Source organism: Sphingobacterium sp. NPDC055431 (assembly GCF_053644255.1).
Genome location: NZ_JBSHLH010000002.1, coordinates 288,358 through 369,782 on the forward strand (window position 1 = coordinate 288,358; position 81,425 = coordinate 369,782).

Here is an 81,425-nt window from a genome sequence, read left to right on the forward strand (position 1 = left end):
ATACCTCAACTATTTCAGGTTCCCCTGCATTAGATTCATCCTGTAATTCTAAAATTGCCAATTTACTGGGAAATCCAGCGATCATTTCCGTCTTTTCAGAATCTAAGTTTACTCGCAGATTAAATTCACTCTCGGGAGCATATTCTTCCTTTGAAAAACTTTTTGCTAATGAATCTAAAAAAAACAGGGTTTTGTTTTTTGTATCTCTGAGTTGTAAAGTGGGTTCAAAGTACAGGTTATGGATTTTGTTTTGATGCTCACTGACCCATGCCTCCATCAGTGGTTTACCTTCCATTTCAGACAATAGAGTTAGAAACAATTCTAATTCTTCACTTTTACCTTGTCCCAATTCCTTGATGTTGGACTTGAAAGACTCATCTAAGGAGATGGTATAAATGATTTTATAAACTTCTTGTTGGGCAAGAGCAAACTGGAAAAGAAGAGTTGATACAATGAGGGAAAAAAGCTTTTTCATGTAATGAAATTATTACGCAAAAGTCCTCATTTTTATTGATTCTGCAAATTACTGAAAGCAATATTTTACAGTATTTCTGGATTTATTTAAATCAATAATATTTAACCTTGAATTTGTATATTTAATGTATGATTAGATTATCTACCTACCTGCTTTTTTTCGTTTTCGGAATAAATGTGCTTTTTGCTCAGAAGGCTCCAAATATCGTGATCATTATATCCGATGACCATTCTTTCCAGACCATTTCTTCATACGGCTCCAAGATTGGCAGTACGCCCAATATTGATCGTATTGCTCAGGAAGGCTTACTTTTCAACCGCGCCTATGTGAACAATTCCCTATGTGGGCCAAGCCGTGCAAGTTTGTTGACGGGGAAATACAGTCATAAAAATGGTTACCGGGAAAATGAAAAGTCCCATTTTGAGCATAGCCAGAATTCCTTTGTCAAAGAGCTCAGAAAGGCTGGGTATACAACTTCATGGATTGGAAAACAGCATTTAGGGGATACTTTGGAAGGGTTTGATTACTTTGATGTACTGCTAAACCAAGGGCATTATTTCAATCCTGACTTCAAGAACCAAAAAGGGGAATTGACCAGGGAGAAGGGTTATGTGTCGGATATTGTAACCGAAAAGGCATTGAACTGGATGGGGTCCTTGGATGGAGAAAAGCCATTCTGTTTGATACTAGGTCATAAAGCAACCCATAGGGAATGGGATCCAGACCCACAGGATTTTGGAAAGAATGACCATAAGAAATTCCCATTACCAGATAATTTCTATGATGATTACAAGGGAAGAGAGGCTGCTAAGATCCAGGAAATGCAGATCAGCAAGGATATCAAATTAGATTACGACCTAAAGCTATTTAAAACCGAAGAGGATTGGATGAAAGAGTCCAATTTCAGGAGAATGGATGAATCCGATCGTGAGAAATACAGACAATATTATGCGAAGGTAAAAGCCGATTATGCGAGTCAGGATTTTTCGGATCCAAAGAAATTGGCAGAATGGAAATTCCAACGGTATATGACCGATTACCTGAATACTGCTGAATCAATGGACAGAAATATAGGAAAGGTATTGGATTATCTGGATGAGCATCACCTGACCGAGAATACAATTGTGATCTATATGTCCGATCAAGGGTTCTACATGGGCGAACACGGATGGTTTGACAAACGCTTTATGTATGAGGAATCCTTCCGTACGCCAATGATGATGCGCTTCCCTAAAGAAATCAAAAAGTCCAGGAAGGTCAACGATCTTTTGATGACCGTGGATATTGCGCCTACGATGTTGGATTTGGCAGGGGTGCCGATTCCAGAAGATATTCAAGGGGAATCTTTCAGTGCGATCGTGCATGGTAAAAAAGGGGATAGAAAACAATTATACTACCATTATTATGAGGATGGAATCCATAATGTTTCTCCGCATTTTGGTGTGAGTGACGGACAATATAAACTAATCCGTTTCTATAATAAAGTCAATTCTTGGGAGCTCTATGATATGCGCAAGGATCCAAAAGAAATGGAGAATCTCTACAATAATCCTAACTATACTGAGAAACAAGCGGAAATGATGAAAAAGTTAAAAGATGAAATCCAGAAACAGGATGATTCGGAAGCAATGCTTATATTTGAAGCTTCCTAAACTTTTAGAATTCATGCGCATACTAACTTTTATCTGTTTTTGCCTATTCAGCTTGGCAACTTTCGCACAGCGTAAGCCCAATATTGTAGTTATTATTTCTGATGACCATTCCTACCAGACCATTGGAGCCTATGGTTCCAAGGTTGGCCATACGCCAAATTTGGACCGGATTGCAAAAGAGGGGGCTATTTTTACGCGTGGGTATGTCACCAATTCGATCTGTGGGCCGAGTCGCGCCAGCTTATTGACTGGAAAATATAGCAACAAAAACGGATTTAAGGATAATGAGACCTCTAATTTCAACCATGGTCAGAACTCCTTCATTAAAGAACTTCATAACAATGGTTACCAAACAGCTTGGATCGGTAAGATACATTTGGGCAGAAAACTGGAAGGATTCGACTATTATAGTATCCTAACCGGACAGGGACATTATTTTAATCCCGATTTTATCAGCAGTAAAGAAGGGGAGAAGGAAGTCGTGGCAAGAGAGGATGGCTATGTAGCGGACTTGGTGACTGATAAAGCATTGGATTGGTTAAAAGGACAGGATAAGCAAGAGCCCTTTTGCTTGATCATAGGCCATAAAAATACACATAGGACCTGGATGCCGGCCATTGAAGACTTCGGTAAAAATGATCATAAGCAGATCCCATTACCTGAAACCTTCTATGATGATTATGCAGGTAGAAAGGCAGCTGCGCAGCAAGAGATGAGTATCGATAAGGATATGCAGATGGGCTATGACCTGAAGATGTTTGAAAATATCGAGAAAATGCGCGCTGATGGAAATTTCAGCCGGATGACTGATGAACAATTCCAAGCTTACGTAGATTACTATAAACCAATCTATGAGGAGTTGAAAAAATCAAACCTGAGCGGAAAAGCCCTGGCAGAATGGAAATATCACCGTTATATGGTTGATTATTTAAATACAGCCGAGTCGATGGACCGCAATATTGGCCGCGTATTGGATTATTTAAAGGAGCAGAACCTAGAGGACAATACCTTGGTGCTTTATCTTTCCGATCAAGGCTTTTATATGGGTGAGCATGGCTGGTTTGACAAACGCTTTATGTATGAGGAATCATTCCGTACCCCCATGTTGATGAAACTGCCCGGCATGATCAAGCCAAATTCCAAAATTACGGGAATGGTTTCCAATGTTGATATTGGTCCGACCTTCTTGGAATTGAGTGGAACGAAGGTGCCTGCTGATATGCAAGGTAGGTCATTCTTGAGTTTGTTGAACGGCAAGAAAAAAGATATTCAAGATCAGATCTATTATCATTATTATGAGAATGGAGAACATGCGGTTTCACCCCATTTTGGTGTGAGCGATGGACGTTATAAATTGATCCGTTTCTATAAAAGAGTGGATGCTTGGGAATTATATGATATGAAATCAGATCCGCGTGAGATGAGGAATGTCTATGGGCAAGCAAAATTCAAGAAAGTACAGGTTCGATTAGAGAAATTATTGAAGCAAGAGGTTGATAGGTTAGAGGATGAGGATGCGAAGATGATATTATCTAAAAATTAGATTAATGTAAAATTTTAATTTAATTGAACCCTTTTATTAGACTTTAAGCAAATAACTTTCACTTTTTTGTATATTTATTACGGTTCACGTATTATATCTAAAAAGTATTGGAAATATTATTAGTCGAAGATGAGAGTTCAGTAATATCCCTTATTCAACGCGGGTTGAAATATGAGGATTTTCAAATTTCTGTAGCCAATGATGGCATAAGTGGGTTAAAATTAGCTAGCTCCAAGAAGTTTGATCTGATTATATTAGATGTTATGTTACCGCAAATGAATGGGTTGGATGTCTGCAGACAGATACGCAGCTTTGACAAGGATGTTCCTATTTTGATCTTGACAGCTTTGGATCAAACAGAAGATGTTGTAGAAGCCTTCAATAGGGATGCCGATGATTATATGACAAAACCCTTTAAGCTTGAAGAACTCAAAGCTAGGATTCATAGGCAATTACGTAAATCCAACAGTAACAATTCCAGCAATCATCTTATCCAGATAGGCGACCTGATATTAGACAGGTCCAGTAAATATGTTTCACGTGACGGAAAGGCTATTTCCTTGACCGCTACGGAATTCCGCTTATTGGAATATCTGATGGTCAATAAAAACAAGGTGATTTCAAGGATGGATATCCTGGAGGAAGTTTGGGAGATGGATATCAACATGAGTACCAATGTGGTTGATGTCTATGTCAACTATCTTCGGAAAAAGGTCGATAAACAATACGAGAACAAGTTAATCCATACCGTTATTGGTATGGGATACGTGATGCGGAATGAAAATTAAGGTAAAGATCATATTATCCTTTTCCTTAATAGCAATTAGTTTGATCGTACTATTTGCCTACTATGTCTCCTATTTTACCAGAGACAGCTTACAGACCAAATTTTTCCATCGTTTAGAAGAAAATGCCCGCATAGTTGGGGAACATATCATTCAAAATGATGAGTATAACAATCAAATTTATTATGAGGTAAAGCGGAAATACCTGAAGCAGTTGGCAGAAGGAAATGATTATTACCTCAGGATTGTTAAAGGGAGCAACCAATTGCGGATCAAGCCTGACCTGCCTATGCCATCTGAGTTTTATAAAACTGCAATCGAAGAGGGGAGAGCTACCTTTCTCCATAAAAATGTTTCTTATTTAGCCCTGTTTTTTGAGGATAAGCAGCATGCCGAGAACTTATTGGTGATTTCTGAGGGGATTGATGACTATGGACATGGAGAGCAAAAGGACCTTGATCAGACTTTGCTAACGGGCGGTTTAATTTCCTTTGTGTTCATCATTGGGTTGGCTTTTTATTTTGCCAATAGGATACTTAATCCGTTGAAAGTACTGAATGATGAACTGGAAAAGGTCAACATTGCCACCCTTGATCATCGACTTAGCAATAAATTCAGTAGTGAAGGCGATGAAATTGATCAATTATATACTAACTATAATTCCATGCTTGACCGTTTGGATATTGCGGTCCAATTGCAAAAAAGCTTTATTGGGAATGCATCCCACTCCCTACGAACTCCATTGACCATTATCGGAGGGGAAGCAGAACTTGCACAACAACAAATCGACCGATCGCATGATGCCTATCAGTCAATAGACACGATTATACACCATACCAACCGGATGAAGTTTATGATCAAGGACCTTTTGGTGATGTCGAGTTTGGGGAGCCAACGGAAAATTAGAGATATACTTCCTGTCCGTATCGATGAATTATTATTTGAAGTAATTAAAACCGAAACGGAGTTAAACAGCAACAGTAAAGTTCAGTTTGATCTCAGCAATATTCCGGAAGATAGTGATGATCTATTGGTGAAAGCAAACCCAGATCTGTTCTATATTGCCTTTAGTAATATATTGTCCAATGCCATAAAATATGGTGACGACAAAGCGGTAAAAGTTCTCATGGAATTTGATCAGGAGTTTATCATTATTAAAATTATTGATCAAGGAATCGGTATTCCAGAAAAAGATCTTTCCAATATCTATTATTCCTTTTTTAGGGCTTCCAATGTCGGCGAGATCTATGGAAATGGCCTTGGATTAGTTTTGGCGCGCAATATTTTCATCTTGCATGATGTTCAATTAGAGCTTGATACGGAGGAAAATAAAGGGACTACGGTCAGTGTGAAAATCCCTAAACCATCTTTCTAATCTCATTCTAATTTCAGGCTAATTTCATTTTTATATGTTGAAACTATATTTGGTCAGTACCGAATAATTTCGACATGAAAAAACATCTCCTGATAATCCTTTTTCCCCTTTTATTTTTACAGCTTTCCCAAGCTGAAGAATTGACCGATTCTTTGTTGAACGAACAATCCGAACAAGACAGCATTAGGCAAAAAGAACCCAAGGCTTCCAAGCTGATCAATTTAGATGTGTTGCTCCGGGCTGGATTAAATGCCAACAACTTAGGGAATGATGACAGTAAGGTAAATGCCAATCTCGATGATGCGCGTATTTTATTAGGAGGGGATTACAATGACCAACTTTCTTATAAGGTTAGGTTTAGGCTTAACCGCTCCTTTGCACCCACTAGTCAAGACAATGGATCTGCTGCATTAGATTTTGCTTTTTTGAAATACAAATTCGGCAAAGACAATAAATGGTCGGTTACCTTAGGAAAGCAAAGTGCAATTGTGGGTAGTTATGAATTCGAGAATAACCCCATTTATGAGTATAAATTTACAGACTACGTAGACCGTATCTTAAATCTATTTGTGGTCGGAGGAATGCTGAGTTATGAGGTCGATCCCAATCATTCCCTAAATCTGCAGGTCTATAATACCAGTAACCACAGTTTTGATAGATTATTGGCAGACAATAACCTTTCAGCATCTGGGCTGGAAGCATCGAAAGCACCGTTAGGAGCATACTTTACCTGGATAGGAGCATTTGCTGAAAAAAAATTCAATACAAAATGGTCTTATAATATATCTCAATTTGCAAAAGGCAATACCAACCATGCCGTTTCTTTAGCGAATAAGTACAAGACCGATCGTCAAATGATCTATCTAGATCTTCAATATTCATATTATGCGGTTGATCATGCCTTAATCGGTTCCAATGTTATCAATGATTTCTATGCAAGGACCGGGGCTGCAAGAACCCTTTCGAAGGATATCGTTTATAAATCTGCCATTTTAAGGTTTGACCAGTTCTTGGCGGACAAATGGGAGATTGCCTTAAAAGGAGGAGTGGAGACCGCCGGGTCAAATGCGGATGATGAGTTAGGGAATGATTTCAGGACAAACTATACCTATTTCGCTGCCTTACAACATAAGCCATTCTTAACAAAAGACCTCAGGTTCTATTTGGGCTACATGGGAAATACGGTTTCATACAAAGATGTAGTAAACATGGATAGGCAACAATTTAACAGGTTGTCCCTAGGGGCTTACTTTACCATTCCAGTTTTGTAAAAGAGGATAAGAAAAAAATATATACAAAAAAACATATGCGATTAACACCGAGAGAGACTGAAAAGTTGATGTTGTATCTAGCCGGAGAGCTAGCTGCAAAAAGACTCCAGAAGGGGGTCAAGTTAAATTACCCAGAAAGCATAGCGTATATCAGTTCACAGATTGTGGAAGAGGCCCGAGTGGGAAAGAAATCTGTTGCAGATTTAATGGAGTTCGGCACTAAGTTGTTGACAAAAAGCCAAGTGATGGAAGGTGTCCCAGAAATGATCTATGATATTCAGGTGGAGGTAACATTTCCCGATGGTACAAAGTTAGTTACCGTAAATAATCCAATTCGTTAACCTTTAAAAAAACATAAGATGGTTCCAGGAGAATACATATTGAAAAAGGAGGAGATTATTGCCAATGACGGTCATAAGACCGTTGATATCTCTGTAAAGAATGAAGGTGATCGACCTATTCAGATAGGGTCGCATTATCATTTTTTTGAAGTCAACAAATTTTTGTCTTTCGATAGAGAGAAGGCCTTCGGCATGCGCTTGAACATTCCTGCCAGTACCGCTATCCGATTTGAGCCGGGAGAAGAGAAGAAGGTCATTTTGGTGGAGATCGGAGGCAATAAAGAGGTTCATGGTTTCAACGGTTTGACCAATGGAAAGGTTACAGACTCCAAAGTGAAATCAGCTGCCATGGCTAAAATAAAAGAACTAAAATATAGGAATTCCAAATAACATAAAACACAGTAAAAATGGGAACATGGAATAGAAGAGAGTGGATCAAAGTGGTTGGATTGACAACCGCTGGAACTGCAGCAATGCGTTTGGATGCACTCGGATTAGAGAAATTAGGAATCGATAAATCATCGGTTAAATACATAGATGGCGTTTTACATATCCCTAGGGATAAGTATGCATCACTTTTTGGCCCGACCACTGGGGATAAAGTTAGATTGGCCGATACAGAGCTTTTTATTGAAATAGAAAAAGATTTCAATGTATATGGTGAAGAGAACAAATTTGGTGGCGGTAAAACCATCCGTGATGGAATGGGGCAATCTGCACGTGCCTTGCGTGATGAAGGTGTGCTAGATTTTGTAATTACCAATGCCATCATCATTGATCACTGGGGAATTGTAAAAGGCGATGTGGGTATTAAGGATGGAAAAATCGTTGGAGTTGGAAAAGCGGGTAATCCAGATATTCAAGCAGGGGTGACTGATGGCATGGTGATCGGTGCGTCTACTGAAGTCCACAGTGGTGCCGGAATGATCCTTACTGCTGGAGGAATCGATACGCATATTCACTTTATCAGTCCTCAACAGGTTGAAACAGCATTGTACAGTGGAGTTACGACTTTTATCGGTGGTGGTACTGGACCAGCTGATGGTACCAATGCTACTACAGTTACACCAGGGAAATGGTATTTAGAAAAGATGTTCGAAGCATTTGAGAACATCCCTGTCAATGTTGGATTCTTTGGGAAAGGAAATGTTTCCACGATGAAACCAATTGAGGAGCAGATTGAAGCCGGTGCATTGGGGGTAAAGATCCATGAGGATTGGGGTGCTACTCCATCTACCATTGACGCCTCGCTGAAAGTGGCCGATAAATATGATGTTCAAGTTGCCATACATACCGATACCTTAAATGAGGCGGGTTTCTTAGAGGACTCTGTTGCTGCCATTAATGGTCGTGTGATCCATACCTTCCACACGGAAGGTGCAGGTGGAGGGCATGCTCCAGATATTATCAAGATCGCTATGTACCCGAATATCCTTCCAGCATCGACGAATCCGACCAAACCATTTACTGTAAATACAGTAGATGAGCATTTGGACATGTTAATGGCGGTGCATCACTTGGACAAAAAGATTAAGGAAGACGTAGCGTTTGCCGATTCCAGGATCCGTCCACAGACGATGGCCGCTGAGGATATCTTCCAAGATATGGGTGTATTCTCAATCATGAGTTCGGATAGCCAGGCAATGGGTCGAGTTGGTGAAGTTATTTCAAGGACTTTCCAGACAGCGCACAAAATGAAAGTACAACGTGGTCCACTAGCGGAGGATAAAGGTAAGGACAGTGATAACTTCCGTGTGAAACGCTATATCGCTAAATACACAATAAATCCAGCTAAAGCGCATGGTATAGATGAATACATCGGGTCCATCGAAAAGGGCAAATATGCTGACTTGGTATTGTGGAAAACGAGCATGTTTGGCGTGAAGCCTGAATTGATCATCAAAGGAGGAATGATCCTGAGTTCAAAAATGGGTGATGCCAATGGTTCCATCCCTACACCACAGCCAGTCATGTATAGGCCAATGTTTGGTAGTTATGGACGTGCTTTGCCTTCTGTTTGCTATAATTTCGTATCCAAGATTTCCATTGACAATGGGAATATGGAGAAATTGAAATTGAGCAGAAAGAACTTGCCAGTGAAAAACTGTAGGACCGTTATGAAAAAAGATATGGTCCATAACAGTGCCACGCCAAATATTGTGGTTAATCCAGATACATATGAAGTAACCGTGGATGGAGTTTTAGCGACCTGTGAACCGGTTAGCGAAATTCCTATGGCACAAAGATATTTCTTGTTTTAAGTAATCATGCTGGTATCAAGAGCAATAAAAGGCAATATCCATCATTCAGGCTCTGGAGTTTTCATAAATCCCATAGAATATTTAGAACTGGAATGGTTTGATACAACCAAAAGAATAATCCGGGCATATAGTACAGGTGGGAAAGAGTTAGGCTTCAGGAACCTAGACTCTGTGGCACTTGAGGACGGAGATGTGCTATATGATGCGGATGGAATTTGCATTGTTGTACGGGTATTGCCCTGCTCTTGTATTGTTTTTGAGCCGCAATCGATCAAGGAAATGGCGATTGCCTGTTTTGAGATTGGGAATAAGCATATTCCAATATTTATCAATGACCAAAATGAGGTCATAACGGCATTCGAAAAACCTTTGTTTGATCAATTAAAAAGAGCAGGATTCCGGCCATTGATTGAAGAACGAGTTATTGAAAGGACTGATGTACTAAAGATGCATCAGGTATCAAATTTTAAGAATAAAATAATATTAGTAAAGGAAGATTAAGATGAATCCACTGTTGACCCTCATGCAAATTAACGATTCGGTATTTCCGATCGGAGGATTTACGCATTCTTATGGATTGGAAACCTACATATTTAAGGGGATAGTCAAGGATAGCAAGACTGCCCGGGAATATGCAAGTTCCATGTTGGAGAATAGCTTTTACTATAACGATGCCGCATTTTTCCATAAAACTTGGGAGATCTGTGAATCCAGGGCAACCAAAAAGCGGATTGCGGAATTAGACGCCTTAATAACAGCTTATAAGGCCCCGTTTGAGATCAGAGATGCGAGCAAGAAACTTGGGATTAGGTTCTTGAAGTTGACGGAGAAATTACATCCTGTGGCTCGATGCAGCAGTTATCTGAAAGGCATTCAAGCCAATGAGTACCATGGGCATTATGCCATGGCATTTGCAATGTATGCACATGCGCAAAAGATTGATTATAAGGATGCATTGAGTGCATTCTATTATAACTCTTTAAATGGCATTGTAACCAACTGTGCCAAACTGGTTCCTATTAGCCAAATGGATGCGCAACAGATTTTATTTAAACTTCAGCCACTCATTAATGACTTGGTTGAGAAACAGGCCGATTTGAAGGAAGATCTGGTCGGCAATTGTTGTGTAGCTCAAGATATACGTTGCATGCAACATGAAAAACTATATACACGGATCTACATTTCATAAAACATAAAAATATGCCAGCAAGAAATTACGTAAAAATAGGTGTTGCAGGGCCTGTTGGCTCTGGGAAAACAGCATTGATTGAAAGACTGACAAGGTCTATGTCTGAGGATTACAGCATTTGTGTTGTTACCAACGATATCTATACCAAGGAAGATGCTATGTATCTTCAACAAAATTCAGCATTACCTGCCGAACGCATCATGGGAGTGGAAACGGGGGGATGTCCTCATACAGCAATTCGCGAGGATGCTTCAATGAATATTGAAGCTGTGGAGGATCTTGCCTCCCGATTTCCTGATGCTGAGATCATATTTGTGGAAAGTGGCGGAGATAACCTAACGGCAACTTTTAGCCCTGACTTGGCCGATGTAACCATCTTTGTATTAGATGTGGCGGAAGGTGAGAAAATGCCAAGAAAAGGTGGTCCTGGGATAACCCGATCGGACCTCTTGTTGATCAATAAAATAGATTTGGCTCCTTATGTCAATGCTGATCTTGAGGTCATGAGAAAGGATACCTTAAAGATGAGAGGGGATAGGCCATTTATCTTTACCAATATGATGACTTTGGATGGATTGGAAGATGTAAAAAATTGGATTAAGAAGTATGCTCTTTTAGAGAATTAAAACTCAGTTTTATGGATAGTGCAATTAAGATAAATGCGGAGAAAGAAAACCAAAAAACTGTTTTAAAAGAGAGTTATCACAGTGCTCCCTATAAACTGACTTATTACGGTTCACCTACCTTCCATGAACATCTGGAAATGATCATCATGAGTGCATCTCCAGGTGTAATGGATGAGGATAAATTGACCATAGATGTCCATGTGAAAGAGGCGGCTGAACTTAAGTTGTTCACTCAATCTTTTAACAAGGTTCATCCCATGAAGATAGGAGCGGTTCAGGAAACTCAGATCCAATTGGAAAGAAATGCAATATTTCACTATATCCCACATCCCATAACTCCCTTTAAGGATTCCATTTTTCTGGCTAAAAATGAAATCCATATGGATAAGGATGCTGTGTTGATTTGGGGTGATATTATCTGTTCTGGCCGGGTACATATGAAAGAGTCTTTTGTATTTAGCCAGCTTCACTCCTTGACAAAAATCTATAAGGATAATAAACTCATTTTTATTGATAATCAGTTTCTAAGTCCAGCTAAGCAACCGATCCAGAAGATGTTGTTCTTTGAGGGCTATACCCATCAGGCAACCTTGCTGTTTTCAAGCTCCTTTGCCAAGGACCTGAAGGTTGAACTGGATGAGATATTGGTACAGGATTATGAGGATATAACATATGGATTCACCCAGGCAGCTAATGATGTTGTCATCTTTAGGGCATTGGGGAATAATGGAGAACTGTTGTATGATTTTCTATTGATGCTGGGGCAGTTATGTTGGGAGTTTTCCCAGCATAAAATTGAGGAGCTTAATCCCAAGCGGGAGGTCATTGAAGAGGAGACAGCTGAGGAGGTTCCTTTAGAAGTTCCCATAAAAAAGAAGGCTGCAAAAAAAGCATTCAAAAAAGCAGAATCTATCAAGAAGTTAGAAGTAATAGCCGAATAATATGCATGAACTATCCATTGTCAAAGATATTTTCCAAACCTTAGAACAGGCATATCCAGAAACCTTTAAGGATATCGTCGGGGTAGAGATACAAGCTGGCTTACTGAGTAATATTCAGCCGGTATTGATACACAATGCCTTTGAGGCCTATAAGGAGGAATTTTCAGAATATGCTGACGTTGAACTTGACGTTGAGATTTTACCGATTATAGCATACTGCAAAGATTGCCGGGAGGAATTTGAGGTGAAGTACCATCGCTTTGTTTGTGCATGTGGAAAAGGTTCGGACAAAATAGTGCAGGGTGAAGAATTGAAAATTAGTAAAGTGACATTTAAAAAGAAAGACCATGAGTAATCGTACAGCAAAAAGTAATCAGATGCCAGTAGGCTCTGTGCAATGTGATAATACCTCTTTGAATTTATTGAAGGCAAATGATTTTGTTGCAAAAGCCATTCGCGACAGGATTCCTAATATCTGTGTGATCAATATCTGTTCCTCTCCGGGAAGTGGAAAGACAACCTTGATGCAAGAGACTGGGAAGCGATTAGGTAAGGAATTAAATATTGCCGTATTGGTTGGTGATCCAGAAACCGAGCGTGATGCGGTCCGTATGCGAGAGGTTGGCATCAATGCCCTTCAGATCGTGACCGGAGGAATGTGCCATATCGAAGCGCAGATGATATTGCAGGCATTGGACCATATCGATCTAACAGATGTAGACCTTTTGTTCATTGAGAACGTTGGGAATTTGGTTTGTCCGGCAGCCTTCGATCTAGGTGAAGATTATAGGGTAACGGTATTGGCAGCTACTGAAGGCGATGACAAGCCCAAGAAATATCCAAGGATGTTTTTGACCAGTGAATTGATGTTGGTTTCAAAGGCGGATTTGTTGCCGTATGTTCCTTTTTCAGTGGAGGCCGCAGCAAAAGATGCCAGGGAAGTCAATCCTAATCTAGAAGTTATATCCATCAGCAGTTTGAAGGGTGAGGGTTTAGATGAATGGTGTGATTGGTTAAAGAATAAAGTAGCTGAGAAGAAGGCAATTTCCCAGGTAGTCTAATGATTATCATTGAAAAATTGGTCAGCAAGTCAATTCCTAAACATGATAAGGATGATTTCCTAGAATTGGAATGGTATGAAGTCAATAGGACTTATTTGAACAGGAAAACGGTATCAGGTCTTGCCGTAAAGATTCAGCTGCCTGAAAAGGCGACCTTTCAAGATGGGCAGTTAATCTATCAAGATGCAGAAATTTCCATTCGGATCCGGATCAAAGCCTGTCTTTGTATTCTATTGACTTCAACTTCGATCCATACCGTTGGGAAGTTCTGTTATGACGTGGGAAATCGACATCTGCCGATCTTTCAAGTAGCTGACGACAGGATTGCAGTTTCTTATGATGGACGTTTATTCCAGGCGCTGAAGGAGAAATTTGATGACCAAGTGGTCTTAGAGGAAATGACCTTATTACCGAGTGCAGCATTGAAAGCCTTCGGAAACTTTATTTAAGGAGGGTTAAGGCTTTTGAAAACAAAAAATGGAATGATTAAGCGATTGAAAGTCATCTTACTTTTTTTGGTTCCTATATTTCTTGTTATTTTTTCATTGGCATGGGGAAGTACGGGAGTGTTGGGAATTGAGGAGCTCTATGACCATATTGTTGCAGCTCTTCATCCAACTGGCGGCAGTGGAACTGTAAATGAGAATATGGCCACTATTTTATGGCAGGTAAGATTACCGAGGATATTGTTGACCTTTTTGGTAGGGGCAGCACTTGCAGTTTCAGGAGCGGTATTGCAAGCGATTTTTAGGAACCCAATTGTGGATCCTTTTTCACTGGGGATTTCCTCAGGGGCAGCATTTGGAGCCGCACTTTCCATGCTGGTTTCCTTTTTTTCCATTACTTTTTCTGCTTTTTTATTTGGAGTCTTGGCTGTTGGCATTACCTACTTGGTATCCTATTCAAAGACCAGAACGACTTTGATCACCATGGTCTTGTCGGGAATGATAATTTCCGGGGTATTTACCGCTTTTTTAACGGTCTTGCAATATATGAGCGACCCCTATAAATTACAGGCTATTGTGCAATGGACCATGGGAAATCTACATACAGCTTCATGGGCAAAGCTGAACAGTTCAGTCCTACCCATTGTTGGAGGGATATTGTTGATTATCATCTTCCGGTGGAGGTTAAATTTACTGGCTTTAGGGGATGAAGAGTCTATGGCAGTGGGTGTAAATCCCAAGGGAATGAAATTATTGATGATAGGTTTGGCAACCATGATAACTGCTGCTTCGGTTTCTGCAGTGGGCATGATCAGTCTGTTTGGATTGATCGTTCCTCATCTTACCCGAATTATTTTTGGACCCAATAATCAAATCGGTGTCTTTGCAAATATTAGTATCGGAGGGTCATTTTTATTGTTGATCGACGATCTATCTAGGACCTTAATGCCATTTGAAATACCGATCGGTGTATTTACGATGTTGCTAGGGGCACCATTATTTATTTACTTGATGCGAAAAAACGCTGTAAACTGGAACTAATGGAAGAGTTGATTAGCATAAAAGGTTTGACTTTTGGGTTTTCAGGCCATCAGGTCCTGAAGGAGTTGAATGCTGAATTCCGTTCTGCTGAATTTAGTGTGATTTTGGGAAGGAATGGCAGTGGGAAATCTACTCTTTTTAATATTCTTTCAGGGATGGAAAGGGAGTATAGAGGCGAGGTAGTTTTTGGTGGTATGGAGAGGAGGAAAATCAAGCCCCATCAAAATGCCAAGGTTAGGATTGGATTTATGCCACAGTTCCATCATAGTACCTTTCCCTTCAAGGTATTGGATGTCCTGTTGACAGGTAGGGCTGCATTCTCCAAATTTTCGCCAACCGTTCAGGACAAAGCTTTGGTAGATTCTGCTCTGGAGTCATTCGGTCTGTTGCACCTTAGGGACAAACCTTATACTTCGCTTTCGGGAGGAGAGCGGCAACTGATATTATTGTGCAGGGTACTTTTGCAGGAGCCCTCGGTATTATTATTGGATGAACCAACCAATCACTTGGACTTACATTATCAAGTGGCAGTTCTAGACCATTTAAAGCGACTAGTGAGTAAAGGTACTACCGTGATCTGTATTATGCATGATCCGAATTTGGCCTTGCTCTATGGAGACCGGCATTTTTTGATGAACGAAGGACGGTTGAATGAATTGTCAAGCGATAATCCAAAAGAAAGGATTTCGGCCTTAGAGGCCACCTATCAAGTTAAGTTAGCTGGGGTGGATTATTTGGGTGGGCAACTTATCGTTCCAAGGATTGTGTGATAATAAATCAGTTAAATCCAATAAACATATTATTTTTGAGGTGAATCCATTTGCTAATCAGTATGCCTCGATTTCTTCTATTGTTATTAAGTATATTTTTCCTATCTGATTCTTGCTATTCCCAGGAGAATGATTCTGGGCTATATGGAGAATTTCTAAAAGATAAAGCGAAGTTTCAGTCCTTTGAATCTAAACACAGGAAATCTGTTCAAACTAAAAATCATAGAATTTCATATTTGAAATGGGGTGAAAATAAAGGGAAGGTCTTTGTTTGGTTACCGGGAAGTCTGTTGTCGGCTTATGATTTTTATCCATTTGCTAAAGAACTGGTCAACCAGGGTTACTGTGTCCTTTCAATAGATCATTATGGACATGGATTAACCGAAATACCTAAGGAGGATCTTGATTTCTGGAATTTTGCAGACGATCTTGCGCACTTGTTGAAGCATGAGGAAGTCAATCAAACGGTAATTGCTGGGTTTTCAAGAGGAGCTTATCTTGCTACGGCATTTTATCAGAAATATCCAGAAATGGTTCGTGCCATTATCCTAGAAGAAGGTGGTTCAGTTTCATTCAAGCGTATGTTTGATGCGATGGAGCAAGACAAGTTGGAAGAATTCCTACTGACCGTTGAATTCCCAGATGATTTGAAGGAGCTGTTATTTGCTGCGTATGGTTCAGACTTTGAAATATACAAGAATATAAAGTCTTTGGAAGATTCGGATTCACTTTGGCAATCCTTTGGTTTTATGAAGCGGAAGGAAAAGCAATGGATACTTTATAAAGGATTAAATGAGTATATGCATATGCAGGATAGGCTACATTATTTGCAGGTTTTAAATTCGCCAGAGTCTACAAGTAAATATGCTGCATCCATGGTAAATATTGATCCCTTGAGAATTTATGCAAAACTGGATGTTCCTCTCTTAATTATTGAAGCTAAAGGGCCAGATGATTTGTTTGATACCAGCAAAGGGAATAATGACCTGAAAAACCTACATCCCGATCTAATCCAGCTAAAGGTTTATGATTGTGATAACCATAATTTGCATTATGCTTGTCCGGATCAATTTAAAGAAAACTTGAAATTCTTTTTAGACAAATTATAAAGGGCATAAAAAAAGGCTTCCTTGGTTAAAAGAAAGCCTTTTTTTATGTTTTATGATCTTTTAGTTGAAGATCAGTGTTTTTTCAGGATTTATTTTTCTTCCGAAACTCAATAGTTCATAATGAAGATGAGGTCCGGTTGATCTACCGGTGCTACCAAGTCTTCCAATTTGTTGACCGGCCTCTACCTTTTGACCTTTTTTTACTTTAGTGCTTGAAAGATGGGCGTATCTAGTTTCCCAACCGTTGGTATGTTCAACGATTACGACTTTCCCATATTGCCCTTTATATCCAGCATAAACTACTTTACCAGCAGCTGTGGCCGTAATTGGCTCACCTGTTCTTCCGCTGATGTCAATACCTGAATGCATTTCAAGGCCTCGGTTTGTAAAAGGGTTTCTACGGTATCCGAATCTAGAGGTAATCCTTCCATTATGGGGAGTTCCCAAAGGCACACCTTCCAATTTTTTGTCCAGTTTCTTGACCGTTGCTTCATAGTATTTGATAAGTTCAGGTAGATTAACTTCTTCTTCTACCGGTCCACCAGCGTTTTTAAGCTTCGGCGCAAACTCTTTTAAACCTCTTCTGCGCATTTTGGCATTAATTTGGTTTACTGCACTATCAATAGCATCGAAGGATTTTTGGATTTGAACTGTACTAAGTTGGTTGGTTGCTTCTTCCAGAGCCAAGGATTGCTTCGCTTTTTCGAGCGCTTCAATCTTCTTAGTCAATTGTTCTTCGTAATGGTCACTTGTTGATTTTGTGGCAACATATACAATCGTTGCACATATCAAGCAGATACAGAAGATTCCTCCAGCTAGGATATATTTCCAATTTTTTAAAACAATAGTTGGAATCTGAATCTTCAAGTTCGAATCGCCGTTTGAGTCTAGAATTTCAACGGCAGTCTTCTTTTTTGTCATAGTATTTTACTCTCCCACTTTATGTTAGCCGGGCGTAAAAATAGAGGATGTTAAAATAATTGCAAGAAATTTTAACATTTTATAACTTTTTAAGGAATAGGGAGGGTTAAAATTATCATCTTTGTATTATGTCATTTTCGGAACGAATCTTAACCTGGTATGCTCAGCATAAAAGAGCTCTACCATGGCGTGAGACCAAGAATCCCTATATCATTTGGTTATCAGAAATCATCCTTCAGCAGACAAGGGTTGAGCAAGGGATGCCGTATTTTTTCAAATTTTTAGAGAACTATCCTAATGTAACAAAGTTTGCGAAAGCAGAGGAGTCTGAAATTTTGAGATTATGGCAAGGCTTGGGCTATTATTCTAGGGCGAGGAACATGCATAAGGCGAGTAAGCAGGTTTTGGATAGGCATAATGGGGAATTCCCTACTGATTATCAGATGCTTTTGGCATTGCCCGGTGTTGGGGAATATACAGCTGCGGCCATTTCCTCTTTTTCCAGCAACCAAGCGCATGCTGTTCTGGATGGAAATGTATTTAGGGTATTATCTCGATATTTTGGAATAGATGAGGCGATCAACAGCAGTTCTGGGAAAAAGCTTTTTTCCAAATTGGCTGAAGAGATGTTAGATCGGGAGCATCCTGCGGAATACAATCAGGCAATAATGGATTTTGGTGCCCTGCAATGTAAGCCCAAGAATCCAAATTGTGAAGATTGCATCTTGAGGTTAGATTGTAGGGCCTATGAAGAGGGTTTAGTTGATAGATTGCCGGTTAAACTAAAAGGAAAAAAAAGTAGAGATAGGTATTTTCATTACTTTATAATTGAAAAAGAGGGGTCTGTTTTGATGTCACAACGATCCGAAGGAGATGTTTGGGCCAATTTGTATGAGTTTCCGTTGATAGAGAGTGAAGGGGATTTGAATGTAGCAGAATTGGTACAATTAGAAGAGTACAGGAATAATTTTGGGGAAACAGTTCCTAAAATGATAAAAGGGCAAGTGAAGCATATTTTAAGCCATCAGAATATTTTTGCCCGCTTTTATAGCCTTGATATGGATAATCGGGAATTGGTCAAAAAAAGCTTTTGGAATTATTTTTTATTAGAAAAATTAGATACATTAGCTAAACATAAACTGATTAGTTCCTTTGTGGAACATTATTTTTAGTGCTCACTAAATCCTAAATTATTGTATGTCGGGAGTAAATAAAGTTATTTTAGTTGGTCATCTTGGAAAAGACCCAGAAATCCGCTATTTAGAAGGAAATGTAAGTGTTGCTAGTTTTCCGTTGGCAACTTCGGAGACTTTCAACAAGGATGGCCGTCGTGTAGAGCAGACTGAATGGCACAACATCGTATTGTGGCGCGGTCTGGCAGATGTTGCGGTAAAGTACCTGAGTAAAGGGAAATTGGTCTACATAGAAGGGAAATTGAGGACACGTTCTTATGAAGATAAAGAAGGTATCCGTCGCTATACGACAGAGATCGTAGCAGAGAGTTTTAATTTATTGGGTAGACGTTCTGATTTTGAGCCTCAAAGCCCACAACAGAGTGCCACGAGTGGAGCCCCCACTAGCAGTGAACCAAAGGAACAAGCCGTCGACTTTACAGAGAATGACGACGATAGTGATGGTCTACCATTTTAATCTACCTAATTAAATATTGTACCATTTCATTTATTTTTTAAAATTGCTGTATCTTTGACACATGTTGCAAGATAAGATAACGCAGTATACTGAAGAGATAAAGGCATTTGCGCCAAGTTCAGCCCAAGATGTTGAAGCATTTAGATTAAAGTTTTTGGTGTATAAAGGCATCGTGAAAAACCTGTTTGAAGAGTTCAAGACGGTATCCTCGGATGAAAAGAGGGTTTTAGGAAAAGTATTGAATGAGTTCAAGCAGTTTGCTGAAAATACATTTAAAGAGGCATCGGAACAATTTGCAGATCAATCTGAAGGTCAATCGGCAAATCCTGAAGGAGATTTGACTTTACCAGGTCCAGGCTTCACCTTGGGATCTAGACACCCACTTTCCTTAGTAAGAAAAGAGATTGTTGAGATTTTCAAGAAGTTGGGCTTTGTAGTTGCTGAAGGAAATGAGATTGAGGATGATTGGCATAACTTCTCAGCGTTAAATTTTGCTCCAGAGCATCCAGCTAGGGATATGCAGGATACATTCTTTATCAAGAAGCAAGATGGAAATGATGTTGTGCTTCGTACGCATACCTCCTCGGTTCAGGTTCGATTGATGGAAGCAGGGAAACCTCCCTTCCGCGCTTTGATGCCGGGAAGAGTATACCGTAATGAAGCAATATCTGCGAGAGCGCATTGTTTCTTCCACCAAATCGAAGGATTATATGTGGATGAGAATGTGTCGTTTGCTGATTTGAAACAGACATTATATCACTTTGTGAAAGAATTGTACGGAGAAGACACAAAAGTGAGGTTCCGTCCATCTTATTTCCCTTTTACTGAACCTTCAGCTGAAATGGATATTTCCTGTACCATCTGTAAAGGGGCAGGTTGCCAGATGTGTAAATATTCAGGTTGGGTAGAGATCCTTGGTTGTGGTATGGTAGATCCGAACGTGTTGGATAATTGTGGAATCGACAGTAAGAAATATTCAGGCTTTGCCTTCGGTATGGGTATCGAAAGGATCACAAACCTGAAGTATGAGATCCGCGACCTGCGTTTGTTCTCAGAAAACGATGTTCGTTTCTTATCTCAATTTGAGACAGAGATTATTTAAACCAATTGGTTTGTATTCTACCCGAGATTTTAAGGGTCTTGGGTAGAATCATATAAAAAGTTGAATCCCAAATTCAAAAAAAACAGCTTCATGGAAGACAAAGTGGTTATAGCAATAAAGAAATCTGCAAGAGATCTATTTAGGAAATATGGCTATAATAAAACCAGTGTTAATGAGCTGGCCAAGAATGCTTCCATTGCTAAAGCAACCTTCTATAAATATTTCGCAAGTAAGGAGTTGATTTTACATGAGGTCCTGATGGATTATATCCAGGACAATGTCTATGATATCCTGAACAAGAACGTGAAAGAAAAAGACCTGGCACTTTTCCTTGCCAATACCATTTTGAGGGTTAGCCGTGTAACCTATACGGTCTGTAATGAATTTGTTGGTTGGGAATTTATCCGTGAGTCGGTCAATGCCCAGGAGTACCTTAAACTTCTTTCGGATGACCTGGAGTTTCTATTGCTGCGTTCGTTTATGCAGAATGAAACCATTGCCAATATGATTCCCGAAGAACGATTGACCTTCCTTATTAAAACTTCCAAAAACATTGTATTTTCTTTCGCATTTACTGCTGTATCTGAGGCCGATGTGCGTAAGAATTTTATTTCCTTCCAGAAAGAAATCCTTCCCTATTTAGTTGAAGCTACTCTTTTGGAGTCTAAGAAAGAGGCTTTAGATATAAGACAATAGGCACATTATAGGGCTTTGGGGCAATGTAGTTAAGTTAAGAAATAATCATTATGCAGATTCTTCATTACTTCTGAAGGCCAAAAGTAACCAAAAGGCTTCGGCTCATTTAAGATGGCTTTTCGCACAGTCATTCACACAAGAAAAGAATGCCTTGATGTCGAGGATGCCGTTCTTCAAAATTCTCCCTTTAGATGGGAGAATTTCTTGAAAGCATCCAAGGCCAATCCCATCGCACACAGCAACGGCATTCTTTCCATTTTTCCGCCATTGGAAATGAGCCGAGAGATATGGGACTTCCTTCGGAAGAATGGGCGTTTGTTTTGAGAAGACCCTATAAAATTGTGACCTCAAAAAAGAAAATCCTTAACTTAATGACAATAGTCTTTGGGGCCAGTCGTATAGCCCTACGCAATCATGTTGATTAATATTGAAATTCTTTTGGGTAGATTAATAAGATAAATATTTCGCTCGGTTCTGTTTTCCTTAATCTTTTTCCATTATCTAACAGTAGAATTAATTAGCACATTGCTGTCTCGATTGTTAAATCATTTTGCTATTAAATTTTTGCGTATTTTTGCGCCAATATGGGAAGAAGAATACCTCAGGAAAAGAAGTTTATTACGGATGTTGAGATTATTGACATTGCGGAAGAGGGCAAGGGAGTTGCCAAGCATGATAATTTAGTTTTATTTATTGAGCGGGCAGTGCCTGGAGATGTGGTGGATGTTGAATTGATCCGCAAGAAGAAGAATTTTGCGGAGGGTAAAATTTCTGATGTGAAGAAGGCTTCTGAATATAGGATAGATCCATTCTGTTCACATTTTGGTGTGTGTGGAGGCTGTAAATGGCAACACATGACCTATGAATCTCAGCTGAAATTCAAGGAGCAGTATGTAGGGAATGCCTTGTCCCGTATTGGAAAAGTGGATGTTGCTGGAATGGAGCCGATTTTAGGTTCTGCGCAGACAGAATATTATAGGAATAAGCTGGAATATACTTTTTCAAACAAACGTTGGTTGACCAGTCTAGATGAGGTTGAACCTGGGGATTCCATGGATGCTTTGGGTTTCCATGTTCCAGGTAGATTTGATAAGATCTTGACCATTGACCATTGCTATTTGCAACAAGAGCCTTCTAACGATATTAGGAATAGCATTTTTGAATTTGCTAAAGAAAACTTTTTTTCATTCTATGATCTAAGGGACCATGAAGGTTCCCTTCGAAATTTAATCATCAGAACTTCTTCCACTGGTGAATTAATGGTGATCGTGGTTTTTGCATATCCTGAAGAAGGACAGGTAGATTTATTGATGTCCTTTATTAAAGACAAGTTTCCTGAAATTACTTCTTTATTATATATCATCAACCAAAAAAGGAATGATACCATTTTTGATCAAGATATACATGTTTATTCAGGCCGTGATTTTATCTATGAAGAAATGGAAGGCCTCAAATTCAAAGTTGGTCCTAAATCTTTCTATCAAACAAATTCCAGACAAGCATACGAACTTTATAAGATTACCAGAGACTTTGCTGATCTAAAAGGAGATGAGCTAGTCTATGACTTATATACCGGTGCTGGAACTATCGCGAACTTTGTAGCGCGATCTGCTCGCGAGGTTGTTGGCGTGGAATATGTTCCATCAGCTATTGAGGATGCCAAAATCAATTCTGAGACCAATGGAATCCATAACACGAAATTTTATGCAGGTGACATGAAGGATGTGTTGACGGCTGATTTTATCCAAGAACATGGGAAGCCAGACGTTGTGATTACCGATCCGCCTAGAGCAGGTATGCATGCCGATGTCGTAGATAGGATTTTGGAAATGGAAAGTGATAAAGTAGTGTATGTAAGTTGTAATGCTGCAACTCAGGCACGTGATTTGGAAAGCTTAACCAGTAAGTATGAGGTTGTGCGGATAAAACCGGTAGATATGTTCCCCCATACGCAACATGTTGAGAATGTAGTATTGTTAAAATTGAAGAAATAAATGGATTTACAGGATCTATTAAATAAAGGGCCCGAAGAAGAAGGTAAAGCAGGAAAAGGACAGAGTCCATTAGTAAGCTTGAAGAAAGACCTCGATTTTTATAAGGAGTCTATTCAAGAGGTATCTGCTGAAATGATGGCAGAAGGCTATACTCTGTATCCTATTTTTGTTGCCCACCAGTTGAAGGTTGATTTGGGAGAAATGATCTTGGACAGGGATGAGCTGAATACACAATGGAGCATTCAAGCGAGTTCCCTGGAAGAGTTTGTCGATAGAGGGATCATAAAGGAAGATAAGAAAGAATATTTCGAAAGGAATTTCAAATCAGCGAATGATTTTATGTGTTTGTTCGTTGTGGTTCCAGAAGGTGCAAACTTTGTTTTCTATCCATATAATGCATAGTGATTTAAAACTTTTTAACATTTCCTAGTCAAAAGTATTATTACCTTTAAAATTGGATGTATAATAAAGTAAAATATATTGCCCTGTTATGTACATTGTTTTTCTTGGCGCTTGCTGCACATGCCCAAGATCAGGATAACATAATTTCTGGATTGGTTCTGGAAAAAGGGACAAGCACTAGGATTAGTGATGCGAACGTGGTCAACCAGAGGACCAAACAAACTGTGAGGAGTAACTCTTACGGTGTCTTTAATATTGAAGTTAATGTTGGTGATACCATTACCATCAGTAAAGTTGGATATGGACCTATCAAAACTAGGATTAACACGCTAGAAGATATTTTGGTGGATTTGCAGGCGGGAAATCGGATCGAGACCGTTGTTGTGACCCGTAGTACGAAGGAGATGGAGATGAAGGAGATGTTGAATGACTACGAGAGCAAAGGAGTCTACAATGGTGGACAGAATAAATTTGGCACCTATGTTTCCAGTCCTGCAACAGCCTTGTATAACCTTTTTGGAAAGGAAGCCAAAAATGCGAAGCGTTTTGAGAAGTTCATGAACCAAGAGCTTGAAGAAACTAAGGTAGACCGTATTTTCAATAAAACCATTGTTACCAAACTGACCCATCTGGAAGGAGAGGAATTACAATCTTTTATGGATATCTATAGACCATCCTATGCCACTGCGTCGCGTTGGGGTCAATACGATCTGATGAATTACATCAATTCATCTTTTAAGACTTGGAATGCTCAAGGACGCCCTAAATCACAACGTTTACCGAAGTTAGATATTCCTGTTCAGGAAAAATAAGATACTGATAATTAATATGTTGCAACTGACAAAGGTGATAAAAAAGCTTTTGGCATTGGCTTTGCAAATAAGTTGACTATAAATTGACAATAAATTATTTAGTATAAAAGATAAACAAATTGATTATGAAAATGAATAAAAGACTAGCGGTTTATGGATTGACAGTAGCTACATCAGCTATGTTATTTGCTAGCTGTTCAACCATTCAAAATAGTAGTAACACTACAAAAGGAGCAGTAATCGGTACTGCATCAGGTGGTGCTCTTGGAGCATTAATCGGAAGTAAAGCAGGTAACACGGCAGTTGGAGCAATCGCTGGAGCTGTAATTGGTGGAGCTGCAGGTACTTTGATCGGTAAAAAAATGGACAAACAGGCCAAAGAGATCGAAAATACAGTAGCTGGTGCTGAAGTAGAGCAAGCAGGTGAGGGTATTTTGGTAAAATTTGACTCTGGAATTTTATTTGATTTCAACAGTACAGCTTTGAAACCATCTGCAAAGGAAAACATCGCTAAATTAGTTGAGACCTTGAATAAAGAACCAGATACTGAAATCTTGGTGTTAGGTCACACAGATAACGTAGGTACATTACAAGCAAACCAAAAAGTTTCTAATGGTCGTGCCGCATCTGTAAAATCATTCGCAGTTTCTCAAGGTTTAGCAGGTAGCCGTATCAAAACAGAAGGTAAAAACTATTCTGAGCCAATTGCATCAAACGATACTGATGCAGGAAGAGCAGAAAACCGTCGTGTTGAGATCATTATTACTGCAAGTAAGAAAATGCAAGAAGAAGCTAAAAGAGAAGCAGGTCAATAAGACTGTAAAAAATAATTTGAAAAGGGTGTCAAATAAATTGACACCCTTTTTTTGGATTTTGCTGATTACTGTGTTGAAGTTGTTATAAAACCAAGGTAGGGTGGAACAGACTTGGGGAGGGATTTTTGTTAAATTTTCCTCAACTGCTGACAAACTGTCATTTGTTTAATAGATAATTACTAACTTTGTAGTCTTTGAAAAATGACTATGTTAGAGTTATCGCATACAACAAAAACGCATGATGAATCTCGTCAAGGCGAGGCTTTAGATATGCTGCCTACAGGGAAATCCACTGGGCGTAAGTTATATATAGAGAGTTACGGGTGTCAGATGAATTTTTCTGACAGTGAGATTGTGGCATCTATCCTTATGGATAAGGGTTTTGAGACTACCAAGGACTATAAAGATGCCGATGTAGTGTTTATCAACACCTGTTCGATCCGTGAGAATGCTGAACAACGTGTTAGGAATAGGCTGAAGGAGTTTGAATCTGCGAAGGCTAAGAACCCTGGGATGGTTGTGGGCGTTTTAGGCTGTATGGCGGAACGTTTGAAGGCTAAATTCTTGGAAGAGGAGAAGTTGGTGGATGTTGTGGTTGGGCCAGATGCTTACCGTGATCTTCCTAATTTGATTGAAAAAGTTGATGAAGGTGGTCGTGCTGTAAACGTATTGCTGTCTAGGGAGGAAACTTATGCTGATATCAGTCCGGTGCGATTAAATTCGAACGGTATTTCAGCGTTCATTTCCATTATGCGTGGATGTGATAATATGTGTTCATTCTGTGTTGTTCCATTTACAAGGGGTAGAGAAAGAAGTCGTGATGTGGAATCAATTGTGAAAGAAGCGCAAGACCTATTCAATGCTGGGTACAAGGAAGTAACCTTATTGGGACAGAACGTAGACTCGTATAAATATACGCCAGCGGTGGCAGAGGGAGAAGAGGCTAAGCCTACCGTGAACTTTGCGCAATTGTTGGCCTTGGTTGCTGAAGTGAGTCCAGAATTAAGGATCAGGTTTTCTACCTCACATCCTAAGGACATTACAGATGAGGTATTGTATACCATGGCAAAATATGAGAATATCTGTAAATACATCCATTTACCGGTACAGTCTGGAAACAGCCGCGTATTGGAGTTAATGAATAGGACCTATGACCGAGAATGGTATATCAATAGAATTGAAGCCATTCGCCGTATTATTCCAGAATGTGGGATTTCTACAGATGTCATCACCGGTTTCTGTACTGAAACTGAGGAAGAACATCAGGAAACCCTTTCCATGATGGATTATGTAAAATATGATTACGCCTATATGTTTGCTTATTCAGAACGTCCGGGAACTTTGGCTGCCAAACGTTATGAGGATGATATTCCTGAAGAAGTTAAAAAACGCAGGTTGACTGAGATTGTGGATCTTCAACGTGAGCATAGCTTATATAGAATCGAAAAATTTGTCGGTCAGGTTCAAAAAGTATTGATTGAAGGGACTTCAAAGCGTTCTGACAAGGATTTCTGCGGAAGAAACGATCAAAATACTATGGTTGTATTTCCAGTAGATGAACGCTATAAAGTAGGAGATTATGTGAATGTGTTAGGCGAAAGCTGTACATCTGCAACATTGATTGGGAAAATAGTTGATTAATATCAAACACTAAATATTAATAATGGATCATCAAGATATTAAGAGCAGGTTTGGGATTATTGGGAATTCTCCATTACTAAATCGTGCGATCGATATTGCACGTCAGGTAGCACCTACCGATATCTCGGTTTTGATTCAAGGTGAAAGTGGTTCTGGTAAGGAAGTGTTTTCACATATCATCCATCAATTAAGTGGTCGCAAGCATGGCCCGTTTATCGCGGTAAACTGTGGTGCGATTCCAGAGGGAACGATTGATTCTGAGTTGTTTGGTCATGAGAAAGGTTCTTTTACGGGAGCCCATGAAGCAAGGAAAGGATATTTTGAAGTCGTTGATGGAGGGACCATTTTCCTAGATGAGGTTGGTGAATTACCTTTAGGTACGCAGGCACGATTGTTACGGGTTCTGGAGTCGGGTGAATATATCCGTGTTGGATCGTCTAAGGTTCAGAAAACAAATGTTCGCGTAGTTGCTGCGACGAATGTTGATGTTTATGAAGCGGTAAAGAAGGGGAAATTCAGGGAAGATCTATATTATAGATTGAATACTGTTCCATTACGTATTCCAGCTTTGCGAGAGCGTAAGGAAGATATTGTCCTTTTATTTAGGAAATTCGTTGTGGATTTCTCAGATAAATACCGTTCACCGGGTATTCAACTTACAGAGGACGCGCAAGAAATGTTGCGCAACTATAGCTGGCCGGGAAATGTGAGGCAATTGAAAAATATTGCAGAGCAGATTGCCGTTCTAGAGAAGGAAAGGTTGGTCAACGCACAGATTTTAAGCCATTATCTGCCAGTTGAGACCCAAAGTACTACTCTTCCGATGCCATTAAAGGATCAGTCGAAGGAGAATTTCTCGGAAAGAGATTTGTTGTACAAGGTTCTGTTCGACATGAAGAAGGATATGGTCGACTTAAAGAAATTAGTCGTTGAGTTGATGCAAAAGGGTTTCAATCAAGGAACCATGGATCAAAATTCACCTTATATCAATCAATTGTATCAGGAGATCAGGCCAAGTTCTGCGGCCATTGGTTCAGAAGACTATTCTGTTAATCCAAATCCAACGATTACCATCCATAATCCTAATCAGCCGAATGGGAATGCAAATGATTATTTGTATGATACCCAAGATGTGGAAGAGGTAGAAGAATCATTATCTTTACTTGATAAGGAGTCTGATTTGATCAAGAAAGCCCTCAAGAAGCATAAGGGCAAGCGTAAAGCAGCGGCGCAGGAATTAGGGATTTCTGAACGTACGCTTTATAGAAAGATTAAGGATTTGAACTTAGATTAATATGTCCAATTTTAAGAATAAAGGCAATTTCATTACATTTATTGTTGCTGCTTTAGTAATACTTACTTTTAATGGTTGCGGTGTAAAATATAGTTTGAGTGGCGGGTCGATTCCCGAAAACATGAAAACCTATTCAGTGGAGATATTTGAGAATATTTCGCCTTTTGTATCTGCTACCTTGAGCCAGACCTTTACGGAGGGGTTGAAGGAGCGTATCAGGACCCAATCTAAGTTGAGCCAAGTAAATCAGGATGGAGATGCTATCTTTTCAGGAGTGATCACCAACTATGCGATTACGCCTGCGGCAGTGGAAGCTGGGACAGATATGGCAGCATTAAACCGACTCTCCATTACGGTTAAGGTAAAATACGTGAATAGGAAAGATGAGACCGGTGAAAGTGACTTTGAGGAGTCTTTTACGCAGTTTAAGGAATTTAGAGGACAGGTAAATAGCCAAGAAATGACCTTAAACCAAGAGATTGTCAAGATGTTGACCGAAGATGTATTTAACCGCGCATTTAATAACTGGTAAAAAAAGAGCCTTTGAATCACATGGATCAAGTATATATTTTTAGAAAAGCACTGGAAAACCCCATGGAAGTTAGTGTTGCTGATTTTGAGCAACTCCTGACCAAGTATCCATATTCCCAGCCTATAATATATGCCTATGAACGCAAGAAATTTTTAGAAGGACAAAGCATTGATAAGCAGCGGACTTTGATCTATGCCAATAATCCTTTTTGGCTACGTGATTATTTACAAAAACCAATTGAGGTTATCCCTGAGATAGAGGTGGACTCTGATGATTATATTGCCTATGAAGAGCTTGACGGTGATGGGCTAATAGAGGAAACAGAAGTTGAGGCAGTAGATGTAGAGAGTATCCCAGAGGTTGAAGAAACTATCGCGGAGCCAGCAAATGATCTTGACGAAGTGGAAGATGAGGTTGTAGAGCGTCAAGAAGAGGAGATAAAGGAGGAAGAGCCTGCATTTGAATTCGCTGCGGGGTACGATATTGAAAGGGAATATGCTGGAGAAGAGGAACATGATGTAGAGTCGGAAGAGCTTGTTTCTGTGGAATCAGATGAAGAAGTACCTGCTCAGGAAGAAGAAAATAAAAGAAGTCCGGAAGAGGATATCAGTCTGTACAACGATGAATTGATGCCATACAGCTTTAGATGGTGGCTGTATAAGACTAGGATGGAGCATGCCGATACCTATCAGCCTTTTTCTTCGCCTGTGTTGCCGAAACAGCAAAAAGGTCAGTTTGATCCTAAAAAATTAGATGAGGCGATATTGGATCAGCAGATCAGGGAGAATATCTTCCATTTGCAGGATCCTTCGGATAAGCTTAGTGATAAACATAAAAAGGAAACGGTAGAGTTTAAGTCTACGGAGATGATGGATGAGGTGATCGAGAAGTTCATTCGTGAGGAGCCTCAGATCCAGCCTCCAAAGGCAGAGACCATCAATACCGAAAATAAGGCCCGTAGTAGTTCTGAGGACCAATTACAGGTAGTGACCGAGACCTTGGCGAACATTTACGAGACACAGGGGATGTATGAAAAAGCGATCATGGTATTTAGAAAATTAATTTCGGATAATCCAGAAAAAAAATCGTACTTTGCGACCCGAATTAAAGAGATTGAACAAAAGTTATAATTGAAATATAGAAATGGACGTATTATTTATTATCCTAATTATTCTAGCAAGCTTATTATTAGCGTTTTTTGTATTGATTCAGAACCCTAAAGGGGGAGGTTTATCCTCAGGATTTTCTGGTGGCGCTAATTTAATTGGTGTGCAACGCACAGGTGATATTTTAGAAAAAGGAACATGGATTTTTGCGATTGCCTTAATGGTATTTTGTATAGCAATAAATATTATTGGTCCATCATCATCCAACACAGGTGGTTTGGGAGATCAAATTGAGGCGCCAGTAACAGCTCCTAACTTGAACCTTAATCCTTCGGCGACTCCTGCAACAGGAACTACTCAAACTCCGGCAACTGAAACTCCAGCTGCTACCGATACGACAAAGTAATCAGGCTTAATAGCTAAAGAAATAGAACCCTGTCTAGTTTTAGGCAGGGTTTCTTGTTTTTATGTTTTGGGAGGGATACGGAATTGGTGTCATGATGACATTAAGATGATGGTTAACTGTCATGAAAAATGACAGTTAATGCAAAAATGGCAAAATATTTTGCTTAATTTCAATTGGCATAGTTAGTGATGCTTTTGAGTTACGTAATCGAAAAAAATAAAATTGATATACAATTATGGCATTAAGTATTAAACCTATCGGAGACAGAATAGTAGTTGAGCCTGCTCCAGCAGAAGAAAAAACAGCATCAGGTATCTATATTCCTGACACAGCGAAAGAAAAACCATCCCAAGGAACAGTTGTAGCTGTTGGTGCTGGTAAACCTGAAGAACCATTGACTGTAAAAGTAGGTGACAAAGTGTTGTACGGCAAATACTCAGGTACAGAGATTACCTATGAAGGAAAAGAATATTTAATTATGCGCGAAGCTGATATCTACGCAGTTCTGTAATTAAAAAATCAACGATAAAAAATTAAAACACAGTAGGTTTTGGGTTTGAGATCTATTGAAAAAACCTAATACCTAAGATTCAATTTCATATAACAATGGCAAAACAAGTAAAATATAATGTAGAAGCGCGCGACGCCCTGAAAAAAGGTGTTGACACACTTGCAAACGCAGTAAAAGTTACCTTAGGTCCAAAAGGTCGTAACGTAATCATTGAGAAAAAATTTGGTTCTCCAGCAATCACTAAAGATGGTGTTTCAGTTGCAAAAGAAATCGAATTGAAAGATGCTCTGGAAAACATGGGCGCACAAATGGTTAAGGAAGTTGCATCTAAGACTGCTGACCAAGCGGGTGACGGAACAACTACTGCTACTGTTTTAGCTCAAGCAATCGTAGCTCCAGGTATTAAGTCGGTAGCTGCTGGTGCAAATCCAATGGATTTAAAACGTGGTATTGACAAAGCTGTTGCTGCTGTAGTAGAGAACCTAAGATCTCAATCACAAGTAGTAGGTGCTGACAACAATAAAATCAAACAAGTTGCTTCGATTTCTGCAAACAATGACGAAGTTATCGGTTCATTGATCGCTGAAGCAATGGAAAAAGTTGGAAACGACGGAGTAATCACTGTTGAAGAAGCAAAAGGTACTGAAACTGAAGTGAAAACTGTGGAAGGTATGCAATTTGACAGAGGATACTTATCTCCATATTTCGTAACTAACTCGGATAAAATGGAAGCGGAATTAGAAAGCCCTTACATTTTGATCTATGACAAGAAAATCAGCAACATGAAAGAATTGTTGCCAATCTTGGAAAAACAAGTTCAAACTGGAAAACCTTTATTGATCATTGCAGAAGATTTAGACGGAGAAGCTTTAGCTACTTTGGTAGTTAACAAAATCCGTGGATCACTGAAAGTTGCTGCTGTTAAAGCTCCTGGATTCGGTGACCGTCGTAAAGCAATGTTGGAAGATATCGCTATCTTAACTGGAGGTACAGTAATTTCTGAAGAGAGAGGTTTCAAATTAGAAAATGCTGAATTATCTTATTTAGGACAAGCAGAGAAAGTTGTTGTTGACAAAGATAACACAACTATCATTAACGGTGCTGGAAACGTGGAGGACATTAAGGCACGTGTTGCTCAAATCCGTTCACAAATTGAAACTACAACTTCTGACTACGATCGTGAGAAATTGCAAGAGCGTTTGGCTAAATTGTCAGGTGGTGTTGCTGTTCTTTACGTTGGTGCTGCTTCGGAAGTAGAGATGAAAGAGAAAAAAGACCGCGTTGATGATGCTCTTCACGCTACTCGTGCTGCAGTAGAAGAAGGTATTGTTGCTGGTGGTGGTGTTGCTTTCATCCGTTCAACAGAAGCTTTGGTTAACTTAAAAGGCGAAAACGAAGATGAGCAAATCGGTATCGATATCATCAAACGTGCTATTGAAGAGCCATTACGTCAAATCTGTGCAAACGCAGGTATTGAAGGTGCAGTAATCGTTCAAAAAGTTAAAGAAGGAACAGCAGATTATGGATACAATGCTCGTACAGACAAGTTTGAGAACTTGATTTCTGCTGGAGTTATCGATCCTACTAAAGTATCACGTGTAGCGTTAGAGAATGCTGCTTCAGTAGCTTCCATGTTCTTGACTACAGAGTGTGTACTTGCTGATGAACCAGAAGACAACCCAGTAGGTGCTGGCGGTCCTCCAATGGGCGGTGGCATGGGTGGAATGATGTAATCATCATCCCTTAATAGATACAAAAGAGCTATCCAATTGGGAAGCTCTTTTTTGTTTGCCCGCAAACGTTTATTACCGACTTCAACGCATCATTATTTGTGTATTAGAATTTGTGCTAGCTCAATTAAATATATATGGAAACTCATAATATCATTGCCCTTCTTATCGTCTTTTCAATTGGTATTGGACTGGCAGTCTACATCTGGAAAAAAGTGGGCAATAAAAAGGTGGTCAACAAGGTGATTCCAGACGAAAGTGAAATAGAAAATGTGCTTCGAGAAAAAGTGAACTTCTTCAAGCAATTGAAGGAAACTGAACAGGGTAAATTCATCAAGAGGGTTTCCTATTTTTTGGCTACCACAAAGATTTCTCCGGAAAAAGGTGCAGTGATCAATGATGAACATAGGATTCTGATAGCTGCCAGTGCCACCATTCCCCTCTTTCATTTTGAAAATTGGTCTTATGAAAACTTAGATGAAGTCCTTGTCTATCCAGGAACTTTCAGTGAAAAGTATGATATTGAAGATGAAAAAAGAAATATCCTTGGGATGGTGGGAGATGGTGCCATGCACAGAAAGATGATCCTGTCGCTTTCTGCATTGATGGCCGGATTCAATCAAAACGGGGAAAGCAATACTGCTATCCATGAATTTGTCCACCTTATTGATAAGGCAGATGGGGAGGTGGATGGAATTCCGGAATATTTGATCCCCAAAAGTTTGATCCATCCTTGGTTGGAGGAGATGCAAGCTACCATTTCAGCCATCAGAAGAGACAAGTCAGATATTAGAGATTATGCTGCTACAAATCCAGCAGAATTCTTGGCAGTCGTTTCGGAATATTTCTTTCAGAAACCAAAAATGTTGAAATCAGATCATCCGGAACTATATTCCATGCTGAATGAAATATACAATGGAAATAAAGAAGAATAATACTAAACATTTTTAATTAATGTGCTGTTGTTTAATTGAATAGGTCAAAACAAAAAATTAAAATATTATGGAATACAGGTATATAGGAGACAGTGAGATCAATGCTTCGGTAATTACATTTGGGGCTTGGGCAGCAGGTGGATGGATGTGGGGGTCGACCGATCGTAAAGAAGCCATTGAGGCTATAGTCGCGGCTTACGAGGTGGGTGTGACCACTATTGATACAGCTCCTATTTATGGACAAGGAACCAGCGAAGAGATTGTTGGAGATGCCCTGAAGGATATCCCTAGGGATAAAACCCAAATCCTGACTAAGTTTGGGATGCGCTGGGATTTAGCGGAAGGCGATTTCGCCTTTCACAGTAAGAAAAACAATGGTGAAGATATTGAAATCTATAAATATGCTGGAAAGGATAGTATTATTTATGAATGTGAACAGAGTCTAAAAAGGCTTGGGACAGATTATATCGATCTCTATCAGATCCATTGGCCAGATTCAACGACCCCTTTGGATGAAACCTTTGAAGCAGTTGCCCAATTGATCGAACAGGGAAAAATCAGATATGCTGGGGTTTGTAACTATAACGCCCAATTGATGGCTGAAGCTGAGAAGACCTTGCCATTGGTTTCTAACCAGATCCCTTTTAGCATGGTGAACAGGGCAGTGGAGGAAGAGACCATTCCATACTGTATTAAGCATAATAAAGCTGTACTAGCCTATAGTCCATTGGAAAGAGGTCTTTTGACCGGTAAGATCCATGTTGGTCATCAGTTCCAGGAGGGCGACCATAGAGCCAAACATCCGCACTTCCAGCCTGATTTTATTGAGAAGACCAACATCTTGTTGGAGCGGATAAAGCCACTGGCAGATGATAAGGGGGTTACTTTGGCGCAATTAGTCCTCCGCTGGACCGTTGAACGTCCTGGTATTACGATCGCCTTGGCTGGCGCTAGAAATGCCCAGCAGTCTGTTCAAAATGCGAAGGCCATGGATTTCAATCTAACCCAAGAGGAATTGGATTTCATGAATGCGGTAGTTGATGCCTTTTAATCTTAAAAAGAATAATATTGAACGTTATTAAGAAGATTAATAACGTTCAATTTAACTGATATCCTTTAACACAATGATCTTATTTTCTGGGCTGAATTCAAAGATTGATTTTCCGTCGAGTTTGATGCTGTCTCCAATATTCAATTCTGGTGAAAGATCTTTAGAAAGTTTAGCGGAGTACTCAATAGTGATTTCAGAATAGTTTTCGAAGTGTTCCATTGCGGTGATCTTTTGATGCCGCTCAGAGAAAAAGGACTTTGCCTGTTCTGCCTGATTCATAAATTCTTGTTTCCCCACAAGTGAATCAGTTACATTTCCATTGGATATATTTTCGAACAGAAGGTTTTCATCTAAATCTCTAGACATCATTTCTGTGTTGAAACTATTATAGCCGTTAATATAGTTCTTGATTATTTCTTCCCTGCTATTCATGTTGTAAGTTCGATTTAGTGATCGAATTAAAGATAAGAGAATTCTCTTTTAATATCGCCCATTTTTAGGCTCGTTTTTATTGAATTGGCTTTCAGTTAGTTGAAAAAAGAGGTATATTATGAATATGTTAACCTTTAAAAACTTGGAAAATAGCTATAATAAATGAGGCTTAACTTTCGTATTTTGCTTTAGGAATCAAATTTGATTTAAGCTTAACATGCTTTTAGCATTAAAATTTAATAGATGAGTTACGAAGAATTAGAGCAGTTGTTTTATGCTGGGGAACTGGAGTTGTGTATAGAAAAGGGGGAAGAATTTTTATTAGATAATCCCAAGGATACGGATGTTCTTTACCTGATGTCGATTGCCCATCATGATTTAGCTTTAGAAGCGGGGCCTGAACAAGCATATAAGGTTATAAAAAAGCAGGTAATCCCATACCTCAAGCGTGTATTGAACTATGAACCTAACAATCCAAAGGTTTTATATAATCTATTAAATTATCAACTAGGCAATCAATATGTGCTGGAGCAAATTGCTAGACCCAATGTAGACCTCACCCAGAGTAATAAAGCTGAACTGCTTGGATATGCCGAAAAACTCAAGCAGGACCCTCTCAACAAAGTTTTCGGATTTGAATTTGAAATCAAGATATATGAGATCTTAAAAGAAGATGATGCTCTACTGAAGTCATTAAATGAGGCAATTGCTTTCTTCGAGATCGAGTTTGCAGATTTCCGGGAGTTAAAGGATCGCAATATCTCGATCTGCTGGATAAAGAAGGTTTATCTTTTGGACAGGGATGGGGTAACAGAGAAAGTTGAATTGCTGGAAATGATTGATAAGGGAATTTTTCACTTTGTTAGTCCTCAGGATCTTGAATATTTAGATTTAGCAGAGATTGCTTTCCAAGGCAATGGCTTGGACGTTGCTTTAAAAGTATTGTTGAAGTTGATAAAAGGAGACAACCATGAACCTGAGGTTCTCGAAGGCTTTGTGAAATGGCATCAACGATTTAAGGAGCAAATTGAACTGGGTTATAACAATCCGGATGTTTTCTATTATCAGTTAATTATTGAAAGAAACTATTATGAGCCATTGGGTGTTCCTGAGGACTATTACTATCAACATGGATTGGAACTCTTAGGGAAATATCCGAATAACTTTGCTGCAAATCATTTCGTAGGCACTTATTTATATGAGATGGGCAATTTTGATGATGCCTATTCTATTTTGAAGAAAGGGGTGAGTATTCATCCTGATGTGACCACTTGGAGGAGGATGGTAGAGTCTCAATTGTTGTCCACGGGCTTGGTTGAACAGGAAGTTCCGATGTTTGCAAGTTTACCAAGGGATATCTATAACGAAGGGGTTAATTTGGATGACTTTCTGAAAAATATGGCTGAAGATGCAATTAAGGAAGGCTTGAGAGTATTGGATGTAAAACTTTACCAGCAGTCCTTTGATACATTTAGAAAGTATTTTGAAGATTTTGCCTTCGAAAGTGACTTTTATGGTGATGAGCATTGCTGGGCAATGTGCTGTAACAACCTGGCAATCGTCTATACTGCATTAGGCAACTATCCTGCGGCTGTTTCGGTGGCAGAGGAAGGGTTGAAACATTCTGAGTTCCCAGAATTAAATCACACCCTTATTGATGCCCTTTTGAAACAAGAAGATTATCCCAAAGCCCAGAAAGCCCTGGAAAATTACTTCAGTATTTACGATGAGCAAAGTGCATCGTATTATAGGCACTTACAGCATAAAGCGGACTGGGTGATTGTAAACCATAAATTGGAAATGTCCTCAGATATTAAAGCTGAGGCAGAGGAACTCCTGTTCCAGATTTACGAGCATTATTTGGAGAACCCAGATATTTCTGATTTTGATTTCAGGGATTTTGAAGCTGCCAAAAATACCGTTGAATCTATTTTGTACCATGAATTTGAACATAAATCTGCATCAGAGAGGCGAGACTACTATTTAGCAATCGCTGAGAAGTATCCCGATGAAGCGAATCCCCAATATAATTTGATGCAGGCATATAACGAACTTGAGGATTATGAGCATGTGAATAAATCGGCAAGACTTTATCTGGAGAATAAACAATCCTTTCTGTTGAATGACTTTGATAAGGCGAAAACCATCTATTTGATTGTCAAAAGTCATTATCTAGTTGGGCAATATAGGGAAGGTGCGGCGATGTTCAGTGATTATGATGGCTTTTGCCTAGAAGCTATGGAATGCAATGAATATGTGATATGGCTGAGTTATGGTATCAAGTTATATGACAAACAAAATGACCTTGGCCAAGTGAATATATTGGTCGATCGTTTTCAAGAGATCTATAAGGTGGAACAGTGGGCCTATGATAGTCTTTCTGAGGAGGTTCTATTGGCTAAAGCCCATGTAAATTATCAACAAGGATATCTCAAGGAAGCCCATAAAATATTAGATTATATTTTATCATATGATGATCATGATGCCATTGCAGAGCATTTTAAACAAACTTGGAAAAAACCGGGCTTGTTATCCAAATTAGGATTTTAGTAACCTGCCATAATTCACTATGTTTTTTCGGTAATGATCTATTACGCGACATGTTTTTATGTGTAATATTGCATTACTTTTGGAATGAATTAAAATCACACAGAGGGGTTTATCCTTTATGCGCCCTTATTAATACGCCAAATTTAACTATTAAAGATTTTTTCTTTTACTGTACATTGTTAATTATTCAATATGAATAGTGAAAAGCTGTCGAAAGTTATCGACACAATGAGAATGCCCTTGATCTTTCTGGTGGTTATTGCTCATTTGGCGCCTTTTGCATATCCTACCATAAAGTTCAATATTTCCGCCAATGACACTTATGTCTTGGTTTCGGAAATGTTTTCCCATCATATTGCTAAGTTTTCGGTTAGATGCTATTTTCTGGTTTCTGGCTTTTACTTTTTCAAAAGCTTTTCAGGAAATGTTCTTCCTTTCTATAAAAAGCAGTTTAGAAGCAGGTTTAGGACGATAATTAGTCCTTATATTATTTGGAATATCATTACTGGAATCGCGATTTTCTCTAAGAATTTTATTTTCATCAAGTTAGGTAAACCCGTTGATGATGATTTTGGGATTCTTATGAATGCTGGTTTCTACCATAATCTCTGGGAGGTGCCGATAAATTTTCCATTATGGTACCTGCGAGATCTGATTGTTATGGTATTGATTTCCCCGCTGATAGTTTATTTTATTAAGTATTTCAGGGCTTATGGAATTATGAGCCTGGCCATTCTGTATTTAGCTTTTATTGAGATCCCTATTCCTGGATTTAGCATGACCGCTATATTTTTCTTTAGTTTAGGAGCCTACTTTTCTTTGGAAAAAAGAGATATGCTCAAGCTATTTGACAAGGTTAAATATCCAGCAATGGGTTTGACATTTCTTTTCCTTTATCTTTCCTTAAAGGCCAGTGGGACTGATTATCATGAATATTTTTTGAGAGTGTTTATTTTAGCCGGCGTTATTTCCATGTTCAATTTATTCGCCTATCTCAATGATAATTATGAGGTCATGAACAAATTGACTGGCTTCAGCTCACTTTCCTTTTTTATTTATGTGTTCCATGAAATTTATATCATAGAATGGTTGAAAGGATTTTTTTTCAATCATCATTTATTTATGGAAGGCTGGGACCGGTTTTATGCCTACTTGATCATTCCGATTTTATGTGTTGCCATTTGTAGCTTCATCTACTTTGTGTTGATGAAAATGATACCTAAAGTTTTTGTTTTCCTATTAGGTGGAAGAGTTCCAAGTTATCAACGAATCGTTTCAAATAAACCAAACAAGCTTTTTAAGCTAGGGTAGCAAATATTAGAAAATAAAAAAAGCGACATACCAATGTCGCTTCCTATCGAATTCAATTCTTTTCCTTGAGCTGAGATTACCAATCAATATTACGATTGTCATCATCTTCTTGGATCCATTGGTCTTCCATAAATCCATTTTGATTCATTGGATAAACTTTTGCTGATCCTGCCGCAATACCTTCTTCAGTATATATTAAAGTAACCTCAATCTTAGGTTGCTTATATTCCTTTTTCATTAAATGCTATTGGACTTTCTTCAAGGTTTATTCTAGCTATTAAGTTTTAATTGTAGTGTATGGTCTACACTAATGAAGCGCTATTTTATCTCTCGAATAATTAAATAATTAAGAATTTGAAAAAACTCCCTAGCGATAAAATATATTTTGAATAAATAAGTGTTAAAATGACGTTAATTAAATATTTTTAATATATTGCATTATGAAATGTAAAAATTTCATGATTCAACACTCTGGTTTGAACAATTATAAACTATCAAATACAACACCAACAGAATTACAAAATGCGAGGAAATTATGTCATAGGGATAGATTTTGGTACAGATTCCGTACGCTCTATTTTGGTAAATGCTAATAATGGGGAGGAAGTATCTTCCGATGTGTTTTACTATCCGCGATGGGCCAAAGGTCTTTACAATGATGCTGAAAAGAATCAGTTTCGACAACATCCCTTAGATTATATCGAAGGGATTACCGCCACGATAAAGAGATGTTTAGAACTGGCGGGGCCTGAGCGGGCTTCTCAAGTAGTTGCTATTTCAGTTGATACCACGGGTTCCACTCCGATTGCCATCAATAAAGAGGGAGTTCCACTTTCCTTATTGCCGGAATTTGCTGACAATCCTAATGCAATGTTTATCCTTTGGAAAGACCATACCGCAGTTGCAGAGGCAAAAGAAATAAATACACATGCAGAAAAGTATGATAATAACTACCTAAAATATGTTGGTGGCGTTTATTCTTCGGAATGGTTCTGGTCCAAAATATTGCATATTTCCCGTGTTGATGAAAGAATTCGTGACCAAGCATATACATGGATAGAACATTGTGATTGGGTGCCTTTTTTGTTGACCGGAGGAAATTCAGCGGATGAGGTTAAGCGTGGAGTCTGTGCAGCAGGTCATAAGGGTTTATGGGCAGAGGAATATCAAGGGTATCCGCCAAGTGAGTTTTTCGAGGGATTAGACCCACTTCTCAAAGGACATGTCGAGAAGTTAGGAACAGGAACCTATTGTTCATCAGAGTCAGTTGGGAAACTATCGGCAGAATGGGCGGAAAAGCTAGGTTTGAGTACCAATGTCAGTGTTGGAGCAGGCGCTTTTGATTGCCATATGGGGGCCGTAGGTGGAGAAATAGAACCCTATTTCCTAAGTAAGGTAATGGGAACTTCGACCTGTGATATCTTGGTTGTCCCTGGCGAGCTCGATTTTACTGTAGAAGGCATTTGTGGACAGGTTAATGGTTCTGTTATTCCTAAAATGACAGGCCTTGAGGCTGGACAATCAGCATTTGGTGACGCTTATGCCTGGTTTAAGGATCTTTTGATGTGGCCATTGATAGAATTACTGGGCAAGGATCATGAACAGGTTATGCAAGCTGAAAAAAAGATCATCCCTATGCTGAGTGAGAAAGCAAGTGCTATTAAGCCCAAGCTTTCCCAGCCAATGGCAATTGATTGGCTGAATGGCAGAAGAACACCATATGCGAATCAAAACCTAAAATCAGCTTTTTTTGATCTGAACCTATCAACTGATGTAATCTTATTGTTCCGTGCTGTCGTAGAGTCGACCTGTTTTGGAGCTAAGAAAATTGTGGAATGCTTTATTGATCAGCAAATTCCTGTTAAGGGGATTATTGCTTTAGGGGGAGTGGCGAAAAAATCTCCTTTTGTGATGCAAATGATGGCTGATATCATCAATATGCCTATTAAAGTCCACAAATCTGAGCAAACCTGTGCATTGGGAGCTGCCATGTTTGCAGCAGTTGTAGGCGGTATTTATGAAACAGTTGGAGAGGCGATGGAAAAAATGGGACAAGGGTTCGATGTGGAATACCAGCCTAATCCAGAACTTGCTCCAATCTATGCCGAACGATACAAGAAATACAGCCAATTATCTGATTTACTAGAAAATAACCTTTACCATGTATAACAGAATTAAACAAGAAGCATACGATGCCAACATGGAATTACCCAAGCTAGGCTTAGTTCTATTTACATTTGGAAATGTTAGTGTCGTAGACCGGGAAAATAAGGTTTTTGCGATCAAACCAAGTGGGGTGCCATATGAAGACCTAAAACCATCCGATATGGTAATAGTAGACTTTGATTCGAACATTATCGAAGGCAATCTGAGGCCTTCTTCCGATACGAAAACCCATGCAGTCCTATATAAAGAATGGGAAGAGATAGGGGCCATTGTCCACACGCATTCCACCTATGGAACGGCTTGGGCACAGAGCAACAGAGATATCCCTATCTATGGTACAACCCATGCAGACCATCTGACCAAGGACATCCCATGTGCTCCTCCAATGCAGGACGAGATGATCAAAGGGAATTATGAATATCAAACAGGATATCAGATTATCGATCATTTTAGGGACAGCCATTTAGATTATAAGGAAGTTGAAATGATGTTGGTTGGCAACCATGCCCCTTTTTGTTGGGGAAAGGACGGTAAAAAGGCAGTTTACAATGCAGCCGTATTGGAGTATGTGGCAAAGATGGCCTTCCTGACCGAACAGATTAACCCTGATGTACATCGAATGAAGGATTCCTTAATCAACAAGCACTATGAAAGAAAGCATGGTAAAGATGCTTACTATGGACAATAAATCATCAATAAACCTCAAAAAATAAATACATGCCTACCTTAAAAAACTTAGAAGTTTGGTTCATCACTGGAAGTCAAGATCTGTACGGAGAAGAAACATTAAAACAAGCCGCAGATCACTCTAAGGAAATCTCAGCCTACTTTAATGATCATTCCAATATACCAGTAAAAGTAATTTTCAAGCCTATCGTCAGAAATTCAGAAGAAATATTCGCTACAATTTCAGCAGCAAATGCAGCTGAAAACTGTATTGGGCTGATTACCTGGATGCATACGTTTTCTCCTGCCAAAATGTGGATAAGAGGCCTGCAGGCCATGCAAAAACCACTTTTGCATCTACATACCCAATTTAACCGAGATATCCCTTGGGATGCCATAGACATGGACTTTATGAACCTAAATCAAAGTGCACATGGCGACCGGGAATTTGGATTTATTGTGTCAAGAATGCGAATCGGAAGAAAGGTCGTGACAGGCCATTGGCAGGATGAAGAAGTCATTTCGCAGATCAATGTCTGGTGCAGGGCAGCTGCAGCATGGCATGATTGGCAAGGAGCTAAATTTGTTCGTTTTGGAGATAATATGCGATATGTAGCAGTAACTGAAGGTGATAAGGTTGAAGCAGAGATTAAATTCGGCTTCTCTGTAAATACCCATGGAATCGGAGATTTGGTCGCTGAAATAGATCAGGTTTCGGAAGCTGCGGTAAATAAGCTTGTGAAGGAATACGAACAAGCCTATGTACTTGCAGAGGATGTCCTAGAAAACGGTAAAAACAGAAAACAAGTTGTTGAAGCTGCAAGAATTGAACTTGGCTTAAGATCATTCTTGGAAAAGGGAAATTATAAAGGTTTCACCGATACTTTTGAAGACCTGCATGGTATGTTGCAATTGCCTGGTTTGGCAGTACAGCGTTTGATGCAGGACGGATATGGCTTCGCTGGTGAAGGAGATTGGAAAACTCCAGCCATAGTAAGAGCGTGCAAGGTAATGGCAACAGGCTATGAGGGTGCAAATGCATTTATGGAAGATTATACTTACCATTTCGACCCTAAGAATGAAATGGTTCTTGGTTCCCATATGTTAGAAGTAGATTCTTCTTTAGCAGCAGAAAAACCAAGGTTAGAAGTTCATCCGCTAGGGATCGGTGGCAAATCCGATCCAGCAAGGTTAGTGTTTAACTCTAAAGGAGGAAAAGCCTTGAATGCTGCTTTAGTGGATATGGGCGACCGTTTTAGATTAGTGGTGAATACCGTAAAAGGGGTTGAAGTCAAGGAAAAGCTTCCAAAGCTGCCTGTAGCAAGGGTACTTTGGCAACCAGAACCAGACATGAAAACTGCCTGTACAGCCTGGATATATGCGGGTGGGGCGCATCATACTGTTTACAGCCAAAATTTAACCACCGAATACTTAGCTGATTTTGCAAGAATCGCTGGATTAGAATTAATCGTCATAGATGAATCCACAAATCTCAAAGATTTTGAGAATAACCTAAAATGGAGTGAAGCTTTCTTCAAACTTCAATAAGCAACAATAACCAATAATAAACCCTACAATCATGGAAAAATTCGCAACAATTGACTACGTCATATTCTTGATTTACTTTATCGTAGTCTCAGGTTATGGATATTGGATTTATAGAAGGCAGAAATCTGCAAGTGAGAGCAGTAAGGATTATTTCTTGGCAGAAGGATCCTTGACCTGGTGGGCGATTGGAGCCAGCTTGATTGCCTCCAACATCTCTGCTGAGCAATTTATTGGAATGAGTGGTAACGGCTTTACTGTAGGTATCGCTGTTGCCGCCTATGAATGGATTGCGGCCATAGCTCTGATTATCGTTGCGGTTTGGTTTATTCCCGTCTATCTCAAGAACAAAATATTTACCATGCCTCAGTTCCTGAAGCAGCGGTATAACGAAACAACGGCCCTTATTATGGCCATTTTTTGGTTGTTCCTTTATGTATTTGTCAATCTGACCTCCATTCTATACTTAGGGGCATTGGCCATCAGTAATTTAGGCGGTGGTGAGAACTTCCATATTATCATGCTCGCCCTCGCGGTATTTTCCGTGATTATTACCCTTGGGGGAATGAAGGTTATTGGATTTACGGATGTAATACAAGTTGTGGTTTTGATTATTGGGGGTTTGGCAACCACTTATGTGGCATTGACACTCGTTTCTGATCATTTCGGATTAGGGAAAGATGCGCTGGCAGGCTTTAAACAATTGATGGTGGATTCTCCCAAGCATTTTAACCTGATAGTGGATAAACCTACAGAACAGAGTACGCAGGAAGAGATCAATAAATACCTCATGCTTCCCGGCATAGGCATGTACCTTGCGGGAATCTGGATTGTCAATTTAAATTATTGGGGGTGTAACCAATATATCACCCAGCGTGCTTTAGGAGCCGATTTGAAGACAGCTAGAACAGGTATCCTATTTGCCGGATTCTTAAAGTTATTGATGCCTATCATCGTCATGCTTCCAGGGATCGCTGCTTATGTACTCTATAAAAACGGTGCATTGCAAGAAGAAATGGCTCCAGGAGGAAATTTCAATCCTGATAATGCCTACTCCGCAATCTTAGGATTCCTTCCAAACGGCATGAAGGGGCTTTCCTTAGCTGCCCTCACTGCAGCAATTGTGGCTTCTTTAGCAGGAAAGGCAAATAGTATAGCGACCATCTTTACCATGGATATTTACAATAAATACATGGATAAGAATGCCTCAGAGAAGAAATTGATTCGAGTGGGTAAGATTACCATTGTGCTGTCCATCATAGTTTCATTGTTATTTACCTGGGATGATCTATTGGGAATTGGCGGAGCCGGTGGTTTTACCTTTATCCAGAAATATACCGGTTTTATCTCTCCAGGAGTGTTTGCCATGTTCTTATTGGGCATGTTCTGGAAGAGAACAACAGGCGCTGCAGCCATTGCAGGTTTGATTACCGGGTTTGTGCTGTCGGTCGTTTTCAACAACTACGCACCGGCATGGTTCGGCCATGAGACCTTCCTTTATACCGCATATCCTAACGCACAAGGCAACTATGAAATCCCATTCCAGATCTGTATGGGCCTTGCATTTTTGTTTACCATGATCGTGATGGTTTCCATCAGTTTATTGGGACCTAAAATTAATCCTAAAGGCTTAGAATTGGACAGAAGAATGTTCAAGCTGGAGCCTTCAGTAACAGTTATGGTGGTTATTACGATTCTCCTTGTAGGAGCATTGTATGTTAAGTTTTGGTAATAAATTAATAGAATCATGATCTTGACCTTATTCTCAAATTCCAAATTCTGCATGCAGGGATTCTTTCTGCTCATCGTTGCATTAAGTATTGGCCAAGCACGTGCACAGCTCGAAAGCCCAAATGGAAAGATCAAGGTCGATGTACAATTGAATGAAATGGGAGAACCTTCCTATGCAGTTAAATTTGAAGATGTGGTGGTTCTGGAAAGTTCGAAATTGGGATTGATGGTAGGCGATGAATCATTTTCTTCTGGTTTATCCCTGGTCAATAGATCCAAAGTAAATACAGTTAATAAATCTTATGAGAGCTTAAATGCCAAAAGAAGAATTAATAAGTATCAAGCAAATGAGCAATTGTTCAGTTATATTAATAAACAAAAACATAAGTTCAATATCCGTTTTCAAGTTTCCAATGATGGTGTGGTATTTCGTTACGAAATCCCCCAGATAGATCATGAAAAAAGGTTGCTGAAATCAGAAACAAGTTCCTTTAAGTTTCCAAAGACTACCATTGCATGGTTACAGCCCATGGCCATTGCAAAGTCTGGATGGGAACAGACAAATCCCTCTTATGAGGAACATTATTATCAGGAAATTAAAGTCGGTACAGTTGAGTCAACCCGTACAGGTTGGGTTTATCCAGCATTATTTAAAGTTGGAGAAACCTATGCCCTAATCTCCGAATCTGGCTTGGAGGCAAATCATGCTGCCAGCAGGTTGGATGCCGAATCTGAAAATGCAGAATACAAGATAGCCTATGCAGGGATTAAGGAAACTATCATGAATAAAGAATTGGAAACTGTAGTGGAGGGTGATTTCCAGAGTCCTTGGCGTGTAATCGCTATAGGAACTTTAGGTACCCTAGTAGAATCAACCTTGGGCCTGGATATCCTTGATCCAGTCATACAGATAGACCAGAGCTTTATAAAGCCTGGAAAGGCTTCTTGGAGTTGGATCAATAGCAAAGACGAGTACATCATATTTGATGAGCAGAAGAAATATATAGATTTTGCTGCCGACATGAATTGGCAATATTGTTTGATCGATGTAAACTGGGATAGGAATATAGGTTATGAAAAGATCCAAGAGTTAGCCGATTATGCGAAAGAGAAGAAAGTGAGTTTGATCCTATGGTATAATTCTGCAGGAGATTGGAATACCGTCGGCTATACCCCTAAAAACAAGCTGTTAACCTCGGAATCGCGTAGAAAGGAGTTTGCCAAACTTCAGGAAATGGGGGTCAAAGGTGTGAAAATTGATTTTTTTGGGGGCGATGGTAAGTCCGTGATTGCATACTACCATGAAATCCTTCGTGATGCCGCAGACTATAAACTTCTAGTGAATTTCCATGGTGCTACTTTGCCACGAGGATGGTCAAAAATGTATCCCCATCTGATGACAGTTGAGGCTGTGCGGGGATTTGAGACCGTAACATTTACCCAGGAAGATGCCGATAGACAAGCCGAGATTTGTGCCACATTGCCGTTTACCAGAAATGTATTTGATCCAATGGATTATACCCCTATGAACCTCTTTAAAGTGAATGCTAATGTCAAGAGAAAAACTACCTCAGCTTTCGAACTGGCAACCTCTATTTTATTTTTGTCCGGAATCCAGCATTATGCGGAATCTCCCGAAGGTATGGCTCATGTACCAGAATATATTAAGCAGTTCCTACGTGATCTGCCTTCAAATTGGGACGATGTCAAATTTATCCAGGGTTATCCTGGCAAAGAAGTCGTGATTGCTAGGAAGTCTGGAAATAAGTGGTATATGGCCGGAATAAACGGTGAAAACATGGAGAAAAAAATGACTATAAACCTTTCGGGATTGGCAACAAAGGGGAAAGCAAAACTTATAACGGATGGCAATAACATTGCCGAATTTAGCACACAAAATTTTGATGTAAAAGATCAAAAATCCATAACGGTCAGGCCTAATGGAGGGTTTGTGATGATATTAGATTAAACGATATCAGCACTATATCCCCATATCTTGCGCCGACCAGCTTGGCAGGTACCGCAAGAAGGACATGATCTGATCCTTATAGATATCCTTATTCAACACATAATAAAAAGCCCCTTTTTTAGAATTCTCCTTGTCCTTTTCATTTAATTTAATCAACAGGTTTGATGAAAGTAACTTTCTGTTGAAATTCCTTTTATCGATCACGATATCATAAACAGCCTCATAAAGGCTGGATATCTGTGGTAAGGTGAATTTTTCAGGTAAAAGTTCAAACAGGATAGGGTATAGGGCTGCCTTGCTCCGCAACAACCGTTTTGCAGTATTGATCATTTCCACATGGTCAAAGATCAGGGTTGGATAATCGTTGATTGGGAACCATTTCGCTTTGAATTCTTCAGAAAGGATATGTTGGTATTCCTTGCTATCTATTAATGCAAAGTAGGTAATACTCACCACACGGCCATGTTTTTCTCGATTGGGTTTTCCAAAAACGGCAGATTGTTCCATATATACATCTTCCAATCCCGTCAACTTGTACAAAATCCTTGATGCAGCCTCATCAGGACTCTCATCAGGCTGTACAAATCCACCCATTAAACTCCAATTGTTGATTTCAGGTTCAAAGCCTCTCTTGATCAATAGGATTTGTAAAGATTCACCATCAAACCCAAAAATGATACAATCTACTGCCAGGAGCGTGCTTGGTTCATCCTTATAAAATTCCATATACTTTTTTTCCACTAATCTAAATTTGGCATTTTCGTCTTGTGAACCAAATTGCTGTATAGCCAAAATACAAAATTTAATTAAAATTATTAAAATTCAATTGATGTGGTATTTTCTTGCTTATGTTTAAAACTTTCCTGTTTGCTCAAAATACGCCCTTTCTACTGCTCAGGTATTAAAATCCTGTTATAATTGGTTAAATTAAGGTCAGCAGCTTTCTTTTCTATTTTCCTTTAAATTATTTATTAATTTAGGGTAACCTAAATCTTACTCCGTACCCATGAATTGCAGACCTAATAATAATCATTTTATAAATATGTTTTCCTATTTATTTGGAATCCTACTGCTCCTCCTCTTCGTATGCTGTAGCGGGGAATACAAGGATTTAGGAAAACAATACAAAAGTTGGACGGTTGCAGGAGGGTCAAAGGAAAACATTAAATATGCTGATCTCCAGCAAATCGATACCCAAAATGTGAAAGATTTAGAAGTCTCATGGATTTATCATTCTGAAGGTGCTGATAGTCTAAAATTCAATCCTATCGAAACGAATCCGATTATCGTCGATAATGTGCTATATGGTGTCTCTCCAAAGATGAAACTATTTGCCCTTGAGGCTGGAACAGGTAAGCAAATCTGGGTTTTTGACCCACGGGACTCATTGATAACAGGAAAATGGGTCCGTAATAGCGAGAATATGAATCGAGGGGTAACCTATTGGTCAAGTGCAACAGACAAAAGAATTATCTATACCGTAGGGCCATTTGTCTATGCTGTAGATGCACTTTCAGGATCATTAATAAAATCCTTTGGCGATCAAGGTGGAATCGACCTGAGGAAAGGATTAGGGCGCTATGAAAAGAAATCCAATATGACTCCCACCTCCCCGGTTATCGTCTATAAAGACCTCTTTATCGTCAGTGGACAAGTTGATGAGGAAACACCTGGCCATATACGTGCTTTTGATGTCAAAACAGGAGAACAGAAATGGATTTTCCATACCATTCCCCATCCCGGAGAATTTGGATTTGATACTTGGGAAGACAGTACGGCCTATAAAACTAAAGGATCAGCAAATGCTTGGTCTGGCTTTAGTTTGGATGAAAAGCGAGGCTTGGTTTTCGCGGGAATAGGAAACCCAACCAATGATTTCTATGGGGGCAAACGTTTGGGAGATGGTTTGTTTGGAAACTGTATTTTGGCATTGGATGCCGAAACCGGAAAAAGAAAATGGCATTTCCAGACCGTGCACCATGATGTATGGGACATGGACCCTTCAAGTGCCCCGATTTTGGTCACGCTAAATAAAGGTGGTCAAAAAATTGATGCTCTTGTCCAAACCACCAAAACAGGTTTGGTTTTTATTCTCGACCGTGAAACGGGGACCCCAATTTATCCCATAGAAGAGCGCCCTGTACCAACTTTTGGTGCTGTTGAAGGTGAGGTGCTTTCCCCAACTCAACCTTTCCCTGTAAAACCAGCCCCGTTTGCTAGACAAGGGATGACAGAAAAAGATCTCAACTCCTTGGTTTCAGCAGACTCTTACGAGGATATTAAGAAAAGATATGCACAATATAATTCTCATGGTATCTACACACCGCCATCCATCAATGGTACGGTGATCTTTCCTGGTTACGATGGTGGTGGCGAGTGGGGCGGACCTTCTTTCGATCCTGAAACTGGTATTCTCTATGTCAATTCAAATGAAATGACCTGGGTGCTGAATCTGGTCAAATTGGAAAAGACCTCAAATGCCCAAAAAACTAACCTTGAAGCGGGTGCTATCCTCTACAAAAAACATTGCATGTCCTGTCATGGACCGGAAAGATTAGGTGGAGGAGATTACCCATCTCTGATTGCTGTCAATAAAAAATACAACCTCATCAAGTTTAATGAGCTACTGTCAACAGGCAGACGAATGATGCCTCCTTTTAATCATATGAGCTTGGCAGAAAAAAATGCAATCGCATCCCTAGTCCTAGAATTGGATGGCAAAAAAGAGGAATTATATGCAGGCAAACCTGAAACGCTCGCCACTTCTTCCAACGAGGAAAATGATAGTCCAGATTATTCCTTTACTGGTTACAATAAGTTTCTGACCAAAGAAGGATACCCAGCTGTCAATCCACCTTGGGGAACCCTTAATGCCATCGATCTGAATACAGGCGAGTATGTCTGGAAAATCCCGTTCGGAGAGTTTGAAGAATTGAAGAAAAAAGGAATTCCAACAACTGGTAGAGAAAACTATGGCGGCTCTGTAATTACCTCAGGAGGACTGTTGTTTATTGCAGCAAGTTCCGATGGGAAGTTCAGGGCCATCAATAAAGCAAACGGCAAAATTCTATTTGAAACAGAGCTGCCTGCACCCGGCGTTGCTACCCCTGCAACCTATGTGGTCAATGGAAAGCAATTTGTTGTGATAGCCTGCGGGGGTTCAAAATGGGGAGGAAAAAAAGGAGATGCTTACGTAGCCTTTGCTTTACCTGATAAAAAATGAACGGTTCAATAAAAAATATCATCAATGTTCTGGTCTTTTCGATCCTTTGCTGTTCTTGTCAGGAAAGGATCGAAAAGAATAAGCGGGAAAAGCTTGTTGATTCGACCAATATGCGTGCGCAATACATTCGTGCCATTGCTGGGGAAGATGAGAGGGTAGATTCTACCACTGTACTAAAAGGGGAGGTGTTGCTGTCCTATTCAGATTGTTATACCTGCCATAAGGAAAATAAAAAAGTGTTGGGGCCATCTTTTCAGGACATTAACCTTCGTTATCCTCGGCAACAGGTTTTTATTAAGATCTTGGCCCAACGGATTATACATGGAGGCTCAGGTGCTTGGGGACATGTAGCAATGAAAGCCCATCCTAAAGTATCCGTTCCAGATGCTGAAGCAATGGTTACTTATATACTTTCCGCTCCATCAAGCAGCAAATAGCCATCTCCAAGCTTTCTGCTTGTAACGTAATAATTACCGGAATTTTTCCTTCAATCCATTTTAACTTTCCTTTTATTAAAAATTAATACTAACTTAAATCCAATAACCAGTTGATTCTGAGTATGTGGAAATCATTCATGTCGCTCAGAAGAGACTTAAACCTTATACTACACCCTCAACGGGAGCTTTGGCTCCAAAACAAAAGCTATCATCATATGCAATCATTTGATTGTGTTTGATTCGGACAATAGAACATCTTTTTCCATAATGAAGTGGAATAGAGAATGGGCTAATGGTTTTTGGTAATAATTTGACTTAACATAAATTATGATGTGTAGAAAAAATCCTGTTTCAAAGAAATCACTTAGCATTGCCGCTGTTTTTTCAGTGTTTGGATTGCTGATCTTTCTCTTGCCCATGTGCCGTCCAGGTACTGAATCAGGAAGTTCAGATGCCGGAAACTTTGTTCTGCCAAAATATGTTGACTACAACTATGATATAAAACCGATACTTTCTGATAAATGCTTTGCTTGCCACGGTCCGGACAATAATACCCGAGAAGCTGGCTTAAGATTGGATACCGAAGAAGGGGCCTACAAAGCTTTGGCTGAAAGTCCTGATAAGCATGCTGTGGTTCCCGGTAAGCCCCATATCAGTGAAGCTTTTCTGCGTATCACATCGGATGACGATTCTATAAAGATGCCTCCTACTGCATCAAATCTGCCCTTGAGCAATTTTGAAATTGACCTTATCGAACGTTGGATTGAACAAGGAGCAGTTTATAAACCGCATTGGGCTTTTACGGCACCTAAAAAACCTGAAGTGCCCCAACAGGAAAAAATTAAATGGGGGAATAATGAGATCGATAATTTTGTTCTTGACAAAATGTCCAAAGCTGGGTTCAAACCTAATCCTGAAGCCGATAAAAATAGGCTCCTGCGCAGGGTAAGCCTGGATTTAACAGGATTGCCGCCTGATGAGAAAGTCATGGAACGTTTCTTAAATGACGATTCACCCCAAGCCTATGAAAAATTAGTGGACGAACTCATGGCAAGTCCCGCATTTGGTGAACAGATGGCCTTGCACTGGATGGATGTCGCTCGTTACGCTGACTCCTATGGCTACCAAGATGATGATATCAGGACACAATGGCCTTGGCGGGATTGGGTTATCCATGCTTTTAATGAAAACATGCCCTACAATCAGTTTGTCACTTGGCAATTGGCTGGAGATTTACTCCCCAATCCAAATAAAGAGCAGATTTTAGCTACTGCATTCAATAGAAACCATAAAATCACCGAAGAAGGTGGAGTGGTGGAGGAGGAATACCGAGTTGCCTATGGATTGGACAAAACCAATACTTATGCAAAGGGTATTTTAGGAATTACCATGGAATGTGCCCAGTGTCATGACCATAAATATGATCCTTTTACCCAAAAGAACTATTATGGAATGTACGCCTTCTTCAATAATTCTTTGGAAAAAGGTTTAGAAGGATTAGTGAATTCAGGACCATCAAAAACCCCAAGGCTGACCGTAACCCAAGAAGATATCAAGGGAATCCTGAGTTTCATCAATCAAAATGCTGATGATGGAGAGGTCACGGTATCGGTCATGGGCGAAAGGGATAGCATCCGACCTACCTTTATTCTGGATAGAGGGGTTTATGATGCCCCGACTGTACGTGTCTATCCGCAGACGCCTGAAGCTGTTTTGCCTTTTGATAGCACCAAGTACGCATCCAATAGATTGGGATTGGCCCAATGGACCTTCAGCGATAAAAATCCATTGACCTCTAGGGTGTTTGTAAACCAAATGTGGGCACTCATTTTCGGACGTGGCCTGGTCGCTTCCGTTGCTGATTTTGGCAATCAAGGTGACCTTCCTAGCCACCCTGAACTTCTGGACTGGTTGGCAGTTGACTTCCAGCAAAATGGATGGAACATCAAACGGCTTATCAAGCAACTGGTCAGTACGGCCACCTATAAGCAGTCTTCTGTCATAGAACAAAAACACTTAGAAAAAGATCCTGATAATATCTTCCTGGCTCGGGCGAAAAGGTTGCGATTGCCGGCGCAGATGATTCGGGATCAAGTCTTGGCGACCAGCGGATTATTGAACCGGAAAATAGGTGGGCCCAGTATCAAACCTTATCAACCCGAAGGAATTTGGGAAGTCAGTAGTTCGGGGCGGGGAGCTTTGGCGCAATATGTACAGGATCACGGTCAGGACTTATACCGTCGAGGAATGTATGTCTTCTTTAAATTGACGCTGCCGCCTCCCAATATGTTGATTTTTGATGCCAGTAACCGAGATGCCTGTGAAGTGCAAAGACAAAGGACCAATACACCATTGCAAGCCTTGGTCATGATGAACGATCCGGCTATACTGGAGGCGTCTAGGATCTACTCGACAAACCTGATGGCCGATCAGCCAAATCTTAAACAGAATGACTATATCAATAAAGTTTTTAAACGGGTACTCTGTCGAGAACCCACGGATAAAGAATTGGAGTTGTTAGGTTCCTATTATCAAGATGAACTTACTCGGTTTACTCAAAACAAAAAAGATGCTGCCTCCTTCTTAAATGTGGGTGAGGCACCGCAGGACAGCTCTCTTCCAAAAGAGAAATTAGCCGCATTGATGTCGGTGGTGCATGCGATTTATAATCTGGAAGAAACACTGAATAAAGGATAGGGTCTAGGGAAATACAATATGGATAATCATGAGAAAAAAGATAGATAATAACTTAGATAAAGAAGTAAAAGAAGCTCAGCTGTTCCAAAACCGCAGGCAATTTTTATCTAGTTTAAGCATAGGGATTGGAAGTATAGCCTTAGGGTCTTTATTGATTCCAGACTTGTTTTCGGGCAAACCTGGTAGCCAAGAAGCCTTTGAAAGAGCCTTGCCTCATTTTGCTCCTAAAGCAAAACGGGTCATTTACCTTTTCCAATCTGGTGGCGTATCCCAATTGGAATCCTTCGACCATAAACCAAAGCTTAGGGAGATGATCGGTCAAGACTTGCCAGAATCAATCCGTGGCGGACAAAGATTGACCGGTATGACAGCAGGTCAAGCTACTTTTCCACTGGTGGGTTCTTATTTTGATTTTGCTCAATATGGACAAAGTCGAGCTTGGGTAAGCAGTTTATTTCCGCACATGGCCAAGATCGTGGATGATCTATGTATCATCAAATCTATGCATACAGATGCCATTAACCATGATCCCGCCATCACGTTCTTCCAAACGGGATCTCAACAGGGTAGCCGTGCGAGTATGGGTGCTTGGTTGAGTTATGGACTAGGAAGTGTAAACCAAAATTTACCGGGCTTCTGCGTCCTAGTTTCTAAGGGAAAAGGAAATGGTCAAGGAGTCTATTCTAAACTTTGGACCAACGGATTCCTGGATTCTGTCCATCAAGGGGTGCAATTTATGGGAGGTCCAGATCCGGTTCTCTATCTTAATAACCCTGAAGGAACCGATAAGATGAGCCGTAGGAAACTTTTGGATAAGCTCGCCGAATTGAACAGCATGCAATTTGAAACGTTCAAGGACCCCGAGATTACGGCAAAAGTCCAACAATATGAAATGGCATATAGAATGCAGACCTCCGTACCGGAAGTAACTGACCTGTCCAAAGAACCTGACCATATCATAAAAATGTATGGTCCTGAGTGCTTGGTCCCTGGTACCTATGCGGCAAATTGTCTGCTGGCCAGAAAACTTTCAGAAAATGGAGTGCGTTTCGTGCAACTCTACCATCAAGGTTGGGATCAACATGGTGGTCTCCCAAATGAAATGGCCATGCAAGCAAAAGATGTGGATCAGGCTTCTGCAGCATTGGTTTCCGATCTTAAACAAAGAGGTCTGTTGGATGAAACCCTAGTGATATGGGGCGGAGAATTTGGTAGAACAAACTATTGCCAAGGTGGACTGACCGTGGATAATTATGGCCGTGACCATCACCCGCGCTGCTTCAGCGTTTGGATGGCAGGTGGCGGTATCAAACCGGGCATGGTCTATGGCGAGACGGATGAACTGGGCTATAATATAGTCAAAAACCCTGTTCATGTACATGATTTCCATGCTACCATTCTGCATACACTGGGTTTAGATCATGAAAAACTAACCTATAAGCATTTGGGAAGGAGATACCGATTGACCGATGTCGCAGGTAATGTAGTCAAAGATATTTTAGCATAAACTGGGAAGCTAAATGACAATCAAAAATTTGCACTTCAATATATTGATAGGCCTCAACAGCTTTATCATTTTTTTCTTACTGTTTGAAAACAGCATTCAGATTCCCACTTATTTACAGGTTGTAGGCCGAATGCACCCCTTGTTGCTGCATTTTCCTATTGTGCTCTTGGTCATCTGCTGGATCCTCTATCTTTTTAGGTCTCGCCTAGAAAAAGAAGTACCAACGCTTCAATCTATCCTCAACTCCCTGTTGTTCATCAGTGCCTTACTGACTGCGATCACGGTCATCATGGGGCTGTTACTTTCTAAGGAAGGAGGATTTGAAGGAACGACCTATGAAATACATAAATATACCGGAGTTGGCCTATCCCTATTGACACTTGCCTTACTGGCTTTTATCCGATTCAACTCCAGTGGCAAATACCAGAAAGTCTTTGCCCTCGGTATGAATGTTTCCATCATTCTGTTGCTTCTTGTTGGGCATTTTGGTGCATCCCTTACCCATGGTGAGGATTTTATCATGTCGCCCATCATGGAAAAGAAATCAAAGGAATTGGATGCTGAAACCGCTATTGTTTTTGAGGATGCGGTTATGCCTATCCTTCAGGCAAAATGCGTAGGCTGCCATAATTCAAGTAAACCTAAGGGTGGACTTGTCCTATCTGATAGTACATCAATCTTAAAAGGAGGGGACAATGGAAAGGTCTTTACCGCAGGTAATGCCTTGACCAGTTTAATGATCGAACGTATCCTCCTGGATATTGAACATAAACATAAAATGCCTCCTAAAGGGAAACCTCAATTGAGTATCGATGAGGTATCTCTTTTACGAGCTTGGATACAGAGCGGTGGTAAATTTGATCTTCCGCTTTCTGCCTTCGCCGTTCAGGATACCCTCTTTCAGGCGGTCAAATCTGTCTATGGCTTTGCGGGAACAGAGACCTATGAATTCGCCGCTGCCGATGAGGCTGAAGTGAAGAAATTGAACACACCCTACAGGATCATCAATCCTTTGGATGCCGGCTCTCCGGCATTGGATGTAAACTTTTATGGAAAGGATTTCTTTACCGATAAATCCCTTTCTGAACTTTCGCCTATAGCGGACCAGGTAGTCTCCGTAAACCTGAGTTCCATGCCGATAAAAAAGGCGGACATCCAAACGCTCAATAAATTTAAAAACCTCCGGACGCTAAACCTCAATAATAGCAAGATCACAAATGAGGATCTAGCTTTGTTGAAGGACCATGAAAATCTGAAAAGTGTTAGTCTAATCGGTACTGGAGTGTCTATTGATGGAATAAAATCTCTGGTCAAACTGCCAAATATGAGAAAGATATTCGTTTGGAATACTGCATTGAAACCTGCAGAACTGGAGGCTATCCGGAAAGATTTTCCAACAATCAAAATAGATGCTGGATTTAAAACCGATGATTCGCAAAAGTTGGCCCTTACGCCACCAAGGATAAATCCTAACCGAAGCTTTTTCCAAAAAGAAATCAGCCTTTCTTTAAGCCACCCCATTGTAGGCGTGCAATTGCGATATACGCTGGACGGAACTCATCCTGATTCTTCAACAGCCAAAATTTACAAAGAGCCAGTCCTATTGAAGAAAGACGCGATGTTGCGGGTTAAAGCCGTAAAAGATGGTTGGTTACCAAGCAATGAAATCAATCAAAGTTTCTATGCCACATCCTTTAGTCCAAACACAATCGTTTTGGAAACTAAACCCAATCAACAATATAAGGCTAGAAAGGAGCAAAGCTTCTTTGATCTGGAAAGCGGTGGAAATAATAACGCGGATGGTAAATGGCTGGGTTTTCAAGGAAATGATCTATCGACCACAATGTCCTTTGATCAAGCTATTGCCTTGGATACCCTTGCTCTCAGCATTAAACAATCCTATAATGAACATATCTACCCGCCAAAATACGTTGAAATTTGGGGTGGAACGGATTCCCTGAACCTGAAACTCCTGAACAAGGTCAAACTTGATCTGGATAAGGTGGATAAGGTGCGCTATAAACGAATGATTGCCTGTGCTATCCCAAATCAGAAAATCAGTTTTATTCGACTGAAAACAAAGCACTATCCTAAAATTCCACAAGGTTTTCCCGGAGATGGTAACCCACCTTGGTTATTTGTGGATGAAATCATATTAAAATAACTGGTATTTAACCTATAAATCTACATCATGAATAGAAAAGCATTTATCCAAAAATCTACTGTCCTAACAGGGAGTTTGTTGATCATGAAAGACTTGTTTTCCAAACCGAAAAACATCGTTTATGGTCATAATAGCATGAAGTATAGTCTGGATACGGCTTGGGCAACTAAACATAACCCGAAATTAACGGTTAATGATTGCCATGAAATGGTACAGGATAAAAAGGGTAGGATCATCTTGCTGACCAATGAAACAAAGAATAACGTCATTGTCTTCAATAAGGACGGTAAAGTATTGGAAAGTTGGGGAAATGACTTCCCCGGAGGTCATGGCCTGACCTTGCATAATGAAAATGGAACTGATTACCTATATATTACCGATACCGATAAACATCAGGTCTATAAAACCAGCCTTTCAGGAAAGGTCCTCCTGACCATTGATGCTCCTCTAGGAATTGGGCTTTACCATAAAAAAGAGGAATTTGTACCTACGGAAACTGCAATCGATGATAATGGCGACATCTATATTGCCGATGGCTATGGCGCTCAACATATCCTACACTATGACAGTAAAGGTAAATTGATCAATCATTTTGGCGGTCGAGGAGAAGGAGATCAATTTCTTGATAATGCGCATGGAATTGCCTTTGACAAAAGAAAAGGTAAAAAAAGCCTTTTGATTACAGACCGAACGAGGAACTGCTTTAAAAGATTTGATACTGCAGGGAAATTGTTGGAGATTATCCAGCTGCCTGGAGAATGTGTGTGTAGACCTGTGATCAAAGGGAACCATGTTTATGCGGCAGTTTTAAGGTCTCCAAATATGGATGTTGCAGGTTCGGGCTTTGTTACCATCCTGGACAAAAACAAAAAGGTGGTCAGCAATATAGGGGGTACAGAACCTGTTTACCAAGATGGAACCTTAAAGACTATGCAGCAACAAGACAAGATATTTGTTCATCCCCACGATGTCTGTGTGGATGATGATGATAATTTATATGTGGCGCAATGGGCATCTGGAAAGGTTTTTCCATATAAGTTAAATAGGGTGTAACCTTATCTTTTCTTGTACATTTCCCTATACTTGATTTTTTCGGATTCTCGCTCGATCAATAGTCGGGCTAGAGTATGTCCGGGGGACCTAATGCCTGCTTCTTCGGCCAATGCCCGTCTAGCTTTTTCTTCGGAGACATCGATTCGATAAAGGATACTGATCAGTTTATTGAAATTTGTGGAAACCAGTTCATCTATATGATTGGCTAATTGTTCGAATTGTTCTTTCTCGGTCTTATATTTTGAGACATTTTCCAATTGAAGCTTATCGGCAACCAAAAGCACAGGATAATTCTTGTTTTCCATATCTTTTTCTCATTTCTACTGGTAAATTTAATTTTATTTTATCCATTTCCATTAAGTAAAATGACCTTTTGTAGCTGACTATTTTAGCTCCAAATTCTTTCAAATTCGACCATTTGTTTCGAGTATAGCTTTAGTCTTATTCGAGGCATATTCGGAAAATTCGGAATGTGTCTCGAATGAGAGTAAACTTAGATACGGGGAAACCACTTGATTGGAATAGCTAAAATATTATCCTGAAATAAGTGCTTTTGCTCTTATTCTGATTTCTCCAGTGATTCTCCTTTTGGAGAACCGAAAATCTGCTTATGTATAATCAGGCAGATGCTGATAACTATTATGATTGCTGCAATCCCTAGGGTTTCGTGGGTTCTTTGGAAGCTATGACGCATAAGACCTCCGATTCCTTGGATCATTAGCACAAATTCATTGAGGAATATCCCGAGCAATAAGCCATAGACCCCGATTCCAATACCCTTATTCATTTTTAGTGCCTGACTGTTGAAGGCGTTGCCCAATAAAAATAAGGAAATAATTACTAATAATACCAAATGTAGGTAGGCAATAACGATCGGTCTAAAGCCATAGACCAATTGGCTTAAGGCCGGAATAATGGAGATCGCTTGCAGGATCAATTTGATGCAGACCGCTAAGGCCACACAGGACCATAAGATAAAGACAACTTTACTTAACTGTAATGCATCCGTTTTCTTTTTGGCAGCAAAGAATTTGATAAGGAATTTTGCCCATAGGAAGATTTGTACCAAAACGGTTAGCAGCAATAATCCATAAAGCCAATTAGGGAATCCTTTCCACCAGAGTACAGACAGAAAATAAGCAGGAACAACTGTTGAGATGTACAGCCATGAGAACCTCGGGCTAATGATACTCTGGCCAAATTTTTTGAAAATCCAATGGTTCAACAAACCAAAACAGCCAAAGAAAAACCAGCCATTGTATTGGAAATGCAGATAGAAGTAGACAGAGGCCAATTGTTTCAATGGATCCAGTTGATGGGTTACCTTCAGGTAAACCAAGCCAAATGTGCCAATCGATGAGAGAACATTATATATTACTGCGGCTTTGATCAAGATCAATATCGCTTTTGGAACAGAGGATTTATTGAGGTCTTTCCAGAGAACGATCGCAAACCAATAGGAGACCAACACGACCAAGAAGGAGAATGTAATAGAGAGAAAGGCATAACCCGTAATGGTAAATGAGATCAGCATGCCCAAGGATGCCAGAAAATTGGCTAATAGGATATTCCTATAAATTTTGGGAAAGCTCTTTTCCATGTTATTTCCAGTAACGATCAAGATCAAGAAAATCATGATCGCTTGAGAAACCCATCCCGAAAATGCAAAGTGCGAATGCGCATGCATCAGGTTTTTTTGATCCAGGAAGGGTAGGGGAAAGAGAAATTTAAGGCGCATCAATAGACCATAGATTCCCACGATCAGAAAACTGAACATGGTTAGTAGAGTCCAATCTTTTGCAGAATTAAATTTGAGTGTTGCTGACATTCCTTTTTTCTAAGCTAATTAACCTTGGACCTTTCCAGTGCAATAAGTCGGGATAAATACCTTTCCTTTGATAATGGAAAGTTTTTCCTCTTTTTCAAGGTTTTTCATGGCTCGGATTATGGTTTCCACCCTTAACCCGGTCATATTAGCCAATTGTTGCCTGGTCAACATCAATCGATGACATTCCCCACAGATGAGTTTGTTTTCATCGTTTAATTTATTGAGCAGATGGATCAGGATTTCCTCCGGCGAATAGCTGCAGATCATTTTCGTCATGAAGAGCTTGAACCGAAGTTCTCTTGCAATTCGTTGGGTTACCAAGAGCATGATGCTATGGTAATCGCTTAGAATCTCCATAAATGCGCTAGAGGATAACTTTAGCATGGTACATGGTTTGTCTGCGATGGCAGTCGCCACATGGTAACCGTTATCAAGTATGGCCACCTCCCCAAATCCCTCGCCTGCGCAGACGACCTTATGCAATACTTCTTTACCGTCGGCAAGGAAGTTGCAAATTCTTACTCGTCCACTGATCACCTGATAATAGAAATTTGAAGGACTATTCTCATGGAATATCACTTCTGCGCTTTCCACTTTTTTAACGGTTGCGCCTTTTTCAATAAGTAACTCGGATGGGATCATATCCTTGTTTGTTTTATGTCTTTCTATTTAAGACAAATCTATCCAGAAAGACTGTTTTCATAGTTGATGGTAGTCACTCAAAATAGTGATTAGAATCAAAATTAGACTTAATTCTCTAATAGTCAATAGGATGCAGGGTTGATTACCATAAATCAATACTGTTAATCAATAAATTATGATTTACCTCATAAAATTAGCCTCAAGCTTGCCGGTACCTTTGTAATAAACGTAATACACAATCATTGATTGAATTCAAAAAAATCTAAGAAACTATGAAAAAATTAACCGTACTCTTTTTGATGGCCATGTTCATATATGCCTGTTCATCAAACAATAGTGAACAAAAATCAGAACGTTCCTTCCCAGAGGAAACAGCCGCCGCATCTAGCGATGCTGGTACTGACGCAAGCTCCTATGACCCTAACCGCGGAGAAGGAAAATTTACAACAGTTGACCTAGGCGCCAAGCTGGATGTAGCGATGGCTGAAGCAGGCAAGACCATTGTAGATTTAAAGTGTGCATCATGCCACAAGATGACCGATGAGAAATTGGTTGGACCAGGATGGAAAGGCGTTTCAGAACGTAGAAAACCAGAATGGATCATGAACTTTATTACCAACCCAGATGCGATGTTGGATAAAGACCCTGAGTTGCAAGCGCAATTGGAATTGTGTTTAGTGCGTATGCCTAACCAAAACTTAACAGACGATGATGCCCGCAAAATCTTGGAATTTATGCGTCAAAATGATGGTGTGAAATAATTCGAAAGCAAGTTATTATATCTAAATCATACTATAATGGAATTTAAAAAATATTTTCTATCAGGGATTGCTGTGGCCACGCTGCTCACTTCATTCCAAGCTTGTAAGCCCAAAGGGGCGGGTGAAGCTGTCAGTGGTAATGCCGCAGAAAAGACCTATGTCGCTCCAGGAAAATACGATGAGTTTTACAACTTCGTATCAGGTGGTTTCAGTGGACAGATGTCTGTATACGGATTGCCTTCAGGACGTTTGTTAAGGGTCATCCCGGTATTCTCCGTGGATCCTGAAAAAGGATGGGGATTCAGTGAAGAAACGAAACCTATGCTGGAAACTTCCCATGGTAATGTGCCTTGGGATGATTTGCACCACGTTCAATTATCAAAAACCGACGGTAACTATGACGGACGTTGGGTATTTGCCAATGCCAACAATACACCACGTATTGCGCGTATCGACTTGACTACCTTCCGTACAGCAGAGATCCTTGAACTTCCGAACAGTGGGGGTAACCACTCATCACCTTATATCACTGAAAATACAGAGTATGTGGTAGCAGGAACGCGTTTTTCGGTTCCTTTAGATGGTGAAGGTGGCGACGTGCCTATCAATACCTTTAAGCAGAACTTCCGTGGTTCATTGAGCTTTGTCAGTGTAGACAAAACGAGTGGAAACATGGAATTATCCTTCCAGATTGAAACTCCTGGAGTCAACTACGATTTAAGTCGTGCTGGTAAAGGTGTATCTCATGGATGGTTCTTCTTCTCTACCTATAACACTGAACAAGCAAACACCTTGTTAGAGGTAAATGCGTCTAAAAATGACAAAGACTTTGTTTTAGCAGTAAACTGGAAAAAAGCAGAGGAATATTTAAAAGCTGGTAAAGGTAAAAAGGTTACTGGTCTGAAATATGCCCACAACAAGTACGATGAAAAATCACATACTTCTTCTACTGAATTCAAAACGGAAACTATCGTCTTGAAGGCAGAAGAGTTAGAAGGATTGTGTTACTATATCCCTTGTCCTAAATCACCTCACGGTGTAGACGTTGACCCTACGGGTGAATATATTGTAGGTTCAGGTAAACTTGCCGCTTTAATTCCAGTATTCTCATTCGATAAAATCCAAAAAGCGATTGCTGGAAAACAATTCGAAGGTGAATTCGGTGGTATTCCAATCATTAAATATGAAGCAGCATTACATGGCGAGGTTGAAAAACCAGGTTTAGGTCCATTGCACACTGAGTTTGATGAAAAAGGAAATGCGATCACTTCATTCTTCGTATCCTCAGAATTGGTGAAATGGAATGTGAAGACATTGAAAGTTATTGACCGTGTTCCCACTTATTATTCAACAGGTCACTTGATGATCCCTGGTGGTGATACCAAAAATCCTTATGGAAAATATGTGGTTGCTTATAACAAGATTACAAAAGACCGTTTCCTTCCTACAGGACCTGAATTGTCACAAAGTGCGCAGATCTTTGATATTTCAGGAGACAAGATGCAGTTGATCTTGGACTTCCCTACAATCGGTGAGCCGCACTATGCGCAAGCAATCAAGGCAGACAAAGTCGTAGACAAGAGCGTTAAGATCTTCAAAATCGAAGAAAATACGAACCCACATGCTACAAAAGGAGAGAGTGAAGCTCGCGTAGAACGTAAGGGTAACCAGATCCATGTTTACCTAACTTCTATCCGTTCCCACTTTGCCCCTGACAATATTGAGGGTGTTCAATTAGGCGATGAGGTCTATTTCCACGTAACTAATATTGAGCAAGACTGGGATATGCCCCATGGATTTGCCGTAAAAGGCGCCAAAAATGGCGAGCTTTTGGTTATGCCAGGAGAAACCCAGACCTTAAAATGGGTACCAGACCGTGTTGGTGTGTTCCCATTCTATTGTACGGACTTCTGTAGTGCATTGCACCAGGAAATGCAAGGTTATATCCGTATTTCGAAGAAAGGAAATAATGTTCCGTTGACCTACAGCGTTGGCACAAACATGCCTAAAGAGAGTACTAACTAAAGCTACATAGAGATGAAATCTACAAACAACTTGTCAGTCTTGCACCGTGTCTTATTGGTACTATGCGGTCTGGCTTTAGTAGCAGTCATCTTCCTTCCGATTTGGCGTATTGAGCTGGATGCAGCTCAATACCCAGAAGGGTTGGAACTGCAGATATTCAGCCATAAATTGTCTGGACAGGTGGATATCATCAACGGATTGAACCATTATATCGGCATGAAAACCCTACATAAGGAGGATTTTAAGGAATTCACAGTCCTTCCTTATATCATTGGATTCTTTGCATTGGCCTTTACCGTTGTCGGTCTTGCCAACAAAAGAAAGTGGGTATACTATTTATTTGGAGCATTCTTGCTATTTGGGATCGTAGCCATGGTAGACTTCTATGTTTGGGAGTACAACTATGGACATAACCTTGACCCGAATGCACCGATCAAAGTACCAGGAATGTCCTATACTCCTCCATTGATCGGCTATAAAAAGCTGTTGAATTTCGGAGCTTATTCCGTTCCCGATATTGGTGGTTGGATTTTTATCCTTTGCGGAATTATTTTGGCTTTTTGTGTCATTCAAGAATGGCGCAAAACGAAAACTTCTAAAAAACTTAAAAATGAACAGAACTAAGATATTTCTTATCTGCTTGAGCAGTGTCCTTCTGATCATGTTTGGATTGCAAGCATGTCAAGGCAATAGTGAACCAAAGCCCATAAAATATGGCTCTGACCAATGTGCTTATTGCAAAATGACCATTAGCGATGCTCGATTTGGCACACAGTTGCAGACTAAAAAAGGCCGAGTTTACAATTTCGACGATGTACAATGCATGATTTCCTTTGTGAAGGAAAGCAACGTGAAAAAGGAAGAGGTTGCAGCCTATTTTTTACCGGACTATAGCAGTAATAAATTGTTGCCAGCAGACAAGATGTTCTATTTGAAAAGCGAAGAGCTGAAAAGCCCTATGCGTGGAAATATTGCAGCCTTTGAAAAGACAGAGGATCTGGAAAAGACAAAAGCTGAATTAGGAGGTACCGCCCTTAGTTGGGAAGACCTTTGGAAATAAAACCTGCATCATGGGAAGATCAGTTTGGAAGATATTTAGTGCGTTGATTTGTTTATTTATGGTAGGTGGCATGTCTCATGCCACTACCATTAAAGTAGGCAAAAATCAGTCGGTGACATCCATAAAACAAGGGATTGCCCTGGCAAAAAAAGGCGATACCGTACTGGTTCAATCTGGAACCTATAAGGAGGGAAATATTATCATCGACAAAGCTATCAGCCTGATCGGTGAGGGCATGCCGACATTGGATGGAGAGAAAAAACATGAGCCAATCTCCGTAAAATCACCCTTTGTCCATATTCAAGGATTTAAGATCAAGGGCTCTGGACATTCCTCCATCAATGATGTAGCGGGAATAAAGATTTACAATACCCATCATGTCAACATTATCAACAATGTATTGGATGATAATTTCTTTGGGGTCTATTCCCAAAACTCCAAACATCTGGAGATCAGGGGTAACAAGATCCAGGCTTATGGAACGGCCGAACAATTGATCGGAAACGGTATCCATGGTTGGAAATCGGACAGCCTACTCATTGAGAACAATGAGATCTTAGGACATCGGGATGGCATCTATCTAGAATTTGTAACCCATACCCATGTCAACAAAAACCGCTCAGAGGGCAACCTGAGATATGGCCTGCATTTCATGTTTTCACATGACAACAGCTATATAGAAAACATATTCCGGGCAAATGGTGCCGGAGTGGCCGTTATGTACACCAAGAATGTACATATGGAGAACAATAAATTTGAAGAAAACTGGGGGGATTCCGCTTATGGTCTGCTCCTAAAAGATATATCAGACAGTAAAATAATCAACAATACATTTGATCGCAATACCGCCGGAATTTTTATGGAAGGTTCCAATAGGATCCAAATCGAGAACAACCTTTTTCAAGGAAATGGATGGAGCGTAAAAATCCAGGCGAGTTGTATGGACAATGATTTTAAGAATAATAATTTCTTGCAAAACACATTTGATGTGGCAACCAATGGAACGTTGACCCTTAACAATTTTGAAAATAATTATTGGGATAAATATGAAGGCTATGATCTGGATAAGGATGGGATTGGGGATATTCCTTTCCGCCCAGTAAGTTTATTTTCCATGTTGGTCGAGCGCTATCCATCTGCCATGTTGCTTTTTAGAAGTTTTATGGTGACGCTGTTTGATCGTACAGAAAAACTGTTGCCTAGTTTGACCCCAGAAGGGTTGAAAGATGAAAAACCACGTATGAAATCAGTTTAATTATGATCGAAATCCAACATATTTTCAAAGACTTTGGCAAGTTTAAGGTGCTGAAAGATATTAACCTTTCCTTGAATGGGGGAGAATGTGTCGCCTTGATAGGTCCAAACGGAAGTGGAAAGACCACGCTAATCAAAACTGTTTTGGGCATGGTAGTTCCCAGTTCAGGGATTATCAAATTTGACGGCGAAAATATTCAAAATAAATATTCTTACAGAAAGGAGATCGGCTATATGCCACAGATTGGCCAATATCCGGAGAATATGAGCATAGGACAGGTTTTAGATATGATGAAAGATATTCGGAAGATGCCCGAGGATCAGTTAGACCTGGATCTGTACAATGCATTCCACCTACCGGCCCTGTTGGATAAGCGTATGGGGACCTTGTCTGGCGGAACTCGGCAAAAAGTTAGTGCCTGCTTGGCCTTTCTTTTTAATCCAAAGGCTTTGATCCTGGATGAACCGACGGCCGGACTAGATCCTCTTTCCTCCGAAATATTGAAAAGTAAGATCCAGAAGGTCATGAATGAAAATAAACTGATCATTATCAGTTCACATGTGCTCAGTGACCTTGACGATCTAGTTTCCCAAATCATTTATCTGCAAGAAGGGAAACTGATGTTCCATAAATCACTTCAACAGTTAAAGATAGATACAGGTACAGATAAATTGTCTAAAGCAATTGCGCAGGTCATGTCTGTTCCAAATCAAACTAAATAGGCTATCCATGAATAAAATTATACGCTACGTTTTTGTTGATTTACTGAGAAATAAAACCATCATTTTCTATACCGTTTTACTCTTTGCCCTTTCAGTAAGTGTGTTCAGTATGGAAGATAATTATGAAAAAGGATTGGTGAGTTTATTGAACATTGTACTTTTTGTTGTTCCTCTGGTAAGTATCGTATTTTCAAGCATATACCTCTATAATAGTGCTGAATTTATTTGTTTATTAGTGAGTCAACCCCTGAAGCGGGGGAATATTTGGCTGAACATCTTTGCAGGTCTGGCAGGTACTTTATGTCTATCCTTTTTTATAGGCGTAGGGATACCAACCCTCATTTATGCTTTCAGCAGTTCTGGATTAATTTTGGTCGGATGCGGGTTATTGCTTTCTGTGATCTTTGTGTCAATAGCCTTGTGGACCTCTGTATTGATTCGGGACAAATCCAAAGGTATCGGACTTGCAATCCTCTTGTGGTTGTATTTCGGGTTGCTGTTCGATGCCTTGGTCTTATTTATGTTGTTCCAATTTTCGGACTACCCAATCGAGAACTTTATGGTTGGATTGTCCATGTTCAACCCCATCGATGTCTGTCGGATCTTGATCCTCTTGCAACTCGACCTTTCCGCCATGATGGGTTATACTGGAGCAATTTTTAGAGACTTCTTTGGAAATGCCCTCGGCATGAGCATTACAATTGCTGTCCTGTTTTTGTGGGCGAGCATTCCACTATGGCTGTCGGTCAGGTATTTTAAAAAGAAGGATCTATAGGAGCGAGTACGGCAATTGGTACTATGCCAAACAAATGACAGGTCCGATTGACGGTTTTATACATTGTCATAAAATTCATTTTTGCCATGATAATCAATCAATTCACAAAAATCTCAGAGCTTATCAAAGCTAATGAGTTGTGCATTGATGCCATTGCATCAATAGCGAAACCCTTACGGAAAATCAAAATTCCAATATTGCGTAAGGTCTTGACTCCTCGTGTCAATATCATGGAAGCTGCAAAGATTGCAAACTGTTCTGTAGATGACTTTAGACGTGTTCTGGAGCCACTGGGTTTTACATGGGAAGAGGATTCTAGGCCCAAGACTTCTGAATTAGAGAAAGTACAAAATAAACCAGGCTGGCTACTGGAATGTGAACAGATTGTTCCATTGGATGTCAGGCCAATTCTAGATGCTGACCGTGATCCATTAAAAGAAATCATGGCAGCTTATAAAACACTTCCTGAAAAGGCAGTTTTGGAAATCATCAATACATTTTTGCCATTCCCACTTATTAGCCGACTGGAAGATAAAGGCGCATTCAGTTATACCGATGAAGTTTCAAAAACGGAATTTCATACATATTTCTATAAGCCAATGGGAGAAAAGGTGGTGGCCAAAATAGAGTCCATGATATCGTTTGTATCCTTTGATGTGATCGAAGGGATACTGAATAAGAAGAGTTTCGATATGGTAGAGTTGGATGTTAGGAGTTTGCCAATGCCACAACCTATTGAGCGTATCTTGGAAACCTTGGGCCAATTAAAAGCGAATGAAGGCCTTTTTGTCCAACACAAGAAAGTACCCCTTTACCTGTTGGAAGAATTGGGCAATCTACCTTATCGGGTATTTGTCAGCGAAATTGCCGAAGGAGATGTGAGAATATTAATTCATCCTTAAGTAAAGAGATATGACTTTAAGTTCGATGGATAATGCCACTAAAGGATATGTAGTTGTGCCATTTTTTGCTACGGCGGCTATCTTTTTCCTAGTTTTCAGCATCCTGTTGGTTTTGACGGGGAGCCAAATCCTAGGACATTATTTTCAACCTAAGGTTCTAGCTATAGTCCATACCCTAGCCTTGGGGTGGGGCACCATGATCATATTTGGGGCAGCCTATCAATTAGTGCCGGTCATATTTGAGCAAACTCTGTTCTCCCCTAAATTAGCTTTGTTCAGCTATTTCCCGTTAACCGTAGGTAGCTGTCTCTTGATCCATAGCTTTTGGAATTTCCGTACTGATTGGGTCCTGATTTTAGGTGGGTCCCTAGTTTGCTTGGCATCTTATATCTATTTCCTGGTCATATGGATGACCAGTAAGAACCATGAAAAATCGTTAGAATTCAATCTGTTTTTCATGTTTTCCGCATTCTGGTTATGTTTCACTACAACTGTAGGTTTATTGCTGGCCATTAATTTAGGGCATCACTATATTTCCAAGAATCATTTGGATATCTTGAAACTGCATGCCCATGCTGGTTTAGCGGGATGGTTTCTACAACTGATCCTCGGGGCAGGGGCAAAGATGATCCCCATGTTCGTCATGGGTAAATCGATCAAGAGAAAAGCATTGTTTATTTCTGTTACCCTGATCAATACAGGGTTGATCATGTTCCTGGTTCACGGATATAGAAATCAAGTGGATTACAAACTTCTGCTATGCGGAACATTGATCCTTGCGGGTGTCATCAGTTGGGGGGTATTTATTCAGGACTGTTTAAAGAACAGGCTTCGAAAAAAAATAGAGATCCCTATCAAGCATAGCTTATTATCCATTGGTAGTCTGTTTGCTGCTTTTGCAAGTTTGCCACTCGTAATTAATCAAGAGTCAGGGAATTGGGTTACCCTCTATATGGTTTGGATATTCTTGGGTTGGATAACGGGAATAATCTTGGGTATGACCTTTAAGACCCTGCCATTTATTATTTGGAACATTCAGTATAAAAACTTGAACGGAATGGCCAATGTGCCCATGCCGAAAGACCTATATAGCCATCAATTATTAAAGGTCCAATACATTCTGTTCCTTGCAGGTTTATCACTGACCGTGCTGGCGGTTGGCTTCAAAATCAAATGGTTGATCACTGTCAGTTCTATCCTATGGGTCCTTCTTTCCGTTTCTTACTTAATGAATGTTTTGAAGGTGCTGACTCATAAGAGGAAGGAGGAATATGGAAGTTGATTTTACATCTCCGTTTGCTTCGGAGCAATTGAAGGCGATACAATCGCTGATGCTAGTCATGGATCCAGAACTTGGGATAAACATTATTGATATGGGCTTGGTCTATGGATTTGATTTTACAAAGAGCGACAAGCTACAGATTCAAATGACCTTAACGACGCCCTATTGTCCGATGGCAGGGTCCATCACGCAGGCGGTGCAAAAAAGTATGGAAAACACCTTTCCTGACCGAGAAATCATATTAGAACTGGTCTGGCAACCGGAATGGTCACCTGATCTGATGACCGAGGCGGGAAGGGAACAATTGAATAGACAATAAAACTAAATTAATACTACTATGAAAAATGTAATCTATGTGATCTGTTGGAGTTTATTTGCTCTGACGATGGCTTCTTGCCAAAAGGACGATGGTTTGGAAAATCCTTTGGAAGATAAAATGATCATTGCTGAAAAAACGATAAATGCCTCAACGCAAGTCCAGCTCTTGGCTGATAAGGATCTGGTTGTAGGTTATCAACAAGTTTATGTCAGAGTTTTGAAAGATGGAAAATCTAATGCTACAGATAAGATAGAATTTTCTCCAGTGATGGATATGGGTACCATGAAACATGGTGCACCTATCGGTAAATTTGCATTCAATTCTGCCGTTGATGCCTTCCAAGGTTTTGTGGTTTTTACCATGCCTACTGCGGATAATGGAACTTGGGCAATTGACCTGAAAATCAATAATGAAACGCTGAACTTTCCGGTCGTGATCAAACCTGCAGCCACGGGTAATGTTCCTGTGAAGTCTTTCACTGCACCTGATAATAAACGCTACATCCTGACCTTGGTACAACCTTCTTCCCCAAAGATTGGAATCAATGATTTGGAAGTGATGGTTTTCTGGAGGGAAAATATGTTTTCATTTCCTGTTCAGGACGGATTGACATTAGATTTCCATCCCGAAATGACTTCCATGAACCATGGCTCCAGCAATAATGTAAACCCACAGGGTTCAGGTGCAGGAATTTATAAAGGAAAAGTGAATTTCAGTATGTCTGGAGATTGGAGACTGTTCTTCAATATCAGCAAGGGTGAAACCCAGTTAGGGAAAGATGTCTTTCTAGATGTTCTTTTTTAGATAATAAGGATCAATAAAATTGTTAGGACTCGTTAAAATTTAGGGCTTATGAAAAGGGTTTCTTTTATTTTAAGTTTTTGCTTCCTGGCGGCTGGACAATTTGTTCAAGCCCAGCATCATCATCATGACACCTTGAAGAATGTTGCCATTGAGGAAGTGGTGGTAAGTACTCAGGTTTCAGTAAATAAGCAGCTTGAAAATGAACAACGAGCTTCTAAACAAGCGAATATTGACCAGATCTTGGACAGGATAGCTGGGGTACAGATGGTTCGCAGGGGCAATTATGCCTGGGAACCAACCATCCGTAGCCTAAATGCTGCGCAGATCAATCTGACAATTGATGGAATGGCGATTTTTGGAGCATGTACCGATCGTATGGATCCTATCAGCTCTTACATTGAGCCCAGTAACTTGAAGCAGATCAATGTGAATATTGGCCCATCATTCAACAGCTATGCTGGGGGAATGGCGGGAGGAATGAACTTCAAACTTGCCAATCCGGAACTTTCCAAAGTACCTCAATTGAATGGAATGCTAGGGACAGGTTATGAATCGAACTCACAAGCTGTTCAGACCTTGGCATCACTGCAATATAGTTCGGATAAATTTGCATTCCTCGTGAACGGAATTTTTAGAAAAGCACAGAACTATAAAGCGGCGGACAGGACAATTGTTCCAAATTCGCAGTTCCAGAAATGGAATGGATCTATTGCTGCGACCTATAAGTTGAATTCCAAGAATCAAATACTTGCCCAATATCTTGCCGATTATGGTCAGGATATTGGGTACCCTGCATTGACCATGGATGTTGCTTTTGCCAATGCAAATATTGTTTCCCTGACGCATGTCTATAATGCCGGCAAAGTAGGGCTGAATGAAATTCGATCTAAGATTTATTTCAACCATATAGACCATGCTATGGATGATAGCAAAAGACCTGCGGAAACTGTTCCGATGCACATGGATATGCCCGGTCTATCATGGACTGCTGGCTTTTATTCCGAGTCGGGATATCAGTTTGCCAAGCATCATTTGCAAGCAAGGCTAAATGGATACATCAATAGGTTGACAGCCAATATGACCATGTATCCAAAAGAAGGTAATCCTATGTTTATGTTTACCCTGCCCGATGTACAGCGAGGTTTGCTGAGCTTGGACCTGTCAGATAGATACTATCTGAATGAAAAATGGATGCTGGACTTTATGGGAACCTATAGCTTAGCGAACTCCAGTATCTATAGCCAGCAAGGGAAAGAACAGCTATCTAGCTTAACAGATGCTCCTCTCGATGGTTCAAATCACCTTGGAAACATTAATCTGACCGGCCATTATCATCCATCTGCCAATTTGCATTGGATGGCAAAGATTGGATATGCGAACCGCAGTGCCAGTCTTCAGGAATATTATGGGTTCTATCTGTTCAACCGGTTGGATAGCTATGATTACCTAGGTAATGTGGATCTGAAAACCGAGAAGTCACTACAGGCAAGCTTTGGTCTAAGCTATCAGCTTCCTTGGCTTAGATTGGAGGCAAATCTGTATAACTACTATTTCAGGGACTACATTGCCGGAAGGATTAATCCTGACTTTCATGTGATGACCATTGGCGCTACTGGGGTGAAACAACATCAGAATTTGGAACATGCCAATCTGATGGGGGCTGAAATGGCCATGAAGATCAAGTTCCTAAAGAATCTGGAGTGGTTGAGCACCATAGCCTATTCCGAAGGAAGGGATTTTGAAGGCAATTACCTGCCGTTGATTTCGCCTTTTACCAATAATAATACTTTCCTCTTTAGCCATAAGGGCTATGTGGCGCAATTTGAAGTAAGTTATTTTGCTAAACAAAATAAAGTGAGTTCCGCCATTTATGGGGATACCGCTACACCCAAAGCAACCTTGTTCAATGTTGCGGTGCGGAAGGCATTCCAAATAAAGCAGCAAAAACTAACCGCCAACTTGAGGATGGAAAATATCTTTGATAGATATTATTTTCGCCATCAAGATATCATGAAGATTGCTAGACCTGGACGCAATTTAATAGCCCAGATCAACTTTTCTTTCTAATTTTTTGCACAAAATAGGCCTTTATGTTTCGCCTCATAAAATACTGGGGCTTTTGTGGTTAGCTTTATATAATTCTTGAAATCTATCTCTCATTCTAAAACCATGCCTATGAAAAACGTGATCAAACGTGATGGTTCTCTTGAACTTTTTCATTCCTATAAAATTGAAGATGCCATAAAAAAGGCATTCGAAAGTGTGTCTGTTCCTTATGATGAGCAGATCATAGAAACCATTCTGGACGAACAGCAAAATGCCGACCTCTTGGATGTTGAAGACATTCAGGACGTCATAGAAAGAAAGCTCTATGCAGCTGGATATTTTCAGGTGATGCGTTCATTTATGTTGTTTCGCCATACCCGAAAATTACAACGTGAGCATATCGATCGTTTTGTAGATTCCAGTACTTATGTGGATAGTAGTCATGCTGTCGAGGAATACATTTACCAAAACGACTGGCGTATCCAAGCGAATGCCAATAACTCATTTTCCAATGCCGGTTTGGTGAACAATACTGCTGGAAAGATCATTGCCAATTACTGGTTGGATAAGGTTTACAATAGGATTGAAGGTCATGCCCATCGTAACGCTGATATCCATATACATGACTTGGATTGTTTAACCGGTTATTGTGCCGGTTGGAGTCTAAGGGTGTTGTTGGATGAAGGTTTCAATGGTGTCAGGGGTCGGGTTGATAGTAATCCACCTTCGCATTTCAGGGAGTCCTTGGGCCAGATGGCCAATTTCTTGGGCATTCTGCAGAGTGAATGGGCAGGAGCTCAGGCCTTCAGTTCGTTTGATACCTATCTTGCACCTTATGTCTTTAAGGATTGCCTAAGCCAGATTGACGTCAAGAAAGCTATCCGTAGCTTCGTCTATAACCTGAATGTACCTGCTCGTTGGGGGCAATCTCCATTTACCAATATTACCCTCGATTGGAATGTCCCACAGGACTTGAGGGACCAAATCCCTACCAAAGCAGGAAAACATCTGTTCAGGGGCATCAATAATGAAGTCTTGAAAACATTGGCGCTTGAAAGAGGCGTTCAAGATTTGGAAGATTTGACCTATAAACATTTCCAGCCGGAAATGAACATGATCAATCGGGCATATTATGAAGTCATGACCGAAGGTGATGCAAATGGACAGCCCTTTACATTTCCTATCCCTACCGTGAACATCACAGAGGACTTTGATTGGAACGGAGAAAATGTGGATGTCCTGTTTGAGAACACGGCCAAGATAGGGTCCTCTTATTTTCAAAACTTTATCGGTAGCCAATATTTTATTGATGAAAATGGAGATCGACAGGAAAATCCGGATGCCTATAAACCGAATGCCGTACGGAGTATGTGCTGCCGTTTGCAACTTGACCTTCGGGAATTGCTGAAACGTGGAAATGGTCTCTTTGGAAGTGCCGAGATGACCGGCAGTATCGGTGTGGTAACCATTAATATGGCCAGATTGGGTTATCTGTACCAAGGAAATAGGGATGGTCTGTTTGCCCGACTGGATGAACTGATGGAAATCGGACGCTCGACCCTCGAAAAGAAAAGGAAATTTATTCAGGAAATGTACGATAATGGTTTGTATCCATATACCAAGAGATACCTTTCCCATTTCAGGAATCACTTTTCAACCATCGGTGTCAATGGGATGAATGAAATGATCCGCAATTATACCGGCAATCAGGAGAATATTGTTTCGGATTGGGGGATTGAATTTGCCAGTGAGATCCTGGATTATATCCGCGAGCGCTTGAAAAAATTTCAAGAAGAAACCGGCAATCTATACAACCTGGAAGCGACACCTGCTGAAGGGACAACCTATCGTTTTGCTAAAGAAGATAAAAAACGCTTCCCTGATATTCTGCAGGCAGGGCAAGATCAACAGATATATTATACCAATAGTTCCCAAATTCCGGTAAATCATACAGACGATCCATTTGAAGCTTTGTTGCTGCAGGATCAACTGCAATGTAAGTATACCGGCGGGACGGTACTGCACCTGTACATGCGGGAAAAGATCAGTACTCCCGAAGCCTGTAAGCTGTTTGTAAGGACCGTATTGAGCAATTTCAGATTGCCTTATATCACGGTAACTCCTGTATTTAGTATCTGTCCTGTGCATGGATACCTGAATGGGGAACATGAATATTGCCCAAAATGTGATGATGAAATCGTGAATCAATATAATTTAAATAGTGAATATGGAAACCATGAAGAATGAAAGATTGCTATTGTTGCAGCAACATCAGCAAGAACGCAGTAAATGTTTGGTCTATACTCGTGTAATGGGGTATCATAGACCTGTTGAAAGTTTCAATATCGGTAAACAAGGAGAGCATAAACAGCGGACCCTGTTCCAAGAAGGATATGGCAAATGCTCTATATGATATAACTCCTTTTACCTTATTGGATTACCCTAATAAAGCAGCCTGCATCCTTTGGTTTGTGGGCTGCAATATGCGTTGCCAATATTGTTATAATCCTGATATCGTATTTGGTAAAGGTAAGATTGGCATCGATCAAGCTGAAGCTTTTTTGAAATCTCGAAAGGGCCTATTGCAAGCGGTTGTCTTTAGCGGTGGGGAATGTACCATGCATCCAGATATGATGTCCTTGGTGAAGATTGCCAAATCTTTAGGGTACCTCATTAAAGTCGATACCAATGGCGCGAGACCAAAGCTGATCAAAAGCCTTATTGACAATGATCTTTTGGATTATGTAGCGCTTGATTTCAAGGGCTTGGGAGAGCGTTTTCATGAAATAACTGTTTCTGGTTCCTTCGAAGCTTTTGAAGAAACATTGGGTATCTTGTTGAATGCCAACATTCAATTTGAAGTCCGAACAACTGCGCATTCCCAATTGCTATCTGCTGCGGATCTGCAGGGAATGTTGAAATTCTTGGAGGATCGCGGTTATAGGAATAATTACTATCTGCAAAAGGCCTTAAACAATGTAAAGATGATTGCCGAATTGGGTGATTCGAATTATAGGGATGAAGAATTGAGATTCGGGGACAATGGGCTGAGGATAGTTGTAAGGGGCTAGAAAAAAAACCAGACCAGAAATTGATCCTGACCTGGTTTACTATTACTATAAACAAATTTTATTTCTTTTCAATAAAGGCTGCTGCCTGAATTACATTGGCATCTTTGACAACCAATCCTTTTTTAGCAGTACCTGTTTGAGGATCGATAGCATAGAATTGTGGAAATTTATCTAGTTCCGTTAGTCCGACATAGGCTTTGCCTTCAAATACATATGGCCAGCTAAGCCCTGATGGCATATTGTTGTAGGTTGGGATTCCCTTTACCCAATTGAATTTTTTCTCCTTCATGTTTACCACCGCATATTGGGAGGAAGCATCCATTCCAGGTTGCTTTCCAGCTTCATATTTCTTGTTGTAGAATTCAATCAAGAATATATCATCCAATAATGGCCACACCTTACTGAACCTATAACCAGCAGATGCTGCTTCTAAATCCCAGAAGTACCCTTTGTCGAAAGTAGTTGCGCCTTTTCTGATAACCAAAGCTCCTGCTTTTTTAGTTCCGAAGTTATTGCCCGAGAAAACATAGACATCACCATTAGAAGCAACACCGATTTGGGAATATCTAGCTGAACGGTAAAAACCTCCAGAAATAGATAGACGTGAATCGCTATAGACCGCTTCTGTCTTTAATGTTTTAGCGTTTATTTTTGCTACCACAACATTATCGATATCCGTGTTTTCGTGGAAGTGGAGACTGGTATAGAATGCGTCGTCTTTACCATCGGCTAATCCTATCAATGCGGCATTCTTACCTTCGAATCCATTAAATTGATTGACTTTGAACGTTTGGAATTGGGGTTCTCCTGCTGAAAGTCCAATACGGTTCATGGTTCCTACGGTTTTATCAGCAGCTCTATATCCACTCATGATGGTATAGGCATAATCACCAACAACACCAGCCGTTACGAATCCGTTTTGGATTTCGAATTGATTCCCCACAGTCATGGCAGCTCCAGATGGATTAATGGTGAAACGTTGCCCAATATGTGCATCTCCACGTCCGTATTTGATTCCAACCAGGCCTACATGTCCATATGACATAAACTGCGTGAATGTATTTGTGAACTCCAAACCGGTTCCTTTTGGTGAAATACTGTCTTTTTCGTTTGCCAAAGAGTTTGCAGGAAGGAAGTAAGTAGCGGTAGTTGAACCAGGGACCGATACAGCAACCAGAAATTTACCTTCTTTGTTCTCCTTTACAGGTGTTGGAGGTACTGGGTTTTCTTCTGTACAGGCAACTAGGGTTAAAATTGCCATTGCATAAATCCATGATTGTTTGATTAATTGATTTTTCATTTTTATGAAATTATTGATGTTAATTTATTGATGAGTTATTGCGTTTTATAAAGTAATACCTAAGTTTTACAGCGAAACTTCGTCCCGGTTTTTGTAAGCTGTAATTATCATAGAGCATGGCGTCTGCTAGGTTTCTGGCTTCCACACTGATATTGTATTTACCGTTTTTAAGCATGTAGCTTGCGGAGAAGTCGCTATATAATTGCTGAGGTACAATTGCTTTGGATGCCCTATCGGCATAAGCATAGGAATGCAGGTAGATTTTGTCCACAAAGTTTAGGGTGTAATTGATGTTTAGGGTATTTCCTTTACCGAAAAGGTTGTGGAAGTAATAGGTGGCATCAACATTCCAGAAGAAGTAAGGCAGATTTGGCATTCGGTAACCATAGTTGCCATTGGGTTGTGTTTCGGCAAGGTTGGAGAAAGGGGCCTTGTCCCTGATATCCATGTAAGTAAATGTACCTCCTATAGAAGCCTTGTTTTTATAGTACAGGCGTGCTTCAAAATCAGTTCCCCATCTGGTCACTCGCCCGTGGTTCCTATTTTGGAATACAGTTTCACCATTTATTGCATCTCCTTTTCTGCCTGGCAATCGTTGGATGAAATTATAGGTGTCCCTATGGTATCCCGCCCAGTCAAGAAACAAGCTGTATGAAGGGCTGATTTCCTTGTTGAAAGTAATGCCCAGGTTATAATTGTTGGACTCTTCCGGTTGTAACGTGATGTTTCCTTCATCTAAAAGCTCATCGCCAAATAATTCGCGATCATTCGGCAATCGATATGCCTTTTCAGCAGAGGCTTTAAATTGGAAGTCTTTATAGAAATAATTGCTCGCAATACCGTAACCTGTTTTAGAGGCGTTTTCCTGTCTTTTAGAAGTTATTAATTCCTCGTTGGTTTGTGGGCCGGTTGCTCTGTTTAAGTAATGCTTTCCAAATACGATGGTGTTCCATTTTTTTCTGAAGGTAAATCTGTACTCAAAGCCCAAAGAGTTCTTTAGACTTGTTCTGGTCATGCTATCTGCTGCATTTGGAAGTTCTGGGTAAAGGTCATTTGCAATACTTTCCAGATTTGGTTTTCTGGAATAAAAGGAGAGGTTGTTATTGATGCTAACAGAATGACTTTTGTTGATGCGGTAACCGATACCTAGGGATGCTGATTGGTTGCTGTTAGAATATTCCGCCATTCCTAGACTTGCTTCACCATAAGCTGCATTGACCCCTCTTAGGTCCGCCATTTTCTTTTTAGAGCCATCCCAACTGTACTTATAAGCAGAAGTATCTATACTCCCAGCTTTTTCGTAGTTGTAATTCCCTGTTGCTCGGACGCTTAATCCTTCAATTAATAGGTTCCTTTTGTCATAAACGAAAGAGGGCAAAATAGATTTGCTGAATGCAGTCCTTTCGCCAAACACATACCTCATTTCAGACCCATGTTGGATATCTCGATGAACTTGTCCCATCGTTAACCCAAATAACATTCTGTCAGCCCATTTCTTACCAACCACACCTACTTTGGCGATTAAGGTCTCGTTCCTGTAATGATCATGAAAGCGTCTGAACCAAGAAGAGTCTGCAGACCATGCAGATCCGGTTTGCCAATTATCTCCTTCGGATCCAGGTGAATTGTCCTTAGCAAAAATCCGGTATGATGTCTTTACATTATAATTGTTGTCAGAATAATTTTGAAAAGCATTCAATTGGAGTGAGACTCCCGATTTGAAGGTGTGGTTCAAACTGAGGTTACTTCTCTGGGTATTAAAAGATCCATAGGAATAGGATGCATCCAAGGATGTATTGGCAGACTGGTTGGTGACTATATTGATAACTCCACCTAATGCGTCTGAGCCAAATTCAATAGGCACAACTCCTTTGTATATTTCAATGCGGTCAGCGGCATTCACAGGGATATTGTTCAGTTGAAAGGCAGACCCCATTCCCTCCATAGGCACTCCATCGATGAAGACTCGGATGTTTCTCCCAGTAAAGCCGTTCAGGGTAATGTTCATATCGGAACCAACACCTCCCGTTTCACGAATTTTTACGCCTGAAGCCTTATCTAATAGATGCGCTAAATCTAATGTGGAATTGTACTGCGATTTTGCATCTATGGCCACCACATTGAATGGAGTTTCGCGGACTTTCTGTACCGCACTTTTGCCGTGAACAACAACTTGATCTATATTGGTGCTTGGATCAATCTCAAGATAGAATACCTGATTGATGTTTTCATTGTCATGAACCTTTATCCGCCGAAGCTGACTTTTGTATCCTATTGCTGAGGCCAATAGTTCATATTCTCCTGCAGAAGTCGACAAGATAAACCTGCCGTTTTTATCAACTTCTGAATGGTAATTGGTTTTACATATACGCACAGAAGCATGATCGATGACTTGACCTTTCTGGTTGAATACATGCCCAGTTATTTTTGATGTTTGAGGGAAAGCTTGGAGGGCTGATAGTCCGATGAAAATTATCAGGAATAATACTTTTTTCATTGTTGAGTAAAATATTGAAATAACTATTAAAACTTTTAGCTATAAATAACCTATTGCTATTTAGATTAATTATAAATAACTTTGCAAAGTTATAGTTACAATAGAAAATATTTAGCGAAATCCGGGACAAAAAGTAATGAAAAAAGGGATGGTAGTGCGTTCAGAAATCACTGAATTGAGACGAGTTTTATACGACAATTTTATTGAGGACAATCCAACAAATGATGATAAATCAGTACATGACAATCAATTTGACTATGAACAGAATGGGATAACAGTATGCTGCAAAACACAGCTTGCAAAAGGATTGCATATCGCCGAGGTAAACCTGGATACTTGCTGTTCACTGACCAATACATGGTCGACAGAGAAACCCCATGTCCGCTTCTTCTTTTATCTGAAAGGAAACTCACATGTGAACAATGGCGCTGGAAATGAAAGCTATTCACATCGGATAGGGATGCTACAACGGAACTTTTTAGATACCCAAGGGGGAGGAGGAGAGATCGTTATAGAGAAAAATGATCAGGTACATTATATCATCATAAAAATGACCTATTCTTTTTATTTGCAATTATTAAAAGATGAAGAATGGATAGACAACGACCCTTTTCATCAATATATTCTGGGTGGAAAACCTGAGAATCGGCCGAATGAAACGTTATTTATGGATTTAGGTATCTTGAAAATCCTGCAGGAAATCATGAATAATGAAAGTGTTGTCCATCATCGCTATCATTACCTGAAGCTTAAATTGAAAGAATTGCTGTTTGTGATATATCAGAAAACCAATACCGGAGAGGTTTTGCCAGCGAAGGGTTCTAATTCTAACAATAGACTTGAAGAAATTAGATCTTTCCTTGTTCAAAATTTAGAAAATCCTCCATCAAGTGCAGATTTAGCAAAGCGGTTTATGCTGAATGAAAGAAAACTAAAAGCAGATTTCCAGAAAAAATTTGGAAAGACCATTTACGGTCTTGTTATACAGATGCGGATGGAGAAGGCTATACAGCTTTTGTATGAAAACTTAAATGTTAATGAGATAGCATGTATTTTGGGGTATAGCAGTGTTCCACATTTTATTAAAGTGTTCAGGACCTACTATGGCGACACCCCAAAACAGTTCATGCTAGATATTCATAATAAAAGTACGTCTATTCCTCAATCCAAGCTTTTATGTAATCATATTCAATGATGGTAACTTCATCGTTATTGTCTGTGTAATTAGCAGCTCCAAGTCCAATTTGGTCTAAACCTGATAGACCACTGTTGTTCCAAGTATAGAGCCGGGTGTTATTTAAAAAGAAGTCAACATTGCCATTTTCAAATTCTATCCGTAGAATATTAGTTTTTCCAATTCCTTGAATGGCAGATGATTTAGTCCAATCCTGTATCAGGTTAAAATCTCCGTCGATATGTTTGAAAACGGTGTAGCCAATATTAGCATTTAAAACTATCCAAGATAAATAGCCCTTTTCCAATCGACCATAAAATATCGCAGGATCTCCTACTCCTGCGGTTTGTTTATATCCTATCTCGAGAATTTGTTTTTTAGCTTGTCCAAATATGCTTTTTGGGGCAGTATTCCCATTGACATGATTTGAATTAATCCTATAACTTACCACATAATGGCCATCTTTCTCTTCAGAATTGAACCCCTGGTTTTCATTTCCAGTTACCCAGCCGCTATTCCCATTAAAATTTTCCTCATAAACTAAGGTTCCATGTTTACTTCCATCTTCATCCTTGCTACAGGAAGCAAATAGGACTAAACAACAAAAAGGGATTATTGCGCTCCATTTAATTGATTTATTTTTCATGATCTTCTAATATTACAATGTGACTTAATTCATTCGAATTTCTAAGGTTTTATAGGCAGCATTCGATATTATAAAATTAGAAGAGAGCCAAAAGGCAAACAATACTTAAAAACCATTAATTTTTCCAGTAGGTGAGGTTGTGGAATAGGTTAAGGCTTGTTAGTTTAATTCAAAGAAGATGCTCAGAATTATATTGTTAGTGTTTGTTGTTGAAAAATCTTAATATCCTTTTTATCTAGCATCAATAGAAAATTGGATCATGTTAAAGTAATACTCTTGTAATGAAAAAACGGTTTTATGCAGAGGAAATATCGTTTCTCATAACTTTTGTTTTTTGTGTTACCTGCTGTTTTTGTTGTTAAATATTAATTATTAATATTA

The 81,425-nt window shown here is 39.9% G+C and carries 75 protein-coding genes (1 of these 75 running past the window's edge); 64 read left to right on the forward strand and 11 right to left on the reverse strand.

Features of this window, described 5'->3' with window-relative positions; all coding sequences use genetic code 11:
* A protein-coding gene (locus ACWIB3_RS04185) for a WG repeat-containing protein (RefSeq protein WP_454290972.1) crosses the window boundary here: on the reverse strand, positions 1-475 show its 5' end (the start). It extends 911 nt beyond the left edge of the window; only the first 475 of its 1,386 coding nucleotides appear in the window; it begins with the start codon at positions 473-475; the stop codon falls past the left edge of the window.
* Positions 476-603: 128 nt separating this feature from the next.
* On the opposite strand from ACWIB3_RS04185, the gene ACWIB3_RS04190 reads away from it, so the two are divergent.
* The 18 genes from ACWIB3_RS04190 to ACWIB3_RS04275 all read left to right on the forward strand — a co-directional run bounded on the left by ACWIB3_RS04190 (position 604) and on the right by ACWIB3_RS04275 (position 16,886).
* On the forward strand, positions 604-2,127 hold the full coding sequence (locus ACWIB3_RS04190) for a sulfatase family protein (RefSeq protein ID WP_254528918.1): 1,524 nt from the start codon (positions 604-606) through the stop codon (positions 2,125-2,127).
* A gap of 13 nt (positions 2,128-2,140) precedes the next feature.
* Positions 2,141-3,670, forward strand: a complete 1,530-nt coding sequence (locus ACWIB3_RS04195) for a sulfatase family protein (RefSeq protein ID WP_454290973.1) — start codon at positions 2,141-2,143, stop codon at positions 3,668-3,670.
* Between the two features lie 107 nt (positions 3,671-3,777).
* A complete protein-coding gene (locus ACWIB3_RS04200; protein WP_185217416.1) occupies positions 3,778-4,458 on the forward strand; it encodes a response regulator transcription factor in 681 nt (226 codons plus the stop codon).
* Entirely contained in the window at positions 4,448-5,830 is a 1,383-nt protein-coding gene (locus ACWIB3_RS04205) for a sensor histidine kinase (RefSeq protein ID WP_454290974.1), read from the forward strand. The genes ACWIB3_RS04200 and ACWIB3_RS04205 overlap by 11 nt, the downstream gene beginning before the upstream one ends.
* Positions 5,831-5,904: 74 nt before the next feature.
* Positions 5,905-7,101: a porin gene (locus ACWIB3_RS04210; protein WP_454290975.1), complete on the forward strand. Its 1,197-nt coding sequence runs from the start codon at positions 5,905-5,907 to the stop codon at positions 7,099-7,101.
* Positions 7,102-7,136: 35 nt separating this feature from the next.
* Positions 7,137-7,442: an urease subunit gamma gene (gene ureA / locus ACWIB3_RS04215; protein WP_185213066.1), complete on the forward strand. Its 306-nt coding sequence runs from the start codon at positions 7,137-7,139 to the stop codon at positions 7,440-7,442.
* A gap of 18 nt (positions 7,443-7,460) precedes the next feature.
* Positions 7,461-7,832 (forward strand): urease subunit beta, encoded by a 372-nt coding sequence (gene ureB, locus ACWIB3_RS04220; RefSeq protein WP_185213065.1) that lies wholly within the window; start codon positions 7,461-7,463, stop codon positions 7,830-7,832.
* Positions 7,833-7,849: 17 nt separating this feature from the next.
* Positions 7,850-9,703, forward strand: a complete 1,854-nt coding sequence (gene ureC / locus ACWIB3_RS04225) for an urease subunit alpha (protein ID WP_185213064.1) — start codon at positions 7,850-7,852, stop codon at positions 9,701-9,703.
* A gap of 6 nt (positions 9,704-9,709) precedes the next feature.
* The gene (locus tag ACWIB3_RS04230) at positions 9,710-10,204 is read left to right on the forward strand and encodes an urease accessory protein UreE (RefSeq protein ID WP_185217411.1); all 495 of its coding nucleotides are present in this window, start codon (positions 9,710-9,712) and stop codon (positions 10,202-10,204) included.
* A 22-nt stretch (positions 10,205-10,226) separates the two neighbouring features.
* Entirely contained in the window at positions 10,227-10,892 is a 666-nt protein-coding gene (locus ACWIB3_RS04235) for an urease accessory protein UreF (protein WP_237219506.1), read from the forward strand.
* 11 nt (positions 10,893-10,903) lie between these two features.
* Positions 10,904-11,518, forward strand: coding sequence for an urease accessory protein UreG (gene ureG, locus ACWIB3_RS04240; RefSeq protein ID WP_093099259.1), 615 nt, complete (start codon positions 10,904-10,906; stop codon positions 11,516-11,518).
* 11 nt (positions 11,519-11,529) lie between these two features.
* Entirely contained in the window at positions 11,530-12,459 is a 930-nt protein-coding gene (locus tag ACWIB3_RS04245; RefSeq protein ID WP_454290976.1) for an urease accessory protein UreD, read from the forward strand.
* 1 nt (position 12,460) lies between these two features.
* Positions 12,461-12,814, forward strand: coding sequence for a hydrogenase maturation nickel metallochaperone HypA/HybF (locus ACWIB3_RS04250; RefSeq protein WP_185213060.1), 354 nt, complete (start codon positions 12,461-12,463; stop codon positions 12,812-12,814).
* Complete coding sequence (gene hypB / locus ACWIB3_RS04255; protein ID WP_185213059.1) at positions 12,807-13,520, forward strand: hydrogenase nickel incorporation protein HypB; 714 nt, start codon at positions 12,807-12,809, stop codon at positions 13,518-13,520. The genes ACWIB3_RS04250 and hypB overlap by 8 nt, the downstream gene beginning before the upstream one ends.
* Positions 13,520-13,969, forward strand: coding sequence for an urease accessory protein UreE (locus ACWIB3_RS04260; RefSeq protein WP_185217408.1), 450 nt, complete (start codon positions 13,520-13,522; stop codon positions 13,967-13,969). Before hypB ends, ACWIB3_RS04260 begins: the two co-directional genes overlap by 1 nt.
* A gap of 33 nt (positions 13,970-14,002) precedes the next feature.
* On the forward strand, positions 14,003-15,007 hold the full coding sequence (locus ACWIB3_RS04265) for a FecCD family ABC transporter permease (protein ID WP_185213057.1): 1,005 nt from the start codon (positions 14,003-14,005) through the stop codon (positions 15,005-15,007).
* Positions 15,007-15,777 (forward strand): ABC transporter ATP-binding protein, encoded by a 771-nt coding sequence (locus ACWIB3_RS04270; RefSeq protein WP_454290977.1) that lies wholly within the window; start codon positions 15,007-15,009, stop codon positions 15,775-15,777. Before ACWIB3_RS04265 ends, ACWIB3_RS04270 begins: the two co-directional genes overlap by 1 nt.
* A gap of 236 nt (positions 15,778-16,013) precedes the next feature.
* Positions 16,014-16,886, forward strand: a complete 873-nt coding sequence (locus ACWIB3_RS04275) for an alpha/beta fold hydrolase (protein ID WP_454290978.1) — start codon at positions 16,014-16,016, stop codon at positions 16,884-16,886.
* 60 nt (positions 16,887-16,946) lie between these two features.
* Here ACWIB3_RS04275 and ACWIB3_RS04280 read toward each other — a convergent pair whose 3' ends face one another.
* Positions 16,947-17,807, reverse strand: coding sequence for a M23 family metallopeptidase (locus tag ACWIB3_RS04280; protein ID WP_185213054.1), 861 nt, complete (start codon positions 17,805-17,807; stop codon positions 16,947-16,949).
* A 128-nt stretch (positions 17,808-17,935) separates the two neighbouring features.
* Between ACWIB3_RS04280 and mutY the strand changes: the two genes are divergently transcribed.
* The 17 genes from mutY to ACWIB3_RS04365 all read left to right on the forward strand — a co-directional run bounded on the left by mutY (position 17,936) and on the right by ACWIB3_RS04365 (position 34,484).
* Positions 17,936-18,979, forward strand: coding sequence for an A/G-specific adenine glycosylase (gene mutY / locus ACWIB3_RS04285; RefSeq protein ID WP_454290979.1), 1,044 nt, complete (start codon positions 17,936-17,938; stop codon positions 18,977-18,979).
* A 25-nt stretch (positions 18,980-19,004) separates the two neighbouring features.
* Complete coding sequence (locus tag ACWIB3_RS04290) at positions 19,005-19,457, forward strand: single-stranded DNA-binding protein (protein WP_185213052.1); 453 nt, start codon at positions 19,005-19,007, stop codon at positions 19,455-19,457.
* Positions 19,458-19,518: 61 nt separating this feature from the next.
* Positions 19,519-20,559 carry a phenylalanine--tRNA ligase subunit alpha gene (pheS, locus tag ACWIB3_RS04295; protein WP_454290980.1) on the forward strand — a complete coding sequence of 347 codons (1,041 nt, stop codon included), beginning with the start codon at positions 19,519-19,521 and terminating at the stop codon, positions 20,557-20,559.
* Positions 20,560-20,649: 90 nt separating this feature from the next.
* Complete coding sequence (locus ACWIB3_RS04300) at positions 20,650-21,255, forward strand: TetR/AcrR family transcriptional regulator (RefSeq protein WP_454290981.1); 606 nt, start codon at positions 20,650-20,652, stop codon at positions 21,253-21,255.
* 584 nt (positions 21,256-21,839) lie between these two features.
* A complete protein-coding gene (gene rlmD, locus ACWIB3_RS04305; protein WP_454290982.1) occupies positions 21,840-23,249 on the forward strand; it encodes a 23S rRNA (uracil(1939)-C(5))-methyltransferase RlmD in 1,410 nt (469 codons plus the stop codon).
* The gene (locus tag ACWIB3_RS04310; protein WP_185213048.1) at positions 23,250-23,651 is read left to right on the forward strand and encodes a hypothetical protein; all 402 of its coding nucleotides are present in this window, start codon (positions 23,250-23,252) and stop codon (positions 23,649-23,651) included.
* Positions 23,652-23,707: 56 nt separating this feature from the next.
* Positions 23,708-24,463: a hypothetical protein gene (locus tag ACWIB3_RS04315; protein ID WP_185213047.1), complete on the forward strand. Its 756-nt coding sequence runs from the start codon at positions 23,708-23,710 to the stop codon at positions 24,461-24,463.
* A 131-nt stretch (positions 24,464-24,594) separates the two neighbouring features.
* Positions 24,595-25,278, forward strand: coding sequence for an OmpA family protein (locus ACWIB3_RS04320; protein ID WP_313260521.1), 684 nt, complete (start codon positions 24,595-24,597; stop codon positions 25,276-25,278).
* 207 nt (positions 25,279-25,485) lie between these two features.
* Positions 25,486-26,919: a tRNA (N6-isopentenyl adenosine(37)-C2)-methylthiotransferase MiaB gene (gene miaB / locus ACWIB3_RS04325; protein WP_185213045.1), complete on the forward strand. Its 1,434-nt coding sequence runs from the start codon at positions 25,486-25,488 to the stop codon at positions 26,917-26,919.
* Between the two features lie 22 nt (positions 26,920-26,941).
* Positions 26,942-28,213, forward strand: a complete 1,272-nt coding sequence (locus tag ACWIB3_RS04330; RefSeq protein WP_454290983.1) for a sigma 54-interacting transcriptional regulator — start codon at positions 26,942-26,944, stop codon at positions 28,211-28,213.
* A gap of 1 nt (position 28,214) precedes the next feature.
* Positions 28,215-28,745, forward strand: a complete 531-nt coding sequence (locus ACWIB3_RS04335) for an LptE family protein (protein ID WP_185213043.1) — start codon at positions 28,215-28,217, stop codon at positions 28,743-28,745.
* Between the two features lie 20 nt (positions 28,746-28,765).
* Positions 28,766-29,875 (forward strand): hypothetical protein, encoded by a 1,110-nt coding sequence (locus ACWIB3_RS04340; protein ID WP_185213042.1) that lies wholly within the window; start codon positions 28,766-28,768, stop codon positions 29,873-29,875.
* 13 nt (positions 29,876-29,888) lie between these two features.
* Positions 29,889-30,257 carry a preprotein translocase subunit SecG gene (secG, locus tag ACWIB3_RS04345; protein WP_454290984.1) on the forward strand — a complete coding sequence of 123 codons (369 nt, stop codon included), beginning with the start codon at positions 29,889-29,891 and terminating at the stop codon, positions 30,255-30,257.
* Positions 30,258-30,492: 235 nt separating this feature from the next.
* Positions 30,493-30,768 (forward strand): co-chaperone GroES, encoded by a 276-nt coding sequence (locus ACWIB3_RS04350; protein WP_185213040.1) that lies wholly within the window; start codon positions 30,493-30,495, stop codon positions 30,766-30,768.
* A 95-nt stretch (positions 30,769-30,863) separates the two neighbouring features.
* A complete protein-coding gene (gene groL / locus ACWIB3_RS04355) occupies positions 30,864-32,501 on the forward strand; it encodes a chaperonin GroEL (protein WP_454290985.1) in 1,638 nt (545 codons plus the stop codon).
* Positions 32,502-32,635: 134 nt separating this feature from the next.
* A complete protein-coding gene (locus ACWIB3_RS04360; RefSeq protein ID WP_454290986.1) occupies positions 32,636-33,433 on the forward strand; it encodes a M90 family metallopeptidase in 798 nt (265 codons plus the stop codon).
* A 67-nt stretch (positions 33,434-33,500) separates the two neighbouring features.
* Complete coding sequence (locus ACWIB3_RS04365) at positions 33,501-34,484, forward strand: aldo/keto reductase (RefSeq protein ID WP_454290987.1); 984 nt, start codon at positions 33,501-33,503, stop codon at positions 34,482-34,484.
* Between the two features lie 51 nt (positions 34,485-34,535).
* Here ACWIB3_RS04365 and ACWIB3_RS04370 read toward each other — a convergent pair whose 3' ends face one another.
* Positions 34,536-34,916: a nuclear transport factor 2 family protein gene (locus ACWIB3_RS04370; RefSeq protein ID WP_454290988.1), complete on the reverse strand. Its 381-nt coding sequence runs from the start codon at positions 34,914-34,916 to the stop codon at positions 34,536-34,538.
* Positions 34,917-35,159: 243 nt separating this feature from the next.
* Here ACWIB3_RS04370 and ACWIB3_RS04375 point away from each other — a divergent pair, with 243 nt between their 5' ends.
* Together ACWIB3_RS04375 and ACWIB3_RS04380 are read left to right on the forward strand one after the other, a co-directional pair.
* Positions 35,160-37,466, forward strand: coding sequence for a tetratricopeptide repeat protein (locus ACWIB3_RS04375; RefSeq protein WP_454290989.1), 2,307 nt, complete (start codon positions 35,160-35,162; stop codon positions 37,464-37,466).
* 192 nt (positions 37,467-37,658) lie between these two features.
* Positions 37,659-38,777: an acyltransferase family protein gene (locus ACWIB3_RS04380; protein WP_454290990.1), complete on the forward strand. Its 1,119-nt coding sequence runs from the start codon at positions 37,659-37,661 to the stop codon at positions 38,775-38,777.
* A 76-nt stretch (positions 38,778-38,853) separates the two neighbouring features.
* On the opposite strand, the gene ACWIB3_RS04385 is transcribed toward ACWIB3_RS04380, so the two are convergent.
* A complete protein-coding gene (locus ACWIB3_RS04385; RefSeq protein WP_185213033.1) occupies positions 38,854-39,015 on the reverse strand; it encodes a hypothetical protein in 162 nt (53 codons plus the stop codon).
* Between the two features lie 284 nt (positions 39,016-39,299).
* On the opposite strand from ACWIB3_RS04385, the gene ACWIB3_RS04390 reads away from it, so the two are divergent.
* The 5 genes from ACWIB3_RS04390 to ACWIB3_RS04410 are packed head-to-tail and all read left to right on the forward strand — an operon-like array spanning position 39,300 to position 46,854.
* Positions 39,300-40,946 (forward strand): ribulokinase, encoded by a 1,647-nt coding sequence (locus tag ACWIB3_RS04390; protein ID WP_454290991.1) that lies wholly within the window; start codon positions 39,300-39,302, stop codon positions 40,944-40,946.
* The gene (locus ACWIB3_RS04395) at positions 40,939-41,631 is read left to right on the forward strand and encodes an L-ribulose-5-phosphate 4-epimerase (protein ID WP_185213031.1); all 693 of its coding nucleotides are present in this window, start codon (positions 40,939-40,941) and stop codon (positions 41,629-41,631) included. The genes ACWIB3_RS04390 and ACWIB3_RS04395 overlap by 8 nt, the downstream gene beginning before the upstream one ends.
* A 29-nt stretch (positions 41,632-41,660) precedes the next feature.
* Positions 41,661-43,157 carry an L-arabinose isomerase gene (araA, locus tag ACWIB3_RS04400; RefSeq protein WP_454290992.1) on the forward strand — a complete coding sequence of 499 codons (1,497 nt, stop codon included), beginning with the start codon at positions 41,661-41,663 and terminating at the stop codon, positions 43,155-43,157.
* A 31-nt stretch (positions 43,158-43,188) separates the two neighbouring features.
* Positions 43,189-44,886, forward strand: a complete 1,698-nt coding sequence (locus tag ACWIB3_RS04405; RefSeq protein ID WP_185213029.1) for a sodium:solute symporter family transporter — start codon at positions 43,189-43,191, stop codon at positions 44,884-44,886.
* Positions 44,887-44,901: 15 nt separating this feature from the next.
* Positions 44,902-46,854 carry a glycoside hydrolase family 97 catalytic domain-containing protein gene (locus ACWIB3_RS04410; protein WP_454290993.1) on the forward strand — a complete coding sequence of 651 codons (1,953 nt, stop codon included), beginning with the start codon at positions 44,902-44,904 and terminating at the stop codon, positions 46,852-46,854.
* A gap of 12 nt (positions 46,855-46,866) precedes the next feature.
* Here ACWIB3_RS04410 and ACWIB3_RS04415 read toward each other — a convergent pair whose 3' ends face one another.
* On the reverse strand, positions 46,867-47,580 hold the full coding sequence (locus ACWIB3_RS04415; protein WP_454290994.1) for an NUDIX hydrolase: 714 nt from the start codon (positions 47,578-47,580) through the stop codon (positions 46,867-46,869).
* Positions 47,581-47,896: 316 nt separating this feature from the next.
* On the opposite strand from ACWIB3_RS04415, the gene ACWIB3_RS04420 reads away from it, so the two are divergent.
* The 6 genes from ACWIB3_RS04420 (at position 47,897) to ACWIB3_RS04445 (ending at position 57,935) form a co-directional block, all read left to right on the forward strand.
* Positions 47,897-50,077, forward strand: a complete 2,181-nt coding sequence (locus ACWIB3_RS04420; RefSeq protein WP_454290995.1) for an outer membrane protein assembly factor BamB family protein — start codon at positions 47,897-47,899, stop codon at positions 50,075-50,077.
* Positions 50,074-50,514, forward strand: a complete 441-nt coding sequence (locus ACWIB3_RS04425) for a c-type cytochrome (protein WP_454290996.1) — start codon at positions 50,074-50,076, stop codon at positions 50,512-50,514. Before ACWIB3_RS04420 ends, ACWIB3_RS04425 begins: the two co-directional genes overlap by 4 nt.
* Positions 50,515-50,841: 327 nt before the next feature.
* Positions 50,842-53,211 (forward strand): PSD1 and planctomycete cytochrome C domain-containing protein, encoded by a 2,370-nt coding sequence (locus ACWIB3_RS04430; RefSeq protein WP_454290997.1) that lies wholly within the window; start codon positions 50,842-50,844, stop codon positions 53,209-53,211.
* A 28-nt stretch (positions 53,212-53,239) separates the two neighbouring features.
* Entirely contained in the window at positions 53,240-54,718 is a 1,479-nt protein-coding gene (locus tag ACWIB3_RS04435) for a DUF1501 domain-containing protein (protein WP_454290998.1), read from the forward strand.
* 13 nt (positions 54,719-54,731) lie between these two features.
* Complete coding sequence (locus ACWIB3_RS04440; RefSeq protein ID WP_454290999.1) at positions 54,732-56,882, forward strand: c-type cytochrome domain-containing protein; 2,151 nt, start codon at positions 54,732-54,734, stop codon at positions 56,880-56,882.
* A gap of 27 nt (positions 56,883-56,909) precedes the next feature.
* The gene (locus ACWIB3_RS04445) at positions 56,910-57,935 is read left to right on the forward strand and encodes a hypothetical protein (RefSeq protein WP_454291000.1); all 1,026 of its coding nucleotides are present in this window, start codon (positions 56,910-56,912) and stop codon (positions 57,933-57,935) included.
* Positions 57,936-57,937: 2 nt separating this feature from the next.
* On the opposite strand, the gene ACWIB3_RS04450 is transcribed toward ACWIB3_RS04445, so the two are convergent.
* The 3 genes from ACWIB3_RS04450 to ACWIB3_RS04460 all read right to left on the reverse strand — a co-directional run bounded on the left by ACWIB3_RS04450 (position 57,938) and on the right by ACWIB3_RS04460 (position 60,405).
* Complete coding sequence (locus tag ACWIB3_RS04450; RefSeq protein ID WP_185213021.1) at positions 57,938-58,240, reverse strand: hypothetical protein; 303 nt, start codon at positions 58,238-58,240, stop codon at positions 57,938-57,940.
* Positions 58,241-58,494: 254 nt separating this feature from the next.
* Positions 58,495-59,763, reverse strand: coding sequence for a hypothetical protein (locus ACWIB3_RS04455; RefSeq protein WP_454291001.1), 1,269 nt, complete (start codon positions 59,761-59,763; stop codon positions 58,495-58,497).
* An 18-nt stretch (positions 59,764-59,781) separates the two neighbouring features.
* Positions 59,782-60,405: a Crp/Fnr family transcriptional regulator gene (locus ACWIB3_RS04460; RefSeq protein WP_454291002.1), complete on the reverse strand. Its 624-nt coding sequence runs from the start codon at positions 60,403-60,405 to the stop codon at positions 59,782-59,784.
* Positions 60,406-60,677: 272 nt separating this feature from the next.
* Here ACWIB3_RS04460 and ACWIB3_RS04465 point away from each other — a divergent pair, with 272 nt between their 5' ends.
* From ACWIB3_RS04465 to ACWIB3_RS04535, 15 genes are all read left to right on the forward strand, one after another.
* Positions 60,678-61,166, forward strand: a complete 489-nt coding sequence (locus tag ACWIB3_RS04465; protein WP_185213018.1) for a c-type cytochrome — start codon at positions 60,678-60,680, stop codon at positions 61,164-61,166.
* 36 nt (positions 61,167-61,202) lie between these two features.
* Positions 61,203-63,191 carry a Sec-dependent nitrous-oxide reductase gene (nosZ, locus tag ACWIB3_RS04470; protein ID WP_185213017.1) on the forward strand — a complete coding sequence of 663 codons (1,989 nt, stop codon included), beginning with the start codon at positions 61,203-61,205 and terminating at the stop codon, positions 63,189-63,191.
* Between the two features lie 12 nt (positions 63,192-63,203).
* Entirely contained in the window at positions 63,204-63,815 is a 612-nt protein-coding gene (locus tag ACWIB3_RS04475; RefSeq protein WP_197700953.1) for a hypothetical protein, read from the forward strand.
* Positions 63,802-64,251 carry a nitrous oxide reductase accessory protein NosL gene (locus ACWIB3_RS04480; protein WP_214648454.1) on the forward strand — a complete coding sequence of 150 codons (450 nt, stop codon included), beginning with the start codon at positions 63,802-63,804 and terminating at the stop codon, positions 64,249-64,251. Before ACWIB3_RS04475 ends, ACWIB3_RS04480 begins: the two co-directional genes overlap by 14 nt.
* A gap of 10 nt (positions 64,252-64,261) precedes the next feature.
* The gene (locus tag ACWIB3_RS04485; RefSeq protein ID WP_454291003.1) at positions 64,262-65,506 is read left to right on the forward strand and encodes a nitrous oxide reductase family maturation protein NosD; all 1,245 of its coding nucleotides are present in this window, start codon (positions 64,262-64,264) and stop codon (positions 65,504-65,506) included.
* A gap of 2 nt (positions 65,507-65,508) precedes the next feature.
* Positions 65,509-66,228 carry an ABC transporter ATP-binding protein gene (locus ACWIB3_RS04490; RefSeq protein WP_454291004.1) on the forward strand — a complete coding sequence of 240 codons (720 nt, stop codon included), beginning with the start codon at positions 65,509-65,511 and terminating at the stop codon, positions 66,226-66,228.
* A 7-nt stretch (positions 66,229-66,235) separates the two neighbouring features.
* Positions 66,236-67,003 (forward strand): ABC transporter permease, encoded by a 768-nt coding sequence (locus ACWIB3_RS04495; RefSeq protein ID WP_454291005.1) that lies wholly within the window; start codon positions 66,236-66,238, stop codon positions 67,001-67,003.
* 86 nt (positions 67,004-67,089) lie between these two features.
* Positions 67,090-67,905 (forward strand): DUF2249 domain-containing protein, encoded by an 816-nt coding sequence (locus ACWIB3_RS04500; protein ID WP_454291006.1) that lies wholly within the window; start codon positions 67,090-67,092, stop codon positions 67,903-67,905.
* Between the two features lie 10 nt (positions 67,906-67,915).
* On the forward strand, positions 67,916-69,187 hold the full coding sequence (locus tag ACWIB3_RS04505) for a hypothetical protein (RefSeq protein ID WP_454291007.1): 1,272 nt from the start codon (positions 67,916-67,918) through the stop codon (positions 69,185-69,187).
* 58 nt (positions 69,188-69,245) lie between these two features.
* Positions 69,246-69,506, forward strand: coding sequence for a metal-sulfur cluster assembly factor (locus ACWIB3_RS04510; RefSeq protein WP_313260477.1), 261 nt, complete (start codon positions 69,246-69,248; stop codon positions 69,504-69,506).
* An 18-nt stretch (positions 69,507-69,524) separates the two neighbouring features.
* Positions 69,525-70,310 carry a FixH family protein gene (locus ACWIB3_RS04515; RefSeq protein ID WP_454291008.1) on the forward strand — a complete coding sequence of 262 codons (786 nt, stop codon included), beginning with the start codon at positions 69,525-69,527 and terminating at the stop codon, positions 70,308-70,310.
* Positions 70,311-70,358: 48 nt separating this feature from the next.
* Complete coding sequence (locus ACWIB3_RS04520) at positions 70,359-72,377, forward strand: TonB-dependent receptor (RefSeq protein ID WP_454291009.1); 2,019 nt, start codon at positions 70,359-70,361, stop codon at positions 72,375-72,377.
* Between the two features lie 108 nt (positions 72,378-72,485).
* On the forward strand, positions 72,486-74,603 hold the full coding sequence (locus ACWIB3_RS04525; RefSeq protein ID WP_454291010.1) for a ribonucleoside triphosphate reductase: 2,118 nt from the start codon (positions 72,486-72,488) through the stop codon (positions 74,601-74,603).
* A complete protein-coding gene (gene nrdD, locus ACWIB3_RS04530; RefSeq protein WP_095067913.1) occupies positions 74,584-74,769 on the forward strand; it encodes an anaerobic ribonucleoside-triphosphate reductase in 186 nt (61 codons plus the stop codon). Before ACWIB3_RS04525 ends, nrdD begins: the two co-directional genes overlap by 20 nt.
* A complete protein-coding gene (locus ACWIB3_RS04535) occupies positions 74,750-75,427 on the forward strand; it encodes an anaerobic ribonucleoside-triphosphate reductase activating protein (protein WP_454291011.1) in 678 nt (225 codons plus the stop codon). Before nrdD ends, ACWIB3_RS04535 begins: the two co-directional genes overlap by 20 nt.
* 58 nt (positions 75,428-75,485) lie before the next feature.
* Here the strand turns inward: ACWIB3_RS04535 and ACWIB3_RS04540 are convergent, their stop codons facing one another.
* Positions 75,486-76,727, reverse strand: coding sequence for a DUF4374 domain-containing protein (locus ACWIB3_RS04540; RefSeq protein ID WP_454291012.1), 1,242 nt, complete (start codon positions 76,725-76,727; stop codon positions 75,486-75,488).
* Positions 76,728-76,746: 19 nt separating this feature from the next.
* The gene (locus tag ACWIB3_RS04545; RefSeq protein WP_454291013.1) at positions 76,747-79,224 is read right to left on the reverse strand and encodes a TonB-dependent receptor; all 2,478 of its coding nucleotides are present in this window, start codon (positions 79,222-79,224) and stop codon (positions 76,747-76,749) included.
* Between the two features lie 136 nt (positions 79,225-79,360).
* On the opposite strand from ACWIB3_RS04545, the gene ACWIB3_RS04550 reads away from it, so the two are divergent.
* Positions 79,361-80,419 (forward strand): helix-turn-helix transcriptional regulator, encoded by a 1,059-nt coding sequence (locus tag ACWIB3_RS04550; protein ID WP_454291014.1) that lies wholly within the window; start codon positions 79,361-79,363, stop codon positions 80,417-80,419.
* On the opposite strand, the gene ACWIB3_RS04555 is transcribed toward ACWIB3_RS04550, so the two are convergent.
* Complete coding sequence (locus tag ACWIB3_RS04555) at positions 80,379-81,044, reverse strand: hypothetical protein (RefSeq protein ID WP_185213002.1); 666 nt, start codon at positions 81,042-81,044, stop codon at positions 80,379-80,381. The genes ACWIB3_RS04550 and ACWIB3_RS04555 overlap by 41 nt on opposite strands.
* Positions 81,045-81,425 lie beyond the last annotated feature (381 nt).

Bases quoted from the DNA above. Each gene is read 5' to 3' on its own strand.
- ACWIB3_RS04190 (WP_254528918.1), top strand. From the start codon at position 604: ATGATTAGATTATCTACCTACCTGCTTTTTTTCGTTTTCGGAATAAAT.
- ACWIB3_RS04195 (WP_454290973.1), top strand. From the start codon at position 2,141: ATGCGCATACTAACTTTTATCTGTTTTTGCCTATTCAGCTTGGCAACT.
- ACWIB3_RS04205 (WP_454290974.1), top strand. From the start codon at position 4,448: ATGAAAATTAAGGTAAAGATCATATTATCCTTTTCCTTAATAGCAATT.
- ACWIB3_RS04210 (WP_454290975.1), top strand. From the start codon at position 5,905: ATGAAAAAACATCTCCTGATAATCCTTTTTCCCCTTTTATTTTTACAG.
- ureA (WP_185213066.1), top strand. From the start codon at position 7,137: ATGCGATTAACACCGAGAGAGACTGAAAAGTTGATGTTGTATCTAGCC.
- ureB (WP_185213065.1), top strand. From the start codon at position 7,461: ATGGTTCCAGGAGAATACATATTGAAAAAGGAGGAGATTATTGCCAAT.
- ureC (WP_185213064.1), top strand. From the start codon at position 7,850: ATGGGAACATGGAATAGAAGAGAGTGGATCAAAGTGGTTGGATTGACA.
- ACWIB3_RS04230 (WP_185217411.1), top strand. From the start codon at position 9,710: ATGCTGGTATCAAGAGCAATAAAAGGCAATATCCATCATTCAGGCTCT.
- ACWIB3_RS04235 (WP_237219506.1), top strand. From the start codon at position 10,227: ATGCAAATTAACGATTCGGTATTTCCGATCGGAGGATTTACGCATTCT.
- ureG (WP_093099259.1), top strand. From the start codon at position 10,904: ATGCCAGCAAGAAATTACGTAAAAATAGGTGTTGCAGGGCCTGTTGGC.
- ACWIB3_RS04245 (WP_454290976.1), top strand. From the start codon at position 11,530: ATGGATAGTGCAATTAAGATAAATGCGGAGAAAGAAAACCAAAAAACT.
- ACWIB3_RS04250 (WP_185213060.1), top strand. From the start codon at position 12,461: ATGCATGAACTATCCATTGTCAAAGATATTTTCCAAACCTTAGAACAG.
- hypB (WP_185213059.1), top strand. From the start codon at position 12,807: ATGAGTAATCGTACAGCAAAAAGTAATCAGATGCCAGTAGGCTCTGTG.
- ACWIB3_RS04260 (WP_185217408.1), top strand. From the start codon at position 13,520: ATGATTATCATTGAAAAATTGGTCAGCAAGTCAATTCCTAAACATGAT.
- ACWIB3_RS04265 (WP_185213057.1), top strand. From the start codon at position 14,003: ATGATTAAGCGATTGAAAGTCATCTTACTTTTTTTGGTTCCTATATTT.
- ACWIB3_RS04270 (WP_454290977.1), top strand. From the start codon at position 15,007: ATGGAAGAGTTGATTAGCATAAAAGGTTTGACTTTTGGGTTTTCAGGC.
- ACWIB3_RS04280 (WP_185213054.1), bottom strand. From the start codon at position 17,807: ATGACAAAAAAGAAGACTGCCGTTGAAATTCTAGACTCAAACGGCGAT.
- mutY (WP_454290979.1), top strand. From the start codon at position 17,936: ATGTCATTTTCGGAACGAATCTTAACCTGGTATGCTCAGCATAAAAGA.
- ACWIB3_RS04290 (WP_185213052.1), top strand. From the start codon at position 19,005: ATGTCGGGAGTAAATAAAGTTATTTTAGTTGGTCATCTTGGAAAAGAC.
- pheS (WP_454290980.1), top strand. From the start codon at position 19,519: ATGTTGCAAGATAAGATAACGCAGTATACTGAAGAGATAAAGGCATTT.
- ACWIB3_RS04300 (WP_454290981.1), top strand. From the start codon at position 20,650: ATGGAAGACAAAGTGGTTATAGCAATAAAGAAATCTGCAAGAGATCTA.
- rlmD (WP_454290982.1), top strand. From the start codon at position 21,840: ATGGGAAGAAGAATACCTCAGGAAAAGAAGTTTATTACGGATGTTGAG.
- ACWIB3_RS04310 (WP_185213048.1), top strand. From the start codon at position 23,250: ATGGATTTACAGGATCTATTAAATAAAGGGCCCGAAGAAGAAGGTAAA.
- ACWIB3_RS04315 (WP_185213047.1), top strand. From the start codon at position 23,708: ATGTATAATAAAGTAAAATATATTGCCCTGTTATGTACATTGTTTTTC.
- ACWIB3_RS04320 (WP_313260521.1), top strand. From the start codon at position 24,595: ATGAATAAAAGACTAGCGGTTTATGGATTGACAGTAGCTACATCAGCT.
- miaB (WP_185213045.1), top strand. From the start codon at position 25,486: ATGTTAGAGTTATCGCATACAACAAAAACGCATGATGAATCTCGTCAA.
- ACWIB3_RS04330 (WP_454290983.1), top strand. From the start codon at position 26,942: ATGGATCATCAAGATATTAAGAGCAGGTTTGGGATTATTGGGAATTCT.
- ACWIB3_RS04335 (WP_185213043.1), top strand. From the start codon at position 28,215: ATGTCCAATTTTAAGAATAAAGGCAATTTCATTACATTTATTGTTGCT.
- ACWIB3_RS04340 (WP_185213042.1), top strand. From the start codon at position 28,766: ATGGATCAAGTATATATTTTTAGAAAAGCACTGGAAAACCCCATGGAA.
- secG (WP_454290984.1), top strand. From the start codon at position 29,889: ATGGACGTATTATTTATTATCCTAATTATTCTAGCAAGCTTATTATTA.
- ACWIB3_RS04350 (WP_185213040.1), top strand. From the start codon at position 30,493: ATGGCATTAAGTATTAAACCTATCGGAGACAGAATAGTAGTTGAGCCT.
- groL (WP_454290985.1), top strand. From the start codon at position 30,864: ATGGCAAAACAAGTAAAATATAATGTAGAAGCGCGCGACGCCCTGAAA.
- ACWIB3_RS04360 (WP_454290986.1), top strand. From the start codon at position 32,636: ATGGAAACTCATAATATCATTGCCCTTCTTATCGTCTTTTCAATTGGT.
- ACWIB3_RS04365 (WP_454290987.1), top strand. From the start codon at position 33,501: ATGGAATACAGGTATATAGGAGACAGTGAGATCAATGCTTCGGTAATT.
- ACWIB3_RS04370 (WP_454290988.1), bottom strand. From the start codon at position 34,916: ATGAATAGCAGGGAAGAAATAATCAAGAACTATATTAACGGCTATAAT.
- ACWIB3_RS04375 (WP_454290989.1), top strand. From the start codon at position 35,160: ATGAGTTACGAAGAATTAGAGCAGTTGTTTTATGCTGGGGAACTGGAG.
- ACWIB3_RS04380 (WP_454290990.1), top strand. From the start codon at position 37,659: ATGAATAGTGAAAAGCTGTCGAAAGTTATCGACACAATGAGAATGCCC.
- ACWIB3_RS04385 (WP_185213033.1), bottom strand. From the start codon at position 39,015: ATGAAAAAGGAATATAAGCAACCTAAGATTGAGGTTACTTTAATATAT.
- ACWIB3_RS04390 (WP_454290991.1), top strand. From the start codon at position 39,300: ATGCGAGGAAATTATGTCATAGGGATAGATTTTGGTACAGATTCCGTA.
- ACWIB3_RS04395 (WP_185213031.1), top strand. From the start codon at position 40,939: ATGTATAACAGAATTAAACAAGAAGCATACGATGCCAACATGGAATTA.
- araA (WP_454290992.1), top strand. From the start codon at position 41,661: ATGCCTACCTTAAAAAACTTAGAAGTTTGGTTCATCACTGGAAGTCAA.
- ACWIB3_RS04405 (WP_185213029.1), top strand. From the start codon at position 43,189: ATGGAAAAATTCGCAACAATTGACTACGTCATATTCTTGATTTACTTT.
- ACWIB3_RS04410 (WP_454290993.1), top strand. From the start codon at position 44,902: ATGATCTTGACCTTATTCTCAAATTCCAAATTCTGCATGCAGGGATTC.
- ACWIB3_RS04415 (WP_454290994.1), bottom strand. From the start codon at position 47,580: ATGGAATTTTATAAGGATGAACCAAGCACGCTCCTGGCAGTAGATTGT.
- ACWIB3_RS04420 (WP_454290995.1), top strand. From the start codon at position 47,897: ATGTTTTCCTATTTATTTGGAATCCTACTGCTCCTCCTCTTCGTATGC.
- ACWIB3_RS04425 (WP_454290996.1), top strand. From the start codon at position 50,074: ATGAACGGTTCAATAAAAAATATCATCAATGTTCTGGTCTTTTCGATC.
- ACWIB3_RS04430 (WP_454290997.1), top strand. From the start codon at position 50,842: ATGATGTGTAGAAAAAATCCTGTTTCAAAGAAATCACTTAGCATTGCC.
- ACWIB3_RS04435 (WP_454290998.1), top strand. From the start codon at position 53,240: ATGAGAAAAAAGATAGATAATAACTTAGATAAAGAAGTAAAAGAAGCT.
- ACWIB3_RS04440 (WP_454290999.1), top strand. From the start codon at position 54,732: ATGACAATCAAAAATTTGCACTTCAATATATTGATAGGCCTCAACAGC.
- ACWIB3_RS04445 (WP_454291000.1), top strand. From the start codon at position 56,910: ATGAATAGAAAAGCATTTATCCAAAAATCTACTGTCCTAACAGGGAGT.
- ACWIB3_RS04450 (WP_185213021.1), bottom strand. From the start codon at position 58,240: ATGGAAAACAAGAATTATCCTGTGCTTTTGGTTGCCGATAAGCTTCAA.
- ACWIB3_RS04455 (WP_454291001.1), bottom strand. From the start codon at position 59,763: ATGTCAGCAACACTCAAATTTAATTCTGCAAAAGATTGGACTCTACTA.
- ACWIB3_RS04460 (WP_454291002.1), bottom strand. From the start codon at position 60,405: ATGATCCCATCCGAGTTACTTATTGAAAAAGGCGCAACCGTTAAAAAA.
- ACWIB3_RS04465 (WP_185213018.1), top strand. From the start codon at position 60,678: ATGAAAAAATTAACCGTACTCTTTTTGATGGCCATGTTCATATATGCC.
- nosZ (WP_185213017.1), top strand. From the start codon at position 61,203: ATGGAATTTAAAAAATATTTTCTATCAGGGATTGCTGTGGCCACGCTG.
- ACWIB3_RS04475 (WP_197700953.1), top strand. From the start codon at position 63,204: ATGAAATCTACAAACAACTTGTCAGTCTTGCACCGTGTCTTATTGGTA.
- ACWIB3_RS04480 (WP_214648454.1), top strand. From the start codon at position 63,802: ATGAACAGAACTAAGATATTTCTTATCTGCTTGAGCAGTGTCCTTCTG.
- ACWIB3_RS04485 (WP_454291003.1), top strand. From the start codon at position 64,262: ATGGGAAGATCAGTTTGGAAGATATTTAGTGCGTTGATTTGTTTATTT.
- ACWIB3_RS04490 (WP_454291004.1), top strand. From the start codon at position 65,509: ATGATCGAAATCCAACATATTTTCAAAGACTTTGGCAAGTTTAAGGTG.
- ACWIB3_RS04495 (WP_454291005.1), top strand. From the start codon at position 66,236: ATGAATAAAATTATACGCTACGTTTTTGTTGATTTACTGAGAAATAAA.
- ACWIB3_RS04500 (WP_454291006.1), top strand. From the start codon at position 67,090: ATGATAATCAATCAATTCACAAAAATCTCAGAGCTTATCAAAGCTAAT.
- ACWIB3_RS04505 (WP_454291007.1), top strand. From the start codon at position 67,916: ATGACTTTAAGTTCGATGGATAATGCCACTAAAGGATATGTAGTTGTG.
- ACWIB3_RS04510 (WP_313260477.1), top strand. From the start codon at position 69,246: ATGGATCCAGAACTTGGGATAAACATTATTGATATGGGCTTGGTCTAT.
- ACWIB3_RS04515 (WP_454291008.1), top strand. From the start codon at position 69,525: ATGAAAAATGTAATCTATGTGATCTGTTGGAGTTTATTTGCTCTGACG.
- ACWIB3_RS04520 (WP_454291009.1), top strand. From the start codon at position 70,359: ATGAAAAGGGTTTCTTTTATTTTAAGTTTTTGCTTCCTGGCGGCTGGA.
- ACWIB3_RS04525 (WP_454291010.1), top strand. From the start codon at position 72,486: ATGAAAAACGTGATCAAACGTGATGGTTCTCTTGAACTTTTTCATTCC.
- nrdD (WP_095067913.1), top strand. From the start codon at position 74,584: ATGGAAACCATGAAGAATGAAAGATTGCTATTGTTGCAGCAACATCAG.
- ACWIB3_RS04535 (WP_454291011.1), top strand. From the start codon at position 74,750: ATGGCAAATGCTCTATATGATATAACTCCTTTTACCTTATTGGATTAC.
- ACWIB3_RS04540 (WP_454291012.1), bottom strand. From the start codon at position 76,727: ATGAAAAATCAATTAATCAAACAATCATGGATTTATGCAATGGCAATT.
- ACWIB3_RS04545 (WP_454291013.1), bottom strand. From the start codon at position 79,224: ATGAAAAAAGTATTATTCCTGATAATTTTCATCGGACTATCAGCCCTC.
- ACWIB3_RS04550 (WP_454291014.1), top strand. From the start codon at position 79,361: ATGAAAAAAGGGATGGTAGTGCGTTCAGAAATCACTGAATTGAGACGA.
- ACWIB3_RS04555 (WP_185213002.1), bottom strand. From the start codon at position 81,044: ATGAAAAATAAATCAATTAAATGGAGCGCAATAATCCCTTTTTGTTGT.